This window comes from Actinophytocola xinjiangensis (assembly GCF_001921215.1).
Lineage (GTDB): Bacteria > Actinomycetota > Actinomycetes > Mycobacteriales > Pseudonocardiaceae > Actinophytocola > Actinophytocola xinjiangensis.
The window spans coordinates 57,672-159,275 of record NZ_MSIF01000020.1; the positions used below are offsets into that span (position 1 = coordinate 57,672).

Below are 101,604 nucleotides of genomic sequence, written 5' to 3' on the forward strand. Positions count from 1 at the left end.
GCGCTGCCACCGAAGCTGCGCGCGGAGTACCACGAGGTCACCGCCGAGGCCGGACTGCCGATCGTCACCACCTGCTACCACGGCAAGTCCTCGCCGCAGGTGCTGGCCACCGCCGCGGCCAACGCCTCGGCCTACCTCTACCTCGTCGCGCACTACGGCAAGAGCGGCACCACCGCGGCCACCGATCACCCGGCGCTGGCCGCCACCATCACCGGCCTGCGCGCCCACACCAGTGCCCCGATCGCCGTCGGTTTCGGCGTGCGGGACCGGCGGGGCGCCCAGGCGGTGGCCGCGTGCGGGGCGGACGCGGTGATCATCGGCTCGGCCGGCGTCGCCCGGGTCGAGAGCGCACTCGCCGACGACCGCGACGTCGTCGACGAGTTCAGGAACTTCGTTCGGTCCATCGGTGCACCTGACGAGGAAATCTCAACAATCACGACCGGAGGTTGATCATGATCGTTCGCCAGAGCGACAGCGTGCCGACCGTGGAGTGGGGCAACGGCACGAGCCAGCGCTTCCTCGTCGCGGCCGACGGCGTCGGCTACACCGTGACCAACACCCTCGTCCGCGCCGGCACCAAATCGAGGCTGGAGTATCGCAACCACCTGGAGGCCTGCTACTGCTACGCGGGTTCCGGCGAGGTCATCGAGTTGGACGGCACCTCCCACCCGATCGTGCCGGGCACCCTGTACGCGCTCAACGAACACGACGCGCACTTCCTGATCGCCAGCCCGCACGAGGACATGCACCTGGTGTGCGTGTTCACCCCCGCGCTCCGCGGAGACGAGGTGCACAGCCTCGACGAGCACGTCTCCTCGGCGTACTAGAAGGCGGTTCATGTGACCCGATGGAACGCGGACCAGCGCGCGCTGCGCGAGGGGCTGGCCCGGTGGTACGACGACCTCAGCGACGGGCACGTCGAACGGGACGAGGAAGGAGGGTTCGCCTGGGACAAGTGGAAACTGATCCGGGAGACCGGCATTCTCTCGCTCCCGTTCGAGGAGCGCTGGGGTGGGCTCGGCCAGGACGTGCTCACGATGATGTACGTCCTGGAGGGCCTGGGCGAGGGCTGCCGCGACAGCGGTCTGAGCTTCTCGCTGACCACCACCATCTGCAGTACCGGCGTTCCACTGGAGAAGTTCGGTACCGACGAGCAGAAACAGCGGTACCTGCCGCGGATCTGCTCGGGTGAGGCGATCGGCGCGCACGCGATCACCGAGGCGAGCGGCGGGTCGGATGCCATGCGCATGCTGACCAAGGCCGACCGCGACGGCGACGAGTTCGTGCTCAACGGCAGCAAGACCTTCGTCAGCAACGCGCCGGTGGCCGACGTGATCGTGGTCTACGCCAGGACCCGTCCGGACGCCGGGGCGTTGGGCATCACGGCGTTCCTGGTCGACGCGGACACGCCGGGGCTGTCGGTCGGCAAGCCCATGAAGAAGATGGGCCTGCGGACCTCACCACTGTCGGAGCTGTTCTTCGACGACGTCCGGGTGCCGAAGTCCCAGGTGCTCGGTCGGGTCGGTGGCGGGTTCATGGTGCTGGACCACGTGATGAAACGGGAGATCCTGTACTCGTTCATCGTCAACGTGGGCGAGATGCAGCACCGGCTGGACCGCTGCATCGAGTACGCCAAGTCCCGCGTGCAGTTCGGCAAGCCGATCGGCGCGCACCAGTCGGTGGCCAACCGGATCGTGGAGATGAAGATCAAGCTGGAGACGGCCCGCAAGTGGCTCTACGACACCGGTCAGCGGCTGATGGACGGCGAGAACGTGACCGTCGATCTCGCCATCGCCAAGCTGCTGACCAGTGAGAGCAACCTGGAGTCGAGCCTGTCGGCGGTGCAGATCTTCGGTGGGCACGGCTACATGTCCGAGCACGGCCTGGAGAAGGACGTGCGCAACTCGGTCGCCGGCACGATCTACTCGGGCACCACGGAGATCCAGTACAACCGGATCGCCTCGATGCTGGGACTGGGCAAGTGAGCGCGCTGCTCAAGGTGTGCGGGGCGACGTCCACGGCGGACGTCGCCCTGCTCACCGGCCACGGGGCCGACCTGGTCGGGCTCTGGCACGGGATCCCCGGCGGCCGGGCGGAACTGTCGCTGCCGGCGGCGGTCGAGCTGGCCGCGGCGACCAGGGCGGCCGGTGCCGAGCCGATCCTGGTCACCTTCAGCAAGGACGTGGCCGTGCTGCGCGCGGTGCTGGCCGAGACCGGGATCCGCTGGGTGCAGCTGCACGCCTACCAGCTGCCGGCGACGGTCGCTGGCCTGCACGCGGCGCTGCCCGGGGCGCTGACCGTGGTGAAGGTGCTGCACCTGCGTGGCGGCACCTTCCTGGAACGCCCGCTGGTGGCCGCCTACGAGCGGGCGGGCACCGACCTGTTCCTGCTGGACACGCTGACCGACGACGGCCAGGTCGGCAGTACCGGCCAGGCGCTGGACGCCGGCGACGCGCTGGCCGTCGCCGACCGGCTCGACCGCCCGTTCCTGCTGGCCGGCGGCCTGTCGGCGACCAACCGGGGCGACTACGACGCGGTGGTCGCCCACCGGCACTACGCCGGCATCGACGTGGACACCTCGGCCAGGGACGACGCCGGCCGGTTCGCCGCCGGCGCGGTGGGCGCGATCGCCGCCGCCTGGCACACCGCCCGGTACCGCAAGGAGGTCGCGTGAGCCAGCCCGACAACGCGCTGCGGGACGCCTTCGTCGCCCGCAACGCGCGCAAGGCGTCCTTCACCGGTTCGCTGCTGGAGGCGCGCCGGCCGCTGATCATGGAGGTCAAGCGGCACGACGGCGACGGCACCGACCTGCTCGGCGGCCGCACGCTCGCGCAGGTCGTCGCCGGCTACGAGGCGGCGGGGGCGCCGTGCGTGTCGGTGGTGACCGGCCGCTGGTTCGGCGGCACCGAGTCGATGCTGACCGAGGTGGCCGAGCTGACCGACCTGCCGATCCTGCAGAAGGACTTCATCACCCGTCGGGCGCAGGTCAGCCGGGCCAAGGCGCTGGGTGCGTCGGCGGTGCTGCTCACCGCCGGGCTGCTGGCGAGGTCGAGCCTCGCGACGCTGGTCGACGCCTGTCTGTCGGTGGGCCTCACACCGTTCGTCGAGGTGACCACCGAGGCCGAGATCACCTCGGTGCCGCACCCGGAGCACTGCGTGATCGCGGTGAACAACAAGGACATCAAGACCCGGGAACGGGAGCCAGGCGATCTGGGGCGCAGCCAGCGGCTGCTGCCGGCCGTGCTGGACACCGGCACCCCGTGCCCGGTCAGCGCCAGCGGCATCGGCGCCCCGGAGGTCGCCGCCGGTCTGCTGCGCGCGGGCTACGCCGGCCTGCTGGTCGGCACGACCCTGCTGCGCACCGGGAATCTCGACGACTATTTGTCCACATTGGACGCCGAGTTGGCTCGGCAGGGGGACGCGAGATGAGCGACTGGGTCCGCCGGCTGGGACCGGGACAGGACGGCCACCGGCTGGTGTGCTTCCCGTACGCGGGCGGCACGGCCAAGTACTTCCGGCCCTACGCCCGCGCGCTGGCGGCCGGCGCCGAGGTGCTCGCCGTGCAGTACCCGGGACGCCAGGAGCGGCGCGACGAGCCGCCGATCGACGACCTGGGCGAGCTGACCAGGCTGGTGGTGGACGCGGTGCTGCCGCTGGCCGACCGGCCGGTGACCTTCTTCGGCCACAGCATGGGCGCCGCGCTGGCCTTCGAGGTCGCCCGCCAGCTGGAGGACAAGGGCGTGGTACTGGCCGGCCTGTTCGTCTCCGGGCGCCGCGCGCCCTCACGTCACCGGATCGAACGCACCCACCTGCTCGGCGACCACATGCTGCTCGGCTCGGTACGTGCCCTGGCCGGCCCGAGCGCGAAACTCCCCGGCTTCGACACCTTCGCCCGCAACGCGTTGCCGCTGATCCGCGTGGACTACCGGGCCGCGGAGACCTACGAGTACGTGCCGGGCCCGCCGCTGTCCTGCCCGCTCACCGCGCTCACCGGCGACGCCGACCCGCTGGCCGCCGTGGACGAGGTCGCCTCCTGGGGCGAGCACACCACCGGCGAGTTCCGGCTGCGGGTCTTCGGCGGCGGCCACTTCTACCTCGACGAGCACCGCGCGCCGATCGTGGAACTGCTCGCCGAACACCTCGCGGCCGGAACCTGACTCCCTACGCGGACGCGGTGGTCAGCAGCTGACCGCTGGTGTGCTGGCGGTGCAGCACCGGGTCGGAGTTGAGGATGGCGCGCTGGATGCGCTGGATCCACACCGACGGCTCAAGGCCCAGCTCGTCGACCATCGTGGTGCGCAGCTTGCGGAAGATCTCCAGCGCCCGCCACTGCCGGCCCGAGCGGTACTGGGCGATCATGTACTGCGCGCACAGCCGCTCGTTCATCGGGTAGCGCGCGGTCAGCTCCGCCAGCTCGCTGAGCAGGTGGTGGTGGCGCCCCAGCCACAGGTCGGCGTCGACACAGTCCTCCACGACGCCCAACCGGCTCTCCTCCAGGCGGTTGACGTGCACGCTCAGCGGGTGCCCGGCCGCCACGTCGACCAGCGCCGGCCCGCGCCACATCGCCAGGGCGCGGCGCATCGAGTCCGACGCCGCCTGGTAGTCGTCGCGGGCCATCTCCTGCAGTCCCTTGCGGGCCAACACCTCGTAGTGGCCGGCGTCGAGGTCCCGGCGGTTGATCCGCAGCGAGTACCCGGTGTGCCGGGTGACCAGCAGCGTCTTGCCGACGTCGGACTTGCTCATGCCCATCGCGTCGCCGATGCGTTGGCGCAGGTGCAGGATGTAGGTCTGTAACGTCTGTTGCGAGGTCTCCGGGGGTTCGTTGCCCCACAGCTCCTCCAGCAGTACCCGCACCGAGACGATCTCCCCGGCGTGCAACGCCAGCAGGGCGAGCACCTGCCGGTGCTTGGCCGCGCTTGGCGTGATCGCGTCGCCGTTCACGTAGGTCTCCAACGGACCCAGCACATTGATCTGCATGGCCATGACCTCCCAAGCTCGGCCGGGTTGGCGTGTCTGGCGACTGGCCGAAGCACTGGGGCAACGCTCGCAGATCGATCGAGCCACCGGCAGTGACCACGGCACGAACGACGATGTGAAAACTCTGGGGACAAGACATGAGAAACGCATACCCCACTCATGATCCGGGCACTGGTCGCGTACGCGCGTGGTACCGACACTTTCCTTCAGGGCCGTTGAGGTCGTACCACTCGAGTCCAGAGGGAGCCACCCATGATCAACTGGAACGAACCCTTCACCCTCGTGGGGCGTGCGGCATGACCGGCATCGAGGTGGGTTCGGAGCGGGTCGGCTTCAAACGCCACCTACGGGCCGAGGTCGGCAACGGCATCACCTACCTGTTCTCCGAGCGCGGCATGACGACCCTGCGCGGCGCGGACATCTCCTCGATCACCCCGCTGCTCGACGGCACCCGCAGCCTGGAGGAGCTGCTCGACGACACCCCGCAGGACATGCCGAGGGAGAAGGTCGAGGCGGTCGTCAACCAGCTCAACGAGGCCGGCCTGATCTCGGTCCGCCGCTCGGACACCGAGCTGAACGCCGACGAGCCCACCCTCGCGTACTGGGACACCGCCGGCCTCGACGCCGACGAGGCGGTCGCCAGCACGGTGACCAAGTCCATCGCGGTGTTCACCGTCGGCGAGGTCGACACCGTCGCCGCCTGGTCGGCCTTCCGCGCCGCCGGGCTCGCGGTCACCGCCGGCATGCCGCTGGACCCCGCCCACCTCGACGTCGACCTCCCGGTCGTGATCTGCGACGACTACCTCAACCCGTGCCTTGGCGAGATGGCCGACGCGATGCAGGTCGTCGGCATCCCGTGGCTGCTGGCCAAACCGGCCGGCGCGCAGCTGTGGATCGGCCCGTTCTTCGAGCCCAAGGGCAGGAACGCCTCCTGCTGGTACTGCCTGGCCGAGCGGCTGCGCAGCCACCGCCTGGCCGAGACCTGCGCGGTCGACGAGCTGGGCCGCCCCGGCCCGATCAGTCCGCCGATGGCGTCGGTGACCCCGCTGTCCAGCGCCGCCATGGACCTGGTCGCGTTGGAGGCCACCAAGTGGCTGGCCGGCCAGCGCTACGCCGGCCAGCGCGCGGTGTGGGTGATGGACAGCCTCGACCTGACCTCCCGCCACCACGAGATGCGGGGCCGCCCGCAGTGCGGGCTCTGCGGTGACCCGGACCTGATGCGCGAGCAGGTGTCCCGCCCGGTGGTGCTCTCCTCCCGGACCAAGGCCGCCGGCGGCTGGCACCGCGCGCTCACCCCCGAGGAGACCCTGGCCCGCTACCAGCACCTGGTCAGCCCGGTCACCGGCGTGATCAAGGAGATCCACCGCGACCGGCGCGGCCCCTCGCTGTTCCAGTCCTACCGCTCCGGCCAGAACTCGGCGTCGAACGTGCGCTCCCTCGACGTGCTGCGCGCGACGCTGCGGATGGAGAACGGCGGCAAGGGCGTCACCGGGCTGGAGGCCGAGGTCGGCGCGCTGTGCGAGGCCGTCGAGCGTTACAGCGGCACCTACCAGGGCGACGAGACCCGCATCCGGGGCAGCCTGGAGTCGCTGGGCGAGAGCGCGGTGGACCCGCGCACGGTCCAGGGTTTCCACGACCGCCAGTTCCGTGACCGCACCGGCTGGAACGCCAACCACTCGCAGTTCCAGCACGTCTGCGACCCGTTCGAGGACGACGCCGAGCTGGACTGGTCGCCGGTGTGGTCGCTGACCGCCCAGACCCATCGCCTGCTGCCGACCGGGATGCTGTACTTCGGCGCGCCGGTCGAGCCGGGCCCCCGGTTCGTGCAGGCCGACTCCAACGGCAACGCCGCCGGCTCGTCGATGGAGGACGCCGTCCTGCAGGGGATGCTGGAGCTGGTGGAGCGCGACTCGGTGGCGCTGTGGTGGTACAACCGCACGCCGGTGCCGGGCGTGGACCTCGACGCGTTCGGCGACCCGTGGCTGACCGAGGTGCGCGACACCTACGCGGCCATCGACCGCGACGTGTGGGTCCTGGACGTCACCGCCGATCTCGGGATCCCGACGATGGCCGCGGTGACCCGGCGCCGTAGCGGTGACCGCGAGGACATCATGTTCGGTTTCGGCGCGCACCTGGACCCGAGGGTCGCGTTGCGGCGGGCGCTGACCGAGCTGAACCAGCTGATGCCGGCGATGATCGCCAAGGGTGACGGCGACCGGTACGAGTGCGACGACCCGGACGCCCTGCGCTGGTGGCGGGAGGCGACGGTGGCCAACCAGCCCTACCTGCTGCCGGCGGAGAACGTGGCGCCGCGCGGTCCGGCCGACCACGCCTACCAGCCGAGCAACGACCTGCTGACCGACGTCACGCGGATCCAGTCGCTGCTGGCCGAGCGGGGCATGGAGGTGCTGGTCCTCGACCAGACCCGGCCCGATGTCGGCATGCCGGTGGTGAAGGTCATCGTGCCGGGTCTGCGCCACTTCTGGGCGCGGTTCGGTCCCGGCCGGCTCTACGACGTTCCCGTCCAGCTCGGCCGGCTCGCCGCGCCGACTTCCTACGAGGAGCTCAACCCGTTCCCACTCTTCATGTGACATCGCCGCACAGGGCACCCGGCGAGATCGCCGGGTGCCGTGTCATGCCATGGCCGGTGCCAGTGTCGGGGCCGGCGTACGCCAAGGAGTACACAGTCATGCCGACCGAGGCCGATCAGCCACCGCCCGCGCGGGTCCATCTGCGGGCGCTGAGCGAGGACGTCCTGATCGAGCAGCCGGACGATGACGAGTCACGCCTGCGCGCGGTGACCAGATGGGGTGAGTTCGTCATCGAGGACGTGACCACCGCCATCCGCCACGCGCTGGTCCGGATGAGCATGGGCCCGAGCTCGGTGGCCAACATCGAGCCGTCGGCCCCGGTCGAGCGGGCGACGCTGGCTCGGATCCTGGACACCGTGAGCGGTTCGGTGATCCACACGCTGCACCTGGACGACGGCGGCGGCGAGCTGCTCTCGGTGGTCCCGACCGCCGAGCACGCCCGGTTCCGGGTGCACCCGGTCGAGGAGAACCAGCCGCTGCGGCTGTCGCGGTTCGCGGCCATCCGCACCGGGCGTGACGAGCTGGTGCTGGAGTCGTCGGTGGCGCCCTTCCAGATCGCGCTGCACCGGTCGCTGGCCTACCGGGTGGTGATCTCGCTGGGCATCGCGACCTCGATCGAGGAGCTGGCGGCGGCGCTGCGGGTGTCCAGGGCGGTGGTGGCCGACCTGGTCGGGTACCTGGTGGCGGCCGGGGCCGTGCTGATCGGGCGGTGGCTGCCCGGTTCCCCGCCGGTCGCGGTCTTCGGCGAGGACACCGATCCGGCGCTGGCCCAGTGGTCCCACCACGACCTGATGTTCCACACCCGTTCCCGCAACGGCCTCGACCAGCTCACGCCGGCGCCGGCGCCCAGCGGGGACCCACCGCCGTCGGCCAAGCAGGTACCGCCAGGCAAACGTTTTCCGCTTTACAAACCGGACGCCGGGGAGCTGTCGGACGGCGAGCCGTCGCTGACCGAGGTGATCGAGTACGACCGGGTCGGCCAGGACGTGTCGGACCGGCCGCTGGCCGAGCGCCAGATCGGCGAACTGCTCTACCGGGCGGCCAGGGTGCGGACCCAGTCGGGGGCGGCCCCCGAGACCGCGCAGCGGCCGTACCTGAGCATGGCCGGGCTCTACGAGCTGGAGCTGTACCTGACGATCAACCGGTGCGCCGAGCTGCCGCGCGGGATCTACCACTACGATCCGACCGGGCACTTCCTGACGCTGGTCAACGACTCGGAGAGCGATCTGGTCCGGTTGCTGGACAACGCGAAGGTGGCCGCCGGCCGCGACGAGCGACCCTCGGCGCTGATCACGGTGACCGCCAGGGCCGACCGGCTGCTGGCCCTGGCCAGTGGATCGGGGTACGCCACGACGCTGATGCATCTCGGTGCGCTGCAACAGACATTGCACCTGGTGGCGACGATCGCCGGGCTCGCGTCGTGCCCGCTTTCGCTGGACACGACCGACTCCACCGATCGGGCGCTCCGACTCGACTGGCCGACGGAAGTCGGCATCGGCGAATGCATCATCGGGCACCGTGAGCGGCCCTAATTGGTAACCTCTACGCGGTATCAATTTCGGATAGCTTCCGTATACTGTGGTAACGAACGTTACAGAGGACGGGCGCACGACAGGGGAACCTTCATGGAGGACGACTTACTGTCGTCGAAGGTCGACGGCAGCTCACGGGTGCACAACAGATCGAATATGGCCCCACTGCTGGCAAACACGGTTCTGGTAACCGTGTTTATCGGTTTCTGCGTGATGTCCTCGATCGGCATATTGAGTACCAGCAATCCGCCGATCACAGTGGCATTGTCGCTCGCCTACACAGTTGCTCTGCTCGCCCTGCAACTCGCCTATTTCAGCAGGGCCTCCTACCGCCCCAAACCACCGTGGTCCTATGTGGCCCTGCTGGCCCAGGCGTGCCTGGTGTACCTGCCGCTGCTGCAGTACGGCCAGGCCTGGGTGAGCCGGCCCGGCTTCCTGGCCGGCAGTGTCCTGTTGGTACTGAACGCCAGCGCCGCGGTGCCGCTGTTCGTCCTCGTCGTGGCCAGCATGGGGTGGATCCAGGGCCAGCTGAGCGGTTCCGGCGCCGACATCGCCTACACCACCGTCTCCACGGTGATCACCGGCCTGGTCGTCTTCGGCCTGAGCCGGCTGACCAAACTGGTCAACGAACTGCACGCGGCCCGCAACGAGCTGGCGCAACTGGCGGTGGCCAAGGAGCGACTGCGGTTCGCCCGCGACCTGCACGACCTGCTCGGCATGAGCCTGTCGGCCATCACCCTCAAGAGTGAGCTGACCAGCCGGCTCATCGCCGACCACCCGACCAAGGCCAGCGAGGAGCTGGCGGCGATCCTGACCGTGTCCCGGCGCGCGCTCGCCGACGTCCGCTCGGTCGCCAGCGGCTACCACCGCCTCTCGCTCAACGAGGAGTGCGACTCCGCCGAGTCGGTGCTGCGCACCGCCGACGTCGAGGTCGTCCTGCGCCGCGAGTACGACGAGATGCCGGCCAAGGTCTCCACCCTGCTGGCGACCGTGCTGCGCGAGGGCGTGACCAACGTGCTGCGCCACAGCAAGGCCGAGCGCTGCGACATCGTCATCGCCCAGGAGTCGCACTCGGTGCGGATCGAGATGGTCAACGACGGCGCGGCCCGCGAACCGGGCGGGGACCCCTACGGCACCGGCGGCAGCGGTCTGCGCAACCTGTCCGAGCGGCTGGCGGCGGCCTGCGGCGAGCTGGCCACCGAACAGCTCGACGACGACCGGTTCCGGCTCGTGGCCACGATCCCGCTGCTGGAGTCCGCGCCGAGGGACGGCGACGACCTGTTCACAGCCAGCCGGCGTCCTTGGCGATTCGGATCGCGTCGACACGATTCCGTGCGTTGAGCTTGGTGACCACGGTCGTCATGTAGTTGCGCACGGTCCCGGCGGACAGGAACAGCCGGGCGGCGATGTCCACGGCGTTGGCGCCGCTCTCGGTCATCCGCAGCACCTCCAGCTCGCGGCTGGTCAGCGGGCACTCCTCGGAGTCCCAGGCGGCCAGCGCCAACTCGCTGTCGATGACCCGGCGGCCCACCGAGACCTCACGGATGGCGTTGGCCAGCTTCTCGGCCGGCGCGTCCTTGAGGATGAACCCGTTGACCCTGGCCGACAACGCCCGGCGCAGCGTGCCGGGGCGGCCAAGGCTGGTGAGGATGAGGGTGCGGCAGGAGGGCAGTCGCTCGTGCAGCTCCATGGCCGCGGACAGGCCGTCCTTGCCGGGCAGGTCGATGTCGATGACCGCGACGTCGGGCTTGTACTCCAGGGCCGCCGGCAGGATGCCGGTGCCGAAGGCCACCTCGGAGACCACGTCGATGTCCGGTTCGAGGACGAGCAGGGCTACGAGCGCGCCTCGGACCATGTGCATGTCCTCGGCAAGCAACACCTTGATCACAGGTCGCCCCCAGCTGGAATCCGCCTCCGCAGCCCAGCCAACCTTAGCGCGCACGATGGGAGAAGTGTTGCCTCTTTCGCCATCGGTCGCTGGAACGTTCAGAGCAATCCGAACGCAACCAACCGACCGGTAGGAATTCGGCGTTGACCTCGGGGGACGCGCTCCTCGGCGGCGCGGGGGTGCCCGACCGGGCACACCACGCGCCACCAGTTCCTCCGTCGGCTACCCAGCGTGTACCGGTCAGCCCAGAGTGATCACGTTGTGTGCCACCAGGCCGTCGGTGAGGGTCAGCTTGACCTGTCCCCCGCCGGAGCCGTCGGCCCACTTGAAGTTCACCTCGTGCACCCCGCCCACGGTGCTGGTGTCCACCACCCTGATCTCCCCGTACGGCGGGTTGGCGCGGTAGCCGGCCTCGATCTCGGCCCGGCCCCGCATCGGCGGCGCGGGGATGCCGTTCAGCTCGATGACCCCGTCCTCGGCGTGCGCGGCGGCGAGCTTGGCGAAGTCACCGTCGCGCACGGCCTCGTTGAAGATCTTCACGTAGTTCTCGATCGCACTGTCCATGCCTGTTGTGTAGCCAGCGCGGCGACCTCGGAGCAACGTTCCCCACCCAGACTTCACCGCCGCCCGAACCGGACGAAACCGGCCCGCCAGGCACCGCGCGCTGCGCTCGCGGTTTGCCTCAACCGGCCGCCGGCACGATCATCGGCGTCCCGGCGACCGGATCCGGCACCACGACACAGTCCAGGTCGAACACCGCACCGACCAGCTCCGCGTCCACCACGTCGGCCGGCGCGCCCTCGGCGACCACCTGACCGTCGCGCATCGCCACCAGGTGGTCGGCGAACCGGCACGCCTGGTTGAGGTCGTGCAGCACGGCCACGACCGTGCGGCCCTGCTCGCGCAGCCGGCGCAGCAGCCGCAGCAGCTGGAACTGATGGGTGATGTCGAGAAAGGTTGTCGGTTCGTCCAGCAGCAGGTACCGGGTCTGCTGGGCGAGGACCATCGCCACCCACACCCGCTGCCGCTGACCGCCGGACAGCTCGCGCACGGGCCGGTCGGCCAGTTCGGCCACCCCGGCCAGCTCCATCGTCTCGGCCACCACGGCCTCGTCACCGGCCGACCAGCTCGACAGCAGCGACTGGTGCGGGTATCGGCCACGCGCGACGAGCTGACCGGCGGTGATCGAGTCCGGCGCGCTCAGGCCCTGCGGCAGGAACCCGAGCGTGTGCGCCACGGCCCTGGTCCGCCACCCGGCCAGGTCCCGGCCGTCGAGCACCACCGAGCCCTCCGCCGGGGCCAGCAGCCGCACCAGCGCCCGCAGCAGCGTGGACTTCCCGCACGCGTTCGGCCCGACGATCGCGGTGAACGCCCCCTCCGGCACCTCCAGGTCCAGCCCGCTGGCCACCACCCGACTCCCGTAGGCCAACGTCAGCCCCCGCGCGGACAGACTCACGACCGTCGCACCTCCTTGACCAGCAACCACAACAGGTACGCGCCGCCAACCGCGGTGGTCACCACGCCCACCGGCAGCGCCACCGGCGCGAACAGCGACTGGGCGACCAGGTCGGCCCCCAACAGCAGCACCGCGCCGGTCAGCGCCGCCGGCAGCAGGGCCTCACCGTCGGCCCTGGCCAGGCGGCGGGCGATGTGCGGGGCGGCGAGCGCGACGAACACGATCGGCCCGCAGATCGCGGTGACCGTCGCCGTAGCGCCAACACCGGCCAGCAGCGCCAGCACCCGCAGCCGGCCGAGGCGCACGCCGGTGGTCACCGCCAGTTCGTCGCCCAGCCCGGCCTGGCGCATCGCGCCGGAGAGCACGGCCAGCAGACCGGCCAGCACGCCGATGACCAGGAACGGCAGCCGCACGTCGGCCCAGTCCAGTCCGTTGAGCGAGCCGGTGCTCCACGACCCGGCGGCCATCGCCACCTCCAGCTCGGCCCGCAGCACCAGCCACTGGTTGACCGCGGTCAGCACCGCGTGCGTGGCGATCCCGACGACCACCAGCAGCATCCGGTCCAGGCCAGAGCGCAGCGACAGCAGGTAGACCACCGCCGCGGTGAGCACCCCGCCGGCCAGCGGCGCCACGGTGAGGTGGGTGGCGCTCCCGCCGGCGACGGTCAGCACCAGCAGCGCCCCGGTGTAGGCGCCGGCGTCCAGGCCGAGGACGTCCGGGCTGCCCAGCGGGTTGCGGGTCAGGTGTTGGAGCACCGCGCCGCCCAGGGCCAGCGCCGCGCCGAACACCAGCGCCGCGACCACCCTCGGCAGCCGCCACTGGGTGATCACCAGGACCTGGTCGCCGCGACCGGTCAGGGCGGCGAGCACCTCGCCCGGCGGGGACCAGGTGGCGCCCCGGGCGAGGCCGGTGAACGCGAGCGCGACGGCCAGCACCGCGAGCACGACGGTCACCGTCAGCGCCCGGCGACCGACCCTGGCCGAGAACCGGCCGGCGCGCAGCACGATCACGGGACCAGCACCCCCGGACGGCGGACCACCGCGATCAGCACCAGCCCGCCGAGCACGGCGGTCACGATCGCCACCGGCACCTCGCCGGTCGCCAGCAGCACCCGCGAGCCGATGTCGGACACCAGCACCAGCACCGGCCCGAGCACCGCCGAGAACGCCACCAGCCAGCCGACCGTGCCACCGGCCAGCCGGCGCGCCAGGTGCGGCACGATCAACCCGACGAACGCGATCGGCCCGGCCACCGCCGTCGCCGCGCCGGCCAGCACGGTCACCGTGGCCAGCGACCCGAGCTTGGTCGCCGTCACCCGCGCGCCGAGCGTGCGGGCCACGTCCTCGCCCAGCGCCAGCGCCGAGAGCGGGCGGGCCAGCAGCAGCGCGCCGGCCAGCGCGGCGGCGATCACCACCAGCGGCACGACCTGCGGCAGCTGTTCGCGGCCGGCCAGCGAGCCGACCGCCCAGAACCGGAACCGGTCGAACGCGTCGGGCATCGTCAGCCGCATCGCCAGCGAGATCCCGGAGAGCAGGAAGGTGAGCGCGACCCCGGCGAGCAGCAGCCGCAGCGGCGAGGTCCGCCCGACGGCCTGCACCGCCAGCGAGGCCACCGCCGCGCCCAGCACCGCCGCCACCAGCTGGGAGTACTGCGAGCCGGTCAGTCCGAGCACGGTGCCGAGGGTGATGGCGAAGCTCGCGCCGGCGGTCACCCCGAGGATCCCCGGCTCGGCGACCGGGTTGCGGGTGGTGGTCTGGACCAGCGCGCCGGCCACGGCGAGCGCAGCGCCGACGGCGACCCCGAGCACCATCCTGGGCACCCGCACGTCCCGCACGATCAGCAGCGTCTCCCGCGCCACCCCGCCGTGCGGCGCGACCAGCGCCTGCCACACCTGCCCCGGCGCGATGGCCTGGGCGCCGAACCCCATGCTCACCACCGCGACCGCCACGAGCAGCACGAGCGCGCCGGCCAGCAGCGCGCCCCGGCTACTCCCGCTCAAGGGCGACGACTCCGCGCTTCCAGTAGCCGGTGACCGAGGACAGCTCCCGTGGCCAGCGGCGCAGCGGCCGGATGTCGCCGGCCTCGCCGGCGGCGAACAGGAACGTGCCGGCCGGCGCGTCGAGCGCGGCGACCGCGTCGGCCAGCCGGGAGGACCCGCCGTCGCGGACCAGCCGCACGACCTCCAGTCCGTCCCGCTCCGGCAGCGGGTAGTCGTGCTCGGCGAGCACGTCGGTCTCCACCACCAGGTGCACCGGCGGGCCGGCCGGCGCGTCCTCCAGCCAGCGCGCGGCGGCCGGCAGCCCGGTGGCGTCCACGGCGAGCACGTACCGGTCGTGGGTGTAGCGGAACGCGTGCCCGCCCGGCGGCCCGGCGACGGTCACCCGGTCACCGGGCGCCAGCGCGTCCAGCCACTCCGAGGCCAGCCCGCCGGCGTGCCGCACGACGTCGAGCACCAGGGTGTCACCGGTGTGCCGGCGGATGGTGTAGTCGCGGCCCCGGGGGTGCGGGTGCGGCCAGTCGAGCATCTGCCGGTCGTTGGGCACCGGCGCGCGCATCGTGCCGTCCTCGTCGGGCAGCACGATCTTGACGTGGTCGTCGGCCTGGTAGGTGTGCAGCGCGGTCAGCTCGGCACCGCGCAGGGTCAGCCGCAGCATGCGCGGGGTCAGGTCCTCGCGGGCGGCGACCGGGACGGTCCGCACGCCGATCGGGTAGGCGAAGCGGACCGGGCCGACACCGGTGCGCTGGTGCTCGGCGACCCGCTCGGGGAAGTCGGGGTGGACGACGCGGCTCATCGGTCCATCAGCGGCGCGAGCGCCTCGTCCAGGGAGTCGAGGGTGCGCAGCGCGGCGTCGTAGGTCGCGGCCTGGGTGTGCATCACGGGCAACGCCAGGCCGGCCTTCACCGCCGGCAGCTCGGCCCACAGCGGCGAGTCGAGCACGTACTGGACCGACGGGCCGGGCGAGCCGTCCGGTTCGAGGGTGTAGGTGATCACGTCGGCCTCGCCGAGGCTGGCCGACAGCTCCTCGATCGCGGGGGTCTCCGACACCGCGGCCGAGCCCGGGCCCTTCTCCTTGACCTCGCCGTAGTACTCGACGCCGACGTCCTGGGCGATGTTGGTGCCCCAGGAGCCGGCGAACTCACGCTGGAAGGTGCCGGCCGACACGTCGCCGTAGCCGCCGACGTGGCCGAAGGACAGTCCACTCAGCGCCTCGGCGTAGGTGTCCTTCAGCTCGGCCGCCTTCTGCTCGTAGGTGGCCTTCAGCGCCTGGAGCTCGTCGAGCCGCCCGGCGGCGTCGGCCTGCCTGGCCGACAGCTCCCGCCACTGACGCGGCTCGTTGGGGCCGATGGCGACGACCGGGGCCAGGGTCTCCAGCCGCGCGAGGTCGATGTCGGCGAGCACCGGTTTGGGCACGCCGATGACGATGAGGTCGGGGTCGACGTTGGCGATGGCCTCGTAGTTGGTCTCCGCGGCGACGTCGCCGGCGATCTTGTCCAGCTCGTCGTAGGTGGCGCGGTCCTGCTCGTTCATCGTCGTCAGGCCCCGGCTCCAGGTGGAGATGCCCACCAGGGGCGCGTCGACCTCGATGAGCGCCGGGACGGCGTAGCCGGTGGCGACCACCCGCTTCGGGTCGACGGGAATGGTGATCTCGCCGTTGTCCGCGGTGAACACGCGGGTCTCACCGGAGGACTCGGCCGACTCGGCGGCGCCGCACCCGGAGGCGAGCACGACCGTGGCGGCCAGCGCGCCGACCAGACGCACGGGGAAACGGACGGACATCGACAGACTTCCTTCATCACGGGAAACAGGGGATCGCGCACCGCGTCGTCGCAGGTAGCGGGGTTTAGGTTAGCCTTACCATCCCCTGTGGAATGTCGATGAGAGGTCACCTGATGCGGCTCACAGGCCACTCCGGACAGGATCCGGTGCGCTGCGAGGAGTACGCCTACGGGCTGGGCAGCCCCGGCGGGATCCTGGTGCTCGCCTACCGGTGCGCCGGCCGGGTCGACTTCGGCGAGCGCCGCGAGGACTTCCTGCACCAGCTGTACTGGTCCCCCGACGGTGTGCTGTCGACCGTCGGCGGGTTCGTCGCGCCGAGGGAGGCGCTGTGGGTGCGGCGCGCGGTCACCCACGAGGTGGCCGTCGCCGGCGGGCAGGCGGTGTACCGGGTGTGCCTGCGCGAGGTGCCGCCGGCGCTGGTGGGCCTGCGCACCGGGGCGGTGTCGGTGTCCCCGGAGGCGGCGCGGGCGCTGGTCTCGATCGCCAGCGCCGGGGTCGCCGAGGCCGACGCGCTCGCCGCCCGGGAACGGCTCATGGCCGGGCTGGCGGCCTCGACCCACGAGTTCGTCGACCACCACGCCGTGGGGGCCGGGTTCGCCATGACGATCGCCAGGGCGTTGACCCGCGACCCCGGCGACCCGACCCTGCTCGACGAGTGGGCCGCCCGGCTGCACGCCAGCGTCAAGACCGTGCAGCGCGACTTCGAGCGCGAGTTCGGCATGTCGTACTCGCGGTGGCGCACGCTGACCAGGCTGCGGGCCGCCCGCGCGCTGCTGGAACTGCATCCGGTGCACCAGGTCGCCTCGCGGGTCGGCTACGCCACGTCCTCGGCGTTCGTCGCGGCCTTCGCCAAGGAGTTCGGCCACACACCAGGTGGTCGGGTGCGGGTTCGGCCGTAAGGTCCTCCCTGTCCACCCTGGACGGTCGCGGGAGGTGGCGCATGCTGGCGGAACTCGGGGCGAGCCAGGAGGAGGACCAGGTCTACGGCCAACTGGTGACGCTGGTGTCGGCCAGCGAGGCCGAGCTGGCCGAGACGACGGGGCTGTCCGGCGAGCAGGTGCGGGCCGCGCTGGCCGGGCTGATCGAACGCGGCCTGGCGACCCGCACCCCGGACTCGCCGGTGCGGTTCGTCGCCGCGTCGCCGAGCGTGGTGGAGTCGCTGATCGCCGAACGGATCCGCTCGCTGCGCGCCGCGCAGACCGTGCTGGACCGGCTGGCCACCCAGTACCGGGCCAACACCCTGGCCAGGGTGGCGACCGGGGTGTTCGAGATCGTGCGGGGCCTGGACGAACTGCGTGACTGCTCGATCGGGCTGCTGCGCTCGGCCAAGGCCGAGGTGATCAACATGGTCAAGCCGCCGGTGATCGCGGTGCGGACGAACGAACGCGTCCGCCCGGCGAACGCCACCCGGGGCCGGTTGATCTTCGAGACCAGGGCGTTGGAGGAGCCGGGCAACCTCGCCGTGCTCCAGCAGGACCTGCGCCCGCAGGACGAGGCAAGGGTGCACACGAAGCTGCCGGTCAAGATGCTGGCGGTCGACCGGCGGATGGCCCTGGTGCCGATCGCGCAGGACGACACCACCCCGGTCGGCGTCCTCGTCCGGGAAAGCGCGGTCCTGGACGCCCTGCTGGCCCTGTTCGAGCACGTCTGGGCCACCGCCGTCCCGATGCGGGTGGACGAGGGCGCCGGTCCGTCGACGGTCCTGTCCCCCGACGACCGGCTGCTGCTGTCGATGCTGCTGGCCGGCCTGACCGACGAGGCGATCGCCGCGCACCGGGGCACGAGCGTGCGGACCGTGCAGCGCAAGGTGCGCTCGCTGATGGCGGTGGCGCACGTGCGCACCCGCATGCAACTGGCGTGGGAGGCGGCCAAGCAGGGCTGGATGTGACAGGTCGCCCTCAGCTGACCCGCACGACCAGGCGCAGACCGAGATGGCAGGTCGCCGTGTCCACGGCGTGGGCCATCCTGGCCGCCGGCCGGTAGCGCCGGCAGTAGTTCGGCGCGCACAGGAACGACCCGCCCTTGAGCACCTTCCGAGGCACCGCCGGGCCAGGAGCCTCGGTGTCCACACTGGACCGCGCGGCCGAACAGCAGGACTCCTGGGCGGCGCCGTGCGCGCCGTACCAGTCCGACGTCCACTCCCACACGTTGCCGATCATGTCGTACAGGCCGTACCCGTTGGGCGGGTACGAGCCGACCGGTGCCGTGCCGACGTGCCCGTCCTCGCCGGTGTCCCGGTACGGGAACCGGCCCTGCCAGGTGTTGGCCAGCCACCGCCCGCCCGGGGTGAGTTCCGCGCCCCACGCGTACGGCTCACCGTCCAGCCCACCGCGCGCGGCCCGTTCCCACTCGGCCTCGGTCGGGATCGACTTGCCGGCCCAGGCCGCGTAGGCCGACGCGTCCTCCCACGCCAGGTGCACGACCGGATGGCCCGCCAGCCGGCGCACCGAACTGCCCGGCCCCTGCGGACGGCGCCAGTGCGCGCCGGGGACGTAGGTCCACCAGTTGTGGATGTCGCCGAGGTCGACCGGCCGGTCGGGCGCGCGGAACACCACCGACGACGGGAGGAGTTTGTCCGGTTCGGCGTCCGGGTAGTCCGCCGGGTCCGGCGCCCGCTCGGCCACCGTGACGTGCCCGGTCTCCTTGACGAACCGGGCGAACTCACGGTTGGTCACCGTGTGCCGGTCCATCCAGAAACCGGCCACGGTGGCGTCGTGGACCGGGGCCTCCTCCGGGTAGTGGTCGGCCGAGCCCATGGCGAACGTGCCGCCGGGAACCCAGACCATGTCCTCGGTGGCGGCCACGGTGGCGGTCATATCCCTGGTCATGTCCCTGGTCAGGTCGCTGGTCAGGTCGCTGGTCAGGTCGCTGGTCATGGCGTCTCGGCGAACACCGTCGACCAGTCGTCCCGGACGCTGATCACCGGCCAGCCCCGCTTCGCCGCCTCGTCCAGGGCCTGCTCGGAGCCGGCGGTGTAGGCGAACTCGCGGTCGGCGTCGTCGTGGCGGACCAGCATCCGCAGCGCCGGCAGGTCGCGCCCGCCGGTGAAGCGCAGCATCGGCAGGTCGCCGTTGGCGTTGCCGACCGACAGGATCGGGCGCTGGCCGGTGCGGCTCCAGATCCGCACCGGCTTGACCGGGCCGTCGTCGAAGAAGTCCGGGCGGGACTCGTAGACGACCGCGCCGCCGTGGTCGTCCTCCTCGTAGCGCAGGGCGTTCGAGCTGCCGATCACCCGTTCGGGCGGGATGCCGTACATCGGGTTGCTGATCACCCGCATGAAGTCCCGGTCGCCGGCCGAGGCGATGTAGCAGGTGAAGTCGTGGTCGGCGAGGTAGCCCAGCAGCTCGACCATCGGCAGAAAACCGCAATCCCGGTAGTCGCGGTCCAGGCTGGGATGCCGGGCGTGGTCGAGGAACACCGTCGCGCGGTCGACGTACTCCTCGACCGGCATGCCGTCGAACGCCTTGAGCAGCCCGCCGATCAGCACCTTCACCCCGCTGTCGTCACCCTGGTAGTGATCGGTGACGACCTTGCCCAGCCAGGCGTGGTCACCCTCGTGGGCGGCCTTCCACGGTTGCTGGTCACGCAGTGTCGGGTCCTGGTCGGCCATGGCGGCCAGGCGCTGGAGGATGAACCCCAGCTCCACCGGCATGGGTTTCTCCGTCCACAGGGTGCCGTCGTTGTCCAGCACGGCCACCCGCCGCTCGACCGGCACGTGCCGGGGCCCGTCCCCGCTCACCGCCTCGACGAACTCGACGATCGCCGCGCGGGTCGGGGTGTCGCGCCACGACGCGAGCGCGGTCATCGGCCGGAGGTGATGGCGGCTTCCAGCTTGGCCATCGCCTGGTCGACGGTGAAGGTCGCCGCCTTCTGCCGGGGCGGGAACTCGCGGAAGGTCTCCAGGAACCGCGAGGTCAGCGCCTGGGCACCGAAGATCATGAAGTCGTTGTCCAGCAACCAGTCGTAGTAGGTGTTGGACGTGACGTCGGCGCGCTCGAACGGGTCGGTGCGCAGGTTGAACAGCTTGGGCACGCGCAGCGACACGAACGGCTCGGCCCACAGCCGCAGCGTTCCCGGCGCCCGCTGTTCCATGAACACGACCTTCCAGTTGTCGAACCGGATGGCCAGCAGGTCGCCGTCGTCGGAGAAGTACATGAAGCCCGGCCGTGGGCTGCTGCGTTCCTCGCCCAGCAGGTAGGGCAGCAGGTTGTAGCCGTCGATGTGCACGTGGAAGGTCTGGTCGCCGACCTTGTGCCCCGCGCGCAGCTTGTCCATGATGTCCGGTTCGCCGGCGGCGGCGAGGAACGTCGGCAGCCAGTCGTGGTGGCCGACGATCTCGTTGCTGACGGTGTTCGGCGCGATCTTCCCCGGCCAGCGGATCAGCTGCGGCACCCGGAAGGCGCCCTCCCAGTTGGTGTTCTTCTCCGACCGGAACGGGGTCATGCCGCCGTCGGGCCAGGTGTTCATGTGCGGGCCGTTGTCGGTCGAGTACACGACGATCGTGTTCTCGGCGATCCCGAGCCGGTCCAGCTGGTCGAGCAGCGCGCCGACGATCTTGTCGTGGTCGATCATCGTGTCGTGGTAGGGAGACTGCCAGCGGCCGGCCTGCCCGAGGCTCTCCGGCTTGGGGTGGGTCCGCAGGTGCATGTGGGTGGTGTTGAACCACAGGAAGAACGGGGTCTTCGCCTTGGCCTGCCGGTCGATGAAGTCGGTGGCGTGCTCCAGGATCTCGTCGTCGATGGTCTCCATCCGCTTCTTCGTCAGCGGACCGGTGTCCTCGATGCGCTGGCGGCCGACGCGGCCGTAGCGGCCGTGCTCGGTCGGGTCGTCCTCGTCGGTGGCCCAGCTGTGCAGCACGCCCCGGGGCCGCGCCTGTTCGTTGAACCGCGGGAAGTCCTCGCGGGACGGGTAGTTCGGCGATTCCGGCTCCTCCTCGGCGTTGAGGTGGTACAGGTTGCCGAAGAACTCGTCGAAGCCGTGCACCGTCGGCAGGAACTGGTTGAGGTCGCCGAGGTGGTTCTTGCCGAACTGCCCGGTCGCGTAGCCGAGCGGTTTGAGCAGCTGGGCGATCGTGGGGTCCTCGGCGCGCAGCCCGACGTCGGCGCCCGGCATCCCCACCTTGGACAGTCCGGTGCGGAACACGCTCTGGCCGGTGATGAACGACGACCGGCCGGCGGTGCAGCTCTGTTCACCGTAGGAGTCGGTGAAGCGCATGCCCTCGCGCGCGATGCGGTCGATGTTCGGCGTGCGGTACCCCATCAGGCCGTCGCTGTAGCAGCTCAGGTTGGTGATACCGATGTCGTCGCCCCAGATGACCAGGATGTTCGGCTTCGCACTGGCTGTCATGACAGCACCATCCACAAGGGATTTTCCGCCGGCCTCATCCGATCCGGGTGAGATTGTGGGGTGATCACCTGACAGGCCCGGTGGGGCGCTGGTTATAGTTTCGCCGCCGCGGCCCCCTGCCTCGGCCGCCGTCCTGGGGGACCACACTTCAGCCAGCAAAGGGGACAACGGGGATGCCCGACGGTTACGACGTCGATCCACAGGTACTGACCAGCAGCGCGACCGAGATCCTGGAGTGCCTGGACCCGCTGGCCGAGCTGCGCCTGGACAGCATCTGCGGCAGCGACGCGCAGGCCTACGGCCACGACGACCTGTTCGCGGCGTTCGGCGAGTTCTGCGTGACCTGGCAGCTCGCGACCTCGGTGCTCGGCTCCCGCTCGATGTCGGCCGCCGGCATGCTCGGCGCCGCCGCCGAGTCCTACGCCCAGTCCGAAGTGGACAGCGTGCAGGCGCTCGCCGGCGCCACGGAGTGACGGGGAGCGACCGGACATGGCAGCAGAGCTGGGCGAGACGACCGACCGAACGGCGCTGGTCCCCGGATCACCGGAAACCGTGCACGGGGCGGCCAGCACCCTCACCACCCGTGGCGCCACCCTGGAGGCGATCGGCGAGGCCATCGGCCGGGTGGACACCCCCGGCTGGTTCGGCGAGGCGTGCAGCGCCTTCTGGGACACCTTCGGCCAGGAGAAGGCCAACTGGTTCACCGCGGCCGACGCGCTGACCTCGGCCGGAACCACCCTGACCGGTTACGCCGAGACCCTGAGCTGGGCCCAGGACCAGGCGCAGGAGGCCATCGACCTGTGGGAACAGGGCGAGGCGGCCACCGCCACGGCCAGAACCAGCTACAACGAGACCCTGGCCGAGTACCGGAGCATGGGCTTACCGGACACCGAGCTGGCGCCCTTCGACGACCCGGGCACGGCCAAGCGCACCGAGGCCCAGACGATCCTCACCGAGGCCCGCACGACCCTGGTCGAGGCCGGCGACTCGGCCGCGGCGGCGTTACGCGCGGGAGCCGGCGGCGAGGCTGGCGCCCCGGAGTGGCTGGCCACCGCCAGCCAGGTCGCCCAGGACGCGATCGACGAGTTCGGCCTGAGCGTCACCCAGGACTCCTGGGACATCGGCGACGACGGCCCGGTCGGCGACGACGACATGCGGCAGTGGGGCGACGACACCGGCGACGACGACGACCAGAACAAGGGCCCGAACTGGAGCGTCGCACTGTGGGAGGCCGGCGCGGACGTGGCCCTGTGGGAGGCCAACGCCGAGGGTGAGATCCAGCTGGGCGACGCCACCCTGTCGGGCAGCGCGGGTGTGCAGTTCCTCAGCGCGGAGGCCGGCGCGGAGTTCTCCATCGGCTCCGACGGGCTCACCATGGGCGCCAACGCCGGGGCCTACCTGCTCCAGGCCAACGCCGAGGGCTCGATCCAGTACGGCATCCTGGAGGCCGGCGCGTCCGGCGAGGTGATGGTCGGCGCCGAGGCGTCCGGCGACCTGTCGATCGGTGCCGACGGCCTGCACGCCGGCGGCGAGGCGTTCGCCGGCGCGAAGGCCGAGGGCACGCTGTCCGGCGACGTCGGCGGGGTCGGCGGCGCGATCACCGGCGAGGCGTGGGCCGGCGTTGGCGTCGCCGCCGACCTGGACATCGGCATGGAAGACGGCAAGTTCGTGATCGGCGGTGAGCTGGGCGCGGCGATCGGCGTCGGCGGCTCGATCTCGCCGGAGATCACCATCGACCCGGGCGAGGTCGTCGACACGGTGTCCGACGCGGCCGACGCGGTCGGCGACATCGCCGGCGACGTTGGCGACTGGGCGGGCGACACGTTCGGAGGGTTGTTCTAGGCTATGGCACCGACCATGACACTTCCGGTTCCGATCTCGTTCGAGCTGCCGAACGGCTGGTTCCCGGCCGACCCCGCCGAGGCGGGCGCGCCGGGGATGCTGTTCGTCGCCAAGCACCCGTCCTCGTCGATGGGTCCGGACCGGGTCTCCACCAACATCAGCATCAGCGGCTACCGCCGCGACGGCGTCGACCCGGCGACCATCGCCGACGAGTCCCTGGAGCGGCTGCGCACCGGCGCGACCGTCGAGGTGATCAAGCGGACGCCGGCCGGGTCGTCGCGCGCCCCGGGCTTCACCCAGCTGCTGGGCCTGGTCGTCAACGACAACGGCCGCGAGGTGCGGCTGCTCCAGCAGCAGGTCTACCTGTCGATGCCCGACGTCGACGACCCGCACAAACGGGCGACGGTGGAGTTCATGTTCACCTGCGCGCCGAGGCGCTACCAGGAGCTGATCGGCGACTTCGTCCAGTTCCTGCGGACGGTGACGCCGGTGACCCGGCGGTAGGGTGCCGTGATGGACACCGGCCTGCTCACCCCGGTGTGGGCCGCGACGGCGTCGTCGTTCGACGACCGCGCCTGGCTCGCGGCGATGCTCGACGTCGAGGTGGCGCTGGCCAGGGCCCAGTCCCGGCTGGGGGTCGTTCCGGCGCCGGCGGCGCAGGCCATCGCCTCGGCCGCCGACCCTGACGCGTTCGACCTGTCGGCGCTGGCCGTGGCCGCCCGCGACGCCGCCAACCCGGTCGTCCCGCTGGTCAAGGCCCTGACCGACCGGGTCGCCCCGGCGGCCGCCGAGTACGTCCACCGGGGCGCCACCAGCCAGGACGTCCTCGACTCGGCCGCCATGCTGCTGGCCACCCGGGCGGTCGCCACCGCCGGGGCGGACCTGACCCGCACCGCCGACGCCCTGGCGGAGCTGACCGCGCGGCACGCCGGGACCCTGATGGCCGGGCGCACCCTGACCCAGCACGCCGTGCCGGTCACGTTCGGTCTCAAGGCGGCCGGCTGGCTGATGCTGGCCCTGGACGCCCGGGATCGCCTGCGCGCCCTGCGTCTGCCGGCGCAGCTGGGCGGCGCGGCCGGGACGCTCGCGTCCTACGTCGAGTACGCCGGTCGCGACCCCGCCCACGGCCCGGCGCTGCTGGCCGCCTTCGCCGCCGAGCTGGGCCTGGCCGAGCCGGTCGTCCCGTGGCACACGGTGCGCACCCCGGTGGCCGACCTGGCCGCCGCCACGTCGTTCACCGTGGCGGCGCTGGGCAAGATCGCCCTGGACGTGCAGGTGTTGTCCCGCACGGAGATCGCGGAGGTGGCCGAGCCGGCGGCCGCCGGGCGGGGCGCGTCGTCGGCCATGCCGCACAAGCGCAACCCGGCGCTGGCCACGATGATCGTCGCGGCGGCCCGCCAGGTCCCGGCGCACGCCACGGTCCTGCTCGGGTCGGTGCTCGCCGAGGACGAACGGCCGGCCGGCGCCTGGCAGGCCGAGTGGCACCCGCTGCGCGAGTCCCTGCGGCTGACCACGGGCGCGGCGGCGACGGCCGTGCGGCTGCTGTCCGGTCTGGAGGTCTTCCCCGACCGGATGCGCGCCAACCTGACCCTCACCGGCGGCGCGGTCCTCGCCGAGCGCCTGGCCGCCGCCCTGACCCCGGGGTTGGGCCGGGCGGCGGCCAAACAGCTGGTCGCCAGGGCGTCGGCGACCCCCGGTGTGTCGTTCGCGCAGGCCCTGGCGGCCGAGCTGACGTCGGTCGAGGTCGACCTGCCGGCGCTGCTGGACCCCACCGGCTATCTCGGCGCCACTCCCGAGCTGATCGCCAGGGCGCTGGCCCGTCACCCCGCGCGGGTCGAGCCCTGATCGCGGCGGCGCAGCCGGACGGGGACGCGGTCGCCGGGCACCCCGAACCCCGACGGCACGACCAGCAGGGGCTGGTGGTGGTGGCCGGTCGGCTCGGCGAGCGTCAGCAGCGCCCGCAGTGTCCACACCGGACTGGCGACGTACCACCAGCTGACCAGCGCCGGCGCGAGGACGTCCGTGCCGGCGCCGGTCGGCACCCGGTAGGCGTGCGCGCTCTCGTCGCCGGTCAGGACGACGACGTCCGCGCACCCGGGGTGTTCGAACACGCCGGCGAGCACCTCGGGCCCGTACCGGTCGGCGCGGAACAGGTGCCAGGTGAACCCGCGACGGCCCACCTCCGACAGCAACGCGTCCAGCTCGCTCATGGCCACTCCGGGTGGTCGTGTCGGTCTCCTTCTCCCGAGTGAACGTGGCGGCGGCGCGGGCCGGCAGATCGCGCCCCGTCCACGTTGCGTTGGCTAATGCCTGGTCACGCGCCTGGCTAAGGTGGTGAGATGTCCCCGGATCTGTCGCGCCGCGCCATGACCGACTCCGGCGAGCTGGACCTGCGGCCGTTGCCGCCCGGGGTCGAGGTGCTGTTGACCGACGTGCGGGCCGCACCCCGGCTGGTCGCGCACCTGCGCGCGGTGCACGACGTGGCCTGCCAGCTGACCGAGTGGATCCGGCGACACCACCCGGGCGTGGCGTTCGACCGGGCGGCGGTGGAGTTCGGCGCGGCCGTGCACGACATCGGCAAGGTCGAGCACCTCGACGAGTTGTCCGGCCCCGGCTCGGCCCACGAGCACGCCGGGTACGAGCTGTTGCTGGCCCGTGGCGTCGAGGAACCCCTGGCGCGCTTCGCCAGGACCCACGCGTCGTGGACCGCCGCCGGCGTGGGGGTCGAGGACCTGCTGGTCAGCCTGGCCGACAAGGTGTGGAAGGCCAAGCGGGTGCCCGAACTGGAGCACCTGATCACCGAACACCTGGCGACGGCCAACGGTCAGCCGACCTGGGAGGTCTTCATGTCCCTGGACGACGAACTCGACCGGATCGCGGCGGACGCCGATCGCAGACTGGCCTTCCAGGCGAGCTTTCCGATCACGCCGTGAGCCCGGTCAGATCGTGTACTCATCCGGCGTCGGCAACTGAGTCGCGCGGTTCCTCGCCGGCCGAGCAGGCGCAGTCGGGCTCCCACACCAGTTCCAGCGGCGTCAGCATGTTGTAGCGGTCCTGGGCCCGTTCCACCGACTGGTGAACGGAGAACGTGGGCTGGCCGCCGGGCTCACGCCGGAAGGTGATGACGTCGTGTCCCGACGGCAGGTCGATGTCGAGCCCGTAGGCGACAACCTTGGTCCGGTCCTCGACGCTGATCAGGGCGAACGGTGTGGCACTCATGATGTTGCTCCTTGTTTCGTGTGCGGCCTGCGGCGCAGGCTGACGGGGACGCGATCGCCGGGCACCCCGAACCCCGACGGTGCGACCAACGGGTCCGGGCGATGCCGGTCGGTCGGCTCGGCCAACGTCAGCAGGGCCCGCAGTGTCCATACAGGACTGGCGACGTACCACCAGCTGACCCGAACCGGGGCGAACACGTCGGTGTCGACACCGGTCGCCAGCCGATAGGCGTGTGCGCACTCGACATCCGTCAGGACGACGACGTCCGCGCAGCCGGAGTGCTGGAACACGCCGGCGAGCACCTCGGGCCCGTACCGGTCGGCGCGGAACAGGTGCCACATGAACCCGCGACGCCCCACCTCCGACAGCAACGCATCAAGCTCTGTCATGGCTACTCCGGGATGTTGAACCTGCCGCCGACCGCCTACCCAGGTACGGTTCTCCGCGATCGCGCTGGACCCGACGGTACCGGTATTGCAATCCGGATTACAATCCCTCGATCGGGTGGCGCGCTCCGTGTCTCGACCGGAGTCAACATGGAGGTAAGTTCGTGGCGGCAGATCGCAACCCATCGGCGTTGCGTTGGCTGATCGGCGTGGAACTGGGGAACTACCGCAGGCGGGTCGGCCTCAAGCAGGCCGACGCGGCCAAGGCGGCCGGCATGAGCATCGGCAAGCTCTCCCATCTGGAGACCGGCGAACGCCAGCAGAGACCCGCTGACATCGCCAAAGTTCTGGAGTCCTACAACGCACCCCAACACGATGTCAACCGACTGACCTCCCTCGCCGAGGTCCCCGACCAGTCGAACTGGTGGGGCGCGTGGCGCGACGCCGTCCCGGACTGGATGACCACGATCATCGGGCTGGAACGGTTGGCCTCCAGGGAGTTCGTGTTCGAGCCGATCGTGATTCCCGGCCTGTTGCAGACCGAGGACTACGCCAGGGAACTCAGCAGGGCTGGCCGACGAGTGCGCGACGACCGCGCGGAACAACTGGTGGAGGTGCGCATGGGACGTGCGCGCCGGCTGACCTCCGACAACCCACTGCACCTCCATGCCACAGTGAACGAGCAGGCACTGAAACTGCGGGTCGGCACTACCGAGATCATGAAAGCCCAGTACGAACACCTGTGCGCGATCGCCGACCGGCCGAACGTCACGATCCAGGTCGTCGTCCCGGATCGAGGACCGCACGCCGCCGTCACCGGACAGTTCGTCGTGCTCGACTTCGAGCAGGCCCGACCGATCGCCTATGCCGAGGTCCAGGACGGAGCCGTGTACATCCAGCAGCCCGGCGAAGTGGATACTTATCGCGACACCGCACGAAGTCTGGAGGAGACCGCCCTCCCGCCCGACGACTCGGTTCATTTCATCGCGAGCCTGATTGACCAACTCTGAGGAGCGCACGTGACCAGGCCAAGTCTCGACGGCGCCACGTGGCGCAGGAGCAGCTACAGCGGCGAGAACGGCACGTGCGTCGAGGTGGCGTTCTTACCGTCACTGGTGGGCATTCGCGACTCGAAGGACGTCGGTGCCGGGCAACTCACTGTCGCGGTGTCGCGGTGGCGTGGGTTCGTCGACGTGGCCAGGCGTGACGGGTTTCGCTGATCAGGTCAGGGCGCGTAGTAGGGACATGATCGGCTCGCGTAGCGACGGCAGGTCGTCGGGGCGGCCGGCGGCGAGGGTCGCGGTCACCAGGGAGCTGATGCCGCCGACGAGCAGTCGGGCGGCGAAGGTCGGGTCGGGGAGGCGTTGCCAGGCCGGGTCGTCGGCCAGGGTGGTCGCGACCTCGGTGACGAAACGCTCCAGCACGGCGAAGCGGCGCGCCCGCGCGGCCTCCCCCGCGCCGACGCTCTCCAACAACACCACTGTCGCCACGGTGGACTCGGCCGCCATCGCCGACAGGTAGGTCGCGAGGACCTGGGCGAAGCGGTCCAGTGGGGTGCCCCGCGCCTCGTCGAACCGGGCGCGCAGGACCAGCGCCATCAGCTCGGCGCCGCGGTCCAGCGTGGCCAGGAAACAGTCCTCCTTGTCGGTGAACTGTTCGTAGAACGTCTCCCGGGACACCTTCGCCCGACGCAGTACGTCGGCGACGGTCGTCGCGGCGTAGCCGCGTTCGGCGACGGCGTCGGCCATGCCGCGCAGGAGGCGGTCGCGTTGGGCCTGCGCCACCTGCTCGCGGGTCAGGCCGTGCCGGCCACGGGGTAGTGCCACGGACCGAACCCTAGCCCGAAAGATCTGCGAACATTCGTGTTCGCCGATGCTACGGTGAGTCATGCGCAGCACAGCCAACCGCCGGATCCTGATCACCGGCGCCGCGCGGGGCATCGGCGCGGCGCTCGCCCGCCGACTGACCGAACGCGGCGCCCGGGTCGCGCTCTGCGGCCTGGAACCCGACCTGCTCTCCGCCGTCGCCCAGGAGTGTGACGCCCCATGGCGTGAATGCGATGTGGCCGACCGGGCCGCCGTCGACCGGGTCGTCGACGAGCTGGCCGGGGAACTCGGCGGCCTGGACGTCGTCGTCTCCAACGCCGGGATCGCCCGCCAGCTCGCCCTCGTCGGCGGCGACCCGGACGTCTTCGAGCGAACCCTGCGGGTCAACACCCTGGGCACCTACTACGTCCTGCGCGCCGCCGGCCAGCACGTCGCCCACCCCGGCGGCTACGCGCTCGCGGTCGCCTCGCTGGCCGCCGCCGTGCACCTGCCGCTGCTGGGCGCCTACAGCACCTCCAAGGCCGCGGTCGAGGCCCTGGGCAACACGCTGCGTACTGAACTCGCCCCCACCGGCGCCCGTGTGGGGGTCGCCTACTTCGCGGAACTCGACACGGACATGACCAGCCGTGGTTTCGGCACCCGTGCGGCCGAGGTGCTCACCGGCGGCGGCACGATCTCCGGTGTCGCCCCGCTGGCCGGCGCGGTGGACGCGCTCGAACGCGGCATCGCCCGCCGGGCGCGGCGGATCGTCTCGCCGCGCTGGGTCGCGCCGGTGCTGCCGCTGCGGATGCTGGTCCAACCGGTGGTCGAGCGCCGCGCCCGCTCCCGGGTCACCGAGGCGCTGGCGATCGCCAGGACCGAGGACACGCCGTTCACCACCCCGCAGCCGGGAGCCGGGGCATGAGGGTGGCGCCCGGGCGGCGCAGGGACGTCGGGCTGGGGATCTGGGCCTTCGCCGGCCTCGCCGGGCGCGTCGCCGGCACCGCGCCGCCCAACCTGTTCCTGGTGCTCGGCCGCCACCGCCGGCTGTTCCTGGGCTGGCTGCACTTCGCCGGACGTCTCATGCCGGGCGGGCGGCTGCCCCGGCGGGAGACCGAACTGGTCATCCTGCGGGTGGCGCACCTGCGCGCCTGCGACTACGAACGCGAGCACCACCAACGGCTCGGCGCCCGCGCCGGTCTGTCCACAGAGGACTTCACGCGCATCGCCGACGGGCCGGCCGCCCCCGGTTGGTCACCACGGGAACGGGCGCTGCTGGCCGCGACCGACCTGCTCCACCACGAACGCGACCTCGACGACGACGCGTGGACGGCCCTTCGCGAGCACCTCGACGAACGCGAGACCATCGAGCTGACACTGCTCGTGGGTCACTACGAGATGCTCGCGACGGCCATCACCACGCTGCGGATCGAACCCGAGGAGCTCAGGCAGCGGCGATGATCTTGAACCAGGGTGACTGCGCGGCCAGCCGGTCGATCAGGTCCTGACCCACCAGCGCGGCCAGCCCGTTGCGCGCCGCCACCAGCTCGGCCCGCCCGGCGTTGCCGCCGAGCAGCTGCTGGATCTGCCACGGCGTGCCGATCGGCAGCGGCAGCGGCGGGCCGTGCTGCACCCGCTGCGGCTGGCGGTGCAGGATCGTGCCGTTGCCGAGGTCCCGCGCCGGGTTCAGGTCGTAGCCGTGGTCACCGCTGGCATAGCCGACCAGACCGTTGGCGAACGCCGCCAGGTTCGTGATCATGTTGGTGGAGTTGCAGATCCCGTCGTTCTCGTTGCACACGTTGCGCACCGCGATGCCGGCGTGGCGCTGCCCGCCGTACATGGTCACGCCCGGCAGGATCGTCGGCACGTTGGTCTCGATGCCACCGGCCACGCCGCCGGCACCACCGTCGCCGAAGTCGCGGCGCGGGTTGCCGTAGAGCACACCGTTGAGCTGGTGGTGCGGGATGGCCGAGCCACGCGCGAAGCGCTCCAGCACGTCACCGGCGACCACCGCGCCCTCGGAGTACCCGGCCAGCACCAGCCGCGTACCGGGGCAGGCGGCGTGGAAGTCGAGCACCGCGCGCTCCAGCTTGGCCACCCCACCGGCGACCGACTCGTCCAGCGCGAGCCGGTCCACGATCGGGAACACGCCCGCGTAGTACGGAACCTGGACGATCTGCCACCCGGCCGGCGGGTTGGCGTTGAAGCCCGACCGGTTCCAGTTGGCGAGCGACTCGCCGTTGCCGTAGCCGTCGGTCTCGAACACCGCGGTGCCGGGGCACGCGGCGGCGGCCGGCTCGGCGCTCGCCGAGGGCACCACCGCCAGCGTGGCGGCGGCCGCCAGGGTCGTCACGGCGGCCACCATCCGGGCCCCCGATTTCCGGAACAGGCGCATCCAGAACCTCCTGGAAATAACTAGACGTCGTCGAATGATGACTCATCGTGCCGGCGCGAGGACGGTAAAGCCAGGTCTTGTGGTTGGCTCACCTGCGCCATCGCACAAAAGCGCCATACCTAGAGCCAGCCCCGCCGGGCGGCCTGGACGCCGGCCTGGAACCGCGTGGTCGCGCCGAGCCGGTCCATCAGCACGGCGATCCGCCGGACCACGGTCCGGCGCGAGAGCCGCAGCCGGCGGGCGATCGCCTCGTCGGTCACCCCGGCGGCCATCAGCGCGATGAACTGCCTGTCCTGCTTGGACAGTTGCTCGTCGGCGTCGCCCGCGGTGAGCGGCACGCCGAGGGTCCAGAAGGTCTCGAACACGCCGATCAGCGCGCCGAGCAGCCCGCCGGAGTGCACGACCAGCGCGCCGACCACCCCGGCGTGCTCGGGGTTGGGGACCAGCAGCGCGGTGTGGTCGTCGCCGATGGTGAGCTTGACCGGCAGTTCGGCCAGGACCCGAGCGTCCTCGCCGCGTTCGACCATCCTGGTCATGCTGGCGAACAGCGCGGGGTCGTCGTAGACGGCCTGGTGGTAGACGGTGCGGTAGCGCAGGCCGGCGGCCATCCGCCGGGTCTGCAGCTCCTCCTGGTCGGAGAAGTCGCGCGGGCTGCTGCGGTAGGGCGGGCGGTCCAGCCAGCGGACCTGGTCGCCCGCGCGTTCCTGGAGCTGGCGGGTGAGCGAGATCAGCTCCAGCGGGTCGTCGACGACCTGGAGCTCCTGGCCGTCGCGGGCCTCGCGGCGGGCGGTGCGGTAGAGCCGGTCGAGTTCGGCGCCGGCGTGCCACAGGCCGTCGCGGCGGATCTCCTCGGTGCGCAGCAGCTGGGCGAGCACCTGGCCGGGCGGCTGGGCCTCCCACTCACCGGCGACCTCGACGACGATGCCGTGCTCGCCGAGTTCGGTGAGGACGGCGGCGACGGTGTTCTCGGGCAGCGTCAGCCGGGCGGCCAGCCGGTCGGGCCGGCACCGCCCGTGCTCGACCAACGTCCGGTAGACCCGGCCACGGTCGCTGTCGGTCGAGAGCACATCCAGCACGAGGTACTTTCGGTCACGCCACGGGATCGCGCGTGAGCGTAGGGCAGCCCGGGTACCAGGTCAACGTGTGGCCACTTCCTGCCATCGGGTGTGAATCGGTCGACCCTGGGGGCTAGAGATCTAAATGATTAAAGTCCTATCATCCCCCTTACCAACCAGTTGGTGGGTTACGCCGGACGAGGAGGTTCGGGTGGGCGAGAACGACGAACTCCCGTTGGGCGACCACTGGCGCGAGTGGACCGACCAGGCACTGCGCCACACCCCGGCCGGCTGGACCGAACTGGTCGACGAGCTGACCGCCCTCCAGGACACCGTGGCCACCAGCGGCCCGCCACCGCAGACCGTCGAGACGGTCACCGGCCTGCTGGCCAGGGCACGGGAACTGCTCGGCGCACACGCCACCACCTACGACCGCCAGGTCTTCGGCCGGCTGCTGCACCTGCCGGGACGCGGCCAGTCGCTGACCCCGCCACTGCACGTGATCTCCTGGAGCGGCACGGAGTTGGTCGCCGAGACGGTGTTCGGCGCGTTCCACTCCGGCAGCAACCAGGTCGTCCACGGCGGTTCGGTGGCGCTGTTCCTGGACGAGGCACTCGGCCGGGTCGCCGATCTCGGCGAGCGCGTCCGCTCCCGCACCGCGTCGCTGCGGGTCGACTACCGCAACCCCACCCCGATCGGCCGGCCGCTGGGGGTACGGGTGACGGTCGGCGAAACCTCCGGCAGGAAACGGAACCTGCACGCCGTCCTCACCGACGGCCCGACCCTCTGCGCCGAGGCACACGGCCTGTTCGTGGAACTGCGCCCCGGCCAACGCTGAGCGGAGCCCTCACAGTGAACCCGACCGACCGGTCAGGAACAGTCCGGACGACACGCGTCGACACCACCCTGCTCGTCGAGCTGAACCGCCCGCACGCGCTCAACGCCCTGGACACCGTCCTGCGCGACGACCTGGAGGACCTGTGGGCGCGGACCGCCACCGACCCCACCGTGCGGGCCGTGGTCCTGACCGGCGCCGGGCGGGGTTTCTGCGCGGGCGCGGACGTCGGCGACCTCGCCGGTGAGCGGGCGCCGCGCGGCCCGGACGTCGACGCGGAGCTGGCGTTCCTGCCCGGCCCGGCGCTGGACGTCCCGGTGATCGTCGCGGTCAACGGCGTGTGCGCCGGCGGCGGCCTGCACTTCGTGGCCGACGCGGACATCGCCATCGCCAGCGACACCGCGACCTTCCTGGACCCGCACGTGTCCGTCGGCCAGGTCACCGCGCTGGAGCCGGTGTCGCTGGCGCTGCGGGTCCCGCTCCCCCGGCTGCTGCGGCTGGCCCTGCTGGGCCGCGCCGAGCGCCTCGACGCCGCCGCCGCGCTGGCGGCGAACCTGGTCACCGAGGTCGTGACGCCCGGCGACCTGCTCGACCGCGCGCTGGAGCTGGCCGAGGTAGTCGCCGGGAACTCGCCGGCCGCCGTGGCCGCGAGCCGGCGGGCGCTGCGCGAGCTGGATCGCCGGCTGCTCGGCCCGTCGATGGTCGCCGGCTGGGCGGCGGTGCGCGACCACTGGACACATCCGGACTCCTCGGAGGGCCCGCGCGCGTTCGCGCAGCGCCGCGAACCGAGGTGGGCACTCCCCGACACCATGGAGGAACAGTGACATCAGTGATGCGACTCGCGGCGGCGGCCGCGGCGGTGCTGGTGGTCGGCGCCGGCTGCGGTGAGCCGGCCGACCAGGGCGCCAGCGACACCCTCAGGATCGACGCGCTGGCCGCGCTCAGCGGCCCGTCGGCGGCGGTCGGCCAGGCGATGAGCCAGGGCATGAAGGCCGCCGTGGCGGTGATCAACGACGGCGGCGGGGTGTTCGGCAAACCCGTGGAGCTGAACCTGATCGACTACGGCAGCGGCCCGACCCAGGCGGTGGCCAAGGCCCAGGAGCTGGTCAGCCAGGGCACGCCGCAGGCGGCGATCCCCGGGACGCCGGGCAGCGACATCGCCGCCGCGATGCCGGTGTTCGCGAAGGCGGGCGTGTTCGTCAGCCACCACGACACCAACCCGGACCTGACCGACGTGGCGAAGTACCCGCTGTCGTTCACCAACGCCTACCCGGTCGACAACGCGACCGCGAGCCTGGCCGAGCGGCTGGCCGGCGAGGGCTACCGCTCGATCGCCTACCTGACCGCCGACGACACGTCCAGCCGCTCCAACGCCAGGTCCGCGCAGGCGGCGTTCGAGGAAGCCGGGATGTCCACAGAGGTCGGTTATGTGCCGACGACGGCCGTGGACGGGACGCCGCAGCTCCAGCAGCTGCTGGCCTCCGAGCCCGACGCGTTGGTGCTGCGGGCCTACGGCGCGCAGGCGCCGCCGATCATCAAGGCCAGGCAGAAGCTCAACCCCGACCTGCCGACCTACGGCACCCAGGACCTCACCGCGTCCAACCTGGACGACCTGGCGCCGGCCAGCGCCTACGCCGGCATGACGTTCCAGTCGATCTCGCTGGCCGTGGAAGGCTCCCCCGCCACCCAGACCCCGGCGTTCACGACGTTCTACGAGGCGCTCAAGGCCGAGACGGGCGGCGAGCTGCCGTTCACCATCTTCACGTACCTGGTCGGCTACAACGACGTCATGCTCGCCGCCGCGGCGGCGGAGAAGGCGGGCAACACCGATCCGAAGGAGATGGCCGCCGCGGTGGAGTCCATCACCGCCGAGGACATGCCGAACTACGTCGGCCCGGTGAGCTTCTCCCCGGACCAGCACTACCCGGAGTACGACTCCGAGTGGTGGACCTACATCTCCTACGGCCCCAAGGTCGACGGCCTGATCCAACCACAGTCCTGAGTGGACACGGCGGTGCCGGCGGGCCCGGCACCGCCGACGGTCAGCCGGCCGCCGTGTAGGCGGCGCGCAGCCGGTCCAGCAGGTCCCGGGTGCCCGCGTGGTCGGGCGGCAGGCGGGGAACGATCCGGAAGTCCCGCACCCCCGCCGCCCGCAGCGCCGGTACCGGCGCGAACATCGCCGGCAGGTCCAACTCGCCCGCGTCGGTGACCACCGTCGGCAGAGGGTGGGAGATCTCGACGCGGTCGAGGTCCCCACCTTCCTGGGCGACGAGGTCCCGCATCCGTGAGATGGTGTCGGTGATCGTGTCCACACCGGTACCCCAGGGGTTCCAGCCACTGGCGTGGCGGGCCACCCGGCGGGCCACGCCACGGATCGCCCGACCGCCGACCCACACCGGCAGGTCGTCCGGTTTGGGCATCATGTGCAGGTCGGTGAACGACACCCGGTCGCCGTGAAAGGTCGCCGCGCGGTCGGTCCACAGGGTGGCGCACACGTCGAGGACCTCGTCGAGGACCTGGCCCCGGGTGTCGAAGTCGACGCCGACCGCGTCGTACTCGGCGCGCTGCCAGCCGACACCGACGCCCAGCTCGAACCGGCCGTGGGCCAGGGCGTCCAGGGTGGCGACCGTCTTGGCCAGCACCACCGGGTGCCGCAGGCCCGCGACCAGGATGTTCGTCGCCAGGCGCACCCGGGTCGTCACCGCCGCCACGGCCGAGAGCACGGTCAGTGGCTCCAGCCAGTCGCCGTCCGGGCCGGTGGGCTGGCGCCCGCCGCGCAGACCGCCGGTGCCGGGGTCGCCGTAGGAGCTCAGGTCCGGTCCGAACGCCAGGTGGTCCACGACGAACACGCGGTCGATGCCGGCGTCGTCGGCCGCACGGGCCTGGTCGAGCAGGTGCCGCCAGTCCGGCGGCGCACTCGCGGCGAAGTTGCGCAGGCCGATGGTCAGGGTCATGGGACTCCTTTCAGCGTCCCGATGATCTCAACCAGGTCACCGGGGCACCGCCAACCGAGTCACACACCACACCCGGGCCGCTCGTCGGTGAACCGCTTCTTCTTCGCCCCGCCACCGGTGAGCGGATCGAGTTCGCCGACGGCCACCACCGCCACGTTGATCCGCAACCCGAGGTGGGTCTTCAGCTCGCCGGCCAGCGCGGCGGCGACCTCGTCGCGCCGCCGAGGGTCGCACGGGGACTCGACCCGGACGGTCAGCTCCTCGCGGTGGTCCTGTCCGTGCGCGGTGACGTGGTACTCGCCGTTGCTGTCCTGGCAGGCGGCGACGTACTTGCCGATCGCCTCCGGCCAGACGTTGGTACCGCGCAGCTTCACCATGTTGTCGGCACGGCCCTGGAAGTAGTCCATCTTGCGCAGCCAGCTGCCGCAGGCGCACCGCTGCCGGGGCAGCAGCCGGCTCAGGTCACCGCTGTCGAACCGCACGGTCGCCCCGCCGCGCCGCCACAGCGACGTCACCACGACCTTGCCCAACTGCCCGTCGGGCACCGGGTCCCCGGTCTCCAGGTCGACGACCTCCACGACGAACGCGTCCTCCTGGATGTGCAGCCCACCGCGCGCCGGGCACTCGATCCCCAGGTAGGACACCTCGTTGAACCCGTAGCTCTCGTACGCCTCGACGCCCCACGCGGCGGAGATCTTCGGCCCGAGCCCGGCCGACGGGCCGGGGAAGGCACGCAGCGTGAAGTCCGCCACCGGATCCAGCCCCATCCCGGCGGCGGCCTCGGCGAGGTTGAGCAGGTGCGTGCCGAAGGTCAGCACCGACCGCACCGGGTAGTCGCGCATCAGCTCGACCTGTTTGACCGTCGGGGTGACCGCGCCGCTGCTGGCGGTGATCTGCACGCAGCCGACCCAGCGGGCACCGGCGTCGGCGAACGGCGCGGCGGCGTGCGTGCCGTAGGTCCACGAGTTGAGCACCAGGTCACCGGGCCGCAGCCCGGCCAGCCACAGCGCGCGGCCGGTGAGCACGCCGTACATCTCCGCGTCCCACGGCACGTTCACCGTCGGCCGGGTGCGGCCGGTGGTGCCGTCGCTGAAGTACACCCGGGCGCCGGTGGACCCGTCGAGCAGGAAGTTCTGGTGCTCACCGAACGGCGGGTGCGCCTCGATGCTGGCCCGCACGGCCGCCACGTCGTAGAGCGGCGCGGCCGGCAGGTCGGCGGCGGTGCGCACCGACGCGGGGTCGAACCCGGCCCGCGCCCAGCGCCGGGCGTGGAACGGATTGGCCGACGCGCGGCGCAGTTCGGCACGCAGCCGGGCGTCGCGCAGGGCCTCCAGCTGGTCGGGTTCGGCCAGCCAGGTCGTGTCGAAGAACGTCTCCGGCGGAGCGAACAGCTCCGTCATCTCCCGCAGGTCGATCCCACGCACCGCGCACCTCTCACTCCGAATCATTCTCCGACGAACTCCGGCACCGTCCGCGAACCGAACGCCGCCAACCCGATCCGCACGTCCCGCGAACGCAGGTGCTGGCCGACCAGCACGCGTTCGACCTCCAGCGCCGCCTGTTCGCCGCCGGCGGCCAGCCCCATCCGCACCGCGCGTTTCATCGCGGCGGTGGCGACGGGGCTGCGCCGGGCGAGCAGCGCGGCCATCTCCCGCGCGTGCGCCAGCACCTCGCCGGCCGGCCGCACCGCGTTGACCAGCCCGGCGGCCAGCGCCTCGGCCGGGTCGATCGGCTCGCCGCTGAACAGCAGCCACTTCGCGCGGCGCTCGCCCACCAGCCGGGGCAACCGCTGGGTTCCGCCGCCGCCGGGCAGCAGTCCGTGCACGGCGTGCGCGTCCCCGATCCGCGCGTCCTGCGCGACCACGGCCAGGTCGCAGGCCTGCATCAGCTCGAACCCGCCGGCCAGCGCGGCCCCGTGCACGGCGGCGATCGAGGGCAGCGGGGAGCCGGTGAGCCGGTCGAAGACCCGACCCCACAGCCCCATGAACGCCGTGAGCAGCGCCGGGTCGTCCAGGCTCGCCCCGACCGAGCCGAGGTCCGCGCCCGCGCAGAACACCGGGCCCTCGCCGCGCACCAACAACACCCGCACCTCGGGCGTGGCCTCGGCCTCGTCCAGGCACCGCTCGAAGTCGTGCAACATGGCCTGGTCGACGGCGTTGCGCCGCCGCGCCCGGTCCAGCACCAGCTCGGCGACCCGGTCTCGCCGCTCCCACCGCACGGTCATGACGCGCCGGCCAGTCGCTCGGTGGCGGCCAGGTAGTCCTCGGCCATCGCGCGGACGACCTCGGCCGCCGGCGCCACGGCGTTCATCAGCCCCACTCCCTGCCCGACGAAGTACGTCACCAAGGCCATCGCCTCCTCGTTCCCCTTGTCCGCCAACGTGTCCAGTCGCCGTAGGACGGGTTCGGCCAGCAGTCCCTGCACCGGCATCGGCAGCGCCGCCGGCCCCGTGGACCACGCACTGGTCCACGCCGACGCCAGCTGGCGGGCGGGTTTACCGGTCCGCGCGGTCGAGCGCACGGTGTCCCGGGAGGACGCCGCCAGCAGCTTGCGCACGGTCGAGGCCGGCAGGCCGGCCTCGCGGGTCGTGAGCCACACCGATCCGGTCCACGCGCCGGCCGCCCCCAGGGCCACGGCCGCGGCGACCTGCCGGCCGGTGACGATCCCGCCGGCCGCCAGCACCGGTACCGGCGCCACCGCCTCGACGACCTCGGGCACGAGGACCATCGTGGACACCTCGCCGGTGTGCCCGCCGGCCTCGGTTCCCTGGGCCACCACCACATCGACGCCGGCGCGGACCTGGGCCAGCGCGTGCTCGCGCGACCCGACCAGCGCCGCGACCGGCACACCGGTGGCCTTCGCCCGGCGGATCATCGACGGCGGCGGCACGCCAAGGGCGTTGGCGACCAGCCGGACCGGGTGGTCGAACACGACGTCGAGCAGTTCCTCCCCCAGGCCCTCACGCACGGTCGGGCGGCCGGCGAGCAGGGCGTCGTCGACGGTCAGGTCGATGCCGTGCGCGGCCAGCAGGTCCGCGACGAACGCCCGGTGCCCGGCCGGCACGACCAGCTCGGGTCCGCTGGCGTAACTGGTGGGGATGATCACGTCCGCGCCGTAGGGCCGGCCGCCGACGTGCTCGTCGATCCACGTCAGCTCCTGGTCGAGCTGCTCGGGGGTGAACGTCTGCGCGCCGAGCACCCCGAACCCGCCGGCGTTGGTCACCGCCGCGACCACGTCCCGGCAGTGGCTGAACGCCACCAGCGGGAAGTCCACCCCCAGCAGCTCGCGCAGGCTCACGACCCCTCCAGCAGCGCCGCCGGCAGCTCGACGGTCCCGGCGCGCAGGAGTTCACCGAGGCTCTTGGCCTGCGGGTCGAGCGCCGGGTTGGCCGACGCGCCGCCTCCGAGCAGCCCCCGCACGACGAAGTTCAGCGCGAACAGCCGGGGCAGCTCGTGCCGGTGGACGGTCAGGCCACGGGTGCCGGGCAGCAGCGCGGTGAACCGCTCGACGGTCAGGTGGCCGGCCAGCCAGGCGTAGGCGTCGGCGTCGCGGCCCCACACGCCGACGTTGGCGTCGCCGCCCTTGTCGCCCGACCGCGCGCCGAACACGGTCCCGAGCGGCGCGCGGACCACCGGCCCGCCCGGCGGGTCGGCCGGCGGCGGTGGGGTGAGGTCGACGGTGAACGGGTCGGCCGGGTGGGCCAGCGGCACGGTCGTGCGTTGCCCGCCGGGCCCGACGACGACCTGCTCGACGGTGTCGGCCGCCACCAGCACCGACCGGGTCACCGTGTAGGCGCTGGCCGCGCGGGGCGGGTCGAGCAGGAAGAAACCGGGGTAGCTCGCCAGTCCCAGTTCGACGGCGGCGGCGGTGAACGACCGGCCGACGGCGGCGGGGTCACGGCCCTGGACGGTCACCCGCAACCCGGTCCCGGACACCAGGTCGACGTGCACGGCGTCGAACAGGTCCCTGTCGAGCCGGGCGAACAGCCCGCGTTCCACGAGGTCGGCCTTGCGTTCGATGTCCAGGCCGACGAGCGGGAAGGTGATCGTGTTGCGGTAGCCGCCCTCGACGTTGACGCAGACCTTCGCCGTCGGGGGCGGCGGTTCGCCGCGCACGCCACGCACCCGTACCCGGTCCGGACCGTCCTGGGTGAGGTCGACGGAGTCGAAGCGCGCGGTCACGTCGGGGGTGAGGTAGCGCGGGGAGTCGATCTCGTAGACCAGCTGGGAGGTGACCGTGCCGACCGAGACCAGGCCGCCGGTGCCCGGGTGTTTGGTCACCACGAACTCGCCGTTCTCGGCGATCTCGACGATCGGGAAGCCGGGGTCGATCGGGTCACGGACCTCGTCGAGGAACGGGTAGTTGCCGCCGGTGGCCTGGCAGCCGCACTCGATGACGTGGCCGGCGACGACCGCGCCGGCGAGCCGGTCCCAGTCGGTGCGGCCCCAGCCGTGGTGGAAGGCGGCCGGGCCGACGGTCAGCGCCGCGTCGGTCACCCGGGGGCAGACCACGACGTCCGCCCCCTGGCGCAACGCCTCGACGATCGCCCACGATCCCAGGTAGACGTTCGCCGTGAGGACGTCCCGACCGTCCACAGTGCCCAACCGACCGGTCAGGTCGTCACCCTCGATGTGGACGATCGTCGCGGTGAGACCGAGGCGGGCGGTCAGCTCCCGCAGTCGTGCGGCGAGGCCGGCGGGGTTGAGGCCGCCGGCGTTGGCGACGATCCGCACGCCCTTGTCCAGGGCCGTACCGAGAACCTGTTCCATCTGCCCGAGGAAGGTGGTCGCGTACCCGGCCTCGGGGTCGCGGCGCCTGGCCTTCCCGAGGATCGCCATGGTCAGCTCGGCCAGGTAGTCGCCGGTGAGGTAGTCGATCGGGCCGCCGGCGAGCTGCTCGGCGGCGGCGCCGAACCGGTCGCCGTAGAAGCCGGAACAGTTGGCGATGCGCACCATTCAGTCCACCACCCAACTCGGGTCCCGCTTGTCCGCGAACGCCGCGAGCCCCTCGGCGACCTCGGCCGAGCGGAACCGTCGCCGGGACAGCTCGGCCATCTCGGCCAGCGCGCGTTCCAGTGGCAGCTCGCCGATCCGCCGGATCATCGGTTTGATCCCCGCCAGCGCCAGCGGCCCGCCCCGGCGCAGCATGTCCACGTACCGCGCGACCTCGTCGTCGAGCGCGTCGCCGGGGACCGCGCGGTTGACCAGCCCGACCTCGGCCGCGCGGGCGGCGGTGACGTTCTCGCCGGTCAGGAACAGTTCGAGGGCCGCCCTCGGCGCGAGCCGGGGCAGGCAGGTCACGGCGATCATGGCCGGCAACGCCCCGATCCGAACCTCGGCGAACCCGAAGGTGGCGGTGTCCGGGGCGACCGCGATGTCACAGGCGCTGACCAGCCCGAGTCCCCCGGCGCGAGCGTGCCCGTTGACCCGGCACACGACCGGCTTGGGCGAGTCCCAGAGCCGGGTCAGCGTGTCGATCATCAACTCCGGCCCGAGGGCGTTCCCGGCGCGCTGCTCGGCGAGATCGGCGCCCGAACAGAACACCGGACCGGTGCCGGTGAGCACGACGACCCGCACGGCCGGATCGGCCAGCGCCGCACGCAGCCCGGCGTTGAGCTGGGTCTGGAGTGGGGCGGACAGGGCGTTGCGGTTGTGCGGCGAGTCGAGCGTGAGCGTCCCGACCCCACCCACCGACCGGTAGCCGACCAGCTCAACCACCGTGACCTCCCGGTGCGCGGCCCGACCCCGGCGGGCCGGCGAACGCCTGCGCGATCGGCAACCACCGCCGCGCCACCGGCCCGGTCACGGTCAGCCCGGCGTCGTCGACGTGTCGTCGTTGGGTGACGACCAGGCAGAAGTCCAGCGCGCGTCCGGTGACCCGGTCCTCGGCCCCGTCCGGCCCGAACGTGACCACCGCCCCCGACGGCAGGTCCAGCTCGACCCGCACCGGCGCGTCCGGCGGCGCCTGCCCGTGCGCGCGGAAGGCGTAGGGCAGCGCCCGCACCCCCAGGCGCGCGACGTGTCGCAGCCGGTCGGTCTCCTGTGCGGGCAGTCCGAACGTGTCCCGGACGTCCTGGCCGTGCGCCCAGGTCTCCATCACCCGCGCCGACACCATCGACAGCACCGACATCGTCGTGTCGTGCCAGGCGATCCGGCCAGGGCCGGCGGCCAGCGCGGCCTGCCGGAACCGCAGCGACCACTCGCGCCAGTGGGCCAGCACCTCGGCGGGTTCGCGTTCCCGGCCGCGCCGGACCACGTCCTGGGCGTAGGCCGGCACGTCCCGCAGCGCCCGCGCGTTCTCCTCGGCGTAGACCTCGGGCTCCGCGCACGCCCTGGCCGCCTCCCCGTCGAACCACCCCAGATGCCAGACCTGGTCGCGCACGTCCCAGCCCCGGGCCGGCGTCGGCCGCGACCACTCCCGCGCCGGCAGCCCGGCCAGCACCACGTCCAACGCGGCGCACTCGTCGCGCAGGTCGGCGAGCAGCTCCTCGAACGGGGCGGTCACGCGTCACCGACCGGGACCAGCACGGCGAGGACCTCGTCGGTGGCGACCGTGGCGCCCGGTGCCGTCAGCACCCGCTCGACGACCCCGTCGGCCGGGGCGGTGAGCCGGTGCTCCATCTTCATCGCCTCGATCACCACGATCGTCTGGCCCTCCCGGACCCGGTCGCCCTGCGCCACCTCCAGCGCGCTGACCAGGCCGTGCATCGGCGCGGTCAGCCCGCCCGGCACCACCTGCGCCTCCCGGCCGGGGAACCGGGGCAGCACCACCAGCTCGACCTCGTGGTCCCGGTCGGCCACCCACACCCGGTCACCGTCGGCGACCACCGAGCGCACGTCGCGCACGCCGTCGATCTCCACGTCCAGCAGCGGCGGCGCCCAGCCGTGCACCCGCGCCCGCAGCTCCCGCCCGTCGACCTCGGCCACCACCGTGCCGTCGCGGCCGGTCCACAGGCTGGTCGTCAGCTCGGTGTCCCTGTGGCGGTAGCCGGTGACCTGGCCCTGCGACCGGTTGTTGCGGTACCCGGCCGGCAGCGACCTCGGGATGGCCCGCCCGTCGGGCAGCCCCGCCAGGTGCCGCTCCCGGTCGGCCAGCGCCGCGCTCAACGCGGCCGCCCGCAGCTGGTCGGCCGACGGGGTCGCCACCCGCGCCGGGCGGTGGGTGTCCAGGAAGTCGGTGGTCGTGTCGCCGGCCAGGAACGCCTCGTGCGCCAGGATGGCGACCAGCAGGTCGCGGTTGGTGGCCACGCCGTGCACCCGCAGTCGCCGCAGCGCCCGCTCCAGCCGCCGCACCGCCTCGCCCCGGGTCGGCCCGTGCGCGATCACCTTGGCCAGCATGGGATCGAAGTGCGGGCCGACCACCGAACCACGCTCCACCCCGGAGTCCACGCGCACCCCGTCGGGCTCGGCCCACTCGACGATCGTTCCGGTCTGCGGCAGGAAGTCGTGGTCCTCGGCGTAGAGCCGCACCTCCACGGCGTGGCCGCGCAGCGGCACCCGCGCCGGCAGTTCCAACGGGTCGCCCTGGGCCACCAGCAGCTGTTGGCGCACCAGGTCGACCCCGGTGACCAGCTCGGTCACCGGGTGCTCGACCTGAAGCCGGGTGTTCATCTCCAGGAAGTGGTAGGACCCGTCGGCACCGACGATGAACTCGACGGTCCCCGCGCCCTGGTAGCCGACCGCCTGCCCGGCCGCGACCGCCGCCGCGCACATCGCCGCCCGCAGGTCGGGGTCCACGAACGGCGACGGGCACTCCTCGACGATCTTCTGGTGCCGGCGCTGGATCGAGCACTCCCGCTCGTGGAGGTGGCGCACCGTGCCGTGCGCGTCGCCCAGGATCTGCACCTCGATGTGCCGCCCGCCGGGCACGAAACGTTCCAGGAACACGGTGTCGTCGCCGAACGCGCCGGCCGACTCGCGCCGCGCCGCGGTCACGGCCTCGGTCAGGTCGTCCTCGCTGGTGACGATCCGCATGCCCTTCCCGCCGCCGCCGGCCGAGGCCTTGACGATCAGCGGGTAGCCCACGGTCCTGGCCGCCTCCACCACGTCCGCGCCGGCCGCCGCCCTCGGCAGGGTCGGCACGCCGGCCGCCGCCATGGTCTCCAGCGCGGTCAGCTTGTCGCCCATCGCGGCGATCGCCGAGGGCGACGGGCCGACCCAGGTCAGCCCGGCCTCGCCGACGGCCGTGGCGAACGCGGCGTTCTCCGACAGGAACCCGTAGCCGGGGTGGACGGCGTCGGCGCCGGTGCGCCGGGCGGCGGCCAGCAGCTTCGCGGAGTCCAGATAGGTCTGCGCGCCGGTGGACCCGCCCAGGGGCACCGCCCGGTCGGCCTCGCGCACGAACGGCGCGCCGGCGTCCGGGTCGGCGTAGCCGACGGTGGTGTCGATGCCCATCCGCCGGGCGGTGCGGATGACCCGCCGGGCGATCTCGCCCCGGTTGGCGACGAACAGGGTGCGGATGATGCTCACGCCGTCACATCCGGAACGGGCCGAAGTCGGTGGTGCCGCGCACCGGCCCGTTGTGGGCGCACGACAACGCGATGCCGACGACGGTGCGGGTGTCGCGGGGGTCGATGATCCCGTCGTCCCACAGCCGGCCGGTGGCGAACAGCGCGGTGGACTCGCGTTCCAGCTGGGTCTCGATCGCCTCCCGCCGGCGCCGGTCCTCGTCCTCGTCGAACGGCACGCCCCGCGCCGCCGCCGCACCCCTGGCCACGATCGACAACACCCCTGACATCTGTTTCGGGCCCATCACGCCGATGCGGTGGTTGGGCCAGGTGAACACGAACCTGGGCTGGTAGGCGCGCCCGGACATGCCGTAGTTGCCCGCGCCGTAGCTCGCGCCGGTCATCACGGTGACGTGCGGGACGGTGGAGTTGGCGACCGCGCGCACCATCTTGGAGCCGTTCTTGGTGATGCCGCCGCGCTCGTACTCGGTGCCGACGACGAAACCGGTGGTGTTCTGCAGGAACAGCAGCGGGGTGTCGATCTGGTTGCACAGCGCGATGAACTGCGCTGCCTTCTCCGACTCCTCGCTCATCAGCACCCCGTGGTTGGCCAGGACGCCGACCGGGTAGCCGTGCAGCGTCGCCCAGCCGGTCACCAGCTGGCGGCCGTAGAGCGGTTTGAACTCCTCGAACCGGGAGCCGTCGACGATCCGGGCGAGGACCTCCCTCGGGTCGAACGGGACCTTCAGGTCGTGGGAGGCGATGCCGAGCAGGTCGGCCGGGTCGTGCACCGGTTCGTCGGCCGGGCGGGTCGGCGGGCCGCCCTGCTTGCGCCAGTTGAGGTGGCCGACGATCGTGCGGGTGACGCGCAGCGCCTCGTGCTCGTCGACGGCCAGGTAGTCGGCCAGGCCGGACACCGTGGCGTGCATGTCCGCCCCGCCGAGTTCCTCCGGGTCAGCGTCCTCCCCGGTGGCCATCTTGACCAGGGGTGGGCCGCCGAGGAACACGTGCGAGCGCTGTTTGATGAGCACCGCGTAGTCCGACATGCCCGGTTGGTAGGCGCCGCCGGCGGTGGCGTTGCCGAACACCACGTCGACGGTCGGGATGCCGGCGCGGGACAGGCGGCTCAGGTCGCGGAAGAACCGGCCGCCGTCCACGAAGGACTCCGCCTGGGCCGGCAGGTCACCGCCGCCGGACTCGGTCAGCTGGATCACCGGCAGTCGGTTCTGTTCGGCGATCTCGAACGCGCGCAGCGTCTTGCGCATGGTGTACGGGTTGATCGAGCCGCCCCGGACGGTGAAGTCGTTGCCGACGAACACACACTCCACACCGGACACCACGCCGACGCCGGTGACCAGGCTGGCGCCGTCGGCGTAGTCGGCGTCCCAGGCGGCGAGCGGGCTGAGCTCCAGGAAGTACTCGTGCGGGTCCACCAGCAGCTCCACCCGCTCGCGGACCAGCATCCGGCCGCGTGCCCGGTGCCGCTCGACCGCGCGCGCACTGCCGCCGTGCCGGACGGCGGCCGTCAGCCGGTCGATCTCCTCCAGCCGTTGAACCATGACTCGGCGGTTGAGATCGTGTGATTCGTGCCGCCGGTCGACCCGGGTCGCCAGGACCTCCACAGTGGACCCTTTCTCAGTGCCGGCCGGGCAGTGCGGGGGCCGTCCCGCGCCGTTCGTCGCGCGGCACGACCAGGCCCAGCGCCTCCAGGTCCCAGCAGTCGGCCGGCACACCCTCGTCACGCAGCGCGTTCTTCATCACCCGCCGCAACGCGTTGGTCGGCAGCGTCTCGTGCAGGTGCACGTACCTCGGGATCGCGAAGTAGGCGACCCGGTCGCGCAGGTACTCGAACACCGTGCGCGGGTCCAGCGCACCCGGCTCGTCCTGGACCACGCACGCCTTGATGTCGTCATCACCCATCCGGCCGGGGACCGCGCACACCGCGACGTCGGCCACGCCCGGCAGGCCGCGCAGCACGTCCTCCAGGTACATCGAGGAGACGTTCTCGCCGCGCCGGCGCAGGCGGTCCTTCATCCGGTCGACGAAGGTGAGGAACCCGTCCTCGTCCACCTGCCCGAAGTCGCCGGTGTGGTGCCACAGGTTGCGCCACGCCTCGATCGTCTCCGCCGGCTTGTTCCAGTACCCGCTGTACATCGTGTAGGGGTCCCTCGGCCGGACGACGATCTCACCCGGAGTGCCTACCGGCAGGGGGGCGTCGTCCTCGTCGACGATCCGCACCTCGTAGAGCGGCGATGGCCGGCCACAGGTGGCCCGGTCGCGGCGGCCGGTGACCGGGCTGCGGGTGATCAGCAGGCTCTCGGTCTGGCCGAAGCCCTCGGACATGACCGGGGTGCCGAAGCGTTCCTCGAACTCCTGCTGGCGGTCCACGGGTAACGGGGTCCAGATGGCCAGCCGGAACGGGTGCTCGCCGTCGGTCGGGCGGACCGGCTGGTCGAGGATGGCGTTGGCGAACGCGCCGATGCCGACCAGCATCGTGGCGTCGAGTTCGGCGGCGTGGGCCATGAACGTGGACGCGTGGAACTCCGGGGTGACCACCAGCGAGATCCCGTGCACCAGCGCGGTCATCACACCGATGATCTGCCCGGCGGAGTGGAACAGCGGGAACGGCGTGCACAGACGGTCACCGGGGACGACCCAGTCGTCGAGCCCGTAGGCCTCGGCGATCCTGACGTAGTAGCCGTTGCTGAGCATGCAGCCCTTGGGCTTGGACGTGGTTCCCGAGGTGTAGACGATCGACACCAGGTCGCCCGGCGCGGCGTCGACCGGGTCGACCGGGTCGGCGGCGCACAGGTCCTCGTAGGCCACGCCGCCGGCCGGTGGTTCGCCGTCGAGCAGCACGACCCGTTCGATGCCGGTGCCGGCCAGCAGTGGGGCGGCGGTCTCCAGACCGGCCCGGTCGGTGATCAGTACCCGGGCGCCGCAGTCGTCGAGCTGGTAGCGCAGGAACTCGCCCCGGATCCAGTAGTTGAGCGGGACCTGGATGGCGCCGAGGCGGACCAGCGCCAGGAAGGCCTCCATCACCTCGACGCGATTGGGGGCCAGCAGGGCCACCCGGTCGCCGCGCCCGACGCCGAGCCCCGCGAGACCGCCGGCGAGGCGGGCGGACCGCTCGTCGAGCTGCCGGGGCGTCACCCACGGATCCGTCGTGGCACCACAGTGGAAGAACGGATCGTCCGGCGCCTGACGCACCCGTTGCTCGAAGACTCCGCTGACGGTAGAGGTCCGCATTGATCTCTCCTCGATCCGGCCGAGACGTCATCGGACTGTATCATATAGATGATTAAATCTACGGTTGTTCTCAACCGAACGGTCGGTTACGTGAGGAGTTCCCTTGATCGGCACCGTCCTGAACCGAACCCGAGGCACCGTGACCGCCCGCGACTTCCAGCGCTGGGCGGCCGCCGTGAACGACCTCAACCCGCTCTACTTCGACCCCGACCACGCGCGGGCCAACGGCCACCCCGACGTTCTCGCCCCGCCCCTGTACGTCCAGTACGCGCCCCTGGGCGTGCCGACCCTGGACCAACTGCGCCCCGACGGCACCCCCGACCGGCCCGCCCTGCCCCTCGACGGCTACCCGCGCCGGATGGCCGGCGGCCAGGACGCCGTCTTCCACCACCCCGTCCACGACGGCACGGCCATCACCGCCACCACGACCCTCACCGCGATCACCCCCAAGACCGGCCGCTCCGGCCCGTTCCTGCTGGTGACCACCCACACCACCTACACCACCGACGACGACACCCTGGTCGCCGAGATCACCGACACCCTCATCGCCCTCCCCTGAAGGACCGCCGATGCGCCCCCCCCCCCCCCCCGGTGACCCGATCCCGGCCCTGACCGTCACCCCCACCCCCACACAGCTGTTCGCCTTCAGCGCCGCCACCCACAACGCCCACCGCATCCACTACGACCGGCCGTGGGCGGTGGACGTCGAGGGCCATCCCGACCTGGTGATCCACGGCCCGCTCCAGGCCGCGATCCTGACCAGGGCCGTGCTCGACTGGGCCGGACCCACCGGCCGGCTGCACCGCCTCACCTTCCAGCACCGGGGGTCCGCCTACGCCGGCGACACCCTGCACTGCACCGGCACGGTCACCGCGGCCCGACCCACGGCCGTCGACCTCGCCCTGGCGATCACCAACTCCCGCGACGAGGTCCTCCTGCCCGCCACCGCGACGGTGGTCTTCCCGACCTGGTGACCCCGGGAGCACCGGGTCAGAGCCGTTCCAGGATGGTCCCGGTCGCCAGCGCGCCGCCGGCGCACATGGTGATCAGCGCGAACTGGGCGTCCCGGCGTTCCAGTTCGTGCAGGGCGGTGGTCAGCAGCCGGCTGCCGCTGCACCCGACGGGGTGGCCCAGCGCGATCGCGCCGCCGTTGACGTTGACGGTGTCCGGGTCGGGTTCGTGGACCCGCGCCCAGGACAGCGCCACGGCGGCGAACGCCTCGTTGACCTCGAACAGGTCGATGTCGGACAGGCTCATCCCGGCCTTGCGCAGCACCGCGTCGGTCGCGTTCACCGGCCCGTCGAGGTGGTAGTACGGCTCGGCGCCCACCAGGGCCATCGCCCTGATCCGGGCGCGGGGCCGCAGTCCGTCGGCCTCGGCGTGCGAGCGGGACATCCAGAGCAGCGCCGCGGCGCCGTCGGAGATCTGGGAGGAGGTGCCGGCGGTGTGCACGCCGCCGGGGACGACCGGGGACAGGGCCGCGAGCCCGTCCAGCGTGGTGGGCCGCAGTCCCTGGTCCCTGGTCACGACCGACCCCCCGACCTCGACCGGAACCGTCTCGCGGTCGTAACGCCCCTCGTCCCAGGCCCGCCGCGCGTTGTGCTGCGAACGCACCCCGAACGCGTCCACGTCCGCCCGCCCGAGCCCCCGCCGGGCCGCGATCCGTTCCGCGGCGACGAACTGGTCGGGCAGGTCGATCGTCCAGTCCTCGTCGCGGGGCGTGCCGGCCCCCGCCAGGTTCGCCCCGAGCGGTACCCGCGACATCGCCTCGACACCACAGGCGATCCCGACGTCGATGGCGCCGCCGGCGATGAGCCCGGCGATCAGGTGGTTGGCCTGCTGGCCGGAGCCGCACTGGCAGTCGACGGTCGTCGCCCCCGTGGTGTGCGGCAGGCCGGCGGCCAGCCACGCGGTGCGGGTGATGTTCGAGCTCTGCTCCCCCGCCTGGGTCACACAGCCCCCGATGACCTGCTCGACCCGGTCGGCCGCGACCCCCGCGCGGTCGACGACCGCCCGCTGGGCCGCCCCGAGCAGCTTCGAGGCGTGCAACCCGGCGAGCACGCCGCCGCGCCGCCCGATCGGCGTCCGCGCGGCCGCCACGATCACTGGTTCCGTCATGATCACCGTTTCCTCACCACTGACTGGCTTCGCCGTGAACGACCAGGGCATCGTGCAGTTCACGCAGGCGCAGCGCCCGCGTCCCGGTCCGCGACCGCATGGCCTTGGCCCGGCGGAAATGGTGGTGCAACACGTGTTCGGTCGTGGTGCCGACGGCGCCGTGCACCTGGGCCGAGGTGAGCACCAGCTCCACATAGGACCGGGCGGCGGTGAACGACGCGACCTCCGCGACCGCCGGCTCGGCCAGCCGCTCCAGCGCGTCGTCGACCATCAACCGCGCCGCGTCGGTCGCGATCACCATCCGGGCCAGGTGGTGGCGGACCGCCTGGAAACCCCCGATGGGCCGGCCGAACTGGACGCGTTCGGTGGCGTAGCGGGCGGTCCGCTCCAGCACGTCGGCGCACCCGCCCACCATCAGGCTGGCCCGCAACAGGTTCGCCCCGGCCAAGGCCAGTCGCGCCGCGCTCGCGGGGACGGTCACCGCCTCCCGGACGACCGCCCCGTGAAGCGCCACCCGGGCGATCCGCTCGTTGTCCACGCTGGGCACGGCGCTCACCCGACCGTCCAGCGCGTCCCGTCCCAGCACCCCGACGACCCAGTCCCCACCGGCGGGAACAAGCAGGACGACCTCGGTCGCCACCTCCGCCCATTCCACGACGACCGGCTCCCCGGCCAACCGGAACCCACCGGCGACCGGCGTCGCGGTCACGGTGCGGTCCGGCGGAGCGACCAGCGTGGCCGGCGCCCCGGCGGCGATCCGCGCCACCAGGGCATCGAAGTACCCGGCACCACCGGAAGCCACGACGGTGGCGCGCATCGTCGCCAGCAGCGGCGAGGCGTAGGCCGCTCGACCGATCTCCCGCGCCACGACGCACGCCTCGGCGAGGGTGGCGTCGCCGCCGCCGAGGTGGTCGGGGATGGTGACGGCGTGCCAGCCGAGATCGCGCAGCTGGTCCCAGCGCGTGCTCTCGTACCCGTCCGCCGAGGCCTCCTGGGCGTTGAGGTAGGTGTTGTCGACGAAGTCGGCCAGCCAGCCGCGCACCGCCTGCGCCAGCAGCGCGTCGGCGGTCATCGGGGCATTCCCAGGCCGCGTTGGGCGATGATGTCGAGCTGGATCTCGTTGGTGCCGCCGCCGAAGCGCCACACCGGCGAGGACCGCAGACCGTGTTCGAGGTGTCCGTGGGCTGGCCCGGTCGGGCCGGCGACCGTGCCGGCCTCGCCGATCAGGTCCAGGCCGGTGTCGCAGATCCGTTGCCGCAGCTCGCTCCACCAGACCTTGTTCGCCGACGCCTCGGCGTAGGGGACCTGGCCGTCGGCGAGCATCTGGGCGCCGCGTTGGGCGAACAGCCGGCAGATCTCGACGTCCACCGCCAGCTCGCCCATCGTCTCGGCCACGACGGGATCGTCGAGCAGGCCGGCCGACGCCGCCCAGTCACGGAGTTGGCGCAGCTCCCAGCGGGGCTCGTTGTGGTAGAACATCCGCTCGTAGTTCAGGGCCGTGGTGAGCACCCGCCAGCCCTCGTTCTCGGCGCCGATCCGCGCGCCGGCCGGAACGCGGACGTTGTCGAGGAACACCGTGTTGGTCTGTTCGCCGCCCTGGGTGAGGATCGGGGTGATCTCGATGCCGGGGGCGTCCATCGGGAGGATGAACATGCTGATGCCCCGGTGGCGGTCGGCCTGCTCGCCGGTGCGGGCGGCCAGCCACAGGTGGGTCGCGACGGTCGCGCCGGTGGTCCAGATCTTCTGGCCGTCGATCACGTACGCGTCGCCGTCGGGCCTCGCGCGGGTGCGCAGGGCGGCGAGGTCGCTGCCGGCGTCGGGTTCGCTGTAGCCGATCGCGAACTCCAGCTCGCCGGCGATGATGCGCGGCAGGAACTCGGCCTTCTGCTCGTCGGTGCCCACGGCCATCAGCGTCGGGCCGATCGCGTTGAGGGTGAGCAGGCCGTTGGGCAGGCGGCGGTCGCACAGTTCCTCGGCGAACAGCCACTGCTCGACCGGGCCCCGGCCCTGCCCGCCGTACTCGGCCGGCCAGGACACGCCGAGCCAGCCGTCGGCGCCGAGGCGGGCGAGGAAACGGCGGCCGTTGACGCGCGGCTGCATCGCGTCGGCGATGTGTTCGGCGCGGGTCGCCGCGACCAGATCCGGGTCGAGGGCGTCGAGGTAGGCGCGTAACTCGCCGAGGAATTCGAGGTGTTCGGCTTTCACCAGTCGGTCTCCTCACCGGTGTGTCGCTCCGGTTGGGACGGTAGGCGGGCCGGCGAAGGTAGTCAACCGTCCGGTTGGTCACGGTGTGCCCTATCATCTTCGCGTCACCAAACGGAAGGACACCAGTTGCCCCGGCCATCCAAGCGCGCTGAAGTACGCGCCACCGCCGCTCGCCTGATGCGCGAGCACGGGTACGACTCAGCGACCATGGACCGCATCGCCGACGAGGTGGGGCTGAACAAGGGCACGCTGTACCACTACTACCCGTCCAAGAGCACGATCCTCTACGAGCTGCTCTCCGACCAGCTCGACGCGACGCTCGACCTGATCGGCCAGGTCCCGGCCGAGGGCACGGCCACCGACCGGCTGCGGGAGTTCCTGCGCCTGCAGGTCGAACACGTGTCGACCAAGCAGGACGAGCTGGTGGTGTTCTTCCAGGAGATCCCGTGGATCGGCCGGCACCTGCCCGCCGACCAGGTCGCCAGCCTGCGCGAACGCGTCGACCGGTACGAGAAGTTCACCCGCAAGCTCCTCAACAGCGGCATCCGGTCGGGCGAGTTCCGCAAGCTCAACGTGACGATGGCCCTGCACACGACCGTCGGGGTGCTCGCCTACGTCCCCAACTGGTTCCGGGCCACCGACCGCCGCTCCCGCACGGCCCTGGTCGACGAGCTGACCGAGTTCGTGCTGTCCGCGGTGGTGCGCGCTGGCACGTGAGGTCACCGGTCACGGGGCAGGCCAAGGACCTTCTCGCCGATCAGGTCGCGCTGGATCTCCGAGGTGCCGCCGTAGATGGTGGCGCCGAGCGACTCGACGAGGTCGTCGAACAGCGCCGGGCTGGTGAGGCCGTGGACGTCGAGCGCGAGCTGGGCGGCGGCCTGGGCGGCCTCCGAGCCGAGGAGCTTGAGGACGAAGAACTCCGGCACCGGCGCGCCGGCGGTACGGCGCAGGACGGTCCGCAGCCCGGTGAACCGCAGGGCTTCGGCGTCGGCGAGCAGCCGCCCGGCGCGGGCGGCGAGGTCGGGGGCGAGTTCGCCGGCGAGGACCGGGGCGAGTGAGCGTTCCACGTCGACCCAGTTGTTGATCCAGATCATGTCGCGTTCGTGGGCGAGGCTCTCGGTCGCCACCCGCCAGCCCTGACCCTCGGGGCCAAGGAGGTTGGCCGCCGGCACCCGCACGTCGTCGAGAAAGACCTCGCAGAACGCGTCGACCGACTCGGCCGCGCGGCGGATGGGCCGGATGTCCACGCCGGGGGCGTGCAGGTCGAGGATCAGGCAGGAGATGCCGGCGTGGCGCGGGGCGTCGGGGTCGGTGCGGACGTAGAGGGTGCACCAGCGTGACTGGTGGGCCTGGGTCGTCCAGATCTTCTGCCCGCTGACGACGAACACGTCACCGTCGCGGCGGGCGGTGGTCCGCAGGGAGGCGAGGTCGGAGCCCGAGCCGGGTTCGGACATGCCCAGCGCCCACCACTGCTCGCCGCGCAGGACCGGCACGAGCAGGCGTTCCCGCTGCTCGGCGGTGCCGAACCGGCGCAGCGCCGGTGCGACGACACCGACGCCCTGGACGTTGAGCGTGCGCGGGGTCTGCCGGCGGGCGCCCTCGATCCGCACGGCGAGGGCGTCCAGCGGTGACAGGCCGTGGCCGCCGAGTTCGGGTTCCCACTCGGGCACCAGCCACCCGGCCTCGAACGCGGCGACCTGGTAGTCGGCCCGGAGCCGGTCGTCGTGGCGGTAGTGGTCGAGGCGCTCGGCGTGGTCGGCGGGGAGGGTGGCGTCGATGAAGGCGGCGAACTCGCCGACGGCGTCGCTCATGCGCCACCGCCCCGCAGGGCCACGGCGCGGCGGTAGCACTCGTCGGGGGTGCCGAGGTAGGGGGCGGTCTGGCGGGCGCGGCGGAAGTAGAGGTGGGCGTCGGCCTCGAAGGTGACGCCCATGGCCCCGAGTACCTGGACGAAGGCGTCGGTGGCGGCCAGCGCGGCCTCGGCGGCGGCCGCCTTCGCCAGCAACGGCAGGACCACGGCGTCGGCGTCGCGCGCCGGGGCCGCCGGGGCGGCGGACAGCGCGGCGGCGACGGTCAGTGACCTGGCGCGTTCCACGGCCAGGTAGACGTTGGCCAGGCGGTGCTTGACGGCCTGGAAGGCGCCGACGGGTCGGCCGAACTGCTCACGGTCCAGGGCGTGCCGGACGGCCAGGTCCAGCGCGCCGGCCGCCGTCCCGACCAGGTCGGCGGCGACCGCCACCCGTGCGGGGCCGAGCAGCTCCTCCACAGTGGACTCCACGTGGTGGGTCTCGGCGGGGGTCCCGTCGAGGGGGACCAGCGCCAGGGGGCGGGTGGGGTCAACGTGGGTGAGGGACTCGCGGGCCAGGGGAGTCAGCTTCACCAGGGTGGTGCCGCCGTCGGCGGGGACGAGCAGGACCACGACCCTGGCGGCCACGCCGTCCAGGACGGGCAGGTGGCGACCGGCGACGGCGACGGCCAGGGCCGACGGGGAACCGACCGAACGTTCGGTCACGGGCAGGCCGGCGGCCAGTTCCGTCTGGACGGCGGCCGCGGTCGCCAGCAGCGGGACGGGGAGCAGTGCCCGGCCCGCCTCCTCCAGCAACGCCGCGAGGTCGGCGAGCGAACCGGCGCCGACGGGCTCCGGGACACCGACCAGCGGGTAGCCGGCGGCGAGGACCTCCGGCCAGTCCGGCAGGCGGGGCCGGTCGAAAAGGGTGCGGTCGAAGGGGAAGCGGGTGGCGAAGTGCCGCCTCGCGGAGGTGGTCAGTTCGGTCTGCTCGGCGCTGGGCACCAGGCCCTGCCAGCGGGCGGTGTCGTGCATCGCTCACTCCCGTCCCGGTCTCATGGACAACACCGTAGCCGACCAACCAGTCGGGCGGGGCGAATTGTCATATCATTTAGTTGATTTGCCAGATCCCGCTCGGTAGCGTGAGCCACACCCGACGAGCGGGAAGGGGCCATCGAAGTGACGATCGTCTGGTCAGGACTGGCGGTTGGCGCGGTCTACGCCCTGGTCGCCATCGGCTACAACCTGCCCCTCTCCCAGAGCGGGGTCTTCAACTTCGCGCACGGACAGTTCGTCGTGCTCGGGAACTTCCTCGCCTGGTTCGCCATGGTCGAACTCGGCCTGCCCTGGTGGTCGGCCGCCCTCGCCGGCGCCGCGTTCTGCGCGCTGCTCGGATTCGCCGAGGAGGCCGTCGCCATCCGGCCGGTCATCGGCAAGCACGGCGGCCACGGCGCACTGGTCACCACCGTCGGCGCCTCGGTGATCATCCAGGGCGTCCTGCTCGCCACCTGGGCCCAGACCCCCAAGTCCGTGACGTTCTTCGGCGGCGGGGACGCCTTCACCCTCCTCGGCGGCCGGCTCGAACCGGTGGACCTGTGGCTGCTCGGACTCGCCGTGGTCACGGCGTTGTCCCTGCACCTGGTCTCGCGGCGGACCTCGTGGGGAATCGCGGGCCGGGCCGCCAACGACGACCCGGACGCCGCCAAGGCCAAGGGGATCAACGTCACCGCCCTGCGCGCCACCGCCTTCGCCCTGGCCGGCGGGCTCGCCGGCCTGCTCGGGCCGGTCACCGCCGCCAAGATCGGTGTGGACGTCGGCAGCGGCATCACGCTGACCGTCTTCGGGTTCGTCGCGCTCGCGCTGGGCGGGTTCGGCAGCTACACCGGGTGCCTGGTCGGCGGGTTGTTCGTCGGGCTCGTCCAGGCCGTGACCAACCGGTACCTCGGGGTCGAGTTCGCCGCGCTGATCCTGTTCGCCGTGCTGTTGGCGGTGCTCGTGTTCAAACCGACCGGCCTGCTCGGCCGGCGCGCACTCCGGGTGGTCTGATCATGAAATCCCTCGCCCGCACCCCGGCACTGGCCCTCACCGGGTTCGCCGTCGTCGCGCTGCTCCCCCAGTTCGGGCTCGCCGACTACTGGCAGCGGCAGATCATCCTGGTCGCCATCTACACGCTCATCTGCAGCGGCCTGAACCTCAGCTTCGGCTACGCCGGTGAGCTCGCCCTCGGGCAGGTCGCGGTGTTCGCCTCCGGCGCCTACGTCAGCGCGATCCTCTACAACCACGGCCACACCGACATCCTGCTGGCCTTCGGCGCCGCCGTGGCGGTCGCGGCGGTGGCCGGGCTGGTGTCGGGGCTGCCTGGCCTGCGGCTGAGCAAGTGGTCGCTGGCGCTGGTCTCGTTCTTCTTCGTCCTGCTGATCCCGGGCCTGGTCACCATCTTCGAGAGCGAGACCGGCGGCTCGATGGGCCTGTCCGGCATCATGAGCCCCACCCTGTTCGGCCAGGAACTCGACGCCACCGGGCTCTACCTCACCGCGATCGCCGCGACGCTGGTGTGGATGCTGGTCTTCCGCAACCTCATCGTCTCCCGCTTCGGCCGGTTCCTGCGCGTGCTGGCCGCCGGCCCGACGCTGGCCAGGTCGCTGGGCGGATCGGTGTACCAACTGCGCATCCAGGCCTACGTCATCGGCGCGCTGCCCGCCGGGCTCGCCGGCGTGCTCTACACCTACCTCACCGGGTTCGTCAGCCCGGAGGCGTTCACGCTGGAAGTCCTCATCGCCGTGCTCGCCGCGACCGTCGTCGGCGGCGCGAACAGCGTCTGGGGCGCACCGGTCGGCGCGGCGATCCTCGTTCTCGGCCCTCTGCAAGCGCATTCCTTCGAGCTGTACTCGACCGCCATCTACGGCGTGTTCCTGCTCGTGGTCGGCGCGGTGTTCTCCGGCGGCCTGGCCGGCATCGCCCGGCGGGTCACCCGGCGACTGCGGGCCACCGGCCCACCGGCCCCACCGGGAGACCAGCCGGCGCTAACCATCCCCGGCGAACGGCTGGTCGTCTCCGGTGTACGCAAGCGTTTCGCCGGACTGACCGCACTGTCCGGAGTGGACATGACGATCGAGCCGGGTACGGTCACCGCCGTCATCGGACCCAACGGCGCCGGCAAGACCACCCTGCTCAACATCGTCTCCGGGCTGCTGCCCGCCGACGAGGGACACGTGGAACTGGCCGGACGCCCGCTCACCGGCCTGCCCGCACACCAGGTCAGCCGGCTCGGTGTCGGGCGCACCTTCCAGACCCCGATCGTCCCCGACCACATGCCGGTCCTGGAGGTCGTCGAGTGCGGCCGCCTGCGCCACCGTGGAATCGGCTTCCCCCAGGCCGTCCTGCGACTGCCCGGCTTCTACCGGATCCGCCGCGAGGACCGGGCCGCCGCCCTGGCCGCGCTGTCCTTCGCCGGCCTGGAACACCTCGCCAGTGACGACGCCAGCGCGCTGCCGCTGGGAACCCGCCGGCTGCTGGAGGTGGTCCGCTCGGTCGCCGGGCGCCCCAACGTCCTGCTGCTCGACGAACCGGCCGCCGGTCTGGACGACGACGGCCTGCGGGAACTGGGCCAGCTCATCCGGGCCACCCGGGACGCCGGCGGCACGGTCGTGCTGGTCGAGCACAACGTGCCGTTCGTGATGGACGTCGCCGACCACGTGTTCGTGATGGAACTCGGCACGGTCATCGCCGGCGGCCCGCCCGAGGTCGTGCGCACCGACCAGCGTGTCATCGACACCTACCTGGGCCGGCGCGGCCAACACAGCGACGAGGTGAGTCTGCCGTGAGTGAACTCGAGGTCAGTGGTCTGCGCGTGGCCCACGGCGACCTGGTCGCCGTCTGGGACGCGTCCCTCGACCTGCTGCCCGGCCGGATCACCGCGCTGGTCGGGCGCAACGGCGCCGGCAAGACGACCCTGCTGTCCGGGATCTGCGGGCTGCTGCCGGTCACCGCCGGGCAGGTGGTGCTGGCCGGCGAGGACGTCACCGCCCTGCCGCCGTGGCAGCGCGCCCGGCGTGGGCTGGCGATCGTCCAGGAGGGCAAACGCGTGTTCCGCGAACTGACCGTGCGGGAGAATATTCTGCTCGGCCACCGAAGCCGCCGCGGAAAAGGGGAACGCGAGGTGACCGACCTCTACGACCGGTTCCCGATGCTCGCCCAACGCCGCGAGGAACGCGCCGGGGCGCTGTCGGGCGGCCAGCAGCAGATGCTGGCGATCGCCACCGCGCTGGCCGCCGGACCGAGGGTGCTGCTGGTCGACGAGCCGTCCTCCGGACTGGCCCCGGTGGTGGTCGACCAGGTGTTCGACCTGCTCCAGGGCCTGCGCGCGGAAGGACTGGCGATCCTGCTCGTCGAGCAACTCGTCGACGAGGTGCTCAACGGGATCGCCGACGACGTCGTGGTCCTGGACCGGGGAAGGGTCACCGCACGGGACAGTGCAACGAATCTCACCGCCAGCGCGGTGGCGGGGAGCATCTACTCCGTCGATCCGTAGTATCGGTGAAGGGCTAGCATTCACGAGCAAGCCGGACCGCACAGGCAAAATGATTCGAAGGGGCGTTGTGATCCGCCGTGGCTGAGCGAGGGGCAGGGGCCATCCGAAACGGTCCACGACGACTCAACACACCGACAGTGGCCGAGGCGATCGCCTCGGAGCTGCGCGCGAGGATTCTCGACGGAGACCTCACCGACGGTGCCGAACTTCCCACCGAAGCGGTGCTGCTCGAACAATTCCCGGCGAGCCGCCCGAGCCTGCGCGAGGCGTTCCGCATTCTGGAGACCGAGGGCCTGCTCAGCGTGCGGCGCGGCAAGCGCGGCGGCACGGTGATCTCCCACCCGACGGCCGACACCGCCGCCTACCACGTCGGACTGCTGGTCCACTCGCGCGGCACGACGCTCGAAGACCTGGCCACCGCTCGACATCTGCTCGAACCGTTGTGTGCCGAGTTGGCCGCGCGCCGCCGCGACCACGTCTCGGTCGGCCGGGAACTCGGCGCGTTGAGTGCGGCCGAGGCCGAACAACTCGACGACGGTGTCGCATTCACCACGCGGGCCTCGGAGTTCCACGAACGCCTGGTAATGGCCGCGGGAAACGAAACCCTGCAGATCCTCGCCGGGATCCTGGAGAGCATCTGGAACACCCAGGAGCTGAGCTGGGCGCAGTCGGCGGTGGACGAAGGAAAATACCCGGCCGTCAAACTGCGGCGCGACGCGGTGCGGGCCCATCAGCGGATCAGCCAGGCCATCGAGGCCGGCGATCCGGACGAGGCGGTGCGGGTCACCCGCGCCCACCTCAAGGCCACGTCCCGCTACGTCGCCGCGCATGGCGGCCGGGTACGGATCCTGGACGACTACGGCGGCCGGCGCCACCGCACGTCCTGAGCGATCAGGTCACGGCGCCTTTCCCTGGTAGTAGGCGACGGTGACGGCGCTGTCGGCCGGGGCGCTCACCGCCGCGACCACCGCCGCCCCCGCGACCGGCGCGATGGCGAGGGCGAGGACGGCGACGAGGATCCGGCGTTTCACACGGGACATGGTTGGCATGCCGGAACGTTATTGATCTTGGCCGGCCGGTCGTGTAGGGCGATCACCCGACATCGCGGGGCGCCACCGGGAACAACGCGTCGAACCCGTGCCGGTTCACCTCCGCCAGCAGCAGTTCGGTGGTCCGCTGTGCGCCGGCCGGGCGCAGCAGCACCGGCGTGAGGTGCCGGTCGATCACCGCGAGGTCGTGCTCCTCGCACAGCCCGATCGCGCCGAACACCTGGTGCCCGTTGCGCAGCACCACATCCGCCGCGTCCTGGGTCGCCACCCGCAGTGCCAGCGCGTCGGCCGGGGTCGCCCGGCCCCGGCGCGCCAGGTCCCAGGTGTAGGCGGACAGCTCGTCGAGACCGTCGGCGGCCACGGCCATGTCCGCGATACGCCACCGGATCTCGCCGAACGAGGCGATCGGCCGGCCGAACTGGCGGCGGTCGGCGGCGTAACCGGCGGCCAGGCGGGTCACCGACCCCAACGCCCCGGCCGTCCAGAACGCGTCGAGCACCGTGGCGCGGGTGAGTGCCCCGGGCACCGGCGCCGCGACCAGGCTCTCCAGCGCGACGGCCACCCGGAACGGGTCCAGCGGCGCCCGCTTGGGCCCGCCCAGCGCCCGCACGCGGTGCACGCGGTCACCGGCCACCGGCACCGCCACCGCACGGCCGACCAGGTCGGCGTGGTCGAGGTGGGTCGGGGTGCCGTCCACGACGAACACCGCGTCGACCTCCGCGCGGGCCGCCGGGGGGACGGCCAGCACCCGGGTCACCGGCCACGGCGCGACCACCGCGCCGCACGCCCGCACGGCCAGCACGGCCGCGCCGGCCTCGTCACCGTCGGCGCCGAACGCGTCCAGGTCGAGCACGCCGGTCGAGTCCAGCACCGGGGCCAGGCGCGCGGCCCGCACGGCCGGGTCGGCCTCGGCGGCCCGCGCCAGGTCGACCCCGCCGAGCCCGGCCAGCGCGGTCCGCAGCGTCGCCGCCATCTCCTGGGCGGTGGCGGTCCAGGCCCGGTTCACGTGGTCTCCTCGCTGGTGAGCGCGCGTGCGACGAGCATGCGCTGGATCTCGATGGTCCCGGAGGCGATCGTCGCCGACCGGGCGTAGCGGTAGATGTCCTCGGCGTGGCCCAGCAGCTCGCCGCCGCCGCTGGGGGCGATCCCGTTGGGCCCCAACGCGTTGAGCGCCAGCGAGGCCACCTCCTGGTCGAGCTGGATGGCGGCCATCCGCGCGGTGGAGGCCTCCCGGTCGGTCAGCGTGCCGGCCTCCCGGCGGGCCACCGCGCGGTAGCTGAGCAGCCGGGCGAGACGGGCGTGGACCAGCGCGCGGACCAGTTCCAGGCCGAACGCGCCGCCCCCGGCGCCGTCGAGACCGGACAGCTCGGCCAGCAGCCGGTCGTCGCGGGCGTAGCGGGGGATGCCGATGCGCTCGTGGCCGAGGACGAACTTGATGACCTCCCAGCCGTGGTCGACGGTTCCCAGCACGTCCGCGCCGGTCACCCTGGCGCCGTCGAAGTACAGCTCGTTGAGGTGCAGCACGCCGAGCATCGAGTCGATCGGCCGGACGGTGACGCCGGGGCGGTCCATCGGCACCAGGAAGATCGTCACGCCGTGGGTCTTCGCGCCCTCGGCGCGCGCGGTCCGCGCGGCCAGGAAACACCAGTCGGCGATCGGGGCGTAGGAGGTCCAGATCTTCTGGCCGGACAACAGCCAGCCGTCGCCGTCGCGGGTGGCGCCCAACGACAGCGAGCCCAGGTCGCTGCCGGCCTCCGGCTCGCTGAAACCCTGACACCACACCACCCGGCCGCCGGCGATCGGCGGCAGGTGCTCGCGGCGCTGCTCCTCGGTGCCGAACCGCATGATCGTCGGGCCGACCCAGCTCAGGCCCATGTACTGGGCGCCGCGCGGCTCCAGGTGGGCCCACATCTCCTCGCGCAGCACGGTCTGCTCCCACACCGAGGCCCCGGCCCCGCCGTACTCGGCGGGCCAGTCGATGGTCAGCAGCCGCTCGCGCGCCAGTCGCTGGCAGACCCGGTCGGCGACCGCGCGGACCCGCTCGTCGTCGGAGAACGGGCCCGCCCAGTTCTCGGGCAGCATCTCGGCCAGCAGCTCACGCAGCCGCGTGCGCAGGGCCTCGGCCTGTTCGCCCAGTTCGAACTCCACGTGTCCTACCCCTCGACCAGGGCGACGCCCCGCGCGTGCCGCACGGCCAGTTCGCGGTAGGCCACCGGCTGGATCGCCAACATCTGCTCCACGGGCGTGCCGGCGATCTCCCGGCGCACCGTGGCCGGCGAGCCGGCGACCAGCACCCCGTCGGGGATCTCGGTGTTGACCGCGACCATCGAGTGCGCGGCGACCAGCGAGCCGCTGCCGATCCGGGCGCCGTCCATGACGACCGCGCCGTTGCCGATGATCGTGCGTGCGCCGACGACCGCGCCGTGCACGACACAGCCGTGGCCGACGGTGGCGTCCTCGCCCAGGTCGGTCGGCGAGTCGGGCGGGCCGTGCAGCACGGAGTTGTCCTGCACGTTGGCCCCGGCGCGGATGTGGATGGCGCTGTAGTCGGCGCGGAGCACGACGTTGTACCAGACCGAGGCGCCCTCCTCGACGATCACGTTGCCGACGAGCGTGGCGGTCGGCGCGACGAAGGCACCGGGATGGACCGACGGGGCCACCCCGTCCAGTGAGTACAGCGGCACGGTCTCTCCTTGACAGGTAAGGGAATTCAGCTGGTCGGGGCGTCGTGGAAGCGGTTGGCCCGCAGGGTCAGCTCCTCGACGGTCACCGACGGGTCCAACTCGGCGAGGTACCGGGCCGCCTGGGCGACCTGGCGTGGTTCGAGCAACGCGACGCCGGGCGGGCCGGCGTCGAACATGCTGGTGTCGACCGGTCCCGGGGTCAGCACGCTGACGTTGACGCCGTGCGCGCCGACCTCGCCGGCCAGGGAGCCGGCCAGCGCGCGCAGCCCGCCCTTGGACGCCGCGTAGGCACCGAAGCCCGGCAGGCCACGCGCGGCCGCGGTGGACGACACGAAGATCATCCGCCCGCCACGGGTCATCCGCGGCAGCGCGGTCCTGGCCAGCAGGAACACCGAGCGCAGGTTGTCCGACAGGATGGCGTCGAACGTCGCCGGGTCGGTGTCGGACACCGGGGCGCGCGCCGGGTTGACGCCGGCGCCGGCCAGCAGCACGTCGATCCGGCCGGCCGCCTCGGCGATCCGGCGCGCGCCGTCCTCGTCGGCCGAGTCGGCCGCCACCCAGGACCGGGCGCCGACCTCGGCGGCCGCCGCCGCGAGCCGGTCCGGGTCGCGGGCGGCGAGCACGACCTCGAACCCGGCCCCGACGAACGCCAGGGCGCAGGCGCGGCCGACTCCCCCGCTGCCGCCGACCACCAGCGCGGTGCGCACCTCGGTGCCCACTACATCGCCGCCAGGGTCACCGACGGGTAGAACTGCCGCGCCCACCGGCGGAACTCGTGCACCGGGGACTCGTTGGCCGCCAGGCGCGGACGCGGCTGGTAGATCTTGTTGTCCCAGATGAGTTTGTCGTTGCGGAACTCCTCGACCAGCCCCTCGCCGATCCTGGCCACCCACTCCGGGCTCTCGGCGGCCGGGTCGGCGCTGCTGAGGCGGCGCACGGTGACGTGGAAGCGGACGCTGATCCGTTCCTCGTCGATCGGGGTCTGGAGCATCTGGTAGATGATCGACAGGAAGTCCGAGCGCATCCGGGCGATGTCGATGCCCAGCCCCCAGAACTCCGAGGACACGCTGGCGTCGAACGGGCCGCGCTCGCTGCGCAGCTTCTGGTCGGGCATGTCGGCGACGAAGTGCGGGCCGTCGTTGACCAGCACGTTGACCGTCGGCATGCCGTAGGCGCGGTGCACCGAGACGAAGTGCGCGGCGTCCACACCGTTCTCCATCACGTCCTGGAGGGCCACCCTGACCTCGACCGGGTCGCTGCGCCAGGTCGGCGGGTAGTCGGGGGAGTCGAACTCGGGCACCGGCGTGGGCTCCCAGTCGGGTTCGCCGCCGTGCGCGTGGTACCAGACAAACACCTTGCCGTCGACCTCACGGGTCGGCCAGCTCCGCAGGCGCGCGTCGGGATCTTTTGGGGCGTACGGGATGTGGATGTTGGTGCCGTCCGGTCCCCAGCGCCAGCCGTGGAACGGGCAGACGAGGTCCTCGCCGTCGACCCGGCCGCCGACGCCCAGGTGCGCGCCCTGGTGCGGGCAGTACGGCTCGGTCGCGCGGACCGCGCCGCTGGCTCCCCGCACCAGGACGATGTCCTGGCCGAAGTAGTGCACCCGGTGCACGGCCGCCCGCTCGACCTCGTCGGCGAAGGCCACCAGGTACCAGCCGGTCGGGTAGGGCTCGATCTCGTAGGTCTCCACGTCTGGTCCTTTCATCGCGACGACTCGTGGAACGTGGCCAGCAGTGCGGTCCCGCGTGCCCGGGTCTCGGTCAGGGTGGCGTCCTTGATGTCGCCGTAGCCCCGCACGTGCTCGGGCAGGCTGGCCAGTTCGACGGCGATCGCGTAGGTGTCCTGCGTGACCGAGGGCAGGATCTCGGTGATCAGCCGCTCGTACTCCCCGACCAGCGCCCGTTCCCGCCGCCGGTGTGCGGTATGTCCGAACAGGTCCAGTGGTCCGCCGCGCACGACCTTCAACGCGGCCAGCACCCGCAGGGCTGGCAGCGCGAGCCGGCCGGGGATGGCGACCTTGCGCGGCCGGCCGGTGCGCCGGTCACGCGGGAAGAACCGTTGCGGCGCCAGGTTGATCGCGATCCGCCGGTGGCTGGTGAACTCGCCGCGCAGCTGCTCGGCGAACACCCCGTCGGTGTAGAGCCGGGCCACCTCGTACTCGTCCTTGTAGGCCATGACCTTGAAGAAGTAGGTCGCCACGGCCCGCGACAGCGCGCCGTCGCCGGGGTCGGCGGCGACCGTCGCGTCGACCAGCGCGCGGTAGCGCCGGGCGTAGGCGCTGTTCTGGTAGGCGACCAGGCTCGCCGCGCGGTCCTCGGCGATCTCGGCGGCCCCTGGCTGGTCCGGCTCGGCGGGCGGCCCGGTGAGCGCGCCGGGGTCGGTGGCCAGCAGCCGGCCCAGCGCCAGCGCACGCCGGTTGGTGTCCACGGCGACGCCGTTGAGCTCGATCGCCCGGTCCAGGGCGGCGGGGGTGACGCCGAGCAGGCCGCGTTGCAGCGCGTGGCCGAGCATGAGCATCGTGGCCTCGACGTTCGCGCCGAGCGCGGCGCCGGCCAGCGCCTTGAACGGCAGCGCGACGGTGTGCGCCGCGCGGTCCCGGATGGTGGCGACCACCGGCGCGGCGCTCAGGTCGAGGTCGGGGTCGGTGGCCAGGGCGGTGGTCGGCGCGACCGCGAGGTCCACCAGCGCCTGGGTGCGCTCGGCGGAGAGCAACGCGAGGATCGCCGGGTCGGCGGTGGTCAGCGGGTCGGCGGCGACCAGCACGTCGGCCGGGCCGACCTGGCGGGCGTGCGCCGGCAGGTCGGGCCGGATCCGGATGTGGCTGCTCACCGGGCCGTTCTTCTGCGCCAGCCCGGTCTGGTTGAGCACGGTGACCTGCCGGCCGTCGAGGTGGGCGGCCATCCCCAGCACGGCCCCGGCGGTGGACACGCCGGTGCCGCCGATCCCGGTGATCAGCACGTCCGCGCCGCCGGTGGGCTCCGGCGGCGCCGGCAGGGCGGCGATCCGCCGGTCGAGCGCGGCGGTGTCGATCGACGGCGTGTCGGCCGGCGCGGCCACGCTCGGCACACCGCCGGTGACCGTGACGAAGCTGGGGCAGTAGCCCTTCACGCAGGACAGGTCGAGGTTGCACGCCGCCTGGTCCACGCGGCGTTTGCGGCCGTGGGCGGTCTCCACCGGCGCGACGGCGATGCACGACGAGACGTGGTTGCAGTCCCCGCAGCCCTCGCAGACCCGTTCGTTGATCAGCACGCGGCTGGCGGGGGTGGGCAGCCGGTCACGCTTGCGCAGCCGGCGGGCCTCGGCCGCGCAGAACTGGTCGTAGACGACGGCGGTCACGCCGGGGACGGTCCGCAGCCGTTCCTGCACCTCGGCCAGACGGTCGCGGTGCACGACGGCGACCTCGCGGGGCAGCGCGCCGCGCGGGTAGCCGTGGGTGCCGTCGTTGACCACCACCACCTCGCCGACGCCCAGCGCCCGCAGCTGCGCCACGATCCCCGGCACCAGCTCGGCCCCGTCCTGGGACTCGCCCTCGATCGGCTGCCCGCCGGTCATGGCGATGGCGCCGTTGGCGAGGACCTTGTAGGTGATGTTCACCCCGGCGGCGACCGCCGCCCGCACGGCCAGCAGTCCGGAGTGGAAGTACGTGCCGTCGCCGAGGTTCTGGAACACGTGCCGCTCGCCGACGAACGGCGACATGCCGATCCAGGTGGCGCCCTCGCCGCCCATCTGGGTCAGCGTCAGGGTCTCCCGGTCGGGCATGCCCACGGCCATGCCGTGGCAGCCGATGCCGCCGAGCGCGACGCTGCCCTCGGGCACGGTGGTCGACAGGTTGTGCGGGCAGCCGGCGCAGAACCCGGCCTGGCGGGCCGGGGTGAGCAGTCGCAGCGGCGGCGGGACCGCGCGGCTGTGCGGCGGCGTCCAGCCGGGGGCGACGGTGGCGAGCCAGCGGGCGAGCAGCGGGCGGAGGGTGGCGGCGGTCAGCTCGCCGGTGGCCGGGACGAGCGGGCGGCCGTCGGTGTCGAGCTTGCCGGCCAGCCGGGGCCGGTCGGCCTGCCCGTAGAGCTGGCGGGCGAGCTGCTGTTCGATCAGCGGCTGCTTCTCCTCCACGACCAGCACGTCGCGCAGGCCATCGGCGAACTCCCGGGCGCCGGCCGGTTCCAGCGGCCAGCTCAGCGTGATCCGGTACAGGCGCAGGCCGAGGCGTTCGCGGGCGGGTTCGTCGACGCCGAGCCGGTCGAGGGCCTCCCGCAGCTCCAGGTAGGTGCGGCCGGCGGCGGCGATGCCGATCCGGTCGCCGGCCGACGCGCGGTGCACGCGGTCGAGGCCGTTGAGCCGCCAGTACTCGCCGACGCGGGGGAGCCGGCGCTCGACGAGGCTGCGTTCCATCGCCAGCGCCGGCTTCGACCAGGCGACGTGGTCGCCGTCGGGCAGCGGGGTGTCGGGCAGCCGCACGTCCAGGCCGGTGGGCAGCTCGACCGAGGCGAAGCTGTCCATCAGGTTGGTGACGACCTTGAGGCCGACCCAGCAGCCGCTGGCCCGGGACATCGCCCATGCGTGCCGGCCGAGGGTGAGGACGTCGAGCAGGGTCGCCGGATTGACCACCGGGATGCCGGCGGCCATCAGCGTCGGCTCGCTCTGGTGGGCCAGCGACGAGGACTTCGCCGCCGGGTCGTCCCCGGCGACGACCAGCACGCCGCCGTGGCGGGCCACCCCGGCGAGGTTGCCGTGCTTGAGCGCGTCGCCGGAGCGGTCGACGCCGGGGCCCTTGCCGTACCAGAGGGCGAACACACCGTCGCGGCGGCTGCCGGGCAGCAGCGGGGCCTGCTGGGTGCCCAGGACGGCGGTGGCGGCGAGGTCCTCGTTGACCCCGGGTTCGAAGTGGACGTCCTCGGCGCTGAGCTGGGCGCGGGCGCGGCCCAGCTCCAGGTCGAGCCCGCCCAGCGGGGAGCCCCGGTAGCCCGAGACGTAGCCGCTGGTGTCGAGGCCGGCGCGCCGGTCGGCCCGGCGCTGCTCAAGGAGCAGGCGTACCAGTGCCTGGTCTCCGTTGAGCTGCACCCGGCCGGCCGGCCGTTCGTAGCGGTGCTCCAGCCGATAGGCCTCGTCCATACCAACCCCTTGGTCGGGAACGAAGCCAACTTATCATATAGATGATTTGGACTGCAGCAGTTCGTCTGACGTCAGACCACGCCGATCAAGCTCCGGCCGCACCCCTTCGGCGAACCAGTAGGCCTCCTCCAGGTGCGGGTAGCCGGAGAGGACGAACTCGTCGATGCCCAACGCGTGGTACTCGGCGATCCGCTCGGCCACCTCCGCGTGGCTGCCGACCAGCGCGGTGCCGGCCCCGCCGCGCACCAGCCCGACCCCCGCCCACAGGTTCGGGTGGATCTCCAGCCCGCGCACGCCCCGGTCGAGCCCGCCGCCGTGCAACGCGACCATCCGCCGCTGCCCGACCGACTCGCTCGCGGACAGCTGCTCCTGGGCCCGGCGCACCTGCACGGGGTCGAGCGCGGCCAGCAACCGCGCCGCCTCGGCCCACGCCTGCTCGGCGGTGTCCCGGGTGATGACGTGCAGCCGGATACCGAAACGCACCGTGCGCCCCGCCGCCTCCGCCAGCGCCCGCACCGAGCCGATCTTCTCCGCGACCTGCTCCGGCGGCTCACCCCAGGTCAGGTACACGTCGGCGTGCCGGGCGGCGACCGGCAACGCCGCCGGCGACGAGCCGCCGAAGTAGATCCCCGGCACCGGGTCCGGCGGCGCGAGCACGGTCGCGCCGGCCACCGTGAGGTGCTCGCCGGCGAAGTCGAACGGCTCACCGCCCCACGCGCCACGCACGATGGTCAGGAACTCGTCGGTGCGGGCGTAGCGGGCGTCGTGGTCGTGCCAGTCACCGAAGCGGCGCTGCTCGACCGCGTCACCGCCGGTGACCACGTTGAGCAGCAGCCGGCCGCCGGAGATCCGCTGGTAGCTGGCCGCCATCTGGGCCGCCAGCGTCGGCGAGACGATCCCGGGCCGGAAGGCCACCAGGAACTTCAGCGTGCGGGTCTCGCGGATGAGCGCGGCGGTGGTCAGCCAGGCGTCCTCGCACCACGTGCCGGTCGGCGTGAGCACCCCGGCGAACCCCAGCCGCTCGGCCGCCGAGGCGACCTGGGCCAGGTAGTCGATGTCCGGACCACGGGCGGCGGCCGGCCCGAGCGACTTGTTGGCGTGGAAGCGTTCCACGATCGTGCGACCGTCGCCGGAGGTCGGCAGGAACCAGTGCAGGCGCAGCGTCACCTGGCCACCTCCCCGGCCAGCGCCGCGACATAGCGCCGGTCGACGAACGCCGCGAAGTCGACCTCGCCCGGCAGGACCTTCGCCCCGGTGAACGCGTCGGCCAACTCCTGCTGGGAGGCGACCACCTCGTCGTCGAGCGGCACCGGGACGTCCGGCCCGTTGTCCACCGCCGCCCGCGCCACCGCCGGATCGAGCCCGGTCTCCCGTGCCCACACCCGCGCCCACTCCTGCCGGTGGCCGTCGGCCCACCGCTCGGCCCTGGCGTGCCGCGTGACGAACTCGGCGATCGCCGTGTGCCGCGCCGGGTCCGCCAACGACTCCCGACCGGCCGCCAGGAACGAGTACCCGTTGGCGATGCCCTCCCCGTCGGCCAGCACCCGAGCCCGCGCCTGGCCGATCGCCTGCGCGGTGTAGGGGTCCCACACGGCCCAGGCGTCCAGCTCCCCCTGCCGGAACGCCCCGTAGGCGTCGGCCGGCTGCAGGAACGAGAACGTGACGTCGTCGACGGACAGCCCCGCCCTGGTCAGGTTCAGCAACACCTGGCCGTGCGCCGAACTCCCCTTGGCCACGCCGATCGTCCTTCCCCGCAGATCAGCCACCTTTCGCAACGGCGACCCGTCGGGCACGAGAACCGCGTCCCCCCGCACGCCGCCCCGCGAACTGGCGACCACCGCCAGCTTCGCGTTCGCGGCGGCCGCGAAGATCGGCGGCGTGTTACCGACCCGGCCGATGTCCGCGCCGCCGGCCGAGATCGCCTCCAGCAACGGCGGCCCGGAGGTGAATGTCGACCACTCGATCTCGTAGGGCAGGTCGTCCAGCAGCCCGGCGGCGGTCAACAGGGCCTGCGAGCCTCCTTTCTGGTCGGCCACCCGCAACGTGACCCCCGCCAGTTCCCCGGCGTCGACCTCGTCCGGCACACCCTGGTCCACGGGCGTCGTCCCCGCCCCACACGCGGTGATCGCCACGGTCAGCAGTAACAGCCCGGCCGCCTCACGTACTCGCACGTTCGGTCACTCCCAATCCGTTCAGTACCAGTCCACGCACGTCGGCGTGGTCGACCGCCCGGCGGGGGCGCCGGCTGGTCAGGATGTGTTCGGCGGTGATCACGCCACCGTCGAGAATCAGCACACGGTCGGCGAGCAGCAGGGCCTCGTCGACGTCGTGGGTCACCAGCAGAACGCCGGGCCGGTGGCGTTGCCACAGGTCCACCACCAGCTCGTGCATGGCGATCCGGGTGAGGGCGTCCAGGGCGCCGAACGGTTCGTCGAGCAGGAGGAGATCGGGTTCCCGCACCAGGGCCCTGGCCAGCGACAGTCGTTGCGCCTCACCGCCGGACAGGGTGCGCGGCCAGGCGTCGGCGAGGTGCCCGAGCTGGACCTCGTCCAGTGCCCGCTCGGCCAGCGCGCGGTCGGTCCCCCGGCCGCGCAGCCCGAGCACGACGTTGCGCCACACCCGCCGCCATGGCAGCAACCGGGGCTGCTGAAAAGCGACCGAAACCCGCCCCTTCACCGAGATCCGCCCGTCGGCGGCCGGATCAAGCCCCGCCAACACCCGCAACAACGTCGACTTCCCGGAGCCGCTGCGCCCCAACAGGGCGACGAACTCCCCCGCCCCGATCGTCACGTCAAGTCCCGACAGGACGGTCCGATTCCCGAAGCTCCGAACGAGCCCGTTGACCTCGACGGTCAGCTCTGCCGCCACCGCAACGCCCTCCTCTCCACCAGACGGACCACAGCGTCGGTAACCAGCCCCAGCACGGCGTAGACGATCAACCCCACGACGATCACGTCGGTCCGCAGGAACTCCCGCGCGTTGTTGATCAGATAGCCCAATCCCGCGTCGGCGTTGACCGTTTCCCCGACGATCAACGCCAACCAGGCGATCCCCAACGACTGCCGCAACCCCACCAACGCCTGCGGCACGGCGGCGGGAAGGATCACGTGCCAGAGCCGCTCGAACCGGGTGAACCCCAACGCCCGGGAGGCCTCGACGAGCTGGTCATCGGCGTTGCGAATCCCGGAGTGCACGTTGAGGTAGAGCGGAAAAGCCACGCCCAACGCCACCAGAACGATCTTCGGTGCCTCCCCGATCCCGAACCACAGGATCAGCAGCGGGATGAGCCCGAGGAACGGCAGGGTGCGCAGCATCTGCACCGGCGGATCGATGAGCACATTGCCCCAACTGGACAACCCGGCGACGATCCCCAGCAGGAGCGCGACACCGGCGCCCACCAGGAACCCGAGCCCGACCCGCCCGATCGACACCACGAACGCCTCCCCGAGTTCCCCGGAGCGCGCCGTGTCCACACCGGCGCGCAGCACGGTGAGCGGAGAACTGAGCTTGTCCTCGGTGAGAAGCCCGGTGGCGCTGGCGGCCTGCCACAACAGGATCAACGCCACCGGACTGATCCATCGCCGCAGGTCCGGCAACCGCGCCCGCCGCTCCCGAACCTCCGCCGGAGCCACCGCCGGCACCTGAGTGGTGATCGACACGACCCCTCCCGTCCTCTGCCCTGGGTCCCCCGACGCTAGAGCCCACGAAGACAATGTGGGAACCCATTCCACATAGTGGAGCAGTGGGGATGACGAGGAAGGTCGTCGTCAGGTCGCCACGGCTGGCGGCCCGCGCGGGAGATTCGGGGCGCGCCCCGTGGTTCAGGAGGCGGCTCGCGCGGGGTTCGGCAGACCGACCCGCCTGCCCACCGCCGCCCAACACAGGAACCCCAACGCGGCAAGCAGATAGCTGTTCCCCAGCACGTGCTGCCACCACACCCAGTCCAACTCCCGGTCCCGCCCGTAGGGCAGGTACCGATGCCCCACCGCGAACACCGCCGCCACCACCACGGCGCCGTACCACCGGTCCCCGCGCAACCCCCAGGCCACCACCGCCGGCACGACCCACACCCAGTGGTGCGACCACGACACCGGCGACACCGCCAAACCCGCCGCCGCCACCACCAGCAACGCCGTCACCGGTTCGTCGGCCCGCCGCGCCCCCTGCCAGGCCAACCCCAACACCGCCACGGCCAGCAACAACCACGCGGCCTGCGTCAACCCGGCCGACAGGTCGAACCGGCTCAACGCGCCCCGTAACGACTGGTTGGTCGCGAAATCCGCCCCGCCGATCCGGTTGGGATCGAACACCGTGGTGTACCAGTAGACGACACTGTCCCGAGGTGCCACCAGAAACCCGACCCCGGTCACCCCCACGAACGTCCCGACCGCCGTCGCCGCCGGCACGTACTGGCGCCGGGCCAGGAAGTACAGCACGAACACGGCCGGCGTGAGCTTGACCGCCGCCGCGATCCCGATCAGCAGTCCACGCGGGTAACGCGTGCGGGGTAACAGACAGTCGAGAGCCACCAGGCCCATCAGCAGCAGGTTGACCTGCCCGTAGGTCAACGTCACCCGCACCGGTTCGACCAGCAGCGCGGCGGCCACCACCGCCACGGCCACCAGCGGCCCGGGTAACCGCTCACCGACCGTCCCCGGCACGGCGAACAGGGTGGAGACCGTCAACGCCACCAGCCCCACGACCGTCAACACCAACGCCGCCACCACGAACGGCATGACCGCCAGCGCACTGAACAGCACCGCCGCCACCGGCGGATAGGTGAACGGCAACCAGGACGGAAAATCCTGGGTGTACAAGGAGATCCCCCGTAACCACGCCGAGCCGCCCGCGCGGTACACCTTCAGATCCGGTAACGCCCCCGGAATGGTCAGACAGGTGACCAACACGAACACCAGAACGGCGACAACCCCACCGCACCACCACCACACCGTCGGGCGGCGGGTCACTGCCCTCACCAGCGGACCTCCGGCAAACAGGGAACGGACGGCCCGGAAAAGCCTACGGCGTCGGCAGTTCCGCGCCGGAGGGACCCGAAGTCAGGTCCGTCGGCCGAGCATCACCAGCACCAGCACCGCGGTCCCCACCAGTACCGCGGCGCTCGCACCGGACACCACGCCCATACCTGACACGAACGCCTCGCGGGCCACCGCCAGCAGCCGCTCGCCCACCGGGGCCGGCAGATCCGCCACCACGGCGAAGGCGCCGACGATGCTGTCCCTGGCCTCGGCCGCCACCTCCGCCGGCACCTCCGGAGGCATCGCGGCGGCGACCTCGGTGCCGTACACGGTCGTTCCGAGCGTGCCGAACGCGGCGATGCCCACCCCAGCGCCCAACTCGCTACCGGACTCCGAGATCGCCGCCGCCGAGCCGGTCCGGTCGGGTGGGGCGGACCCGACGACCAGGTCGGTTCCCAGGACCAGCAGGGGGTTGATGCCCACACCGATCGCCACCCCCGCACCGATCAGCGTCGGCAACCCGGCCCCGGTGTCCGACACCGCCAGCGCGACGAAACCCACCGAGGCGACGACCAGACCCCCGGCGATCACCCGCTCCGGCCGGAACCTGCGTGCCAGCAGCGGCGACACCGTCGCGGCCACCACCGTCGCCATGGCCAGCGGCACGAACCACAACCCCGCCCGCAGCGGCGAGAGACCGTCGACCAGTCGCAGGTGCTGGGTGAAGTAGAACGTGAACGCGTAGAGCGTCACCGCGCCCAGCATCAGCCCCACCAACGCCCCGGAGAACCTGCGGCTGCCGAACAACGTCAGGTCCAGCAGCGGGTCGGCGATCCGGCGCTGACGACGCACGAACACCACCCCCGCGACAGCACCGGCCACGATCGCCGCCACCGGCACGACCCCCAGCCCGGAGCGGGCGATCTCCTTCACCCCGTAGATGACCGGCAACAGCGCGGCCAGCGACAGCGCGACGCTCACCAGATCCAGACGGCCCGGTCGCGGGGCGCGGTACTCCGGCAGCAACAGCGGGCCGGTGACCAGCAGCACCACCATCACCGGCACTCCCAGCAGGAACACCGAACCCCACCAGAAGTACTCCAGCAGGATGCCGCCGACCGCCGGGCCCAGCGCGCCGCCCAGGGAGAACGCGGTCAGCCACAAGCCGATCGCCAGTGAGCGTTGCCGTGGGTCGCGGAACATCGTGCCGATCAGGGACAGGGTGGACGGGCCGAGGGTGGCGCCGGCGAGTCCGAGCAGCGCCCTGGTGGCGATCAGCATCTCGGGGCTGGTGGAGTACGCGGCGAGCACCGACGCGGCGGTGAACGCGGCGGCGCCGATGAGCAGCAGCCGCCGCCGCCCGATCCGGTCACCCAGTGTGCCCATGGTGATCAGGGCACCGGCCACCATGAACGCGTACACGTCGGTGATCCACAGCAGCTCGGTGTTGCTGGCGCCGAGATCGGCGCCCAGGTGCGGCAGGGCCAGGTGGAGCACGGTCAGGTCGAGCGCCAGCAGGACCGTCGGCAGGGCCAGCACGGCGAGGCCGAGCCACTCCCGGAGTCCGGCGCGGGTCGAGGTGTCGGTGGACATGCCGCGACCCTCACCGGACCGGGTCGTGGTCGGATGGCGATCGGGTGTCGGTGGCCGGGCTACCGTGGGCGACATGCGGTTTGGCGTGCTCGGCCCGCTGACGGCGTGGACCGGGGACGGCACGCCGGTCACGGTCCCGGAGGTGAAGGTCCGGCTGCTGCTGGCCCTGCTGTTGGGCGAGCAGGGCCGCCCGGTCCCCGTCGACCGGCTCGTCGAGGCGCTGTGGAGCACCGCCCCACCGGCCGACCCGCCGGCGGTGCTGCGCGGCAAGGTGTCCCAGCTGCGCCGGGCGTTGGCCGTCGAGCCGGGTGGCCGGGAGCTGGTCGTGTGGCGTCCGCCCGGGTACGCGCTGGTCGGTGCGGACACCGACGCCGGGTGGTTCGCGCTGCTGGTGGAGCAGGCCAGGGCCGGTGCGGACGCCGCCGAGCGGGGTGCGCTGCTCGGGGAGGCGCTGGCGCTGTGGCGCGGGCCGGCGTTCGCCGAGTTCGCCGACGAGCCGGCCCTGCGGGAGACCGTCGCCCGCCTGGAGGACCAGCGGCTGGCCGCCACCGAGGAGTACGCGGCGGCCGAGCTGGCGTTGGGTCGGCACGAGCACCTGGTCGGCCCGCTCGCCGACGTCGTCGGCCGACATCCGTTGCGTGAGCAGTCCCGCGCGGCCTACATGCGGGTCCTCTACCGCGCCGGCCGGCCGGGTGACGCCCTGGCCACCTACCAGGACCTGCGCGAACGACTCGCCAGCGAGCTGGGTGCCGACCCGTCGCCCGAGCTGGCGGCGCTGCACCGGGCGATCCTGCGCCACGACCCGTCGCTCGCGCCGGCCCGCCCGGCCCACGGCGCGCTGCCGGTGCCGCTGACCGAGATCGTGGGCCGCGACGAGGATGTCGCCGCGACCGGGGCGTTGCTCGACGCCGGGCGGCTGGTCACGCTCACCGGGCCCGGCGGGGTCGGCAAGACCCGGCTGGCGATCGCGGTGGCGGGCACGCTGGCCAACGACGTGCGGCTGGTGGAGCTGGCGACCCTCGACCACCCCGCGCGCAGCGAGCGACCCGTCGGGGTGGACGACGTCGCCGCCCTGGTCGCGACCGCGCTCGGGGTCGACGCCGCGCCGGCCGGGCCGCCCGTGCCGGTGGTGGAGCGGGTGGTGGCGGCCGTGCGGGAACGGGCGGTGGTGCTGGTGCTCGACAACGCCGAGCACGTCGTCGGGCCGGTCGCCGAGCTCGCCGCGCACCTGCTGGGCGCCGCTGCCCGGCTGCGGATCCTCGCCACCAGCCGCGAGCCGCTGCGGATCGCCGGTGAGCGGGTGCGGGCCGTCGGGCCGCTGGCACCCGACGCCGCACGCCGGTTGTTCACCGCGCGGGCCACCGAGGCCGGGTACACCGGCGACCGGAACGAGGACGGGGTCGCCACGATCTGCCGGGAGCTGGACGGGATCCCGCTGGCGCTGGAGCTGGCGGCGGCGCGAGTGCCGTCGCTGGGGGTCGGTGAGGTGGCCCGCCGGTTGGACGCCCGGTTCCGCCTGCTCTCCACCGGGCGCGGACCGGCCCGCCAGCAGACCCTGCGCGCGGTCATCGACTGGAGCTGGGAGCTGCTCACCGAGGCCGAACAGGTGGTGCTGCGCCGGCTCGCGGTCTTCGTCGGTGGCTGCACGATCGACGCGGCCGAAGCCGTGTGCGGCAGCGAGGTCGGTGGCGAGAGCACCGTCGATCTGCTCGGCCGGCTGGTCGACCGCTGCGTGGTGGTGGCGCGGGACGGCCGGTTCACGCTGTCCCGGTCGGTCGCCGCGTACTGTGCCGAGCGGCTCGCCGAGGGCGGGGAGCTGGCCGAGCTGGAACGGCGCCACGACGCGTACCTCACCGCGCTCGCCGAACGCGCCGACCCCGGCCTGCGCGGCGCCGAACAGGGCCGGTGGCTTCGCCTGCTCGACGCCGAGACCGCCAACCTGCGCGTCGCGCTGCGCCGCGCCACCGACGACCGGCTGGGCGAGGCGTTGACGTGGTACTGGTTCCTGCGCGGCCGGTTCGAGCACGGACACCACGCCCCACCGGCCGCCCGGGCGGCGTTCGCCGTGCTGACCGGCGCGTCCCGCCACGACGACCCCGGTCCGCTGACCTGCCGGCAGCGCTGGTTCCTCGGCGCGTGCCTGTTCGGCGTGGACGGGCCCGCGAGCGAACGGCTGGTCGCGGAGGCGCTGGCGCAGGCGCGGGCCGGCGGCGACCGGTGGGTCACCGCCGCCGCGCTGAACACCACCGCCTGGCACGCCCAGACCAGGGGCGACCTGGCCGCCGCGCGAGCGGCGGCGTCCGGGAGCCTGGCGGCGTTCGAGGACCTGGGCGACCAGTGGGGGCAGCTGCTCGCGGCCGAGACGCTGGCGTCGCTGGCCGAGTCGGCCGGCGAGTACGAGCGGGCGGCCGCGCTGTACCGGCGCGGTCTCGGGATCGCCGAGCGGCTCGGTTTCCTCGGCGAGATCCCGTTCAAGCTGTGCGGGCTGGCGTCGGTGCACGCGGCGACCGGCGAGTACGACCGGGCCGCCGAACTCTACGACCGGGCCGCCGGGCTGGCCGCCGAGAGGTCGGTGCGGCTCGGCGAGACCTACGCCCGCCTCGGCCTGGGTGAGGTCGCCCTGCGTGCCGGGCGGCTGGACACCGCGCGCGCCCACCTGACCCGCGTCCTGGCCGGCGGCGGGCACGACCCGGAGGTGACCGTGCGCGCGCTGGTCGGCCTGGGACTGACCGAGCACGCCGCCGGCCGCCCGGCCGGGACGACCCTCGCGCGGGCGTGCCGGGTCGCGCACGCCAGCGGCCACCCGGCGCTCATCGCCCGGTCGACCCAGGCACGGGCGCTGGTCTCGGGCTAGGCGTACTCGCGGGTGTGGTGGCGGCCGATGGGGACGACCATCGGTGTTCCGGACACCGGATCGGGGACGACCTGCGACGGCATGCCGAACACGGTGCTCACCATCTGTTCGGTGACCGACTCCGCCGGCGGTCCCTGGGTGACGATCCGGCCGTCCTTCATGGCGATCAGGTGGTCGGCGTAGCGGCAGGCCAGGTTCAGGTCGTGCAGGACCAGCACGATGGTCTTGCCCTCGGTGTGGTTGAGGTCGGTGAGCAGGTCCAGCACCTCGACCTGGTGACCGACGTCCAGGAACGACGTCGGCTCGTCCAGCAGGAGCAGGTCGGTCTCCTGGGCCAGCGCCATCGCTATCCAGACCCGTTGTCGCTGGCCGCCGGACAGTTCGTCCACCGTGCGGGCGGCCAGGTCGGTGGTGTCGGTGGCGGCCAGGGCACGCGCGACGGCCTCGTCGTCGCCGGTGGTGTGGCGGCGGAACCAGCCGTGGTGGGGGTAGCGGCCTCTGCCGACCAGGTCGGCGACCACGATGCCTTCGGGGCTGGCCGGCGACTGGGGCAACAGGCCAAGGCGCAGGGCCACGGTTCTGGTCGGCAGCGAGTGGATGTCCCGACCGTCCAGGGTCACCGTGCCGGACTCGGGGGCCAGCAGCCGCGCGAGGCCGCGGAGCAGGGTCGACTTGCCGCAGGCGTTGGCGCCGACGATCACGGTGATCCGCCCGGTCGGCACGTCGATCGACAGGTCGCTCACCACCCGCCTGCTGCCGTACGCCAGCGACAGGTCATGCCCTCGCAGTTCGCCCATGGTCACCCTTTCTCAGTCCCCCCGGCCCACCCGGTTGGTGATCACCAGCAGCCACAGCAGGTACGGGCCGCCGATGATCGCGGTCACCACGCCCACCGGGAACTGGGTTCCCGCGATGGCGTGCTGGCCGACGACGTCCGCGGCGGTCATCACCAGCGCCCCCACCAGGGCCGCCGGGACCAGGCCCGGACCGCCGCCGCCGGCGAGGCGGCGGGCGATGGGGCCGGCGACGAACGCCACGAACGCGACCGGGCCCACCGCCGCGGTCGCCACGGCGGCCAGGGCCACCGCCACGGCCAGCAGGCCCAGCCTGGCTCGTTCGACGTGGACACCCTGTACGCGTGCCAGGTCGTCGCCGACCTGCAGGGCGGTCAGCCAGCGACCGGCGACCAGGGCCGCCGGGGCCAGGATCGCCACGCCGATCCCCAGGGTCGTGGCGGTGTCCCAGGACTTGGCGTTCAGGCTGCCGGTCAGCCACGCCAGCGCGTCCCGCGCCAGGTGCACCTCGACCCTGGTCAGGCAGTAGGACACCACGCTGGTCAGCATCGCGGCCATCGCGACGCCGGACAGGACGAAGCGGTAGCCGCTGACCCCTCCCCGCCAGGCCACCGCGTAGATCACCGCCGCCGAGCCGAGCGCGCCGGCCAGGGCCGCCAGCGACACCCCGGCGCCACGCACGTTGAACACCAGCAGCGCCACCACCGCCGCCGCGCTCGCCCCGGCGGTGATGCCGATGATGTCGGGGCTGGCCAGCGAGTTGCGGGTGAGCGACTGGAAGATCGCGCCGGACAGCCCGAACGCCGCACCGGCCAGCACCGCGACCAGCCCGCGCGGCAGCCGCAGTTCGGTGACGATGTAGCCGGCGCCCGCGTCCCCGCCGCCGAACAACGTCGCCACGACGTCGAACACCGGGATGGTGACGTCGCCGAGGGCCAGCGACACGCACAGCACCGCGAAGCACAGCACGGCCAGCGTCAGGCACACCGCCGACGCCCTGGCCCGCCCGGCCCGCCGCGTCCGCACGACGACCTCCAGCGCCATCACAGCTCCCGCAGTTTCCTGTTGCGCAGCAACACCATCAGGAACGGCGCGCCGACGAACGCCAGCACGACGCCGACCTGGATCTCGCCCGGCGGGGCGACCACCCGGCCGAGCACGTCCGAGCCCAGCAGCAGGACCGGCGCCAGCAGCATCGAGTACGGCAGGATCCACCGCTGGTCCGGGCCGGTGATCCGGCGCGCCACGTGCGGCACCAGCAACCCGACGAACGAGATCGGCCCGGCGATCGCCGTCGCCGCGCCGCACAACAGGATCGTCGCCGCGCCGGCCAGTGCCCTGGCCGACCCGACCCGCTGACCAAGGCCCCGCGCGACGTCGTCGCCGAGGGCCAGGACGTTGAGCAGCCGGCCGGCGACCAGCGCCAACACCACACCGGCGAGCAGGAACGGCGCCAGTTGCGCGACCAGGTCACCGCGCCGGCCGGCGATCGACCCGACCGTCCAGAACCGGTGCTGGTTGAACGTCGCCGAGTCGGTCAGCAGCACGGCCGTGGTCACCGACAACAGCACGGCGTTGACCGCCGCCCCCGCCAAGGTGATCTTGACCGGGGTCGCGCCGCCGCCCCCCATCGAGCCGACCGCGTACACCGCCGCGCCGACCACCGCCGCCCCGGCGAACGCGAACCACACGTAGCGCAGCGGCTCGTCGACGCCGAACCACGAGATCGCCGCCACCACCGCGAACGCCGCCCCCGCGTTCACCCCGAACAGGCCGGGATCGGCCAGCGGGTTGCGAGTCACCCCCTGCATGACCGCACCCGCCAGGCCGAGCCCGGCCCCGACCAGCAACCCGGCGAACAGCCGGGGCAGCCTCGCGGCCACCACCTGGTGGTCCGACGAGCCGGAACCGTTGCCGCCCACCACGTCCAGCACGACACCCAGCCCGACCGACCGGGCACCGACGGCGATGCTGACCACCGACACCACCGCCAGCACCACGGCCAGCGTCACCAACCCGAACGCGAGCCGCCCGTTCGGCGGTGCGGTGGTCCGCTCAGGCGCCGCCACCGCTGGCTTCGGCCAGCTTGGGCCGCAACTCGTCGAGCACGTAGGGGATCGACAGCGGCGATGGCGTGTTCAGCCCGACGACCGTCGGGTAGTCCAGCAGCGCGACCGTGCCCGGCAGGTCGGCGAAACCGGGGATGTCGGCCAGGTCGCTCTCGTCACCGCCGTTGACCAGGAACACCAGCAGGTCCGCGCGCAGCAGGTCGGCCCGCTCGGTGCCGACGTTGACCCGGGTGTCGCCGGTTTTCCTCCCCTCGGCCAGCACGTCCGGGTTCAGCCGCATCCCCAGGCCGCCGAACAGCAGGCTCGACCCGTCCTTCTCGTCGGCCACCACGTAGACCGCTTCCCCCACGATGTACTGGGCCAGGGTGAAAGTCCTGTCCTTGAGGCCGGTGAACTCGGTGGCGGCGGCGGTGACCTTCTCGTCGACCGAGCCGATCACCTCCTCGGCCCTGTCCGACCGGTCGAGGAACTTCCCGGCCGTGCGGACCAGGTCCTGCCACGGCGTCACCTGCGTCTCGTCCTTGGGGCCCACGATCGTGGGGACCCGGTTGGCGAGCAGCGAGTAGGTCTCCTCGTCGTTGAGCGAGTAGGTGCTCAGCACGAGGTCAGGTTCGAGCGCGAGGATCTGCTCGACCGGGACGCCGTCGTCGAGTGCCAGGGCCTTCGCGCCGCCCGGCAGTTCCTGCCACGGCGGGCCGGACTCGGGCATCAGGGAGTCGACCGAGTAGGCGACCGGTTCGACGCCCATGGCCAGCATGACGTCGGTCCACTGCAGATCGATGGTGACGATCCGCTTCGGGACCTCCTTGATCGTCGTGGTGCCGAAGCGGTGCTCGACGGTCACCGGGGAGGCGAGCGCCTCCCCGGAGCCGGACGAGGAGCCGGCGCCGTCGCCCTCCCCTGACGAACAGGCGCCGGCAAGCAACGAAGCCGCGGCCAGCAGCGCGGCAAGACCTAAGGAGGGTCGCATTAGGTTAGTCTAACCTTAGCCGCTGTTCGGCAATCAATATGGCCGAGGTCTCACGACCACTGTGGACCGTCGCTAGGCTGCCGGGAATGGCGGCGACGACACCACCGACGACGACGACACTGAACGACCAGGTGAACGAGTTGCTGGCGGAGCTCGCGGCACTGGCGGAGGACCGGATCCGCGAGGTCAACGCCCGCCACGGCGACGACCACGCGGTCAACCTCACGAAGCTGCGCGCGGTGGCCAAACGCCTGCGGACACAACAGGATCTGGCCGTCGCGCTGTGGGCGACCGGGGACTCCGCCGCACGCCTGCTGGCCCTGCTGATCTGCCGTCCCAAGGCGTTCCCACGGGACGAACTGGACACCATGCTGCGCGCCGCCGCCACCCCCAAGGTGCACGACTGGCTGGTGAACTACGTGGTGCGCAAGAGCCCGCACGCCGAGGACCTGCGGCAGACGTGGCTCGCCGACCCGGATCCGGTCGTCGCCAGCGCCGGCTGGGCGCTGACCACCGACCGGGTCGCCCGCGACCCCGACGGGCTCGACGAACCGGCCCTGCTCGACACCATCGAACGGGACCTGCCCGACGCCCAGGACCGGTTGCGGTGGGCCATGAACCACTGCCTCGCCCAGATCGGCATCGAACGCGAGGACCTGCGCGCCAGGGCGATCGACATCGGCGAACGCCTGGAGGTCCTCAAGGACTACCCCACCGCGCCGGGCTGCACCTCGCCCTACGCCCCGGTGTGGATCGCGGAGATGGTGCGCCGCAAGGGATGAAACTCGGTGGCCGGCCACCGCCGCCGCGAACTACCGTCGCCCCGGTGATCCACGAGCATCCCCTGGCCTACCTGATCGGACTGGAGGGGCTCGCCCTGCTGCGGGCCCACATCGGCGAGTACGACCGCGCGTTCGTCGAGTCCAGGATCGCCGAGGTCCGCGCTCTGCTCGACGATCCCGCCCTCACCGGGGCCGTCGACGTCGACCGGGTCGACACCGTCGAGGGCTACCGCGCCTGGGCGAGCACCTACGACCAGCCGGGCAACGCCGCCTTCGACGTCGACGGCCCGGTGATCGCCGAACTCGTCGACCCGCTGCCCCCGGGCGCCGCCCTGGACGCCGCCTGCGGCACCGGCCGCTACGCCCGCCTGCTGGCCGACCGGGGCCACCAGGTCATCGGCGTCGACAGCTCACCCGACATGCTCGCCAGGGCCCGCGCCCGCGTGCCGGCGGCCCGCTTCGAGCAGGCCGACCTCGCCGCGCTGCCCGTGCCAGACGACTCGGTCGACCTGGTCACCTGCGGTCTGGCCCTCACCCACCTGCCCGACCTCGCCCCGGCGATCGCCGAGTTCGCCCGCGTCCTGCGCCCCGGCGGTCACCTGGTCATCGCCGACATCCACCCCGAGGCGGTGCTGCGCGGCTCGCTCCCTCCGGTCCGCACCGCCACCGGCCGCCCCGGCCGGCTGGCCACCCACCGCCATCTCGTCGGCGACTACCTGCGCGCCGCACTTCCCCTCGGCCTGATCCCGCTGCGCTGCGAGGAACCCGTGCTGCCGGTCGCCGAACCGACCGGTCCGCCGCCGACCGGCACCGGCCCGTGGGAGGTGTGGCCGTGGTCGCTGGCCGCGATGGTCCCCGACGCCAAACGCGGCGCCAACCACGGAGTCCCGGCGATGCTCATCTGGCAGTTCCGGCTCACCGATCACTGACGCCACCCGGCGTGGATCGTCAGCCAAACGTCAGGCACGAACGTGCTGGCCAGCGGTGACAATCGGGTTCTGGTCCCCGCCGGTCGTGTCAGGAGTCCGATGCGCGTCCCCACCCTCGTCGTGACCGACGTGCTGATGCTCTGGCCACGGGAGATCGGGGCGCCGGCCACCGTCGAGGAGGCCGGGCTGTGGCCGGTGTTCGTGCTGGTCGTCGAGGAGCCGGCCGAACCGCGCGCCGCCGGGCCGCTGTTCGAGTTACTGGCCAGGCCACGGCCGGACGGGGAACTGGCCGTGGTCTCCGCGCGCTGCGACTGGTCGATCCTCGACCGGGACAACGCGCTGCTCAAGGCCTCCGTGCGCGGCAGCGCCGGGGCACGGTTCGCGGCGAACCTGATCGTCCCGGCGCGCCAGGTGCTCGGCGTGCTCGACGTCGTCGCCCGGGGCGCGACGATCGGCGTGGCCACCGGCCGGAGCGCGGTCCGGCTGGGCGGGCGGGTCGACATCCGCTCGGCCCTGCACGAGGTCGTGCTGCTCAGCTGCCAACCGTCGGCGGATCTGGCGACGTTGGCGGATCTGCTGGGCGCGACCGCGGGTCGCTGACCGGCGGGTCACTGGTCGGCGAGTCACTGGTCGGCGGGGCGCTGGGCGGCGGCGCCGGCCCGGACTCCACGCTCGGCGTCGCCGGCGGCTGCTCGACCGAACTCTGCTCGATCGGCTGCGGCTGGTCCTCGCTGCCCACCCCGCACGCCCCGGCCAGCGACACGGTCAGCGCCACGGCCGCCAGCGCGGTCGCGACGGCGGCACGGTTCACTCGCTCACCTCCGGCAACTCCACGACGAACCGCGCGCCGCCACCCGGCCGCGCCTCGACCCAGGCCCGGCCGTCGTGCAGGCGCACGTGCTGCACCACCAGCGCCAGGCCGAGCCCGGCGCCGCTGTCGGAGGTGTCCCGGTGGGCCGGCGACCCCCGGGCGAACCGCTCGAACACCTGCTCACGCGACTCGGCCGCCACCCCGGGGCCGGCGTCGTCGACCTCGATCCTGGCGTGCCCGTCCACGGCCAGCACCCCCAGGCGCACCAGGCCCTTGCCGTGGCGCGCGGCGTTGTCCAGCAGGTTGGCCAGCACCCGCTCCAGCCGGCGGCGGTCGGCCAGCACCCACGGCCGGCCGGCGATCTCCAGCGCCCCGGCCGGCACCGAGCCGTGCTGCTCGGCGGTGGCCAGCACCAGCGTCGCCAGGTCGACCAGCTCGAAGGTCGACCGGTCGGTGTCCTGGTCGCCGCGCGAGATCTCCAGCAGGTCGTCGACCATGCGGCGGAACCGGCGCAGGTCGGTGTCCAGCAGGTCGACCGCCTCGCGGGTGCTCGCCGGCAGTTCGTCGCTGCGGCGTTGGAGGATCGCCATGGCGTTGAGCATCGTGGTCAGCGGCGAACGCAGCTCGTGGCTGACGTCGCCGGCGAACTGGGTGTCGCGCGCGACCCGCTGCTGCAACCGCTCGGCGGTGCCGTTGAACGCGGTGGTGAACGGGATGAGGTCCGGGTCGCGGGTGGGTGGCAGCCGGGCGCTGAGGTCCCCGGCGGCGGCCACCGCGGCCGTGTCGGTCAGCCGGCGCAGCGGTCGCAGCGCGTGGAGGGTGGCCCAGCGGCCCAGCAGCGCGCCGGCCAGGCCGCTGGCGACGGTCCCGCCGAGCAGGATCCAGCTCAGGAAGCGGAACGTGCGGTCCAGCTCGCGCATCGGCGAGACCTCGACGTAGGTGGCGGCCTGGTCCAGCAGCGGCAGGCCGACGGCCATCACCGGCACGCCGTCCACGACCGTGCGCTGGTGGGCGGGGGTGCCGGCGCGCACCATGTCGAGGAATCCGGTCGGCAGGCGGGTCGGGTCGACCATGTTGCCGCCGCTGATCCGCACCCCGTCGTCGACCAGCAGCACCGCCGACTCGACCTCGGCGCCCAGGCCGGTCATCAGCTCGTCCAGCCCGCCGGAGTCGCGGCGCATCACCGACTCGACCAGCCGGGCGTTGCCGGTGGCCTGCCGGACGGCGCTGCGCTCACGCTGGCCGAGCATGTACCCGGTCGACAGGTGCCAGGTCGCCAGCGCCAGCGTGCCCGCGGCCAGCAGCGACACCAGGCTGAACGCGACCATGACCCGCGCCCGCAGCGGCAGTCTTCTCACGATGACCTCACGACGACCTCACGACGCCGCCTCGATCTCCGCGCGGTAGCCGACACCACGCACGGTGACGATGAGGGTCGGCTGGGCGGGGTCGGGCTCGACCTTGCGGCGCAGGCGGCGGATGTGCACGTCCAGCAGCCGGGTGTCGCCGAAGTAGCCGTAGTCCCAGACCCGTTCCAGCAGCTGTTCCCTGGTCACCACCGCCCCCTTGGCGGCAACGAGCGTGCACAGCAGCCGGAACTCGGTCTTGGTCAGCGCGATCTCCTCGCCGCCCTCGCGCAGCACCCGACCCTCGGCGACCCGCACGGTCAGCTCACCGAGAGTGAGCGTGTCGTCCTGGTCGGTGGTGCGGGTGCGGCGCAGCAGCGCACGGATCCTGGCCGCCAGCTCCCCCGCGTCCACCGGCTTGGTCACGTAGTCGTCGGCCCCGGCCTCCAGCCCGGCGATGACCTCGTGCGAGGCGGTCCGGGCGGTGACCATGATGATCGGCAGGTCGCCCAGCTCGCGGATACGCCCGCAGACCTGTAAGCCGTCCATGCCGGGCAGCATCAGGTCCAGCAGCACCACGTCGGGGTCGGGGCGGGGGTCGGTGATCAGCTCCAGGGCCTGCTCTCCGGTGGCCGCCTCCAGCACCCGGTAGCCCTCGTCGGCGAGCGCGAGCCGCAGCGCACCACGGATGCGCGCGTCGTCCTCGACCAGCAGCAGCGTGGTGGTCATTCCCGGGTCGTACCGCATGAGCTGGGACGAAGACTACATCGCCGGCGCGGATTGTCAGGCACTCGTCAGGTTGACCTGGCGGAAAACCGCCGAAGATGGCGGGGAGCCGACCCACCGGAGAACACCCGTGTTCATGAACCGCGACGACGACGCGACGCTCGTCGTGCCGACGGAGACCGACCCGCCCACCGAGGTGGTGGACGCCTGGATCCACGCCGCCCTGCGCCGGCTGCCCGCCCCGGCCCGGCTGCGGGCCGCCCTGGTGGCCAGGGAGCTGGTGGCGGACGCGCGCGGCAGACGGGCCGCGCCCTACGTGCTGCGCCTGTCGGTGCTCGACCGGCGCTCGACGCTGGCCGTCGCCGTGGACTGCGCCACCGCGGCCGACGAGCCGATGGTGACCTCCACCGAGCTGCTGGTGTCCGGCCTGTGCACCCGCTGGGGCGTCGAACGCCGCCTGTCGGCCCGCACGACGTGGGCCGAGCTGACCGTTGACGCGTCCGGCCCGCTGCGGCTGCACGCCCCTGACCAGCCCCGACCCGGGTTCCGCTTCCCGGACAGGAGGTCGCGGTGATCCCCGAGCAACGCGCCACCCGGATCCTGGGCGAGGCCCGGTTCGAGGCCACCGACCACGCGTTCCTCACCGGCCTGCGCGGCTGGCTCGAAGGGCCGCTCGACGGCTGCACCCCCGGCGTGGTCAAGGAGGTGACGATCGTGCTGGGTGAGCTGGTGGCCAACGCGTTCCAGCACGCCCGCCCGCCCTTCGCCGTGCGCCTGACCCTCCCCCGCCCGGGTCACGTCGTGCGGATGGAGGTGCACGACGGCACGGTGCCCGCGCCCACCGCGTGGCCGGCCGGTAAGGGCCTGTTCGTGGTGCGCGGACTGTGCCCGGACTGGGGTGTGGAACCCCGCCCGGAGGGCAAGGCCGTGTGGGCCGAGTTGCCGATTCTCGTGGCGCCGACAGAAAACTGACCCGGCGTTGTAACGACGGCCGTTTCCGCGCGATTCACACGAACATCAGCGGTCCTCAATCGACTGGGGTGCTCTCGTGGAGAACTCGTCCCCGGGTATGGCCATGTTCGCTTCCGAGGTGGCGGTCACCGTCACCGGGGAGATCGACCACCAGGCCGTACTCACCCGCCACCGTCCCGGCGCGACCGTCGCGGTGGAACTGGGCTGGTGCACCATCCGCACCGGCAAACACAGTGGCGAGCAGGCGATCGAGGTCCTGCTCGACGGCCAGCGGGTCGGCGAGCTGACCCACGCGATGTCGCGACGCTACGGCCCGGCGGTGTCCTGGGTGCTCACCAACGGCGGCCGCCCCGGCTGCTGGGCGAGAATTACCACCAGCGCCAAAGGCACGGAGATCGTTCTGCGCCTGCCCAAGGATCCCACCACCATTCCGAATTCCCTCGAACCGGCCCAGGCGATCATTGTTCCGCCCACTCGAAAAGCCCGCCCGTGGATGATCGCGGCCGCCGTGTTCGCCCTGATCGTCTTCCTGATCTCCGTGTCCGACACCGACGATCCGCCGGCCGCCGACAACGCCGCGAACACCGCGCCCGCCACCACCACGACGACCACGACGACCACCACCACGCCGCCCCCGACGACGACCACCACGACCACGACACCCCCGCCCACCACCACGACGACGACCACACCGCCCCCTCCGCCGCCGCCCTCGCCGAGGCGCGTGATCACCGAGGAGCCCGTCCCCCCGCCCCCGCCGCCGCCCGCCCCCAAGCCCAAGCCGGCACCGTCCTGCGACCCGAACTACAGCGGCTGCGTGCCCGTGGCCAGCGACGTCGACTGCGCCGGCGGGAGCGGCAACGGCCCGGCCTACGTCCAAGGCCCGGTGCGCGTGACCGGTGACGACATCTACGACCTGGACAGGAACGGCGACGGCGTGGCCTGCGAAAGCTGAGAGTGTTTGTCGTTGGTCACACCCGTTCCGCCCTCATCGCCGGTACGTGCCAGCTAGGCTCGCGAGGAGCGTTCCGGTGTGACGGCCGCCGGGCCCTCGGAGTCACCGGGTGAGCCGAGAGGTTGAGCGACCGCCAGCATGACCGATTTGATCATCACCATCGCGCTGTGCGTGGCGGTAGCCATCGCCTACGCGACGGCGGCGCTCATCCAGGCGCGGTACGCACACCTGACGATTCCGCAGCTGCTCCGGCTGCCGCAGCTGTGGCTGGCGATCGGGCTCAACGCGCTTGGCGCCGCGCTGCACGTCACGTCGCTGGCGTTCGGGCCGCTGTCACTCATCCAGCCGTTGGGGGTGTTGACCCTGGTCATCGCCGTTCCGTTGGCGGCGATGGGGGCCAAGCGGCGGATGACCCGCCTGGAGATCTCCGGCATGGCCAACACGGTCATCGGGCTGGCCGGTCTCACGATGATCATCACGACCACCGGGGTCGCCGACACCCTCACCTCCACCGAGCTGATCAGCCTGGTGGGCGCGACCGTGGTGGTCGTGGGATCACTGGGGGCGATGGGGCATCGGCCGGGGGCCTCGACGTTGTGGGAGGCCGTGGCCGGCGGGATCGGTTACTCCGTGTGTTCCGCGTTGTGCCAGACGGTGGTTGTCACGGTCGGGGAGGGCGGGGTGTCGGTCCTGCTGGAGCCGATCACCGTGTTGGCCGTGGTGGCGATCGCGGTGTTCGCCGTGACGGCGACGATCCTGACCCAGCGGTCGTACCGGGCGGGGTTGGCGGCGCCGCTGGCCGTGACGAACCTGGTCAATCCGGCGACGGCCACGACCATCGGGGTCGTGTTGTTGGGCGAGCACGTGGCGGCCGGGCCGCTGGGGTTGGGGTTGGCCGGGGTGTGTGGGTTGCTGAGCGGGTACGGCGTGGCGCAACTGGCCAGGGCCAGGGACACGGACCGTCCGGTGGCGCCGGTCCCCGAGGAGATCGACGCCCGGGCCTGACCGCGGTGTGCGGGCGTGACCGTTCCCGCACACCGCGACGATCACCTCACGGCAGGAAGACGGTGACCTGGTTGCTGATCGGCGAGGCGTTGCGCAGCTCGTCGATGGCCTGGAGGCTTGTCGCCCGGCGCGAACGACGCGGTGATCACGTCGCTGAACGCGACGTTGCCCGACGGGTCCTCCAGGGCCCGACGCCACCAGCGCGGCCAGCGCGGCACCCACGACGGTCAGTGTTCGCGATCTCCTCATCGTCACTCCTGTCCCTTTTCCGCTCATCGCGGCACTTCGGCGACCCGGCAACCGGATCGCCGATGGGACTACGCGGGCAGCCACCCCGAGGTTCAGTGGTGGGCGAACAGTGAGTCGTCGTGCGGGATCGGCGACGGGGCCAGCACCTCGACGGTGCCGGCGTCGCCGTCGATCCGCACGGTCGTGCCGGTGGTCAGGCGGACCGACGCGTCGCCGGTGCCGACGACACACGGCACGCCGATCTCCCTGGCGACCACGGCCGCGCCGCTGAGCACGTCTCCGACGTCGGTGACCACCCCGGCGGCGGTGGCGACCATGGCGGTGTGCCATGGCCCGGCGACCCGCACGACGAGGATCTCGCCCTCCTCGGCCCGGGTCTCCAGCGTCGCGGTGACCACCCGCACCCGGCCCTCCACGACCCCGGGCGACGCGCCGGTGCCGGTGAGCCGTTCGCCGTCGGCCGGCGGCTCCGGTTCGGCGGCGGGGTGCCACGAGCCGTTGACCGTCGCCGGCAGCCGCACGCCGCGCAGCCGCTCCAGTTCCGAGCGGCGGCGTTCGATGCGGGCCAGGGCGTCGGCCGGCGGGACGAGCAGTTCGTCGAGGGTCAGGTGGAAGACGTCGTCGGCGTGGATGAGCCGGTTGGCGGCGACCTGGCGGCGGCCCCACTCCCACGCCAGCCGGCGCAGTTCGTCGGTGTAGCGCAGGGTGGCGTCCAGGGCGACGGCGTGGTGGCGGCGGCCGGCGGCGGCCAGCTTCCCGGCGATCCCGCGCCGCACCTTCACCGGCTTGTCCACAGTGGACTCTTCGGGCTCCTCGGCCGGGGTTTCCTCGACGGGCTTCGCCTGCTCGTCCATCGGGTCCTCGGCCCACTTCTCGGTGGGCGGGTCGGCCGGAGGGTCGGCCGACTGAGCGGTGGCGTCGCCGGTCCCCTGGGAGAACCACGCACCGGCCAGCCCGTAGGCCGTCGACTCCCCGGCCGGCGGCGCGGCGGGCTCCTCCCGCGCCGGCGGCTCCTCGGAGGTGGCCGCCTCGGGCGTCCGCGGGGCCTCGCGGGACATGCCCACCGCGATGGCCAGCAACAACTCCGGGCGCTCGGCGAAGGTCGCGCCGCTCAGCTCGGTCTCCCCCGGCCCACGGTGCCCGATCCGCTCCAGCGCCTCGGCCAGCGCCCCGGCGAACTCCGGGAAGCGCTCGCGCACCGCGTCCAGGTCCCCCGCCTCGGCCGCCGCCCGCAACCGCGCGTCCGCCGCCAGCGCCGACGCCAGCGCACCCGCTTGCGCGAACACCGGCTCGCCGGCCGCGTCGGCACCTCGGGCGAGCACGGCGACCTCACCCCTGGCCCGCAGGCGCAACGGCGTGCCCATCGCGCGTTCGACCAGTTCGCCGAGCCCGCACAGCACCCAGCCCTGGCTGATCCGGTCCCGCAGCAGCCGCGCCCGCGCGTCCAGCGCCGCGTCGCCCAGCCCCGCCAGGAAAGCGTCGTCGACGTGCTCCCCGGCCGAGGTCACCGCGAACTGGCGCACCGAGGACCGGTACCGGCGCAGCACCCCGAGGAACCGGTAGCGCGCGCCGACCCGGGCGACCAGCCGGCGTGGGCCGGTCGGCAGGCCGGGCCGGTCCTCGTGGTGCAGCTCGATCTCCCCCGGGCCCTCACCGGCGAACGCCCGCGCCACCACGGTCTTCTCCGACCAGCCCGGCACGACCGGGGCCACGGCCACCGCCGCCGACACCCCGGCGTACACCCGGTGGCCGAACACGGCGTGCGCCCGCACCTCCCACTCGCGCGCGAGTGGCCCGTGCAGGCCGATCAGCCGGCCGATGACCCGGTCCGCCGCGCGCAGGCCGGCGGAGTGCACGTCGATCGACAGCGGGGTGAGCGGTTCGGGGAACGTCTCGATCGTGCGGTTGGCGTCGAACACGGCGAACCGGGGGTCGACCCGGTCGTCCAGTTCGGCCGCGATGCTGGGCAGCGACACCGAGTTCAGCACGGTGTCGTCGGCCGGCGGGCGCCCGCGCGGCGCGCGTTCGATGGGCAGCGGCAGCCGGCCGGGCACCTCGGCGGCGCCGTCGCGGCCCAGGGCACGACCCCGGGCGCCTCGGACGAGGTCGTCGAGCACCTCCTCGGTGGTCCAGCCGCACTCGAAACCCCAGTCCCGCGCGGAGTTCTTCCTGTCCGATGTGGACATCTCGGGCCAGCACGGGATCCCGCGCACCGACCGGCCGGTGACCACCGAACGCAGCGTCCCGCGCGCCTGTGCGCCGCTGATCACGCCGGGCGCGACCAGCGACACCCCACCGGTGCGGTCACCGGCCACGGCCAACAGTAGGAACCGCACCAGGTCGTCGGTGTGCAGCAGCCGCCAGCTGGTGTCCCTCGGCGCGGACAGCAGCGTCGCGTAGGTGCGGCAGGCGTACCAGTCCAGCATCCGCCCGCCCAGCGGCGCGGTCCGCACGACCACGTGCTCGGCGCCGCTGTCGCGCACCACCCGGTCGGCGTCGGCGACGTCCGGCCCGTGCGCCAGCGGCACGACGAACCGCACACCGGCCCGCGAACAGGCGGCGGCGAGCTTGCGCAGCACGGGGATCCCGCCCGACTCCGGCGCGTCCCGCTCGACCGGTACGAGGTGCACGACCACGTCACGCCCGGGGATCAACGCCTCCGCGTCCGCCGGTTCGCCGATGGTCAGCGCGACCGCCGGGTCGAGGTCGTCGTGGTCGTGCGTGGCCGTTCCGGCGACGTCGTGACCGGACGCGACCGCCGCCCTGGCGAACGCCCGGCCGAGGTCGGAGGTCACCGCGCTGATGAGAATCCGCATCCTGGCCCCTTTCCCGGCGAACGGTACACGCGGGTCATCGGCGGCTCCGGAACACCTGTGCCAGGTGCTCGGCCAGCCGCGCGTGCCGGAACTGGTACACCGCACCGGCCCTGCGCAGCACGCCACGCCGGTAGGCGTCCTCCAGGAACTCGGGGACCGCCCACGGCAGCCGGCCGTTGAGCGGCAGCCACAGCCGCCCGACCACCAGCCAGTGGCCCCACGCGCTCACGCTGGCCACGCCCAGCGCCACCGCGATTCCCAGGACCAGCCCGAACGACAGCCCGTTGACCAACCCGTGCCACGCCCCGTGGACCACGCCCACGGCGGTGGCGTACCCGGCGCCGAGCACCAGCCCGAACACCACCGACTGCACGGTCACCGTCCGCCGGTTGGTGGTGAGCAGTTCGGTGGGGCTCGCCGCCGAGCGCAGGTCGACCGGCACCTCGAAGCTGGCCATCAGCCCCCACACCAACCCGAACACCAGGCCGAACGCGAGCCCGAACAGCAGCCCGGTCATCGTCGTCGTCCCGATCCGGCCGACGATCCAGAACGTCGCCCCCAGCTCGCGCGCCAGCCCGAGGCCCACGCCGAGCCCGGACCCGACAGCGAGCCCGACGGCCAGCCGCCGCAGGAACGGCGCGCCGAGCCGGCGGGCCGCGCGGCGCTGGATGCGCACCCGGGACGGCTCGAACACCGTGCGCCCGCCGAAGGCCAGCACCGCACCGTGTCCGAGGCCGACGGTCAGCGCCATGGTCAGCGCGTCCAGCGGCCCGGCGCGCAGGCCGGCGGACAGCCCGTCGGCGAACCCGGAGCCGGTGCCGCCGGCGGTGCCGACGCCGAGGGTGTGCACCAGTCCGGTGACCACGCCGGCCACCACCCCGGCGAGCAGGCCGACCGAGGTCCCGGCGACGACCATCCGCAGCCAGCGGGGCATCCGGTCGCCGAGCTGCCACCAGGCGAGGTCGGGGGTGCCGAGGCGGTGCAGGTGGTGGGCGAGGAAGCCGAGCCAGTGCTGGACGCGTTCGGTGTCCAGGTCGGGCGACCCAGGTCGGTAGACGGTGGGCACGAAGTTGGCCAGCAGGTGCCGTTCGATGGACTCCTGGGTGGGGAACCGGGCGGTGTCGAGGAGTTCGGCCGGGTCGTGGTCGGGGGTGTCGCTGTAGAGGGTGCGGGCCAGGCCGACCATCAGCGGGGTGGTGAGCACGGTGGCCAGGTGGTCGGGCGGGGCGGCGAGCACCGGTTCCCACAGACCGTCGCGGTGGGTGGTGCGCGGCAGGTAGTCGGCGACGTCGGTCGGGGTGAGGCCGGTGAGGGTGACGCAGGCGGCGGCGGTGAGCACGTCGGTCTCGGCGACGGCGGCGCGGTACTCGTCGGGGCGGCTGGTGAGCAGCAGCGGCAGGGTGGTGGCGTTGAGCGCGGCCAGCGCGGCGCGGTGCAGGCCGGCGGCGATCTCGTCGAACCCGTCGAGCACCGGCAGTACCCGGCCGCTCTCGACGAGCGCGGCGGCCAGTGTCGAGCCGGCGGGGCCCCGGGCGGCGAGGCCGGGGTGGTCGCGCAGGAGCTGTTCGGTGAGCCAGTCGCGCAGGTCGGTGGTGGCCGGGTTCCACGAGCCGAGGCTGAAGACCACCGGGACCGGGTCGTCCTCGCCCCGGCCGGCGAGCTGCCCGAGGACGAAGCGGGTGGTCAGGATGGTCTTGCCGGACCCGGCGCTGCCGAGGATGACCAGCCGGCCGGACGGGATCCGCCGGTGGACGCCGACGATCTGGTCGAGGCTGCCGTCGAGGTCCAGCGGCCCGGCGGTCTCCCCGGCGCGGGCGCGGCGGACGTTGGCCCAGGAGTCGGTCAGCCCGGCGGGGCCGGTCCGCCAGCGGACCGGCAGCGGGAACGGGTCGTGGACCTGCCGCTGTTCCTCCTCGCGGGTCAGCCGCGCGCCCAGTTCGAAGGCGAGCTGGTGGGCGGCGTCGACCAGCGGTGCCGGCGCGGCGGGGGCGGGGCGCACGGCGTGGCCGGCGGCGGCGAGCAGCTCGACGCGTTCGTCGTCGGACAGGTCGAGGGCGTCGGCGAGTTGGCGGACGGTGCCGACCCTGGGGTCGCCGCGTTCGCCGGTCTCCAGGCCGCGGATGGTGCGCACGCCGAGGGTGGAGCGTTCGGCGAGGGTCTCCTGGGTCAGCCCGGCCCTGGTCCGCAGCCTGCGCAGCAGCGGACCGAACTGGCTCGGCACCTGTCTGACCCCCGATCGTCGCTGCCCAGACCCTAGTTGACAGCGTCTCCGGCCCGAGATAGCTTCGCTATCAAAATAGCTTTGCAAACAAAGGAGTCGACGTGACGATTCTCGTGACCGGCGCCCGGGGCTCCCTCGGCGGCCGGGTACTGTCCCGGCTCGCCGGGGCCGGCCACCCGGTACGCGGCACGGCCAGGGACGCCGGCGCCCTGGACCTGCCCGAGGGCGCCGAGCCCGCCGAACTCGACGTCACCGCGACCGGCCCGTGGCCCGCGCTGCGCGGCGTGACCGAGCTGTTCCTCTACACCGTGCGCGGCGACGCCGGGCCGTTCCTGGCCGCCGCCCGCGAGGCCGGCGTGCGGCACGTCGTGCTGCTGTCCTCACCGGCCGCCTACGACGTCGGCGAGTTCGACCAGCCGATCGGCCTGATCCACCGCGCGATGGAACGGGCCGTGGCCGACTCGGGCCTGCCTCACACCGTCGTGTACCCCAGCTGGCTGGCCACCAACGCCCGGCGTGACTGGGGCGACCAGCTCCGCGCCGAGGGCCGGATCGCCATGGCCCACCCCGACGCCCAGGTCAACCCGGTGCACCCGGACGACGTCGCCGAGGTCGCCGTCGCGCTGCTGACCGGGACCCGGCACCGCGCGCGCCGGCTGGTGGTCACCGGACCGGCCTCGGTGCGTCAGCGCGACCTCGTCGAGGTCCTGGGAAAGGTTCTGGGCAAGGCCATTCCCGTCGACGAGCTGACCCGGGAGCAGGCCATCGCCGCCCGGCCGCCGTGGCTGCCGGAGGACATCCTGACCACCCTGCTCGACGTCAGCGCGCAGGCCGTCGGCGTGCCGGCGGCGGTGACCAACACCGTCGAGCGGGTCACCGGCCACCCGGCCCGCCCGTTCGCCGACTGGGCCCGCCAGGCGGGGTTCACGATCGGGTGACTGTCCGCTGTGGACCATCGCTGAGTCCGGTTACGCTGCTCGGGGTGCCGATCCCGGAGGGCGCGCATGACCGTTCCTGGCTACGTGTGGGCGCTCACCGTCGCCGGCATCATCGGCCTGCTGCTGTTCGACTTCGTGTTCCACGTCCGCAAGGCCCACATCCCGACCCTGCGTGAGGCGGGCGTCTGGTCGACCCTCTACATCGGCGTCGCCGTCCTGTTCGGCGTCGGCGTGCTGCTGGTCGGCGGCACGACGATGGGCGCGGAGTACTTCGCCGGGTACGTCACGGAGAAGGCGCTGTCGGTCGACAACCTGTTCGTGTTCCTGGTCATCATGTCCAGCTTCAAGGTCCCGCGCGCCGACCAGCAGAAGGTGCTGCTCATCGGCATCGTGATCTCGCTGGTCGCGCGGACCGGGTTCATCCTGCTCGGCGCCGCGCTGATCGAGGCGTTCGCCTGGGTGTTCTACCTGTTCGGCCTGATCCTGCTGATCACCGCCGGCAACCTGGCCCGGCCGTCGGGCGAGGAGAGCCGCTCGGCGGACAACCTGATGGTCCGCATCGCGCGGAAACTGTTCCGCACCACCACCGAGTACGACGGCGACCGGATGTTCACCATGCGGGACGGCCACCGGGTGATGACGCCGATGCTGCTGGTCATGGTCGCCATCGGCGGCACCGACCTGCTGTTCGCGCTGGACTCCATCCCGGCGATCTTCGGCCTCACCCAGAGCGCCTACCTGGTGTTCACGGCGACCGCGTTCTCGCTGCTGGGCCTGCGCCAGCTGTACTTCCTCATCGACGGGTTGCTCAACCGCCTGGTGTACCTGAGTTTCGGGCTGGCGGTGATCCTGGCGTTCATCGGCGTGAAGCTCATCCTGCACGCGCTGCACGAGAACAACGTGCCGTTCATCAACGACGGCCAGCCGGTGAACGTCGCCGAGATCAGCACCGGCCTGTCCCTGGTGGTGATCTTCGGCGTGCTGGTGGTGACCATCGTGGCGTCGCTGACCAGCCGGTGGGGCCGCGCGCAGAACGTCATCTACGCCGCCCGCCGGCACGCCACCGAGTACCTGGAGATCGAGAACGACCCGACGCGCCGCGCGGAGATCTTCGGCCTGCTCGCCGCCGAGGAGCAGACCCTCAGGGCGCTGCCGGAGAAGTACCGCGCGCGCATCCGCGAGGAGGACAAGCTGATGTCGCTGCTCCACCGCGCGCACACCGAACGCGACCGCGAGCTCAGCCGCTGACCTCAGCCGCTGACGGCCAGCCGTTCACTCAGTGCGGTGCTCAGTGCCCGTGCCTCGGACCCGGTGACCGTCTCGGCGAACCGGGCCAGCGCCGCCTCGCGGTCGCCGGCGAGGTCCAGCGCGTCGAGCATCTGCCGGGCCACGAACGAGTCCTGGCTGGCGACCGGCTCGTAGCGCCACGCCCGCCCGTCCCGCTCCCGGCGGACCACGCCCTTCTTCTCCAGGCGGTCCAGCACGGTCATGACGGTCGTGTACGCGAGGTCGCGTCCGGTCAGCGCCTCGACGACGTCGCGTACCAGACACGGCGATCCGCTGTCCCACAGGACGTCGAGCACCGCGCGTTCCAGCTTGCCCACGCCAACTCCCTCAGTCGTGGTCGGGTGTGCCGGACACCCGGTGGTCGGCGGCACCGAGGGCCTCGGTGAGCATCCGCCGCACGTGTCCGCCCTTGGCCCGGTACACCGCGCGCCGGCCGTCGCGGTGGGTGCTGACCAGCCCGGCGAGGCGGAGCTTGGCCAGGTGCTGGGACACCGCCGGGCGGGCGATGCCGACCTCGGCGGCCAGGCTGGTGACGTCGTACTCGCCGCCGCAGAGCAGCCACAGCATCCGCAGGCGGGTCGGGTCGGCCAGCATGCGGAACGACTCGACCGCGACCGCGACGTGCTCGGGCGGCGGGAGCTGGTGCGGGCCGACGTCGACGCCCGCCTCGGGTGCGTGCATGGGCACATCCTCCCAGGCATCGGCCGCAGTCGCCGGTGGTTGGCAGTTGCAGCGTTGTCGCGTGCGCACTTGAGCACGTATTGTGCGAGCCATGGGAACCGGACACGGTCATGGCCATGGGCACGGGCACGGCGTGGTGGACACCAGCGCCCAGGGCCTGCGCGCGCTGTGGATCTCCTTCACCGTCCTGCTGGTCACGGCGGTGGCCCAGGCCGTCCTGGTCGCCGTCACCGGCTCGGTGGCCCTGCTGGGCGACACCCTGCACAACGCCGCCGACGCGCTCACCGCCGTCCCGCTGGGCATCGCGTTCCTGCTCGGCCGGCGCGCCGCCACCCGCCGGTTCACCTACGGCCTCGGCCGCGCCGAGGACCTGGCCGGGCTGGTGATCGTCGCGGTCATCGCCGCCTCGGCCGTGCTCGCCGGCTGGCAGGCCGCGCAACGCCTGGCCAACCCCCAGGACCTCGACCACGCCGGCTGGGTCGCGGCCGCCGGTGTCGTCGGCTTCGCCGGCAACGAGTGGGTCGCGCGCTACCGGATCTCCGTCGGCCGGCGGATCGGCTCGGCCGCGCTGGTCGCCGACGGCCTGCACGCGCGCACCGACGGGTTCACCAGCCTCGCCGTGGTCGCCGCCGCCGGCGGCGGCGCACTGGGCTGGCGGTGGGTCGACCCGGTCGTCGGCCTGGCCATCGCGGCGGCGATCGCCGTCGTCGTGTGGGGCGCGGCCCGCGAGGTGTTCGCCCGGCTGCTCGACGCCGTCGACCCCGACCTGGTCGACCAGGCGGAACGGACCCTGCGCGCCACGACCGGCGTGCGCGGGGTCGACTGGGTACGGCTGCGCTGGGTCGGCCACGACCTGACCGCCGAGGTCGGGGTCGCGGTCGCCGCCGACCTCACCGTCAGCGCCGCGCACACCATCGCCGACGACGCCCGGCACCGGCTCGCCGACGCGCTGCCCCGACTGACCAGGGTCACCGTCCAGCCGACCCCGACGGCGCCGGCATGAGAGTCTGCGGGTATGGCCAACGACAAGCGCGTACGCCACCCGATCTTCTCCCGCTACTACCCGAAGCTGATCGCGAACCTGGAGAAGGCCGGTATCGGTGAGCACCGCAGGACCCTGCTGACCGGACTGACCGGCGAGGTCGTCGAGGTCGGCGCGGGCAACGACGCGAACTTCCGGTACTACCCGCCGACGGTGACCAGGGTCCTGGCGGTCGAGCCGGAGCGGCGACTGCGGGGCCTGGCCGAGGCCGCCGCCCGGGACGCGCCGGTGCCGGTGGAGGTCGTCGACGGCCTCGCCCAACGCCTGCCGGCCGCCGACGACTCGGCCGACGCCGTGATCTGCGCGCTGGTCCTGTGCTCGGTCGGCGACCAGGCTCCGGTGCTGCGGGAGATCCGCCGGATCCTGGCGCCCGGCGGCGAGTTCCGGTTCTTCGAGCACGTCCGGGCCGACACCCCGGGCATGATCCGCGCCCAGCGGGTCCTGGACGCGACGCTGTGGCCGCTGCTGGCCGGCGGCTGCCACATGGGCCGCGACACCACGGCCGCGATCCGCGACGCCGGCTTCACCGTGACCCGGCTGGACCGGTTCCGGTTCCCGGACGTCGCCTCGCCGTCGGCCAGCCACGTCCTCGGCTCCGCCACCCTCTGACCACGGGACAACCATGGATCTCCAGGCCGCCGCGTCGTTCCTCGCCACCCACGGCCGCCAGCTCGACCGCCGCCGGTTCGAGTACCTGCTGGCCGGCCCGGGCGCCGACCCCGGCCCGGTGCTGGCCGCCGTCGACGCGTACCGCAACGCCGACGGCGGCTACGGCTGGGGCCTGGAACCGGACCTGCGGGCGCCGGAGAGCCAGCCGGGCGGGGCGCTGCACGCGCTGGAGGTCTTCGCCGAGGCCGGGCCGACGCCCCGGTCGGTCGAGGTGTGCGACTGGCTGGGCCGGGTCGCGCTGCCCGACGGCGGGATGCCCTTCGCCCTGCCGGTCGCCGACCCGACCGGCTGCGCGCCGTTCTGGGTGGACGCCGACCCTGGCGTGTCGTCGTTGCAGAGCACCGCGTTCGTCGCCGGGGTGGCCCACCAGGTGGCCGCCAGGGACCCGGCCGTCGCCGCGCACCCGTGGCTGGCGGCCGCGACCCGCTACTGCCTGGACGCCGTCGCCGCCCTCGACGCCCGGCCGCACGCCATCGAGCTGAGCTTCGCCATCGGCTTCCTGGACGCCGTCCACGACACCCACCCCGAGGCGGACGCGTTGCTGGACCGGCTCGCCGCGTTCGTCCCACCGGACGGGCTGGTCCCGGTGGACGGTGGCAGCGACGGCGAGACCATGCGCCCGCTCGACTTCGCGCCGCTGCCCGACCGCCCGGCGCGCCGGCTGTTCACCCCCGAGGTGATCGCCGCCGATCTGGCGCGCGTGGCCGGGGGTCAGCAGGACGACGGTGGCTGGCGGGTCGACTTCGCCAGCTTCTCGCCAGCGGCGGAAATGGAGTGGCGCGGCTACGCTACCGTCGGGGCCATGAACATGTTGACAGCCAACGGTATCCGTTGATGACGTTCCTGCACGACTACCTGCGTTCCGGGCGCGAGGCGCTGCTCTGGAAGCTCGACGGCCTGTCCGAGTACGACGTGCGCCGACCGATGACCCCGACCGGGACGAACCTGCTCGGCATGGTCAAACACGTGGCCGGCTGTGAGATCGCCTACTTCGGTGACACCTTCGGCCGCCCGTTCCCCGGCGCGGACTCCCTGCCGTGGCTGGCCGAGGACGCCGAGCCCAACGCCGACATGTGGGCCACCGCCGAGGAGTCCCGCGAGTACATCGTGGACTTCTACCGCCGGGTCTGCACGCACTCGGACGTGACCATCACCTCGCTGGACCTGGACGCCCCCGGCCGGGTCGGGCACTGGGCGCCCGAGCGGCAGGCGGTGACCCTGCACCGGATCCTGGTGCACATGATCGCCGAGACTCACCGGCACGCCGGCCACGCCGACATCATCCGCGAGATGATCGACGGCGCCACCGGGATGCGCCTTGGCAACGACAACATGGCGCCGGGCGACCAGGCGTGGTGGTCGGACTACCACGATCAGCTGGAGCGGGTGGCCCGCGAGTTCTCCTGAGCGGCCAGGGTCCGGCGGCACACCTTGCCCGTCGGGCCCACCGGAAGTTCGGCCAGCACGACCAGCCGCTCGGGGAGCTTGCGTCGCTCCAGGCCGCGTTCGCGTTCCAGGAAACCGGTCAGCCCGGCCAACGTCAGCTCCTCTGTGGACTGTCGCAGTTGGACGTAGGCGCAGACCCGCTCGCCCAGGTCGGCGTCGGGCACCGGCAGGCACACCACCTCGACCACCGACGGGTGGCTGCCGATGTGCCCCTCCACCTCCGCCAGGCTGATGTTCAGCCCGCCGCGCACGGCGACCTGGCGCAGCCGGCCGGTCACGTGCAGGACCCCGTTCTCGTCGAACTCGCCCTGGTCGCCGGTGCGCACCCAGCCGCCGGGCAGCCGGTGGCGCCCGTCCAGCTCGATGGACCCCACGTAGCACAGCGGGGTCATCGGCCCCAGCGCCTGGATCTCCCCGTCCACCACCCGGATGTCGGTGACCGCCGGGTCCGGCACCCCCACCCCGGCGCCCCTGGTGTGGCAGTTCACCCCGTCCGACGAGCCGTACACGTTGGTCAGCGGGCACCCGAACCGCCACCGGCACTCCTGGGCCGTGTCGTGGGACAGCGCGGCGCCGCTGGCGACCAGCCCCCGCAGCGACGACAGGTCCTCGCCGTCGACCCGCGGCGCCGTGGCCAGCCGCCGCAGCATCGTCGGCACACCGAACACGTGCGATGGCCGGTGCCGGCTGATCGCCGCCAGCGCCCCCGCCGGGTCGAACCGTCCGATGAGGACCAGCGTCCCGCCGTGCGCGGCGATGGTCGCCGGCACCCCGAACGAACCGAACGCGGAGGCCAGCGGCACCAGCACCAGGTCCCTCGGCTCGGGCCCGCGCACCGCCCGCAGGTAGTTCGCCCGCCCGCCGACCAGCGCGTTGTGCGAGTAGGCCACCATCTTCGGCTCGGCCTCCGACCCGGAGGACACCAGCACCCTGGCCGGCGCCTCGGCGTCCACGGGCACCGGCGTGAACCCCGGCCCGTCAGGCACCTGGCCGGCCACGAACACCTCCCGCAGCCGGGGCAGCTCGTGGCGGACCGAGCGCACGGCGTCGGCCAGCTCACCGGTCCCGGTGATCACCGCCCGCGCCCGCGACCGGCCGAGCAGGCTCACGGTGTCCCGGGTTCCCGGCCCGGCCACGAACGGCAGCGCCACCGCCCCCAGCGCGGCCACCGCCAGCTCGGCGACCACCGCGTCCCGCCCGTTGACCAGCTGGAGCCCGATGACGTCCCGCGACCCCAGGTCCGCCGCCGCCAGCCCGGCGGCCAGCCGGCGGGCGGCCGCGTCGAGTTCGGCGTAGGTCAGCTCCCCGCCGGTGTCGATGCCGACGTCCGCGACCGCGACCCGGTCGGGGTGCTCGGCCACCCGCGCGGCGAACGTCGTGTACAGGTCGACGTCGGGACAGTGCCCGTCGCGGACCCAGCGGCGACGCAGGTAGCCCGGCACCAGGTCCCGCAGCACCAGCCCGTCGCGCGACACCCACACCCCGCTCACCCGAACCGCCACGGCGGCCGGACCAGGCAGCACCCGTCCCACTCCAACGCGCCGGCGAAGTCGGGGTCGGCGGCGAGGGCGGCCAGGTCGTCGCGGGTCCCGACGGCCGGCTCGGGCCGCGGGGCGACCGGCGCGTCACGGCACAGCAGGGCCGAGGACAGCAGGGAGGAGTCCACCCGCTGGCCCGCGCCCGTGCGGTCCCTGGCCAGCAGCGCGGCCAGCACCCCGGTCGCCGACACCAGCCCGCCGAGCACGTCGGTCAGGGTCATCAGCGACGGGTCCGGCCCGACCGCCGCCGCCAGACCGCTGTGGGCCTGCACCACGTAGTCGGTGCCCAGCGGCGGACGCGGCCCCAGCAGCTCACCCCAGCCCGACGCCCACGCGTACACCAGGTCCGGCCGGGTCGCCCCGAGCGCGGTGACGTCCAGCCCGAGGGCTTCCGCCTTGCCCGGCGCCCAGTTGTGCAGGAACACGTCCGCGCCGGCCACCAGCTCCTGCACCCCGCGCCGCCCCGAGGCCGTGGTGATGTCCAGCTCCACGGCCCGTTTGCCCCGGTTGAGCGCCACGAACCGCGCCGAGGTCCCGCCGGCCAGCGGCTCGACCCCGCGCGCCGGGTCGCCCCCGGGGGGCTCGATCCGCACGACGCTCGCGCCGAGCAGGCCCAGGACGTGCCCGGCCAGCGGCCCCTGGACCCGCCGGCACGCCTCGACGACCACGATCCCGGCCAGCGGCCCGCCGCCGCCCGCCGCC

102 protein-coding genes (1 of these 102 cut by a window edge) are annotated in these 101,604 nt (G+C 72.8%); 44 read left to right on the forward strand and 58 right to left on the reverse strand.

Annotation, left to right across the window (positions count from 1 at the left end):
* The 6 genes in view from trpA to BLA60_RS30675 are tightly spaced (at most 12 nt apart) and all read left to right on the forward strand, a layout consistent with a single transcriptional unit that may run on beyond the window.
* Positions 1-450 carry the 3' portion of a tryptophan synthase subunit alpha gene (gene trpA, locus BLA60_RS30650; RefSeq protein ID WP_075136510.1) on the forward strand. Its footprint begins 378 nt before the window's first position, so 450 of the gene's 828 nt are visible here — the last part of the coding sequence; its start codon lies beyond the left edge, outside the window; it ends in the stop codon at positions 448-450.
* A gap of 2 nt (positions 451-452) precedes the next feature.
* A complete protein-coding gene (locus BLA60_RS30655) occupies positions 453-827 on the forward strand; it encodes an ectoine synthase (RefSeq protein WP_075136511.1) in 375 nt (124 codons plus the stop codon).
* Between the two features lie 12 nt (positions 828-839).
* Positions 840-1,985, forward strand: a complete 1,146-nt coding sequence (locus tag BLA60_RS30660) for an acyl-CoA dehydrogenase family protein (RefSeq protein ID WP_075136512.1) — start codon at positions 840-842, stop codon at positions 1,983-1,985.
* On the forward strand, positions 1,982-2,674 hold the full coding sequence (locus BLA60_RS30665; RefSeq protein ID WP_075136513.1) for a phosphoribosylanthranilate isomerase: 693 nt from the start codon (positions 1,982-1,984) through the stop codon (positions 2,672-2,674). Before BLA60_RS30660 ends, BLA60_RS30665 begins: the two co-directional genes overlap by 4 nt.
* Positions 2,671-3,429: a beta/alpha barrel domain-containing protein gene (locus tag BLA60_RS30670; protein WP_211288908.1), complete on the forward strand. Its 759-nt coding sequence runs from the start codon at positions 2,671-2,673 to the stop codon at positions 3,427-3,429. The genes BLA60_RS30665 and BLA60_RS30670 overlap by 4 nt, the downstream gene beginning before the upstream one ends.
* Positions 3,426-4,157 (forward strand): thioesterase II family protein, encoded by a 732-nt coding sequence (locus BLA60_RS30675; protein WP_075136514.1) that lies wholly within the window; start codon positions 3,426-3,428, stop codon positions 4,155-4,157. Before BLA60_RS30670 ends, BLA60_RS30675 begins: the two co-directional genes overlap by 4 nt.
* Before the next feature lie 4 nt (positions 4,158-4,161).
* Here BLA60_RS30675 and BLA60_RS30680 read toward each other — a convergent pair whose 3' ends face one another.
* Positions 4,162-4,977 carry an AfsR/SARP family transcriptional regulator gene (locus BLA60_RS30680; protein ID WP_075136515.1) on the reverse strand — a complete coding sequence of 272 codons (816 nt, stop codon included), beginning with the start codon at positions 4,975-4,977 and terminating at the stop codon, positions 4,162-4,164.
* 296 nt (positions 4,978-5,273) lie between these two features.
* Here BLA60_RS30680 and BLA60_RS30685 point away from each other — a divergent pair, with 296 nt between their 5' ends.
* From BLA60_RS30685 to BLA60_RS30695, 3 genes are all read left to right on the forward strand, one after another.
* Positions 5,274-7,568, forward strand: coding sequence for a TOMM precursor leader peptide-binding protein (locus tag BLA60_RS30685; protein ID WP_075136516.1), 2,295 nt, complete (start codon positions 5,274-5,276; stop codon positions 7,566-7,568).
* A 98-nt stretch (positions 7,569-7,666) separates the two neighbouring features.
* Positions 7,667-9,100 carry a SagB family peptide dehydrogenase gene (locus BLA60_RS46320; protein ID WP_075136517.1) on the forward strand — a complete coding sequence of 478 codons (1,434 nt, stop codon included), beginning with the start codon at positions 7,667-7,669 and terminating at the stop codon, positions 9,098-9,100.
* Positions 9,101-9,331: 231 nt separating this feature from the next.
* Positions 9,332-10,441: a sensor histidine kinase gene (locus BLA60_RS30695; RefSeq protein WP_162293033.1), complete on the forward strand. Its 1,110-nt coding sequence runs from the start codon at positions 9,332-9,334 to the stop codon at positions 10,439-10,441.
* On the opposite strand, the gene BLA60_RS30700 is transcribed toward BLA60_RS30695, so the two are convergent.
* The 7 genes from BLA60_RS30700 to BLA60_RS30730 form a co-directional block, all read right to left on the reverse strand.
* The gene (locus BLA60_RS30700; protein WP_075136519.1) at positions 10,383-10,988 is read right to left on the reverse strand and encodes a response regulator transcription factor; all 606 of its coding nucleotides are present in this window, start codon (positions 10,986-10,988) and stop codon (positions 10,383-10,385) included. The two genes, BLA60_RS30695 and BLA60_RS30700, sit on opposite strands and share 59 nt — an antisense overlap.
* A 240-nt stretch (positions 10,989-11,228) precedes the next feature.
* Positions 11,229-11,552, reverse strand: coding sequence for a nuclear transport factor 2 family protein (locus BLA60_RS30705; RefSeq protein ID WP_075136520.1), 324 nt, complete (start codon positions 11,550-11,552; stop codon positions 11,229-11,231).
* Between the two features lie 118 nt (positions 11,553-11,670).
* Positions 11,671-12,444, reverse strand: a complete 774-nt coding sequence (locus BLA60_RS30710; protein ID WP_211288909.1) for an ABC transporter ATP-binding protein — start codon at positions 12,442-12,444, stop codon at positions 11,671-11,673.
* A complete protein-coding gene (locus BLA60_RS30715) occupies positions 12,441-13,451 on the reverse strand; it encodes a FecCD family ABC transporter permease (RefSeq protein ID WP_075136599.1) in 1,011 nt (336 codons plus the stop codon). The genes BLA60_RS30710 and BLA60_RS30715 overlap by 4 nt, the downstream gene beginning before the upstream one ends.
* Positions 13,451-14,443, reverse strand: coding sequence for a FecCD family ABC transporter permease (locus tag BLA60_RS30720; protein ID WP_075136522.1), 993 nt, complete (start codon positions 14,441-14,443; stop codon positions 13,451-13,453). Before BLA60_RS30720 ends, BLA60_RS30715 begins: the two co-directional genes overlap by 1 nt.
* Entirely contained in the window at positions 14,430-15,236 is an 807-nt protein-coding gene (locus tag BLA60_RS30725) for a siderophore-interacting protein (protein WP_075136523.1), read from the reverse strand. Before BLA60_RS30725 ends, BLA60_RS30720 begins: the two co-directional genes overlap by 14 nt.
* Entirely contained in the window at positions 15,233-16,222 is a 990-nt protein-coding gene (locus BLA60_RS30730; RefSeq protein WP_075136524.1) for an ABC transporter substrate-binding protein, read from the reverse strand. Before BLA60_RS30730 ends, BLA60_RS30725 begins: the two co-directional genes overlap by 4 nt.
* 113 nt (positions 16,223-16,335) lie before the next feature.
* Here BLA60_RS30730 and BLA60_RS30735 point away from each other — a divergent pair, with 113 nt between their 5' ends.
* The gene (locus tag BLA60_RS30735) at positions 16,336-17,121 is read left to right on the forward strand and encodes a helix-turn-helix transcriptional regulator (protein ID WP_245812245.1); all 786 of its coding nucleotides are present in this window, start codon (positions 16,336-16,338) and stop codon (positions 17,119-17,121) included.
* A gap of 41 nt (positions 17,122-17,162) precedes the next feature.
* On the forward strand, positions 17,163-18,110 hold the full coding sequence (locus BLA60_RS30740; RefSeq protein WP_075136526.1) for a helix-turn-helix domain-containing protein: 948 nt from the start codon (positions 17,163-17,165) through the stop codon (positions 18,108-18,110).
* Between the two features lie 10 nt (positions 18,111-18,120).
* On the opposite strand, the gene BLA60_RS30745 is transcribed toward BLA60_RS30740, so the two are convergent.
* The 3 genes from BLA60_RS30745 to BLA60_RS30755 are packed head-to-tail and all read right to left on the reverse strand — an operon-like array spanning position 18,121 to position 21,568.
* Positions 18,121-19,098: a formylglycine-generating enzyme family protein gene (locus BLA60_RS30745; RefSeq protein WP_245812247.1), complete on the reverse strand. Its 978-nt coding sequence runs from the start codon at positions 19,096-19,098 to the stop codon at positions 18,121-18,123.
* Positions 19,095-20,027: an HAD family hydrolase gene (locus tag BLA60_RS30750; protein WP_075136527.1), complete on the reverse strand. Its 933-nt coding sequence runs from the start codon at positions 20,025-20,027 to the stop codon at positions 19,095-19,097. The genes BLA60_RS30745 and BLA60_RS30750 overlap by 4 nt, the downstream gene beginning before the upstream one ends.
* Positions 20,024-21,568 (reverse strand): arylsulfatase, encoded by a 1,545-nt coding sequence (locus BLA60_RS30755; protein ID WP_075136528.1) that lies wholly within the window; start codon positions 21,566-21,568, stop codon positions 20,024-20,026. Before BLA60_RS30755 ends, BLA60_RS30750 begins: the two co-directional genes overlap by 4 nt.
* Before the next feature lie 173 nt (positions 21,569-21,741).
* Here BLA60_RS30755 and BLA60_RS30760 point away from each other — a divergent pair, with 173 nt between their 5' ends.
* From BLA60_RS30760 to BLA60_RS30775, 4 genes are read left to right on the forward strand one after another with little or no spacing between them, the layout of a single operon-like run.
* Positions 21,742-22,041: a hypothetical protein gene (locus tag BLA60_RS30760; RefSeq protein WP_075136529.1), complete on the forward strand. Its 300-nt coding sequence runs from the start codon at positions 21,742-21,744 to the stop codon at positions 22,039-22,041.
* A gap of 16 nt (positions 22,042-22,057) precedes the next feature.
* The gene (locus tag BLA60_RS30765; protein ID WP_075136530.1) at positions 22,058-23,410 is read left to right on the forward strand and encodes a putative T7SS-secreted protein; all 1,353 of its coding nucleotides are present in this window, start codon (positions 22,058-22,060) and stop codon (positions 23,408-23,410) included.
* Positions 23,411-23,425: 15 nt separating this feature from the next.
* A complete protein-coding gene (locus BLA60_RS30770) occupies positions 23,426-23,914 on the forward strand; it encodes a hypothetical protein (protein WP_084735469.1) in 489 nt (162 codons plus the stop codon).
* A 9-nt stretch (positions 23,915-23,923) separates the two neighbouring features.
* On the forward strand, positions 23,924-25,255 hold the full coding sequence (locus tag BLA60_RS30775; RefSeq protein ID WP_075136532.1) for a lyase family protein: 1,332 nt from the start codon (positions 23,924-23,926) through the stop codon (positions 25,253-25,255).
* Here BLA60_RS30775 and BLA60_RS30780 read toward each other — a convergent pair.
* On the reverse strand, positions 25,231-25,620 hold the full coding sequence (locus tag BLA60_RS30780; RefSeq protein ID WP_075136533.1) for a hypothetical protein: 390 nt from the start codon (positions 25,618-25,620) through the stop codon (positions 25,231-25,233). The genes BLA60_RS30775 and BLA60_RS30780 overlap by 25 nt on opposite strands.
* Before the next feature lie 129 nt (positions 25,621-25,749).
* On the opposite strand from BLA60_RS30780, the gene BLA60_RS30785 reads away from it, so the two are divergent.
* Positions 25,750-26,343: an HD domain-containing protein gene (locus BLA60_RS30785; protein WP_075136534.1), complete on the forward strand. Its 594-nt coding sequence runs from the start codon at positions 25,750-25,752 to the stop codon at positions 26,341-26,343.
* Between the two features lie 19 nt (positions 26,344-26,362).
* Here BLA60_RS30785 and BLA60_RS30790 read toward each other — a convergent pair whose 3' ends face one another.
* Both BLA60_RS30790 and BLA60_RS30795 read right to left on the reverse strand, forming a co-directional pair.
* Positions 26,363-26,629 carry a hypothetical protein gene (locus tag BLA60_RS30790; protein ID WP_075136535.1) on the reverse strand — a complete coding sequence of 89 codons (267 nt, stop codon included), beginning with the start codon at positions 26,627-26,629 and terminating at the stop codon, positions 26,363-26,365.
* A complete protein-coding gene (locus tag BLA60_RS30795; RefSeq protein WP_075136536.1) occupies positions 26,626-27,018 on the reverse strand; it encodes a hypothetical protein in 393 nt (130 codons plus the stop codon). Before BLA60_RS30795 ends, BLA60_RS30790 begins: the two co-directional genes overlap by 4 nt.
* 161 nt (positions 27,019-27,179) lie before the next feature.
* On the opposite strand from BLA60_RS30795, the gene BLA60_RS30800 reads away from it, so the two are divergent.
* Entirely contained in the window at positions 27,180-28,025 is an 846-nt protein-coding gene (locus BLA60_RS30800) for a helix-turn-helix domain-containing protein (RefSeq protein ID WP_075136537.1), read from the forward strand.
* A 9-nt stretch (positions 28,026-28,034) separates the two neighbouring features.
* On the forward strand, positions 28,035-28,235 hold the full coding sequence (locus BLA60_RS30805) for a DUF397 domain-containing protein (RefSeq protein WP_075136538.1): 201 nt from the start codon (positions 28,035-28,037) through the stop codon (positions 28,233-28,235).
* On the opposite strand, the gene BLA60_RS30810 is transcribed toward BLA60_RS30805, so the two are convergent.
* Positions 28,236-28,841, reverse strand: a complete 606-nt coding sequence (locus BLA60_RS30810) for a TetR/AcrR family transcriptional regulator (protein ID WP_211288911.1) — start codon at positions 28,839-28,841, stop codon at positions 28,236-28,238.
* A 61-nt stretch (positions 28,842-28,902) separates the two neighbouring features.
* On the opposite strand from BLA60_RS30810, the gene BLA60_RS30815 reads away from it, so the two are divergent.
* Together BLA60_RS30815 and BLA60_RS30820 are read left to right on the forward strand one after the other, a co-directional pair.
* A complete protein-coding gene (locus BLA60_RS30815) occupies positions 28,903-29,745 on the forward strand; it encodes an SDR family NAD(P)-dependent oxidoreductase (protein ID WP_075136539.1) in 843 nt (280 codons plus the stop codon).
* The gene (locus BLA60_RS30820) at positions 29,742-30,281 is read left to right on the forward strand and encodes a carboxymuconolactone decarboxylase family protein (RefSeq protein WP_075136540.1); all 540 of its coding nucleotides are present in this window, start codon (positions 29,742-29,744) and stop codon (positions 30,279-30,281) included. Before BLA60_RS30815 ends, BLA60_RS30820 begins: the two co-directional genes overlap by 4 nt.
* On the opposite strand, the gene BLA60_RS30825 is transcribed toward BLA60_RS30820, so the two are convergent.
* Entirely contained in the window at positions 30,265-31,173 is a 909-nt protein-coding gene (locus tag BLA60_RS30825) for a cutinase family protein (RefSeq protein ID WP_245812249.1), read from the reverse strand. The two genes, BLA60_RS30820 and BLA60_RS30825, sit on opposite strands and share 17 nt — an antisense overlap.
* Positions 31,174-31,334: 161 nt before the next feature.
* Entirely contained in the window at positions 31,335-32,291 is a 957-nt protein-coding gene (locus BLA60_RS30830; RefSeq protein ID WP_075136542.1) for a helix-turn-helix transcriptional regulator, read from the reverse strand.
* Positions 32,292-32,481: 190 nt separating this feature from the next.
* Between BLA60_RS30830 and BLA60_RS30835 the strand changes: the two genes are divergently transcribed.
* Genes BLA60_RS30835 through BLA60_RS30845 form a run of 3 tightly spaced genes read left to right on the forward strand, consistent with a single transcriptional unit; the run spans position 32,482 to position 35,107 of the window.
* Positions 32,482-33,108: a PaaI family thioesterase gene (locus BLA60_RS30835; RefSeq protein ID WP_162293034.1), complete on the forward strand. Its 627-nt coding sequence runs from the start codon at positions 32,482-32,484 to the stop codon at positions 33,106-33,108.
* A gap of 14 nt (positions 33,109-33,122) precedes the next feature.
* Complete coding sequence (locus BLA60_RS30840) at positions 33,123-33,929, forward strand: enoyl-CoA hydratase/isomerase family protein (protein ID WP_084735446.1); 807 nt, start codon at positions 33,123-33,125, stop codon at positions 33,927-33,929.
* On the forward strand, positions 33,926-35,107 hold the full coding sequence (locus BLA60_RS30845) for an ABC transporter substrate-binding protein (RefSeq protein WP_154814742.1): 1,182 nt from the start codon (positions 33,926-33,928) through the stop codon (positions 35,105-35,107). The genes BLA60_RS30840 and BLA60_RS30845 overlap by 4 nt, the downstream gene beginning before the upstream one ends.
* A gap of 40 nt (positions 35,108-35,147) precedes the next feature.
* On the opposite strand, the gene BLA60_RS30850 is transcribed toward BLA60_RS30845, so the two are convergent.
* From BLA60_RS30850 to BLA60_RS30895, 10 genes are read right to left on the reverse strand one after another with little or no spacing between them, the layout of a single operon-like run.
* Positions 35,148-36,059, reverse strand: a complete 912-nt coding sequence (locus BLA60_RS30850) for a TIGR03619 family F420-dependent LLM class oxidoreductase (RefSeq protein WP_075136544.1) — start codon at positions 36,057-36,059, stop codon at positions 35,148-35,150.
* 59 nt (positions 36,060-36,118) lie between these two features.
* Positions 36,119-37,483, reverse strand: coding sequence for a phenylacetate--CoA ligase family protein (locus BLA60_RS30855; protein WP_075136545.1), 1,365 nt, complete (start codon positions 37,481-37,483; stop codon positions 36,119-36,121).
* Between the two features lie 20 nt (positions 37,484-37,503).
* Positions 37,504-38,283 (reverse strand): enoyl-CoA hydratase/isomerase family protein, encoded by a 780-nt coding sequence (locus BLA60_RS30860; RefSeq protein WP_075136546.1) that lies wholly within the window; start codon positions 38,281-38,283, stop codon positions 37,504-37,506.
* The gene (locus BLA60_RS30865) at positions 38,280-39,356 is read right to left on the reverse strand and encodes an NAD(P)H-dependent flavin oxidoreductase (protein WP_075136547.1); all 1,077 of its coding nucleotides are present in this window, start codon (positions 39,354-39,356) and stop codon (positions 38,280-38,282) included. Before BLA60_RS30865 ends, BLA60_RS30860 begins: the two co-directional genes overlap by 4 nt.
* Complete coding sequence (locus BLA60_RS30870) at positions 39,353-41,014, reverse strand: acyclic terpene utilization AtuA family protein (protein WP_075136548.1); 1,662 nt, start codon at positions 41,012-41,014, stop codon at positions 39,353-39,355. The genes BLA60_RS30865 and BLA60_RS30870 overlap by 4 nt, the downstream gene beginning before the upstream one ends.
* Entirely contained in the window at positions 41,015-41,776 is a 762-nt protein-coding gene (locus BLA60_RS30875) for an enoyl-CoA hydratase-related protein (RefSeq protein WP_075136549.1), read from the reverse strand. It abuts the gene before it with no gap.
* Positions 41,769-42,563, reverse strand: a complete 795-nt coding sequence (locus tag BLA60_RS30880) for a TIGR03084 family metal-binding protein (RefSeq protein WP_075136550.1) — start codon at positions 42,561-42,563, stop codon at positions 41,769-41,771. The genes BLA60_RS30875 and BLA60_RS30880 overlap by 8 nt, the downstream gene beginning before the upstream one ends.
* A complete protein-coding gene (locus tag BLA60_RS30885) occupies positions 42,560-44,521 on the reverse strand; it encodes an ATP-binding protein (RefSeq protein ID WP_075136604.1) in 1,962 nt (653 codons plus the stop codon). Before BLA60_RS30885 ends, BLA60_RS30880 begins: the two co-directional genes overlap by 4 nt.
* Before the next feature lie 10 nt (positions 44,522-44,531).
* Complete coding sequence (locus BLA60_RS30890) at positions 44,532-46,127, reverse strand: acyl-CoA carboxylase subunit beta (protein WP_075136551.1); 1,596 nt, start codon at positions 46,125-46,127, stop codon at positions 44,532-44,534.
* 13 nt (positions 46,128-46,140) lie between these two features.
* Positions 46,141-47,754 carry an AMP-binding protein gene (locus BLA60_RS30895; RefSeq protein WP_075136552.1) on the reverse strand — a complete coding sequence of 538 codons (1,614 nt, stop codon included), beginning with the start codon at positions 47,752-47,754 and terminating at the stop codon, positions 46,141-46,143.
* Between the two features lie 103 nt (positions 47,755-47,857).
* Between BLA60_RS30895 and BLA60_RS30900 the strand changes: the two genes are divergently transcribed.
* Positions 47,858-48,313, forward strand: a complete 456-nt coding sequence (locus BLA60_RS30900; RefSeq protein WP_075136553.1) for an FAS1-like dehydratase domain-containing protein — start codon at positions 47,858-47,860, stop codon at positions 48,311-48,313.
* Positions 48,314-48,323: 10 nt separating this feature from the next.
* Entirely contained in the window at positions 48,324-48,728 is a 405-nt protein-coding gene (locus BLA60_RS30905; RefSeq protein ID WP_075136554.1) for a hotdog family protein, read from the forward strand.
* Positions 48,729-48,744: 16 nt separating this feature from the next.
* Here BLA60_RS30905 and BLA60_RS30910 read toward each other — a convergent pair whose 3' ends face one another.
* The 3 genes from BLA60_RS30910 to BLA60_RS30920 are packed head-to-tail and all read right to left on the reverse strand — an operon-like array spanning position 48,745 to position 52,077.
* Entirely contained in the window at positions 48,745-49,872 is a 1,128-nt protein-coding gene (locus BLA60_RS30910; protein ID WP_075136605.1) for a steroid 3-ketoacyl-CoA thiolase, read from the reverse strand.
* Between the two features lie 13 nt (positions 49,873-49,885).
* Positions 49,886-50,944, reverse strand: a complete 1,059-nt coding sequence (locus tag BLA60_RS30915; protein WP_075136555.1) for an acyl-CoA dehydrogenase family protein — start codon at positions 50,942-50,944, stop codon at positions 49,886-49,888.
* On the reverse strand, positions 50,941-52,077 hold the full coding sequence (locus tag BLA60_RS30920) for an acyl-CoA dehydrogenase family protein (RefSeq protein WP_084735448.1): 1,137 nt from the start codon (positions 52,075-52,077) through the stop codon (positions 50,941-50,943). Before BLA60_RS30920 ends, BLA60_RS30915 begins: the two co-directional genes overlap by 4 nt.
* Positions 52,078-52,095: 18 nt before the next feature.
* On the opposite strand from BLA60_RS30920, the gene BLA60_RS30925 reads away from it, so the two are divergent.
* On the forward strand, positions 52,096-52,794 hold the full coding sequence (locus tag BLA60_RS30925) for a TetR/AcrR family transcriptional regulator (RefSeq protein WP_281257491.1): 699 nt from the start codon (positions 52,096-52,098) through the stop codon (positions 52,792-52,794).
* Positions 52,795-52,796: 2 nt separating this feature from the next.
* On the opposite strand, the gene BLA60_RS30930 is transcribed toward BLA60_RS30925, so the two are convergent.
* Both BLA60_RS30930 and BLA60_RS30935 read right to left on the reverse strand, forming a co-directional pair.
* Complete coding sequence (locus tag BLA60_RS30930; protein WP_075136558.1) at positions 52,797-53,888, reverse strand: acyl-CoA dehydrogenase family protein; 1,092 nt, start codon at positions 53,886-53,888, stop codon at positions 52,797-52,799.
* Positions 53,885-54,898, reverse strand: a complete 1,014-nt coding sequence (locus BLA60_RS30935; RefSeq protein WP_075136559.1) for an acyl-CoA dehydrogenase family protein — start codon at positions 54,896-54,898, stop codon at positions 53,885-53,887. The genes BLA60_RS30930 and BLA60_RS30935 overlap by 4 nt, the downstream gene beginning before the upstream one ends.
* Positions 54,899-55,042: 144 nt before the next feature.
* Between BLA60_RS30935 and BLA60_RS30940 the strand changes: the two genes are divergently transcribed.
* The 4 genes from BLA60_RS30940 (at position 55,043) to BLA60_RS30955 (ending at position 59,281) form a co-directional block, all read left to right on the forward strand.
* Complete coding sequence (locus BLA60_RS30940) at positions 55,043-55,909, forward strand: branched-chain amino acid ABC transporter permease (protein ID WP_075136560.1); 867 nt, start codon at positions 55,043-55,045, stop codon at positions 55,907-55,909.
* A 2-nt stretch (positions 55,910-55,911) separates the two neighbouring features.
* Positions 55,912-57,687, forward strand: a complete 1,776-nt coding sequence (locus tag BLA60_RS30945; RefSeq protein ID WP_075136561.1) for a branched-chain amino acid ABC transporter ATP-binding protein/permease — start codon at positions 55,912-55,914, stop codon at positions 57,685-57,687.
* Positions 57,684-58,394 carry an ABC transporter ATP-binding protein gene (locus BLA60_RS30950; protein WP_075136562.1) on the forward strand — a complete coding sequence of 237 codons (711 nt, stop codon included), beginning with the start codon at positions 57,684-57,686 and terminating at the stop codon, positions 58,392-58,394. Before BLA60_RS30945 ends, BLA60_RS30950 begins: the two co-directional genes overlap by 4 nt.
* Before the next feature lie 137 nt (positions 58,395-58,531).
* Entirely contained in the window at positions 58,532-59,281 is a 750-nt protein-coding gene (locus BLA60_RS30955; RefSeq protein WP_162293035.1) for a FadR/GntR family transcriptional regulator, read from the forward strand.
* Positions 59,282-59,290: 9 nt separating this feature from the next.
* Here the strand turns inward: BLA60_RS30955 and BLA60_RS43790 are convergent, their stop codons facing one another.
* The 13 genes from BLA60_RS43790 to BLA60_RS31015 form a co-directional block, all read right to left on the reverse strand.
* The gene (locus tag BLA60_RS43790) at positions 59,291-59,443 is read right to left on the reverse strand and encodes a hypothetical protein (protein WP_154814743.1); all 153 of its coding nucleotides are present in this window, start codon (positions 59,441-59,443) and stop codon (positions 59,291-59,293) included.
* Between the two features lie 43 nt (positions 59,444-59,486).
* A complete protein-coding gene (locus tag BLA60_RS30960; RefSeq protein ID WP_075136564.1) occupies positions 59,487-60,449 on the reverse strand; it encodes an acyl-CoA dehydrogenase family protein in 963 nt (320 codons plus the stop codon).
* Positions 60,446-61,591, reverse strand: a complete 1,146-nt coding sequence (locus BLA60_RS30965) for an acyl-CoA dehydrogenase family protein (protein WP_075136565.1) — start codon at positions 61,589-61,591, stop codon at positions 60,446-60,448. Before BLA60_RS30965 ends, BLA60_RS30960 begins: the two co-directional genes overlap by 4 nt.
* A gap of 5 nt (positions 61,592-61,596) precedes the next feature.
* On the reverse strand, positions 61,597-62,127 hold the full coding sequence (locus tag BLA60_RS30970) for a gamma carbonic anhydrase family protein (RefSeq protein WP_075136566.1): 531 nt from the start codon (positions 62,125-62,127) through the stop codon (positions 61,597-61,599).
* A gap of 26 nt (positions 62,128-62,153) precedes the next feature.
* Positions 62,154-62,846, reverse strand: a complete 693-nt coding sequence (locus tag BLA60_RS44345; protein ID WP_162293036.1) for an SDR family oxidoreductase — start codon at positions 62,844-62,846, stop codon at positions 62,154-62,156.
* Positions 62,846-63,817, reverse strand: a complete 972-nt coding sequence (locus tag BLA60_RS30980; protein WP_075136567.1) for a Rieske 2Fe-2S domain-containing protein — start codon at positions 63,815-63,817, stop codon at positions 62,846-62,848. Before BLA60_RS30980 ends, BLA60_RS44345 begins: the two co-directional genes overlap by 1 nt.
* Positions 63,818-63,828: 11 nt before the next feature.
* A complete protein-coding gene (locus BLA60_RS30985) occupies positions 63,829-67,233 on the reverse strand; it encodes an indolepyruvate ferredoxin oxidoreductase family protein (RefSeq protein ID WP_075136568.1) in 3,405 nt (1,134 codons plus the stop codon).
* Positions 67,234-67,266: 33 nt separating this feature from the next.
* Complete coding sequence (locus tag BLA60_RS30990; protein WP_075136569.1) at positions 67,267-68,400, reverse strand: LLM class flavin-dependent oxidoreductase; 1,134 nt, start codon at positions 68,398-68,400, stop codon at positions 67,267-67,269.
* Complete coding sequence (locus BLA60_RS30995) at positions 68,397-69,404, reverse strand: ABC transporter substrate-binding protein (protein ID WP_170108422.1); 1,008 nt, start codon at positions 69,402-69,404, stop codon at positions 68,397-68,399. Before BLA60_RS30995 ends, BLA60_RS30990 begins: the two co-directional genes overlap by 4 nt.
* Positions 69,391-70,101, reverse strand: a complete 711-nt coding sequence (locus BLA60_RS31000) for an ABC transporter ATP-binding protein (protein ID WP_075136570.1) — start codon at positions 70,099-70,101, stop codon at positions 69,391-69,393. The genes BLA60_RS30995 and BLA60_RS31000 overlap by 14 nt, the downstream gene beginning before the upstream one ends.
* Positions 70,086-70,892 carry an ABC transporter permease gene (locus tag BLA60_RS31005; RefSeq protein ID WP_075136571.1) on the reverse strand — a complete coding sequence of 269 codons (807 nt, stop codon included), beginning with the start codon at positions 70,890-70,892 and terminating at the stop codon, positions 70,086-70,088. Before BLA60_RS31005 ends, BLA60_RS31000 begins: the two co-directional genes overlap by 16 nt.
* A 162-nt stretch (positions 70,893-71,054) precedes the next feature.
* Positions 71,055-72,209: a glycosyltransferase 87 family protein gene (locus tag BLA60_RS31010; protein WP_162293037.1), complete on the reverse strand. Its 1,155-nt coding sequence runs from the start codon at positions 72,207-72,209 to the stop codon at positions 71,055-71,057.
* A gap of 81 nt (positions 72,210-72,290) precedes the next feature.
* Complete coding sequence (locus tag BLA60_RS31015; RefSeq protein WP_075136573.1) at positions 72,291-73,802, reverse strand: MFS transporter; 1,512 nt, start codon at positions 73,800-73,802, stop codon at positions 72,291-72,293.
* Positions 73,803-73,875: 73 nt separating this feature from the next.
* Here BLA60_RS31015 and BLA60_RS31020 point away from each other — a divergent pair, with 73 nt between their 5' ends.
* A complete protein-coding gene (locus tag BLA60_RS31020) occupies positions 73,876-76,656 on the forward strand; it encodes an ATP-binding protein (protein ID WP_162293038.1) in 2,781 nt (926 codons plus the stop codon).
* Here BLA60_RS31020 and BLA60_RS31025 read toward each other — a convergent pair.
* The 4 genes from BLA60_RS31025 to BLA60_RS31040 are packed head-to-tail and all read right to left on the reverse strand — an operon-like array spanning position 76,653 to position 80,489.
* Positions 76,653-77,453, reverse strand: coding sequence for an ABC transporter ATP-binding protein (locus BLA60_RS31025; protein WP_075136575.1), 801 nt, complete (start codon positions 77,451-77,453; stop codon positions 76,653-76,655). The two genes, BLA60_RS31020 and BLA60_RS31025, sit on opposite strands and share 4 nt — an antisense overlap.
* 12 nt (positions 77,454-77,465) lie before the next feature.
* A complete protein-coding gene (locus tag BLA60_RS31030; RefSeq protein ID WP_075136576.1) occupies positions 77,466-78,494 on the reverse strand; it encodes a FecCD family ABC transporter permease in 1,029 nt (342 codons plus the stop codon).
* The gene (locus BLA60_RS31035; protein ID WP_084735460.1) at positions 78,494-79,519 is read right to left on the reverse strand and encodes a FecCD family ABC transporter permease; all 1,026 of its coding nucleotides are present in this window, start codon (positions 79,517-79,519) and stop codon (positions 78,494-78,496) included. Before BLA60_RS31035 ends, BLA60_RS31030 begins: the two co-directional genes overlap by 1 nt.
* Complete coding sequence (locus BLA60_RS31040; RefSeq protein ID WP_075136577.1) at positions 79,506-80,489, reverse strand: ABC transporter substrate-binding protein; 984 nt, start codon at positions 80,487-80,489, stop codon at positions 79,506-79,508. The genes BLA60_RS31035 and BLA60_RS31040 overlap by 14 nt, the downstream gene beginning before the upstream one ends.
* 86 nt (positions 80,490-80,575) lie before the next feature.
* Between BLA60_RS31040 and BLA60_RS31045 the strand changes: the two genes are divergently transcribed.
* From BLA60_RS31045 to BLA60_RS31055, 3 genes are all read left to right on the forward strand, one after another.
* Positions 80,576-81,271 carry a DNA alkylation repair protein gene (locus BLA60_RS31045; RefSeq protein ID WP_075136578.1) on the forward strand — a complete coding sequence of 232 codons (696 nt, stop codon included), beginning with the start codon at positions 80,576-80,578 and terminating at the stop codon, positions 81,269-81,271.
* A 44-nt stretch (positions 81,272-81,315) separates the two neighbouring features.
* On the forward strand, positions 81,316-82,200 hold the full coding sequence (locus BLA60_RS31050) for a class I SAM-dependent methyltransferase (protein WP_075136609.1): 885 nt from the start codon (positions 81,316-81,318) through the stop codon (positions 82,198-82,200).
* 99 nt (positions 82,201-82,299) lie between these two features.
* Complete coding sequence (locus tag BLA60_RS31055; protein ID WP_075136579.1) at positions 82,300-82,800, forward strand: hypothetical protein; 501 nt, start codon at positions 82,300-82,302, stop codon at positions 82,798-82,800.
* Here the strand turns inward: BLA60_RS31055 and BLA60_RS43795 are convergent.
* Genes BLA60_RS43795 through BLA60_RS31065 form a run of 3 tightly spaced genes read right to left on the reverse strand, consistent with a single transcriptional unit; the run spans position 82,733 to position 85,086 of the window.
* The gene (locus BLA60_RS43795; protein WP_154814746.1) at positions 82,733-83,011 is read right to left on the reverse strand and encodes a hypothetical protein; all 279 of its coding nucleotides are present in this window, start codon (positions 83,009-83,011) and stop codon (positions 82,733-82,735) included. The genes BLA60_RS31055 and BLA60_RS43795 overlap by 68 nt on opposite strands.
* Entirely contained in the window at positions 83,008-84,369 is a 1,362-nt protein-coding gene (locus BLA60_RS31060; protein WP_342744790.1) for a HAMP domain-containing sensor histidine kinase, read from the reverse strand. Before BLA60_RS31060 ends, BLA60_RS43795 begins: the two co-directional genes overlap by 4 nt.
* A gap of 18 nt (positions 84,370-84,387) precedes the next feature.
* Positions 84,388-85,086 carry a response regulator transcription factor gene (locus tag BLA60_RS31065; protein ID WP_075136610.1) on the reverse strand — a complete coding sequence of 233 codons (699 nt, stop codon included), beginning with the start codon at positions 85,084-85,086 and terminating at the stop codon, positions 84,388-84,390.
* A gap of 133 nt (positions 85,087-85,219) precedes the next feature.
* On the opposite strand from BLA60_RS31065, the gene BLA60_RS31070 reads away from it, so the two are divergent.
* The 4 genes from BLA60_RS31070 to BLA60_RS31085 all read left to right on the forward strand — a co-directional run bounded on the left by BLA60_RS31070 (position 85,220) and on the right by BLA60_RS31085 (position 88,015).
* Positions 85,220-85,657, forward strand: a complete 438-nt coding sequence (locus BLA60_RS31070) for a hypothetical protein (protein ID WP_154814747.1) — start codon at positions 85,220-85,222, stop codon at positions 85,655-85,657.
* Positions 85,654-86,055, forward strand: a complete 402-nt coding sequence (locus BLA60_RS31075) for an ATP-binding protein (protein WP_084735461.1) — start codon at positions 85,654-85,656, stop codon at positions 86,053-86,055. Before BLA60_RS31070 ends, BLA60_RS31075 begins: the two co-directional genes overlap by 4 nt.
* Positions 86,056-86,158: 103 nt before the next feature.
* Entirely contained in the window at positions 86,159-87,010 is an 852-nt protein-coding gene (locus BLA60_RS44975) for a hypothetical protein (protein ID WP_154814748.1), read from the forward strand.
* 138 nt (positions 87,011-87,148) lie between these two features.
* A complete protein-coding gene (locus BLA60_RS31085; protein WP_075136582.1) occupies positions 87,149-88,015 on the forward strand; it encodes a DMT family protein in 867 nt (288 codons plus the stop codon).
* A 341-nt stretch (positions 88,016-88,356) separates the two neighbouring features.
* Here BLA60_RS31085 and BLA60_RS31090 read toward each other — a convergent pair whose 3' ends face one another.
* Both BLA60_RS31090 and BLA60_RS31095 read right to left on the reverse strand, forming a co-directional pair.
* Positions 88,357-91,080: a PEP-utilizing enzyme gene (locus BLA60_RS31090; RefSeq protein ID WP_075136583.1), complete on the reverse strand. Its 2,724-nt coding sequence runs from the start codon at positions 91,078-91,080 to the stop codon at positions 88,357-88,359.
* Positions 91,081-91,114: 34 nt separating this feature from the next.
* Positions 91,115-93,301 (reverse strand): helix-turn-helix domain-containing protein, encoded by a 2,187-nt coding sequence (locus BLA60_RS31095; protein ID WP_075136584.1) that lies wholly within the window; start codon positions 93,299-93,301, stop codon positions 91,115-91,117.
* Positions 93,302-93,402: 101 nt separating this feature from the next.
* Here BLA60_RS31095 and BLA60_RS31100 point away from each other — a divergent pair, with 101 nt between their 5' ends.
* Together BLA60_RS31100 and BLA60_RS31105 are read left to right on the forward strand one after the other, a co-directional pair.
* Positions 93,403-94,239 (forward strand): NAD(P)H-binding protein, encoded by an 837-nt coding sequence (locus BLA60_RS31100; protein ID WP_075136585.1) that lies wholly within the window; start codon positions 93,403-93,405, stop codon positions 94,237-94,239.
* A gap of 66 nt (positions 94,240-94,305) precedes the next feature.
* A complete protein-coding gene (locus BLA60_RS31105) occupies positions 94,306-95,487 on the forward strand; it encodes a TerC family protein (RefSeq protein WP_075136586.1) in 1,182 nt (393 codons plus the stop codon).
* A 2-nt stretch (positions 95,488-95,489) separates the two neighbouring features.
* On the opposite strand, the gene BLA60_RS31110 is transcribed toward BLA60_RS31105, so the two are convergent.
* Together BLA60_RS31110 and BLA60_RS31115 are read right to left on the reverse strand one after the other, a co-directional pair.
* Complete coding sequence (locus BLA60_RS31110; RefSeq protein WP_075136587.1) at positions 95,490-95,843, reverse strand: BlaI/MecI/CopY family transcriptional regulator; 354 nt, start codon at positions 95,841-95,843, stop codon at positions 95,490-95,492.
* A 10-nt stretch (positions 95,844-95,853) separates the two neighbouring features.
* Complete coding sequence (locus tag BLA60_RS31115) at positions 95,854-96,207, reverse strand: ArsR/SmtB family transcription factor (RefSeq protein ID WP_075136588.1); 354 nt, start codon at positions 96,205-96,207, stop codon at positions 95,854-95,856.
* A 91-nt stretch (positions 96,208-96,298) separates the two neighbouring features.
* Between BLA60_RS31115 and BLA60_RS31120 the strand changes: the two genes are divergently transcribed.
* From BLA60_RS31120 to BLA60_RS31135, 4 genes are read left to right on the forward strand one after another with little or no spacing between them, the layout of a single operon-like run.
* Positions 96,299-97,210, forward strand: coding sequence for a cation diffusion facilitator family transporter (locus BLA60_RS31120; RefSeq protein ID WP_084735463.1), 912 nt, complete (start codon positions 96,299-96,301; stop codon positions 97,208-97,210).
* Between the two features lie 12 nt (positions 97,211-97,222).
* Positions 97,223-97,858 (forward strand): class I SAM-dependent methyltransferase, encoded by a 636-nt coding sequence (locus tag BLA60_RS31125; RefSeq protein WP_075136589.1) that lies wholly within the window; start codon positions 97,223-97,225, stop codon positions 97,856-97,858.
* A gap of 13 nt (positions 97,859-97,871) precedes the next feature.
* Complete coding sequence (locus BLA60_RS31130; protein ID WP_075136590.1) at positions 97,872-98,753, forward strand: hypothetical protein; 882 nt, start codon at positions 97,872-97,874, stop codon at positions 98,751-98,753.
* Entirely contained in the window at positions 98,753-99,325 is a 573-nt protein-coding gene (locus BLA60_RS31135; protein ID WP_075136591.1) for a DinB family protein, read from the forward strand. The genes BLA60_RS31130 and BLA60_RS31135 overlap by 1 nt, the downstream gene beginning before the upstream one ends.
* Here the strand turns inward: BLA60_RS31135 and BLA60_RS31140 are convergent.
* On the reverse strand, positions 99,292-100,866 hold the full coding sequence (locus BLA60_RS31140) for a class I adenylate-forming enzyme family protein (protein ID WP_245812253.1): 1,575 nt from the start codon (positions 100,864-100,866) through the stop codon (positions 99,292-99,294). The genes BLA60_RS31135 and BLA60_RS31140 overlap by 34 nt on opposite strands.
* A partial coding sequence (locus tag BLA60_RS31145; RefSeq protein WP_211288912.1) for a CoA transferase occupies positions 100,851-101,604 on the reverse strand: 754 nt, incomplete at its 5' end. The genes BLA60_RS31140 and BLA60_RS31145, both read right to left, overlap by 16 nt.

What these genes read in the sequence shown, in the direction of transcription:
- BLA60_RS30655 (WP_075136511.1), top strand. Translation starts at nt 453, where the DNA reads ATGATCGTTCGCCAGAGCGACAGCGTGCCGACCGTGGAGTGGGGCAAC.
- BLA60_RS30675 (WP_075136514.1), top strand. Translation starts at nt 3,426, where the DNA reads ATGAGCGACTGGGTCCGCCGGCTGGGACCGGGACAGGACGGCCACCGG.
- BLA60_RS30680 (WP_075136515.1), bottom strand. Translation starts at nt 4,977, where the DNA reads ATGCAGATCAATGTGCTGGGTCCGTTGGAGACCTACGTGAACGGCGAC.
- BLA60_RS30685 (WP_075136516.1), top strand. Translation starts at nt 5,274, where the DNA reads ATGACCGGCATCGAGGTGGGTTCGGAGCGGGTCGGCTTCAAACGCCAC.
- BLA60_RS46320 (WP_075136517.1), top strand. Translation starts at nt 7,667, where the DNA reads ATGCCGACCGAGGCCGATCAGCCACCGCCCGCGCGGGTCCATCTGCGG.
- BLA60_RS30705 (WP_075136520.1), bottom strand. Translation starts at nt 11,552, where the DNA reads ATGGACAGTGCGATCGAGAACTACGTGAAGATCTTCAACGAGGCCGTG.
- BLA60_RS30725 (WP_075136523.1), bottom strand. Translation starts at nt 15,236, where the DNA reads ATGAGCCGCGTCGTCCACCCCGACTTCCCCGAGCGGGTCGCCGAGCAC.
- BLA60_RS30730 (WP_075136524.1), bottom strand. Translation starts at nt 16,222, where the DNA reads ATGTCCGTCCGTTTCCCCGTGCGTCTGGTCGGCGCGCTGGCCGCCACG.
- BLA60_RS30735 (WP_245812245.1), top strand. Translation starts at nt 16,336, where the DNA reads ATGCGGCTCACAGGCCACTCCGGACAGGATCCGGTGCGCTGCGAGGAG.
- BLA60_RS30740 (WP_075136526.1), top strand. Translation starts at nt 17,163, where the DNA reads ATGCTGGCGGAACTCGGGGCGAGCCAGGAGGAGGACCAGGTCTACGGC.
- BLA60_RS30745 (WP_245812247.1), bottom strand. Translation starts at nt 19,098, where the DNA reads ATGACCAGCGACCTGACCAGCGACCTGACCAGCGACCTGACCAGGGAC.
- BLA60_RS30750 (WP_075136527.1), bottom strand. Translation starts at nt 20,027, where the DNA reads ATGACCGCGCTCGCGTCGTGGCGCGACACCCCGACCCGCGCGGCGATC.
- BLA60_RS30755 (WP_075136528.1), bottom strand. Translation starts at nt 21,568, where the DNA reads ATGACAGCCAGTGCGAAGCCGAACATCCTGGTCATCTGGGGCGACGAC.
- BLA60_RS30760 (WP_075136529.1), top strand. Translation starts at nt 21,742, where the DNA reads ATGCCCGACGGTTACGACGTCGATCCACAGGTACTGACCAGCAGCGCG.
- BLA60_RS30765 (WP_075136530.1), top strand. Translation starts at nt 22,058, where the DNA reads ATGGCAGCAGAGCTGGGCGAGACGACCGACCGAACGGCGCTGGTCCCC.
- BLA60_RS30770 (WP_084735469.1), top strand. Translation starts at nt 23,426, where the DNA reads ATGACACTTCCGGTTCCGATCTCGTTCGAGCTGCCGAACGGCTGGTTC.
- BLA60_RS30775 (WP_075136532.1), top strand. Translation starts at nt 23,924, where the DNA reads ATGGACACCGGCCTGCTCACCCCGGTGTGGGCCGCGACGGCGTCGTCG.
- BLA60_RS30780 (WP_075136533.1), bottom strand. Translation starts at nt 25,620, where the DNA reads ATGAGCGAGCTGGACGCGTTGCTGTCGGAGGTGGGCCGTCGCGGGTTC.
- BLA60_RS30785 (WP_075136534.1), top strand. Translation starts at nt 25,750, where the DNA reads ATGTCCCCGGATCTGTCGCGCCGCGCCATGACCGACTCCGGCGAGCTG.
- BLA60_RS30790 (WP_075136535.1), bottom strand. Translation starts at nt 26,629, where the DNA reads ATGAGTGCCACACCGTTCGCCCTGATCAGCGTCGAGGACCGGACCAAG.
- BLA60_RS30795 (WP_075136536.1), bottom strand. Translation starts at nt 27,018, where the DNA reads ATGACAGAGCTTGATGCGTTGCTGTCGGAGGTGGGGCGTCGCGGGTTC.
- BLA60_RS30815 (WP_075136539.1), top strand. Translation starts at nt 28,903, where the DNA reads ATGCGCAGCACAGCCAACCGCCGGATCCTGATCACCGGCGCCGCGCGG.
- BLA60_RS30820 (WP_075136540.1), top strand. Translation starts at nt 29,742, where the DNA reads ATGAGGGTGGCGCCCGGGCGGCGCAGGGACGTCGGGCTGGGGATCTGG.
- BLA60_RS30850 (WP_075136544.1), bottom strand. Translation starts at nt 36,059, where the DNA reads ATGACCCTGACCATCGGCCTGCGCAACTTCGCCGCGAGTGCGCCGCCG.
- BLA60_RS30860 (WP_075136546.1), bottom strand. Translation starts at nt 38,283, where the DNA reads ATGACCGTGCGGTGGGAGCGGCGAGACCGGGTCGCCGAGCTGGTGCTG.
- BLA60_RS30870 (WP_075136548.1), bottom strand. Translation starts at nt 41,014, where the DNA reads ATGGTGCGCATCGCCAACTGTTCCGGCTTCTACGGCGACCGGTTCGGC.
- BLA60_RS30895 (WP_075136552.1), bottom strand. Translation starts at nt 47,754, where the DNA reads ATGCGGACCTCTACCGTCAGCGGAGTCTTCGAGCAACGGGTGCGTCAG.
- BLA60_RS30905 (WP_075136554.1), top strand. Translation starts at nt 48,324, where the DNA reads ATGCGCCCCCCCCCCCCCCCCGGTGACCCGATCCCGGCCCTGACCGTC.
- BLA60_RS30910 (WP_075136605.1), bottom strand. Translation starts at nt 49,872, where the DNA reads ATGACGGAACCAGTGATCGTGGCGGCCGCGCGGACGCCGATCGGGCGG.
- BLA60_RS30915 (WP_075136555.1), bottom strand. Translation starts at nt 50,944, where the DNA reads ATGACCGCCGACGCGCTGCTGGCGCAGGCGGTGCGCGGCTGGCTGGCC.
- BLA60_RS30930 (WP_075136558.1), bottom strand. Translation starts at nt 53,888, where the DNA reads ATGAGCGACGCCGTCGGCGAGTTCGCCGCCTTCATCGACGCCACCCTC.
- BLA60_RS30935 (WP_075136559.1), bottom strand. Translation starts at nt 54,898, where the DNA reads ATGCACGACACCGCCCGCTGGCAGGGCCTGGTGCCCAGCGCCGAGCAG.
- BLA60_RS30945 (WP_075136561.1), top strand. Translation starts at nt 55,912, where the DNA reads ATGAAATCCCTCGCCCGCACCCCGGCACTGGCCCTCACCGGGTTCGCC.
- BLA60_RS43790 (WP_154814743.1), bottom strand. Translation starts at nt 59,443, where the DNA reads ATGCCAACCATGTCCCGTGTGAAACGCCGGATCCTCGTCGCCGTCCTC.
- BLA60_RS30985 (WP_075136568.1), bottom strand. Translation starts at nt 67,233, where the DNA reads ATGGACGAGGCCTATCGGCTGGAGCACCGCTACGAACGGCCGGCCGGC.
- BLA60_RS31015 (WP_075136573.1), bottom strand. Translation starts at nt 73,802, where the DNA reads ATGTCCACCGACACCTCGACCCGCGCCGGACTCCGGGAGTGGCTCGGC.
- BLA60_RS31020 (WP_162293038.1), top strand. Translation starts at nt 73,876, where the DNA reads ATGCGGTTTGGCGTGCTCGGCCCGCTGACGGCGTGGACCGGGGACGGC.
- BLA60_RS31025 (WP_075136575.1), bottom strand. Translation starts at nt 77,453, where the DNA reads ATGGGCGAACTGCGAGGGCATGACCTGTCGCTGGCGTACGGCAGCAGG.
- BLA60_RS31030 (WP_075136576.1), bottom strand. Translation starts at nt 78,494, where the DNA reads ATGGCGCTGGAGGTCGTCGTGCGGACGCGGCGGGCCGGGCGGGCCAGG.
- BLA60_RS31040 (WP_075136577.1), bottom strand. Translation starts at nt 80,489, where the DNA reads ATGCGACCCTCCTTAGGTCTTGCCGCGCTGCTGGCCGCGGCTTCGTTG.
- BLA60_RS31045 (WP_075136578.1), top strand. Translation starts at nt 80,576, where the DNA reads ATGGCGGCGACGACACCACCGACGACGACGACACTGAACGACCAGGTG.
- BLA60_RS31055 (WP_075136579.1), top strand. Translation starts at nt 82,300, where the DNA reads ATGCGCGTCCCCACCCTCGTCGTGACCGACGTGCTGATGCTCTGGCCA.
- BLA60_RS31065 (WP_075136610.1), bottom strand. Translation starts at nt 85,086, where the DNA reads ATGACCACCACGCTGCTGCTGGTCGAGGACGACGCGCGCATCCGTGGT.
- BLA60_RS31070 (WP_154814747.1), top strand. Translation starts at nt 85,220, where the DNA reads ATGAACCGCGACGACGACGCGACGCTCGTCGTGCCGACGGAGACCGAC.
- BLA60_RS44975 (WP_154814748.1), top strand. Translation starts at nt 86,159, where the DNA reads ATGTTCGCTTCCGAGGTGGCGGTCACCGTCACCGGGGAGATCGACCAC.
- BLA60_RS31085 (WP_075136582.1), top strand. Translation starts at nt 87,149, where the DNA reads ATGACCGATTTGATCATCACCATCGCGCTGTGCGTGGCGGTAGCCATC.
- BLA60_RS31090 (WP_075136583.1), bottom strand. Translation starts at nt 91,080, where the DNA reads ATGCGGATTCTCATCAGCGCGGTGACCTCCGACCTCGGCCGGGCGTTC.
- BLA60_RS31105 (WP_075136586.1), top strand. Translation starts at nt 94,306, where the DNA reads ATGACCGTTCCTGGCTACGTGTGGGCGCTCACCGTCGCCGGCATCATC.
- BLA60_RS31115 (WP_075136588.1), bottom strand. Translation starts at nt 96,207, where the DNA reads ATGCACGCACCCGAGGCGGGCGTCGACGTCGGCCCGCACCAGCTCCCG.
- BLA60_RS31120 (WP_084735463.1), top strand. Translation starts at nt 96,299, where the DNA reads ATGGGAACCGGACACGGTCATGGCCATGGGCACGGGCACGGCGTGGTG.
- BLA60_RS31125 (WP_075136589.1), top strand. Translation starts at nt 97,223, where the DNA reads ATGGCCAACGACAAGCGCGTACGCCACCCGATCTTCTCCCGCTACTAC.
- BLA60_RS31130 (WP_075136590.1), top strand. Translation starts at nt 97,872, where the DNA reads ATGGATCTCCAGGCCGCCGCGTCGTTCCTCGCCACCCACGGCCGCCAG.
- BLA60_RS31135 (WP_075136591.1), top strand. Translation starts at nt 98,753, where the DNA reads ATGACGTTCCTGCACGACTACCTGCGTTCCGGGCGCGAGGCGCTGCTC.